This window comes from Pseudomonas batumici (genome assembly GCF_000820515.1).
Lineage (GTDB): Bacteria > Pseudomonadota > Gammaproteobacteria > Pseudomonadales > Pseudomonadaceae > Aquipseudomonas > Aquipseudomonas batumici.
The window spans coordinates 57,160-172,502 of the sequence record NZ_JXDG01000003.1; the positions used below are offsets into that span (position 1 = coordinate 57,160).

Sequence of the window (115,343 nt, forward strand, 5' to 3'; positions counted from 1 at the left end):
CGAACCCAAGCACCACCAGCGGGTATTCCAGGAGTTGTCGCAGAAATGGCGGGACGCCTTCGATGCCTGCACGGACCTGGCCTCCCGACCTTCGAATGAAGCGATCGAGGCCTGGCTGGTGCTGGTATGGGGTGGCCGTCGTTACTGCATCACCGCGCAATTATCGGCGGTGCAAATCGAGGCCTGGCTGCGGGAAACCCAGGGGTTGACCCGTCAGCGCCTGGAAAACCCACCCTAAATCTCACGCCTTCTTGTAGCGCTCGACCCATTGCCCATAGGCATTGATAAATTTTTGCAGGAACGGCCGGACCGACTCCGACGGTTGCCCCGCCTCGTCGAACGCACTGCCCGCGCCGCCCAGGTAAGCCTCCGGCTGTTGCATGCACGGCACGTCGAGGAACACCAGGGACTGGCGCAGATGGTGATTGGCACCGAACCCGCCAACCGCGCCCGGCGAGGCACTGATCACTGCCCCCGGCTTGCCGCTCCAGACACTTTTGCCATACGGCCGCGAACCGACGTCGATGGCATTCTTCAGGACCCCGGGCACCGAGCGGTTGTATTCCGGGGTGACGAACAGCACCGCATCGGTGGCCCTGACCTGATCGCGAAAGGTCGTGAAGGCGACCGGCGGCTCGCCTGCATCGAGGTCCTCACTGTAAAGTGGCAAATTGCCAATCTCGACGATCGTAAGCTTCAGGTTCGCCGGAGCGAGCGCGGTCAGGGCCAGTGCCACCTTGCGGTTGATCGATTGTTTTCTCAGGCTGCCGACCAGGACAGCGACCGTGTAGACGTTGCTCATGAGAACTCCCGACTTTCTGGGCAAAGGAACACTAGTTATAGATGATCGGCCGCCACTGCCCCGGCGATTTTGCCCGTCAGCACAGCGCCTTCCCCCCTCGTCCCCCCTGAATCCGCGGAGTGGCGGGACTATTTTTTCCCCGGCGCAAAACTTCCCCCGCCAAACCACGGTCTACTGAACCGTCAATCAAGTGTTCATTTCCAGAGGTTCTAAACAGATGGCCGCAGTACTCGTCGGACAATTCCATGCAAGGGATGCGGAAGGTCGCGTTTATTCCGTGCATGAATTCCAGGAATCCACGCCTTGCGCCGAAGGCCTGGCCGGCACGGAGCCCGTCACCACCTACAAACTGGCCATTGGCGATCGCGTCAACAAACTCGACGACAATTCATTCCTGCTGGTGCAAACCGGCGTCACCCTCACCCGTGAACCGGCGACCTCGAGCGCGCCTTCCTGATCCGGGACAACGGACACAGGCAGCCACCTGAAGTCATGCGCGCCGACTTGGGTTAGGATCAGTCCACTGACCTCCTCCCGGCTGGACACGGACTTCAAGCATGCGTTTACGCCATATCGAAGTAATCCAGGCCCTCCTGCAGACCGGCAACCTCGGCGCCGCCGCCGAGTTGCTGCAACTGCCAACGGCCACCGTCAGCGCGACGCTGCAAGACGCCGAGCAGCAGCTGGGGTTCCTGCTGTTCGCCAGCGTGCGCGGCCGGATGCAGGCGACCCGTGAAACCCGCGAACTGCAACCCCTGCTGCACCGCCTGTATGCGGAAATGGAACCGCTACGGCGACTGGCCAGCAGCCTGCGCCAGCATCAGGATCCCGCGTTGCGGGTGGTCTGCACCCCGACCCTGGCCCAACAGCTGTTGCCCCAGAGCCTGGCGGCCTTGCGCCGACGCTTTCGCGAAACCCCCTGCACCCTCGCCAGCCAGCACACCCGCGAGATCGTCCGCGGCTTGTTGCTGCGGGAGGTCGAGCTGGGCCTGAGCCTGCACAACCCCGATCACCCGCAGATCCACGCCCAGGCCCTGGCCGAGGGCAAGCTGCAATTACTCGCGCCGCACGGCTGGCTGCAACCCCGGCAGAAATACATCGCCCTGCAGGAGCTGGCCGGACAATCCATGGTCGGCCTGGAGGAGCAGGACACCCTGAGCCTGATGCTCGATGGCAAGCTGCAGGCCCTGCGGCCGGCGCCACTGGTGCAGACCCGGGTGCAGACCTACCAGATGATGCGCAGCATGGTGGAAGCCGGCGAGGGGCTGGCGATTGTCGATCCGTTCACGGCCGTCGGGGCCAGGGCCGGCGGGCTGGATGTCTGCCCGTTGTCGCCGGCCATCGGCGTCACCCTGTACGCCTTGACGCTCAAAGATCGCGAGCCGAGCGCCGCGCTGAAGGCCCTGCTGGAAATCGTCGGCGAAAAAGCCGTGGCGATGCTGCTCTGACCCGACCGCGCCTCAGGGCTGCCCGGCGAACAGCAGGTACCAGAAGATCGCCACTTCCGGGGTCTGCGCATCGATCCCGCGATAACGCAGATGATCGATACCGCCCAGCACATAGCCACAACGCTCATATAGGCGACAGGCCCCCAGGTTGTTGTTCTGGGTTTCCAGCATGACCCCCGGCAGGTTCTTCTTGTGGCTCCAGAAGCGCACCACATCCAGCAGCGCCCGGGCCACCCCGTGCCGCCGCGCCGAGGCGTCGACCGCCAGCTCGTCGACATGGGCAAAACCGTTCCAGTTGGTGCTGACCACCACATGACCCACCGCGCGACCGTCCAGATAGGCCATGAAGATCTCGCTGTCCACCGCCGCGCGATAGCTGGCGAACTCCTCGGGGTCGATGCCATAGCACTTGCGGTAGGGCGCCACCGGGACCAGCGGCCACTGATCGACCCGCTTGCCGATTTCGGCCAGGCCATGGGCCTTGACCTCAAAGCTGAAATCACTGCGCCAGATGTACTCGGAGAAACCGGCGTCAGCCACACGGACCGAAACTTCGGGATACTTCAGGTTCGTGACTAAATGCATTGGGCGAACCATCCTTAGACCTTGATAGCGCGGTACAGGATCAGCAGGGATACGTCAGGTCGGGAACATCCCGTCCCCGGACAGTGAGCCTCGGTGCACCGGCCCCTTCAGCTTAGAAGGTCAATCGCCGGTGCACAAAAGATCATCTGCGGGCCACTCAGTGGCGTTGGGACTCGGCTTCGGCCAGCTGGGTCCAGAGTGCCGGGGCACCGGCGGACTTGGCGATGGCCTCGAGGCGTGCGAGGTGTTCGGCGAGATCGCTTTCGCTGGCGCGAATGATCCGGGCCGGCTGGCGATCGGCCGGCAGGCGGCGGATTTCGCTGGCCTGGCTACCGGAGCCTTCACCGGAACCGTTGCCATCGCTGGCGTTGCCGGCCAGGGACAGGCTGGTCTGGCCACCGGTCATGGTCAGGTAGACGTCGGCGAGAATCTCCGAGTCGAGCAAGGCGCCGTGCAGTTCGCGACCGGAGTTGTCGACGCCGTAGCGTTTGCACAGGGCATCGAGGCTGTTGCGCTGTCCCGGGTGACGCTCCCGGGCCATCATCAGGGTGTCGAGGATGCTGCAGTGCCGGGTGATATCGGCCCGATCCTGCTGGCCCAGCAAGGCGAATTCGTTGTTGATGAAGCCCACGTCGAACGCCGCGTTGTGGATGATCAGCTGGGCGCCCTGGATGAATTCGAAGAATTCGTCGGCCACCTCGGCAAAACGCGGCTTGCCCACCAGGAATTCGTTGGTGATACCGTGCACGCCGATGGCGCCTTCGTCACTTTCCCGGTCCGGTTGCAGGTAGACGTGGAAATGCCGGCCGGTGAGGCGGCGGCCCATCAGTTCGACGCAGCCGATCTCGATGATCCGGTGACCATCGGTAACCGGCATGCCGGTGGTTTCGGTATCGAGCACCACGCTACGCATGTTTGATCCCCCGCACTTCATCCACGCCACGGTTGGCCAACTGGTCGGCACGCTCGTTGCCGTGATGACCGATATGCCCGCGCACCCACTTCCACTTCACCGTGTGGCGATTGACCTGCTCGTCGAGCAGTTGCCACAGGTCGGCGTTTTTCACCGGTTCCTTGGCCGCGGTCTTCCAACCGCGTTTCTTCCAGTTGACCATCCACTCGGTGATGCCTTTCATCACGTACTGCGAGTCGGTCACCAGCAGCACCTCGCAGGGACGCTTGAGCTCTTCGAGGCCACGAATCGCCCCCATCAGCTCCATGCGGTTGTTGGTGGTGTTGGCTTCGCCGCCCCAGAGTTCTTTCTCGACGCCCTTGCAGACCAGCAAGGCCCCCCAGCCGCCCGGGCCGGGATTGCCCTTGCAGGCGCCGTCGGTGAAGAGTTCAACGCTATCGCTCATTACAACCTTTCCATCGAAAATGACCCCGTGGCGCGCCGGTAACCGACCGACGCATCCCGGGCCGAGCACACTCGACCCCCAAGGAAGAAAGAAATTGGCTACTGTTCGCTTTGCCGCCGGTTGACCTTGGCCATCGGCAGCGGTACCAGCTTGCCGACCGGTTCGCGGCGCACCTGGCGCACGGGCCGCAGGCCCACCACGATCTTGCGCGCGACCAACAGATAGAAGCCGCCGCCCGACAGCTGCCAGCCACCGGCAACCCGCTCCCAGCCCGCCAGCCGCGCTTTCCAGGCGGCCGATGCCAGCGGCGGACGATAGCACCCGAAGCGGCGTTTCTCCAGCGCAAAGCCCAGCAGGTTGAGCCAGTCGGCGACCCGCGAGGGTGAAATGCAACGGGCCTTGCGCAGGGCGTCATGGGCAAACACATGACGCAAGCCCCAGGCGCTCCAGGGGTTGATGCCGAGGATCAGCAGGTGCCCGCCGGGACGCACGGCGGCGGCGGCCTCGCGCAGCAGGCCATGGGGCGACAGGCAGAAATCCAGGCCGTGCTGCAGCACCACCACATCGGCGGCATGTTCGCTCAGGGGCCAGGCCTGCTCCTCGCAGACGATTTCAACGCCCGGCAGCGGCGCACCGAGACGCACATTGCGGCGCACCTGCCCGGCTTGCGGGGGGGGCTCGGCCGACGGGCCGTAATGCACCAGGTAGCCGCCGAAATACCGCCCCAGCTCGTCCTCGAGCATGCGCCGCTCCTCGTCGAGCAGCAGTTGCCCCACGGGGCCGGACAGCCAGTCGCGGGCCGCACTGATCAGTGCCAGCCAGTCAGGATCAGCCTGAGCGAACGCTTTATCGGTCATTGCCTTCTCCAACTCGCCACAAGGGCGTCACAAGCACTAAGATGCGCCATAGTTTTGCGCTTGGGAATTGCACCATGATACAGATCGACGCGCTGCCCGCCTTCACCGACAACTACATCTGGTTGTTACAGGATATCGCCCGACACCGCTGCGCCGTGGTCGACCCGGGCGACGCCGCGCCGGTGCTGGCCTGGCTGGAACAGCATCCGGGCTGGCTGCTCGACGACATCCTGGTCACCCACCACCACCACGATCATGTCGGCGGTGTCGAACGCCTGAAACAGGCCACCGGTGCCCGCGTGCTGGGGCCGGCGAGCGAAGACATCCCGGCCCGCGACCTGGCGTTGAAGGACAACGACCACGTCACGGTGCTCGGCCTCGAATTCCAGGTGTTCGCCGTACCCGGCCATACCCTGGGGCATATCGCCTACTACCACGGGGATGACACGCGCCCGCTGCTGTTCTGCGGCGACACGCTGTTCGCCGCCGGCTGCGGCCGCCTGTTCGAGGGCACGCCCCAGCAGATGCACCATTCCCTGAGTCGACTGGCGGCACTGCCGGCGACGACCGGCGTGTACTGCACCCACGAGTACACCCTGAGCAACCTGCGCTTCGCCCAGGCGGTCGAGCCGAACAACCCGGATATTGCCAAGCGGTTGGAACAGGTCAGCCAATGGCGGGCCGAGGGACGCATCAGCCTGCCGTCGAACCTGGCCCTGGAATTGAAGACCAACCCGTTCCTGCGTGCCGGCGAAACATCTGTTAAAGAAAAAGCAGACGAACGGAACGGCCTCGACAACCACTCGCCGAGTGAGGTTTTTGCGGCCCTGCGCCGTTGGAAAGACAGCTTCTGATACCGGTGCGGGCGACGTCAAAAATCTGAATGGTTGACCGCACCCTGAGCGCTTTCTAGAATCGCCCGACATTTTTGCCCGGAACTCACTTCCAGCCAATGTCGTCATCCAACCGTAAATCCATCAATTCAGACGCATTGACGCGATTGGCTCAAGCTATCGCCGTGGCTGTGTCCGCCACCCTGGCGGGCTGTTCGAGTCTTCATCACCCCTCGGACGGCAACACCGAACTGACCCAGAATCTCAGCTCCCGGGTCAAGCAAAAACCGATCTGGCTCAACGAAAAGTCCAAGCCCACGCCGCCCCAGGATGTCTGGGAGCGCATGCGCCAGGGCTTCCAGTTGCAAGACGGCCTGGGCGTGAACCCGCGTATCGAGCAACAGCGCCTGTGGTTCGCCAGCAACCCCTCGTTCCTGGAAAACGCCAGCTCGCGCGGCAGCCTCTACATTCATTACATCGTCGAGCGCCTGGAAGAACGCAACATGCCGCTGGAGCTGGCGCTGTTGCCAGTGATCGAAAGCGCCTACAACCCGATGGCCTATTCCCGCGCCGATGCCGTAGGCCTGTGGCAGTTCATTCCGTCCACCGGGCGTTCTTTCAACCTGCGCCAGGACCGTTTCTACGACGGGCGCAAGGACATCACCGCCTCCACGATCGCGGCGATGAACTACCTGACCCGCCTGCACGACATGTTCAACGGCGACTGGCTGTTGGCCCTGGCAGCCTACAATGCCGGCGAAGGCACAATCAGCCGGGCCATCGAGCGCAATGAAAAGCTCGGCCTGCCCACCGACTACTGGAACCTGCCGCTGCCCCAGGAAACCCGCGACTACGTGCCCAAGCTGCTGGCCCTGTCGCAGGTGGTCATGGCCCCCGAAGCCTACGGCGTGAACCTGAACCCGATCGCCAACGAACCGTATTTCGCCACCGTCGAAGTCAACCAGCCGATGGACCTGAGCCGGGTCGCGGCCCTGGCCGAGATCGACGAAGACGAGATGATCCAGCTCAATCCGGCCTTCAAGCAGAAAGCCACGACGGACGGCCCGCAACACCTGCTGGTGCCCAGCTCCAAGGCGCAACTGCTGACCGCCAACCTGTCGCGGATGAAACCCGAGGAACTGATCAGCCTGCGGCCGAAGAAGCCGGTGTTCGAATCCCTCGCCGGCAATCCGCCTGCGCGCCTGACCCGCCGCTACAAGGTGAAGCGCGGCGACAGCCTGGCCTCGATTGCCAAGGCCAACCGGGTCGACGCCAAGGACCTGCAACACTGGAACAAGCTGTCGGGGCACCATCTCAAGGTCGGCCAGACCCTGGTCATGCAGGACAACATCAAGGGCGCGGCCGGCAAGAAGGCTGCCACCACCTACAAGGTGCAGAAAGGCGATTCGCTGTATATCGTCGCCAAGCGCTTCAACGTCGAGATGCAACACCTCAAGCGCCTCAACCCACGCACCGGCCAGGCGCTCAAGCCGGGGCAGATCCTCACGGTCTCCCAGCCACGCTGATAGCCCTACACCGTTCCCCTTGTAGGAGCCGGCTTGCTGGTTTCCACACAGGAATCGCGTCCACTCAGCAGCGCCTTTTTCCACCCGATACAAGCTGTTAAGGTACTGGCCTATAGCCCAAGTCGCCTGGATCGGATCTCTGCCTTGACGCGTCCCCTCCTCCTGCTGTTCCTCAGCCTGGCCTTGGTCTCTCCCGCAAGCGCGACGATCAGCGAAAGCCATGGTTATGCGCAGTTCGGCACACTCAAGTACCCCGCCAGCTTCACCCACTTCGACTGGGTCAACCCCGACGCCCCCAAAGGCGGTACCTTGCGGGTGATGGCGTTCGGCACCTTCGACACCCTCAACCCCTACACCATCAAGGGCACCAGCCCGGTCACGACGCCCAACTTCCTGCAATACGGCGTCAACGAACTCAATGCGACCCTGATGGCCGGCACCGGCCAGTACGCCCCCTCGGGGGATGAGCCGAACGCCAGCTACGGCCTGATCGCCCAGTCGGTGGAATACAGCGAAGACCGCAGCTGGGTGGTGTTCAACCTGCGTCCCGAGGCGCGCTTCCACGACGGCACGCCGATTACCGCCTACGACGTGGCCTTTTCCTACCGCCTGCTGCTCAAGGAAGGCCACCCGCAATACCGTACCAGCCTGCAGGAAGTATCCAGGGTCGACGTGCTCACGCCCCAGCGGATCCGCTTCGTGTTCAAGCGTTCGGGCAATCCTCTGCTGATCCTGCGCCTGGGTGAACTGCCGGTACTGGCGCAACACTATTGGCAAGGTCGCGACTTCACCGCCACCACCTTCGACCCTCCCCTGGGCAGCGGCCCCTATCGCATCACCCAGGTGCAGCCCGGCCACCGGCTGGTCTTTGAACGGGTCAGGAACTGGTGGGGCGAAAACCTGCCGGTCAATCGCGGCAAATACAACTTCGACCGGGTCGAAGTGGAGTTCTATCGCGACAGCGACATCGCCTTCGAGGCGTTCAAGGCCGGTGAGTTCGATATCTATATCGAACACCAGGCCAAGAACTGGGCCAACGGCTACCGCTTCCCGGCCGTCGAGCGCGGCGAGGTGATCAAGGCACAGATCGCCCACCGGATCCCGACCCAGACCCAGGGCCTGTTCATGAACTGCCGCCGTGCCAGCTTCGCCCAGGACAAGGTGCGCGAAGCCCTGGGCCTGATGTTCGACTTCGAATGGACCAACCGCACCCTGTTCGGCGGGGCCTACCAGCGGGCCATGAGCTTCTATCCCAACAGCGAGTTTTCCGCCAACGGCGTTCCGGCCGGCCAGGAATGGTTGCTGCTCGCCCCATACCGCGAACAACTGCCGGCCCGGCTGTTCAGCGAACCCTTCAGCCTGCCGCGGACCGACGGTCGCGGCATCCCCCGCGAGACCTTGCGCCGCGCCCTCGCCCTGCTTGGCGAAGCCGGCTGGAAACTGGACGGCCAGCGCCTGCTGGACAAGAACGGACAGCCCTTGCGGTTTGAAATACTGCTGGTCAATCCGAGCCTGGAACGGATTCTCCAGCCCTACGTCGAAAACCTCGCGAGCCTGGGTATAGACGCCCGCTTGCGAACAGTGGATCGTGCCCAGTACAAACAACGTCTCGACCAGTTCGATTTCGACATGATCCTGATGACCCTGGACCAGACCCTCAGCCCGGGACTCGAGCAGTGGCAGTACTTCCATTCCAGCCAGGCCGGCGTCAAGGGCAGCAAGAATTATGCGGGGGTCGCCAGCCCGGTGGTCGACCACCTGCTCGACGCTCTGCTGGCGGCCAGGACCAGGGACGAGCAACTGGCCGCCGGCCGCGCCCTGGACCGGGTATTGCTCTGGCAACACATCATGATTCCCAACTGGTACCTTGACTATCATCGCCTGGCCTACCGCAACCGGTTCGCCTTCGTGACCACACCGCCGTACACCCTGGGCCTGAGCGCCTGGTGGATGAAAGCTTCGGAGAAAGCCCAATGAGGTTTGCGCGTACCCTGTTCCTGTCCGCCGGCGGCCTGCTGTTCAGCGCCCTGGCCGGCACCGCCGTCGCCGCCCCGCAACATGCCCTGACGCTCTACAACGAACCGCCGAAATACCCGGCCGATTTCCGCCATTTCGACTTCGTCAACCCCGACGCGCCCAAGGGCGGCACCTTCCGCCAATCGACCATGGGCGGTTTCGACAGCCTCAACCCCTTCATCACCAAGGGCGTACCGGCCGACGGGCTCGACCTGATCTACGACACCCTGATGCGCCATGGCCTCGACGAGCCCTTCACCGAATACGGCCTGGTGGCGGAAAAAATCGAAAAGGCCCCGGACAACAGCTGGGTGCGCTTTTACCTGCGCCCCGAGGCACGCTTCCACGACGGCCACCCCATGCGCGCCGAAGACGTGGTGTTCAGTTTCCAGACCCTGATCAAGGATGGCGCACCGCTGTACCGGACCTACTACGCCGATGTCGACGAGGCCATCGCCGAAGACCCGCTGCGGGTGCTGTTCAAGTTCAAGCGCACCACCAACCGCGAACTGCCGCTGATCCTCGGCCAGCTGCCGGTGCTGCCCAAGCACTGGTGGGCCAACCGCGACTTCAACAAGGGCAACCTGGAACTGCCCCTCGGCAGCGGGCCGTACAAGCTGGCCGAGGTCAAGGCCGGACGCTCGGTACGCTATGAGCGCGTCAAGGACTACTGGGCCAAGGACCTGCCGGTCAACCGCGGTTTCTACAACTTCGATTTCATGACCCTGGATGACTACCGTGACAACACGGTGGCCCTGGAAGCTCTCAAGGCCGGGCAGTTCGATTACTGGCTGGAGAACAGCGCCAAGAACTGGGCCAATGCCTACAACACCCCCGCCGTCGCACAGGGTCGGCTGATCAAGGAGCAGATCCCCAATCGCAATCCGACGGGCATGCAGGGTTTTGTCTACAACCTGCGCAAACCGATGTTCCAGGATATCCGCGTGCGCGAGGCCCTGAGCCTGCTGTTCGACTTCGAGTGGACCAACAAGCAGCTGTTCAACGGCGCCTACCACCGCACCCGCAGTTATTTCGAAAACTCCGAAATGGCCGCCACGGGCCTGCCGGACGCCGAACAATTAGCCATCCTCGAGCCGCTGCGGGGGCGGATTCCCGAACAAGTCTTCAGCCAGGCCTTCGAACCCTCGGTGTGTGACGCCAGCGGCATGATTCGCCCGCAACAACGCCGCGCCTACCAGCTGTTGCTGGAGGCCGGCTGGCGCATCGTCGACGACAAGATGGTCGACGCCCAGGGCAAGCCGGTGAGCATCGAATTCCTGCTGACCCAGACCGATTTCGAACGCGTGCTGCTGCCGTTCAAGCGTAACCTCGCGGACCTTGGCATCGACCTGGTGATTCGTCGGGTCGATGTCTCCCAGTACATCAACCGCCTGCGCTCCCGGGACTTCGACATGGTCGTCGGCAGCTTCCCGCAGTCCAACTCACCGGGCAACGAACAACGGGAATTCTGGAAGTCTTCCAGCGCCGACAAACCCGGCAGCCGCAACCTCATGGGCCTGAAGGACCCGGCCGTGGATGAACTGGTGGAAGCGCTGATCGATTCCGACTCCCGGCAGAGCCTGGTGGAACATGCCCGTGCCCTGGACCGGGTGCTGCAATGGGGCTACTACGTGATCCCCAACTGGCACATCAAGACCTGGCGCGTGGCCTACTGGGACCATATCGGCCACCCGAAAGTCTCGCCGGCCTACGATATCGGCCTCTACACCTGGTGGATCAAGCCGGATGCCAAGCCGGCGGTATCGCCGCCAACCGACAGCACGAGCGCGGAGCAATAAGATGCTGGCCTATATTTTTCGCCGATTGCTACTGATCATCCCGACCCTGTTCGGCATCCTGTTGATCAATTTCGTGATCATCCAGGCCGCGCCCGGCGGCCCCGTGGAGCAGATGATCGCCAAGATCGAGGGCTTCGAAGGCGCCACCAGCCGGATCGCCGGCGGCGGTGCGGAAGTCTCGGTGGCCGGCTCCAACTACCGCGGCGCCCAGGGCCTGGACCCGGCGCTGATCAAGGAAATCGAGCACATGTACGGCTTCGACAAGTCGGCGCCGGAACGCCTGTGGATCATGATCAAGAACTACGCGACCCTGGACTTCGGCAACAGTTTCTTTCGCGATGCCAAGGTCGTCGACCTGATCAAGGAAAAACTGCCGGTGTCCATTTCCCTGGGGCTCTGGAGCACCCTGATCATGTACCTGGTCTCCATTCCCCTGGGCATCGCCAAGGCTACCCGCCACGGCAGTCATTTCGATGTCTGGACCAGTTCGGCGATCATCGTCGGCTATGCGATTCCGGCGTTCCTGTTCGCCATCCTGCTGGTCGTGGTGTTCGCCGGCGGCAGCTACCTGAACTGGTTCCCCTTGCGCGGGCTGACCTCGAACAACTTCGAGCAGTTGAGCCTCGGCGGCAAGGTCCTCGACTACTTCTGGCACCTGGCGCTGCCGGTCACCGCCCTGGTCATCGGCAACTTCGCCACCATGACCCTGCTGACCAAGAACAGCTTCCTCGATGAAATCAACAAGCTGTACGTGATCACCGCCAAGGCCAAGGGCCTGACCCAGCGTCGCGTGCTCTATGGCCACGTGTTCCGCAACGCCATGCTGCTGGTCATCGCCGGTTTTCCCTCGGCCTTCATCGGCATCTTCTTCACCGGTTCCCTGTTGGTGGAAGTGATCTTCTCCCTCGACGGCATGGGCCTGATGAGCTTCGAAGCGGCCATCAACCGCGATTACCCGATCGTCTTCGGCACCCTGTTCATCTTCACCCTGCTGGGGCTGGTGGTGAAACTGATCGGCGACCTCACCTACACCCTGGTCGATCCGCGCATCGACTTCGAACATCGGGAGCATTGAGATGCAGTTATCCCCCCTCAATCGCCGACGTTTCGAACGGTTCAAGGCCAACAAACGCGGCTGGTGGTCGCTGTGGCTGTTCCTGGTGCTGTTCGGCCTGAGCCTGGGTGCCGAACTGATCGCCAACGACAAGCCGTTGGTGGTGCACTACGACGGCGGCTGGTACTTCCCGGCCCTCAAGCGTTATCCGGAAACCACTTTCGGCGGCGAATTCCCGCTGGAAGCCAACTACAAGAGCCCCTATATCCGCGAACTGCTCAAGGCCAAGGACGCCTGGACCCTGTGGGCGCCGATTCCGTTCAGCTATCAGAGCATCAACTACGACCTGCGCGTCCCGGCCCCCGCCCCGCCTTCGGCGGACAACCTGCTGGGCACCGACGACCAGGGCCGTGACGTGCTCGCCCGGGTGATCTACGGCTTCCGGATCTCGGTGCTGTTCGCCCTGACCCTGACCGTGCTCAGTTCCATCATCGGCGTCAGCGCCGGTGCGTTGCAGGGCTTCTACGGCGGCTGGGTCGACCTGGCCGGCCAGCGCTTCCTGGAAATCTGGTCCGGGCTGCCGGTGCTCTACCTGCTGATCATCCTCGCCAGCTTCGTCCAGCCGAACTTCTGGTGGTTGCTGGGGATCATGCTGCTGTTTTCCTGGATGAGCCTGGTGGACGTGGTGCGCGCCGAGTTCCTGCGCGGGCGCAACCTGGAATATGTGCGTGCGGCCCGGGCCCTGGGCATGCAGAACGGCGCGATCATGTTCCGCCATATCCTGCCCAACGCCATGGTCTCGACCATGACCTTCATGCCGTTCATCCTCACCGGTGCCATCGGTACCCTGACCGCCCTGGATTTCCTCGGCTTCGGCCTGCCGGCCGGCTCGCCGTCCCTGGGCGAACTGGTGGCCCAGGGCAAATCCAATCTGCAGGCACCCTGGCTGGGCATGAGCGCGTTCGCCGTGCTGGCCTTGATGCTCAGCCTGCTGGTGTTTATCGGCGAGTCCGCTCGCGATGCCTTCGACCCGAGGAAGTAAGATGAATCAGGACAATCTGATCGAAGTACGCGACCTCTCGGTGGAGTTCGTGGTCGGTGAGCAGCGCCAGCGGGTGGTGGAGAACGTCAGCTTCGATATCCGCCGTGGCGAAACCCTGGCCCTGGTGGGCGAAAGTGGCTCGGGCAAGTCGGTCACCGCGCACTCGATCCTGCGTCTGCTGCCCTATCCCCTGGCCCATCACCCCAGCGGGACGATCCAGTATTCCGGCCAGGACCTGCTGACCCTCACCGAGAAGACCATCCGCCACATCCGTGGCAATCGCATCGCGATGATCTTCCAGGAGCCGATGACCTCGCTGAACCCACTGCACTCCATCGAGAAGCAGATCAACGAAGTGCTCGGCATCCACAAGGGCCTGAGCGGCAAGGTCGCCACCCGGCGCACCCTGGAGCTGCTGGAGCTGGTCGGCATCCCCGAGCCGCACAAGCGCCTCAAGGCCCTGCCCCACGAGCTCTCGGGCGGCCAGCGCCAGCGCGTGATGATCGCCATGGCCCTGGCCAACGAACCGGAGCTGCTGATCGCCGACGAGCCGACCACCGCCCTCGACGTCACGGTGCAGCTGAAAATCCTCGAATTGCTCAAGGAGCTGCAGGCGCGCCTGGGCATGGCCCTGCTGCTGATCAGCCACGACCTCAACCTGGTCAGCCGGATCGCCCAACGCGTGTGCGTCATGCAGCGCGGTCGCATCGTCGAACAGGCCGACTGCGAAGCCTTGTTCCAGGCCCCGCAACATCCCTACACCTGTGAACTGCTCAGCGCCGAACCCCGTGGCGAACCGGCCCGTACCGAGGCCGGTGAGCCGCTGCTGGAGGTGCAGGACCTCAAGGTCTGGTTCCCCATCAAGAAAGGCCTGCTGCGCAGCACCGTGGACCATGTGAAGGCCGTGGATGGCATCCACTTCAGCCTGCCCCGAGGCCAGACCCTGGGAATCGTCGGCGAAAGCGGCTCGGGCAAATCCACCCTAGGGCTGGCGATCCTGCGACTGATCGGCAGTCAAGGCGATATCCGTTTCGAAGGCCAATCCTTGAACCGCCTGTCCCAGCACCAGGTCAGGCCGTTGCGGCGGGAGATGCAGGTGGTGTTCCAGGACCCGTTCGGCAGCCTCAGCCCGCGCATGTGCGTCAGCGAGATTATCGGCGAAGGCCTGCGGATCCATAAGATCGGCAATCAACAGGAGCAGGAAGCAGCGATCATCGCTGCGCTGAAAGAGGTGGGCCTGGATCCGGAAACCCGCCATCGCTATCCCCACGAGTTCTCCGGCGGGCAACGTCAGCGTATCGCCATTGCCCGGGCGCTGGTGCTCAAGCCCGCGCTGATCCTGCTCGACGAGCCGACCTCGGCCCTCGACCGCACGGTGCAGCGCCAGATCGTCGAACTGCTGCGCTCGTTGCAGATCAAGTACGGCCTGACCTACCTGTTCATCAGCCATGACCTGGCGGTGGTCAAGGCATTGAGTCACAAGCTGATGGTGGTCAAGCATGGCAAGGCCGTCGAACAAGGCGAGGCGAAGGACATCTTTGCCGCGCCGCAGCACCCTTATACAAAGCAGTTGCTGAAAGCGGCCTTCCTCGTCCCAGACGCGAGCCCGCTGTAGGGGGCTCGGCCGACAGCCCTGCCGAGCCCTTGAGTACAAGGTCCCGGCAATAAAAAAGACCGCTCGATGAGCGGTCTTTTTTGTACGACGGGTGTTGGCCGAATCAATCGCCTCAGAAGCGCTTGATGTCCGCCTGGCCTTCCAACTGCTTGCGGTACGCCGCGAAGTCCTGCTGACCGGCACGGGACGCGAGGAAGCGACGATAGGACGCCTTCTCTTGTTCGCTTGGCGCGGCGCCTTCGCTCACACCTTTCAGGCTCACGAGCACCAGGCTACCATCGGCCAGGGTCACGGTGCTGAAGGTCGGCTTGTCCTTGGCCTCAGGCTTGGGCATGCGGAACAGCGCTTGCAGCACCGCCGGATCGACCCCTTCCTGACCACGGGTAACGGCTTCCTGGGTTTTCCAGGCCTGGCCGGCCGGCAGCGGCTTACCCGCACGCAGACTGGCGATCAGCTCGTCAGCCTTGACCTTGGCCGCCGCGGTGGCGTGCTCCTTGGTCAATTGCTTGCGAATCGCGGCATCCACGCTGGCCAGCAGCAGTTGCTCGGGCTTGTGGTGTTCCTTGACCCGCAACACTATCACGGTATCCGGATCCAGGTCGATGGCGGTGCTGTTGGCACCGTCATCCAGCACTTCCGAACTGAACGCCGCGGTCACCACGGCACGGTTCGCCGCCACACCCTCGCCGCCTTCACGACCGAACGGCGCGGAGGTCTGTACCTTCAGGTTCAGGTCCTGGGCCGGCTGAGCCAGATCGGAGGCTTCGAACGAGGCGTCTTCGAGCTGCTTGGTCGCCTCGACGAAACGCTGTTCCACCTGCTGGGTTTTCAGCTCGCGGGTCAACTTGTCCTTCAGGCTGGCGAAGGTCGGCACCTGCGGTGCCTCGACGCCCAGCAGCTTGATCAGGTGATAACCGAACTCGCTGCGCACCGGTGTCGACACCTGGTCCTTGGTCAAGGCATACAGCGCCTTCTCGAAGGCCGGGTCATACACGCCTGGACCGGCGAAACCCAGGTCACCACCATGGGCGGCCGAACCCGGGTCCTGGGAGAACTCCTTCGCCAGGGCATCGAAATGCTCACCCTTGGCCAGGCGCTGCTGGATCTCTTCGATCTTCGCCTTGGCCTGGGCGTCGCTCACCTTGTCATTCACTTCGATCAGAATGTGCGCGGCCCGACGCTGCTCGGCGAGGTTCGCGGTTTCTTTCTTGTACAGTGCCTGCAGGTCTTCGTCCTTGACGCTGACCTGGTCGAAGAACGACGACTTCTTGAGCTCCAGGTAGTCGACGACCACCTGATCCGGCGTCATGAACTCCTTGGCGTGCTGGTCGTAGTGAGCCTTGACCTCGTCATCGGTCAGCTTGACCGCCGACAGGTCGATCGGGACGTTCAGCGAGGCGAAATCGCGGGTCTGCTTTTCCAGGCGGGCAAAGGCCAGCACCTGTGCATCGGTGACGAAACCACTGCCCGCCAAGCCGGCACGGACCTGGCCGATCAGCATTTCCTGGGCCAGCATCTGGCGGAATTGCAGGCGACCATAGCCCAACTGACGAATCACCTGGTCGAAACGATCGGAGCTGAACTTGCCGTCCACCTGGAATTCAGGGGTTTGCAGGATCACCTGGTCCAGAGCGCCCTCGGAGAAAGCGAACTTCGACTTCTCGGCCCCCTGAAGCAGCAGCTTGCGGTCGATCAGCCCCTTGAGGGCGGATTCGCGCAGCATTTTCTCATCCAGCAACGAGGCGTCGAAATCCTTGCCCAACTGTTGCATGAGCTGGCGACGTTGCATGTCGACCGCCTGGCTCAGCTCGGTCAGGGTGATCTCGTCACCGTTGACCTTGGCCGCGTCCTGGCTGGTGGAGGTGGCCCGGAAAATGGCATCGAAACCGGTCAGCGCCATCAATGCGACGACGACCCCGATGATGGTCTTGGCAATCCAGCCTTGTGAATTGTCCCTGATATTTTGCAGCATGCTTCCCCCAGAAACGGTTGAACTTCAAGGTGGGCAACCGTGGAGCGTGGGTAGAGTCCGGATAGAAGAAAGGCGCATCCGAGGATGCGCCTTCTCGTAACTGACGGAACGGATGAGGGCTCGAATACGCGTCCCTCGGCGTGTCAGGCCGGCCCCGAAAGGACCTTGGCCGACCGCTTCACCGCTCCGCGGCCAGATCAGGCATGAACCCGACCCGGATAGGCAAAGGCTTGAACGAATGTCAGTTGACAGCTTCTTTCAGTGCTTTACCGGCTTTGAAACCTGGTTTTTTGGCTGCGGCGATTTCCAGCGTCTTACCGGTCTGAGGGTTACGACCGATGCGAGCAGGACGGTCGGTCACGGAGAAAGTGCCGAAACCTACCAGTACAACGGAGTCGCCAGCCTTCAGAGCGCCAGTGACGGATTCGATGACTGCGTCCAGCGCACGGCCAGCAGCAGCTTTCGGGATATCAGCGGATGCAGCGATAGCATCAATCAGTTCCGACTTGTTCACTCTAAGTCCCCTTATATCTATTGAGTATATTTCTAAGTTTTTGGGTAAACGCAAAACCTGTGCTGAATGGCCTACAGACACTTAAGAGCCGCTTTATAACAAGGGCTCTAAAAAGCTGTCAAGGAAGCCATCCAGACTTGATCCGTACTTAATGCGTGCTGATTCTTTCCTTGGAATCGGAGTCGCGCTTCTCATCTTTCGCGACGATCTCCGGAGCCACATCTGGCAAGGGCTCCGGCGCGTATTGCAGCGCAATTTGCAGGACCTCGTCAATCCATTTAACCGGTTTAATCTGCAGATCCTGCTTAATATTGTCAGGAATTTCCTTCAGATCACGCACATTCTCTTCTGGAATGATCACCGTCTTGATCCCGCCACGATGTGCCGCCAGCAGTTTTTCCTTCAAACCGCCAATGGCCAGCACCTGACCGCGCAAGGTAATTTCACCGGTCATGGCCACATCGGCACGGACAGGAATGCCAGTCAAAGCCGACACCAGGGCCGTACACATTCCTACGCCGGCGCTAGGACCATCTTTCGGGGTCGCCCCTTCCGGCATATGGATATGGGTGTCGCGCTTCTCGTGGAAGTCCAGGGGGATGCCCAGGCTCTTGGCACGGCTGCGCACCACGGTCAGCGCGGCGGTAATCGACTCGACCATGACATCGCCCAGGGAACCGGTCTTGATCAACTGGCCCTTGCCCGGCACCACGGCGGCTTCGATGGTCAACAGCTCGCCACCGACCTGGGTCCAGGCCAGGCCCGTGACCTGACCGATCTGATCCTGCTGCTCGGCCAGGCCGTAGCGGAATTTGCGCACCCCGAGGAAATGCTCCAGCAGGTCGGACGTGACCTTGACCGCGAAGCGTTTTTCCAGCGCGTGCTCTTTCACCGCCTTGCGGCAGACCTTGGCGATTTGCCGCTCCAGCCCACGCACACCGGCTTCACGGGTGTAGTAGCGGATGATGTCGCGAATCGCCTCGACCTCGAACTCCAGTTCGCCTTTCTTCAGGCCATTGGCCTGGATCTGCTTGGGCGACAGGTACTTGATGGCGATGTTGATCTTCTCGTCCTCGGTGTAACCCGGCAGGCGGATCACTTCCATCCGGTCCAGCAGCGCCGGCGGGATGTTCATCGAGTTGGAGGTGCAGAGGAACATGACATCGGACAGGTCGTAGTCAACTTCCAGGTAGTGGTCGTTGAAATTGTGGTTCTGTTCCGGGTCCAGCACCTCAAGCAACGCCGAGGCGGGATCGCCACGCATGTCGCTGCCCATCTTGTCGATCTCGTCGAGCAGGAACAGCGGGTTGCGTACCCCAACCTTTGTCATCTTTTGTATCAATCTTCCTGGCATCGAACCGATGTAAGTCCGCCGATGGCCACGAATTTCCGCTTCGTCACGGACGCCACCGAGGGCCATCCGTACGAATTTTCGGTTGGTCGCGTGAGCAATCGACTCAGCCAGGGAGGTTTTACCCACACCAGGAGGTCCGACCAAGCACAGAACAGGGCCGCGAATTTTCTTCACGCGCTTCTGCACGGCGAGGTATTCGAGGATCCGCTCCTTGACTTCCTCCAGACCATAGTGGTCCGCATCGAGAATGTCCTCGGCCCGTGCCAGGTCCAGGCGCACCTTGCTCTGGGCCTTCCACGGCACCTGTACCAGCCAGTCGAGGTAGGAACGCACCACGGTCGCCTCGGCGGACATCGGCGACATCTGCTTGAGCTTGTTCAACTCGGCCATGGCCTTGGCCAGGGCATCTTTCGGCAGGCCGGCGGCGTCGATGCGCTTTTTCAGCTCCTCGACTTCGTTATGGCCTTCGTCGCTGTCGCCCAATTCCTTCTGAATGGCTTTCATTTGCTCATTCAGGTAGTACTCGCGCTGGCTACGCTCCATCTGCTTCTTGACGCGGCCACGGATGCGTTTCTCGACCTGCAGCAGGTCGATTTCAGCGTCGAGCAAGGCCAGCACGTGCTCGACACGGGCCGACAGATCGACGATTTCGAGAATTTCCTGCTTCTGCTCGATCTTCAGCGCCATATGGGCAGCCATGGTATCGACCAGGCGGCTCGGCTCGTCGATGCTGTTCAACGACGACAGCACTTCAGCCGGCACTTTCTTGCCCAGCTGCACGTATTGCTCGAACTGTGCCAGCAGGCTGCGGACAAAGACCTCGGACTCGCGGTCCGGGGCATCGACCTCTTCGATCAGTGCCACTTCGGCACGGCAGTAGCCGTCGACCTCGCTGAAACGCTCGACGGTGCCGCGCTGCTCGCCCTCGACCAGCACCTTGACGGTGCCGTCAGGCAATTTGAGCAATTGCAATACAGTGGCGACTGTACCTACGCGATACAGCGCATCTTCGCCCGGGTCATCATCGGCAGGATTACGTTGGGCCAGCAGCAGAATCTGCTTGTCGCCCGTCATCGCGGCCTCGAGGGCTTCGATAGATTTCTCGCGCCCCACGAACAGCGGGATAACCATGTGCGGATACACCACGACATCACGCAATGGCAGGAGAGGCAATTCGATGGTCGTCTTCATGATTTCGCCTCTACGGCGGCCATAAGGCCGGAAACAGATGGATAAGCTTGAAACCAAGATGGGGGCTTGTTCGAAAAAAAACAAGCGCCAAAAGAAAAGGGGCCCGAAGGCCCCTTGTCAGGTCACAGTCTGTCGCCCTCAGGCGTCAGGCGCGGCCTTGGCCGGCGGCTCGCTGTTCTCGTAGATGTACAGCGGCTGGGATTTACCCTCGATCACGCTTTCATCGATCACCACTTTGCTCACTTCGGACTGCGAAGGGATTTCATACATGGTGTCGAGCAGGATGCCTTCCAGGATCGAACGAAGGCCGCGAGCACCGGTTTTACGCTCCAGGGCACGCTTGGCGACGGATTTCAGTGCGTCGGCACGGAATTCCAGGTCGACCCCTTCCATTTCGAACAGCTTGGCGTACTGCTTGGTCAAGGCATTCTTCGGCTCGGTGAGAATCTGCATCAATGCAGCCTCATCCAGCTCGTCCAGCGTGGCCAGAACCGGCAGGCGGCCGACGAATTCCGGGATCAGACCGAACTTGACCAGATCGTCAGGTTCGACTTCACGCAGGGACTCACCCACCTTCTTGCCTTCTTCCTTGCTGCGGACTTCGGCGCTGAAGCCGATGCCGCCACGGGTGGAACGGTTCTGGATAACCTTTTCCAGACCGGAGAACGCACCACCACAGATAAACAGGATGTTGCGCGTGTCCACCTGCAGGAATTCCTGCTGCGGGTGCTTGCGACCGCCCTGGGGCGGAACGGAGGCCACCGTGCCTTCGATCAACTTCAGCAAGGCCTGCTGCACGCCTTCACCGGAAACGTCCCGGGTAATCGACGGGTTATCGGACTTGCGGGAAATCTTGTCGATTTCGTCGATGTAGACAATGCCCATCTGGGCCTTTTCCACATCGTAGTCGCACTTCTGCAACAGTTTCTGAATAATGTTTTCCACGTCCTCGCCCACATAACCCGCCTCGGTGAGGGTGGTTGCATCGGCGATGGTGAACGGCACATTCAGCAGACGCGCCAGGGTTTCGGCCAGCAGGGTCTTGCCCGAGCCGGTCGGGCCGATCAGCAGGATGTTGCTTTTGCCGAGCTCGACGTCATCATTTTTCTTGTCACGCTGGTTCAGACGCTTGTAGTGGTTGTAGACCGCTACCGCCAGAACCTTTTTTGCACGCTCCTGACCAATCACGTACTGATCAAGGATGCCGCTGATTTCTTTAGGCGAAGGCAATTTATGCGCGCTGCTTTCGGCCTGTGCCTCCTGCACCTCCTCGCGGATGATGTCATTGCACAGGTCGACGCACTCGTCGCAGATAAAGACCGAGGGGCCGGCAATCAATTTGCGTACTTCATGCTGGCTTTTGCCACAGAAGGAGCAATAAAGCAGCTTGCCGTTGTCCTCGCCGTTGCGGGTGTCAGTCATTCGATCGATCCAAATCCGATAGGCTTGCAACACAAGATGAAGGCTATTGCGGGCTTTTTCAAGTCCACAGGTGGTCAGTCGTGACCGACCACCTACATTTGGGCTGCTTAGGCGGGCATTTGACGCTTTTCACGCACGGAGTCGATCAGGCCGTATTCGACCGCACGCTGGGCGCTCATGAAGTTGTCGCGGTTGGTATCGCGCTCGATGGTTTCCATGGTCTGCCCGGTGTGGTAGGCCAGCAGCGAGTTCAGACGCTCGCGAATGAACAGGATTTCCTTGGCGTGGATCTCGATATCCGAGGCCTGGCCCTGGAAACCGCCCAGCGGCTGGTGAATCATCATGCGCGAATTCGGCAGGCAGTGACGCTTGCCCGCGGCGCCGCCGGCCAGCAGGAAAGCCCCCATGCTGCAGGCCTGGCCGATGCACAGCGTGGAAACATCGGGCTTGATGAACTGCATGGTGTCGTAGATCGACATACCGGCGGTCACCGAACCACCTGGCGAGTTGATGTAGAGATGGATGTCCTTGTCCGGGTTTTCCGCTTCAAGGAAGAGCAGTTGCGCCACGACCAGGTTGGCCATGTAGTCCTCTACCGGGCCGACCAGGAAAATCACTCGCTCCTTGAGCAGGCGCGAGTAGATGTCATAGGCACGTTCGCCGCGGGCGGACTGCTCGATAACCATCGGGACCAGGCCGCCTGCGGCCTGGATGTCAGAGCTCTGCTGAATATAAGAATTGCGGGACATGTCCTGCAGTCACTCCCAAATAGTCATGTCTTGAATACGCATAAGCCAGCGCGAGGCTGGCTTATGGTGTGTATTTTCCAACGAGTCAGAAAATCAGTCGGCTTGTGGAGCTTCCACCGGCTTGACTGCTTCTTCGTAGGAGACCGATTTATCGGTCACATTCGCCTTCTGCAGAACAGTATCCACAACTTGTTCTTCCAGCACAACCGAACGGACTTCGTTCAGTTGCTGGTCGTTCTTGTAGTACCACGACACAACCTGTTCTGGTTCCTGGTAGGCCGAAGCCATTTCCTGGATCAGCTCACGCACGCGGGTTTCGTCAGGCTTGAGGTCGAACTGCTTGACCACTTCAGCAACGATCAGGCCCAGCACGACGCGGCGCTTGGCTTGCTCTTCGAACAGCTCGGCCGGCAGTTGATCAGGCTTGATGTTACCGCCGAACTGCTGAACGGCCTGCACACGCAGACGGTTCACTTCGTTTTCCAGCAGGGCTTTCGGCACTTCGATCGGGTTGGCGGCCAGCAGACCGTCCATTACCTGGTTCTTGACCTTGGACTTGATGGCCTGACGCAGCTCACGCTCCATGTTCTTGCGAACTTCGGCGCGGAAACCGTCCAGACCGCTTTCCTTGATACCGAACTGGGCGAAGAAGGCCTCGTTCAGCTCAGGCAGGGTCGGTGCCGACACGGTGTTCACGGTGACGGTGAACTCGGCGACTTTGCCGGCCAGGTCCAGGTTCTGGTAGTCAGCAGGGAAAGTCAGGTTCAGAACGCGTTCTTCACCGGCTTTGGCGCCTACCAGGCCATCTTCAAAGCCAGGGATCATGCGCTTGGAGCCCAGCACCAGCTGGGTGCCCTTGGCGGAACCGCCAGCGAAGACTTCACCGTCAACCTTGCCGACGAAATCGATATTCAGCTGGTCTTCGTTCTGGGCAGCGCGATCGGCCACTTCGAAACGGGTGTTCTGCTTGCGCAGGATTTCCAGCATGTTGTCCAAGTCGGCGTCCGCCACGTCGGCGCTCAGACGCTCGACAGCGATGGAGTCGAAACCGGCAACGGTGAACTCAGGGAACACTTCGAAAGTAGCGACGTATTCCAGGTCCTTGCCCTTCTCCAGCACTTTCGGCTCGACAGAAGGCTGGCCAGCCGGGTTCAGCTTCTGCTCAACCACGGCTTCATAGAAGGAGGCCTGGATCACATCGCCCACGGCTTCCTGACGGGCATCCGCCTCGTAACGCTGGCGGATCACGCTCATTGGCACCTTGCCAGGACGGAAGCCTGCAATCTTGGCCTTTTGGGCAGTCTGCTGCAGACGCTTGTTGACCTGGGTCTCGATGCGCTCAGCTGGCACGGTGATGCTCATGCGGCGCTCAAGAGCCGATGTATTTTCAACAGAAACTTGCATGGATATTCCTCGTTGCACAGACATTAGCCGGCCGTTTCCGACCTCAGAAGCAAGGGCAAGCATTCTAGTGGGTCGGACTCAAGAAGTCACCCTACTGAAAACGGCTAAAAACAGCAGGCAATGATTGGTCATGGACCGCCCTTGAGCAAGGTGCCCGGGACAGACGGTCACCCCACCGCCTTTCTACTCTGTTATTTCCCGGCCTCCTGATTTCATCCATCCTCCTAAAGGGCCTGAAGGCCGACACGTTCAGCACCAGAAACTTCTCTGCAAGGCGTATCACACGAATATTCCCCGCACTCGGATGGTGAAATGCGCGCAAAAAAAAAGCGCCAGACGACAAGTCTGGCGCTTTTTCTAATATGGGGTGGACGATGGGGATCGAACCCACGACAACAGGAGTCACAATCCTGTGCTCTACCAACTGAGCTACGCCCACCATATTGCCTATTCAAAAAGACCGATCAGATCGACCTCTTTGTTCAGCCTCACCAACGCCAACCGGCCCTGATGAAACTTTATTTGGTGCGGATGAAGAGACTCGAACTCTTACGCCTCGCGGCGCTGGAACCTAAATCCAGTGTGTCTACCAATTCCACCACATCCGCTCATCAAGCTCTTTAAAGCAAAAACGCCAGACCGTTGATCTGGCGCTTTTCGAAATATGGGGTGGACGATGGGGATCGAACCCACGACAACAGGAGTCACAATCCTGTGCTCTACCAACTGAGCTACGCCCACCATATTGCGTTACTTGTGCCAAAGCTGCCTATTGGCGCACCCGGCAGGACTCGAACCTGCGACCATCCGCTTAGAAGGCGGATGCTCTATCCAGCTGAGCTACGGGCGCCTTATTAATCTGTACTCGGTGACGACTACAAACCAAGTGCTTCAATCTTGCTGAGCCAGACATCAACTCTGCTCGACCTTCTCAACCAGTGCTAGGCTATGCCCGACAAGCGCGACAGATGTTATAGACGAGTCAAAAGGTCGTCAACTCCTTTTTGAAAAAAACTCAGAAATATAAAGGGGTTAGGGGAATATCCGGACCAAGCGCCTTTGCCCTCGCGCCGCGACATGCGAGAATGCGCACTCTTTTTCAACCCCTCTCGATGGTTAATCACGCGTCATGACTGCACAACTAATCGACGGCAAAGCGATCGCCGCCCGTCTGCGCCAGCAGATCGCCCAGCGTGTCGCCGAGCGTCGCCAGCAGGGCCTGCGTACGCCAGGCCTCGCGGTGATTCTGGTCGGCAGCGATCCTGCCTCTCAGGTTTATGTTTCGCACAAGCGTAAAGACTGCGAAGAGGTCGGCTTCATTTCGCAAGCCTACGACTTGCCCAGCGACACCACCCAACAGGCGCTCACCGACCTGATCGATCGCCTCAATGACGATCCACAGATCGACGGCGTGCTGCTGCAATTGCCGCTGCCCGAACACCTGGACGCCTCCCGCCTGCTGGAACGGATTCGCCCGGACAAGGACGTCGACGGTTTCCATCCTTATAACGTCGGTCGCCTGGCACAGCGCATCCCACTGCTGCGTCCCTGCACCCCGAAAGGCATCATGACCCTGCTGGAAAGCACCGGGGCCGATCTTTACGGGATGAATGCGGTGATTGTCGGCGCGTCCAATATCGTCGGTCGCCCGATGGCCATGGAACTGCTGCTGGCTGGCTGCACCGTGACCGTCACCCACCGCTTCACCCAGGACCTGGCCGGCCACGTCGGCCGCGCCGACCTGGTGGTGGTGGCCGCCGGCAAGCCGGGCCTGGTCAAGGGCGAGTGGATCAAGGAAGGCGCCATCGTCATCGACGTCGGCATCAACCGCCAGGAAGACGGCAAGCTGGTGGGTGACGTGATCTACGAAACCGCCCTGCCCCGCGCCGGCTGGATCACCCCGGTCCCGGGCGGCGTCGGCCCGATGACCCGCGCCTGCCTGCTGGAAAACACCTTGTATGCCGCCGAAACGCTGCATGCCTGAAGCCTGGAGGCATCCAGTGGTGCTATAACTGAGATGCTTTCACCCAACAAAAAAACCGCCAATTGGCGGTTTTTTTGTTTTTACACAGAAACTGCTTAGTCAGCCAGACGCCAGGTCGTCCCGCCCTTGCCGTCTTCCAGCACCACACCCATGGCGGTGATCTGGTCACGGATGCGGTCGGATTCCGCCCAGTCCTTGGCAGCCCGCGCCGCCAGGCGCGCCTGGATCAACGCTTCGACTTCAGCTGCATCGACCCGCCCTTCGGCGCCCGCCTGCAGGAAATCGTCTGCCCCCAACTGCAAGACGCCGAGCACACTGGCCAGCTCTTTAAGACGTGCCGCCAGGCCGGCCGCCGCCGCGAGATCGCTTTCGCGCAGGCGGTTGATCTCACGCACCATCTCGAACAGCACCGCACAGGCTTCCGGCGTGCCGAAGTCGTCGTTCATCACCTGGGTGAAACGCTCGACAAAAGCTTCACCGCCGGCCGCCGGCACGTTCGGCAGGCCTTTCAACGCATGGTAGAAACGCTCCAGGGCGCCCTTGGCATCCTTGAGGTTGTCTTCCGAATAGTTGATGGCGCTGCGGTAATGGCTCGATACCAGCAGGTAACGCACGACTTCCGGGTGATACTTGTCCAGCACATCGCGAATGGTGAAGAAGTTGTTCAAGGACTTGGACATCTTCTCGCCATTGATGCGAATCATGCCGCAGTGCATCCAGGCATTGGCGTAGGTCTTGCCGGTGGCCGCCTCGCTCTGGGCGATTTCGTTTTCATGGTGCGGAAACTCGAGGTCGCTGCCACCACCATGAATATCGAAGGTCTCGCCCAGGCAGCAGGTGGACATCACCGAGCATTCGATATGCCAGCCCGGACGCCCGGCGCCCCACGGCGACTCCCAGCTCGGTTCACCCGGCTTGGCGGCTTTCCACAGGACGAAATCCAGCGGATCCTGTTTCGACTCATCGACCTCGATCCGCGCACCGATGCGCAGGTCTTCGATCTTCTTGCGCGACAGCTTGCCGTAGCCGAGGAACTTGCCGACGCGGTAGTACACGTCGCCATTGCCCGGTGCATAGGCGTAGCCCTTGTCGATCAGGGTCTGGATCATGGCGTGCATGCCAGCGATGTGATCGGTGGCCCGCGGCTCCATGTCCGGCTTGAGGATGTTCAGGCGCGCCTCATCCTCGTGCATCGCGGCAATCATGCGCTCGGTCAGCGCCTCGAACGACTCGCCGTTCTCGTTGGCCCGATTGATGATCTTGTCGTCGATGTCGGTGATGTTGCGCACGTACGTCAGGTCGTATCCGCTGAACCGCAGCCAGCGGGTCACCAGGTCGAAGGCCACCATGCTGCGGCCATGGCCCAGGTGGCAGTAGTCATACACGGTCATCCCGCAGACATACATGCGTACCTTGTTGCCATCCAGCGGCTTGAAGACTTCCTTGCTCTTGGTGAGCGTGTTGTAGATCGTTAGCACGAAGAAGCTTTCCTCTCTCTATCAGAGCCGGTCAGGCCTGAATCACTGACCCCAGGAGTCGCGCAGGGTCACGGTACGGTTGAATACCGGGGCACCTGGTTTCGAGTCCTTGATATCCGCGCAGAAGTAACCTTCGCGCTCGAACTGGAAACGGTCTTCCGGCTGTGCGTTGCCCAGCGAAGGCTCGGCGCGACAACCGGTCAGGACCTGCAGGGAGTCAGGGTTGATGTTGTCCAGGAAACTGGCACCGTCTTCGGCCTTCTCCGGGTTCGGCGAGCGGAACAGGCGGTCGTACAGACGGACTTCGCACTCGACGCTGGCCTGCGCCGGCACCCAGTGGATCACACCCTTGACCTTGCGGCCCTCGGGGTTCTTGCCCAGGGTGTCCGGGTCATAGGAGCAGCGCAATTCGACGATGTTGCCGTCGGCGTCCTTGATCGCTTCGTCGGCACGGATCACATAGCTGCCGCGCAGGCGCACTTCACCGGTCGGCTCCAAGCGCTTGTAGCCCTTGGGCGGCTCTTCCATGAAGTCTTCGCGATCGATGTAGATCTCACGGGCGAATGGCAGCTGGCGCACACCCATGTCTTCTTTCGGGTGGCACGGCAGCTCGAGGTTCTCGACCTGGCCTTCCGGATAGTTGGTAATGACCACTTTCAGTGGCCGCAGCACGCACATGGCCCGCGGCGCGCTCTGATCCAGGTCGTCACGGATGCTGAATTCCAGCATGCCGAAGTCCACCACGCCGTCGGAACGGTTGGTGCCGATCATCTCGCAGAAGTTGCGGATGGATTTCGGGGTGTAGCCACGACGGCGGAAGCCCGACAGCGTCGACATGCGCGGATCGTCCCAACCGTTGACGTGCCCTTCGTCCACAAGCTGCTTGAGCTTGCGCTTGCTGGTGATGGTGTAGTTCAGGTTCAGCCGGGAGAACTCGTACTGACGCGGCTTGCACGGCACCGACAGGTTGTCGAGGAACCACTCGTAGAGCGGGCGATGGCCTTCGAACTCCAGGGTGCAAATGGAGTGGGTGATCCCTTCGATGGCGTCCGACTGACCGTGGGTGAAGTCGTAGTTCGGGTAGATGCACCACTTGTCACCGGTCTGGTGGTGGTGGGCATGGCGAATGCGATAGAGGATCGGGTCGCGCAGGTTCATGTTCGGCGAGGCCATGTCGATCTTGGCCCGCAGCACGCGTGCGCCATCCGGGAACTCACCGGCTCGCATCCGGGCGAACCAGTCCAGGTTCTCCTCCACCGAACGCTCGCGGAACGGGCTGTTCTTGCCCGGCTCGGTCAGGCTGCCACGGTATTCCTTGGCCTGATCGGGGGTCAGGTCGTCGACGTAGGCCTTGCCGGCCTTGATCAGCTCCACGGCCCAGTCATGCAACTGGTCGAAATACTGCGAGGCATAGCGCACTTCACCGGACCATTCGAAACCCAGCCACTTGACGTCGCTTTCGATGGCGTCGATGTATTCCTGGTCTTCCTTGGCCGGGTTGGTGTCGTCGAAACGCAGGTGCGTGACGCCACCGAACTCCTGGGCCAGGCCGAAGTTCACGCAGATCGACTTGGCATGGCCGATGTGCAGGTAGCCGTTGGGCTCAGGCGGGAAACGCGTCACGATCTGAGTGTGCTTGCCCGAGTCCAGGTCGGCCTGAATGATCGGGCGCAGGAAGTTGACCGGGACAGCCGGTCCGGTCTTGGCGTTCGAGGTAGGGTCGACAGTGGGCTTGCTCATAGGATCCTTGGGCTTGCGAGTGCGCGGCCGGGTGCGGCCTGATCAATCAAAACGGGTATCATAGCCGATGCGATCAAGCGCCTGACAGAGGCGCGCCGAAAACGGCGGCTATTAATAGGGCCCGGATGAAAAAACCGCCTCGGTTCCCGCGCCTCACGTTAAACTGCGCCACCTGGTGGATTTATACCAGACAGGTTCGGCCCCGCGAGCACTACCCGCACGCCGAAACCCATGAATTCCTTCAAAGAGTAGCCAAGATGACCCAAGTCAAACTGACCACCAACCATGGCGAAATCGTCCTGGAACTGAACGCTGGGAAAGCCCCGATCACCGTGGCCAACTTCGTTGAGTACGTCAAAGCCGGCCACTACGAAAACACGATTTTCCACCGCGTGATCGGCAACTTCATGATCCAGGGCGGCGGTTTCGAGCCTGGCATGAAAGAAAAGAAAGACAAGCGCCCGAGCATCCAGAACGAAGCGGACAACGGCCTGCCGAACGAGAAATACAGCGTCGCCATGGCCCGCACCATGGAGCCGCATTCGGCCTCCGCGCAGTTCTTCATCAACGTCACCGACAACAGCTTCCTGAACCACAGCGCCAAGACCGTCCAGGGCTGGGGCTACGCGGTATTCGGCAAAGTGGTTGCCGGCACTGACGTGGTCGACAAGATCAAAGGCGTGGCCACCACCATGAAGGCCGGCCACCAGGACGTTCCGACAGAAGACGTGATCATCGAGAAAGCCGAGATCGTTGAGTGATACTGCTGATTTCAGATTTGCATCTGGAAGAGGAACGCCCGGACATCACCCGGGCGTTTCTGGATTTCCTGGCCGGACGCGCCCGTTCGGCACAAGCGCTGTACATCCTGGGCGATTTTTTCGAAGTCTGGATCGGCGACGATGCCATGACCCCCTTTCAACGCTCGATCTGCACAGCCTTACGCGCATTGAGCGACAGCGGCACACGAATTTTCCTGATGCACGGCAATCGTGACTTCCTGCTGGGCAAGGCCTTCTGCAAGGCCGCTGGCGCCACCCTGCTCAAGGACCCAAGCGTGGTGCAGATGAATGGCGAGCCGGTACTGTTGATGCACGGCGATAGCCTGTGCACGCGGGACGAGGCCTATATGCGCCTGCGTCGTTATCTGCGCAACCCCATCAGCTTGTTCATCCTGCGGCACCTGCCACTGCGCACCCGCCACAAACTGGCACGCAAACTGCGCAGCGAAAGCCGCGCGCAGACCCGCATGAAAGCCAATGACATCGTCGACGTGACACCGCAAGAGGTGGCGCAGGTCATGCAGCAACAAGGTGTGCAGACCCTGATCCACGGCCACACCCACCGACCGGCCATTCACAAGTTGCAACTCGGTGCACAGGCGGCGAAACGGATTGTGCTGGGCGATTGGGATCGCCAAGGCTGGGCCTTGCAGGTGGATGAGCAGGGTTTCCAGCTGGCGGCGTTTGATTTCACGCCGCCACCAGCCCCCTCGCCACATTAATGTCCTGACGCAGCAGGCCCGGCCTTCGCCGCGAACGGCGGCTTGGCCAGCCATACCAACAGCATCAAGGCCATGAAGCCCCAGCCCAGCAATGTGAAGTAATCCACGGTCGACAGCATGTACGCCTGACTGGTGAGAAGCTGATCCAGCTGGGTATAGGCCCGGCTGCCCGCCCCACCGAGATTGCCCAGGGCCTCACGCGTCGCCGGATCGAACGGGGTGATGCTTTCACTTAAATAGGCATGGTGCTGGTCCGCCCGGCGAATCCAGATCCAGGTGGTCAGCGAGGCCGCGAAGCTCCCCCCCAGCGTCCGCAGGAAGGTGGCCAGCCCAGCACCGTCGGCGATCTGGCTCGGCGGCAGGTCCGACATCAGGATGCTCAAGGTCGGCATGAAAAACAGCGCCACTCCGATCCCCATGAACAGTTGCACCATGGCGATATGCTGGAAGTCCACCTCATTGGTGAAACCGGCGCGCATGAAGCAGCTCAGGCCGATCGCCAGGAACGCCAGTCCGGCGAGCAACCTCAAATCGACCTTGTTGGCGTATTTACCGACGAACGGCGACATCAGCACCGGCAGGATCCCGATCGGCGCCACTGCGAGGCCCGCCCAGGTCGCGGTGTAGCCCATCTGGGTCTGCAGCCACTGCGGCAGGATCAGGTTGATGCCGAAGAACCCGGCATAGCCGAGGATCAGCACGATGGTGCCGATCCTGAAGTTGCGGTAGGCAAACAGCCGCAGGTTGACCACCGGATGCTTGTCGGTCATTTCCCAGATCACGAACACCGACAGGGCAATCGCCGAGATGACCGCACCGATCACGATGAAGTTCGACTCGAACCAGTCCAGGTCATTGCCCTTGTCGAGAATCACCTGCAAGGCCCCCACGCCAATGATCAGGGTCAGCAAGCCGACATAGTCCATCGGCTGGCGACTGATCTCCACCGGACGGGCCTTGAGTTGCTGGCGGACCACCATCGCGGCGAATACACCGATGGGCACGTTAATAAAGAAGATCCACGGCCAGCTGTAGCTGTCGGTAATCCAGCCGCCGAGAATCGGCCCGGCAATCGGCGCCACCACCGTGACCATCGCCAGCAGCGCCAGGGCCATGCCTCGCCTGGCCGGAGGATAGACCGCGATCAGCAGCGTCTGGGTCATGGGGTACAGCGGCCCGGCCACCAGCCCCTGCAGTACGCGAAAGCCCACCAGCTCGGGCATCGAGGTGGAAATACCGCAGAGGAATGAAGCCAGCACGAACAGGATCGTAGCCCAGATGAACAGCTTCACTTCGCCGAAACGCCGGCTCAGCCAGCCGGTCAGCGGCAAGGCAATGGCGTTGCTCACGGCAAAGGAGGTGATGACCCAGGTGCCCTGCTCCGAACTCACGCCCAAATTGCCGGAAATGGTTGGCAACGCCACGTTGGCGATGGTGGTGTCGAGCACCTGCATGAAGGTCGCCAGCGACAGGCCGATGGTACTGAGCAACAGGCTGGGCGGAGTGAAAGATGCGTTCGAGCTCATCGCGAATCCTTGGAAACGAGGCAGGTGCCGCGACCTTCGGGCCGCGGCTGGATTGGCGACTCAGCGTTGTGCGGTTTTCGCCGCGGTTGCGCTGTTTTCATGGATCAGGCGGGTGATCACCGCATCGGCCTGGGCCAGTTGCTCCGCATACACGTTGGTGCTGAACGAAGCTTTCTGCGGCGGCTGCTGGGCCAGCACCGGACCGCTCTGGTCATGCAGATTGACCTCGACCTGGGTCGACAGGCCGACCCGCAGCGGGTGCTTGGCCAGCTCTTCGGCGTTGATGTGAATGCGCACCGGTACCCGCTGGACGATCTTGATCCAGTTGCCGGTGGCGTTCTGCGCCGGCAGCAGGGCAAAGGCGCTGCCGGTACCGGCACCGAGGCTGTCGATGGTGCCGCTGTATTTCACCGCGCTGCCATACAGGTCGGCCTCGATGTCCACCGGCTGGCCGATGCGCATGTCACGCAGTTGGGTTTCCTTGAAGTTGGCGTCGATCCACAGCTGGTCCAGGGGAATCACCGCCATCAGCGCGGTACCCGGCTGGACCCGCTGCCCCAGTTGCACGGTGCGCTTGGCGACGTAACCGGTCACCGGCGCAATCAGGGTGGTCCGGGCGTTGGCCAGATAGGCCTGGCGCAGTTGCGCGGCCGCAGCCTTGACGTCCGGGTGATTGGACACCACGGTGTCGTCCACCAGCGCGCTGCTGGTGTTGAGCTGATGCTCGGCATTGCTCAGCGCGCTCTGGGCGGAGGTCAGGTCGTCACGGGCGTGGGACAGTTCCTCCTGGGAAATCGCACCACCGGCCGCCAGGTTCTTGCGGCGGGTGAAGTTCTCCTGGGCCTTCTGTACCGCCGACTTCTGCTCAGCGACCTGGGCCTTCATGCCGTCGACATTGCTGTACAAGCCACGAACCTGGCGCACGGTCTTGGCCAGGTTGGCCTCGGCGCTTTGCAGGCCGACTTCGGCATCGCTCGGGTCGAAGTTCAGCAACACCTGGCCTTCGTGCACCAGATCGCCGTCGTCGGCGCCAATGCTGACCACGGTGCCGGTCACCAGCGGGGTGATTTCCACCACGTTGCCGTTGACGTAGGCGTCATCGGTGCTTTCGCTCCAGCGCCCGTAGACTTCATGCCAGCCCCAGACACCCAGGCCACCGAGGATCACCAGCAAGGTGAGGCCCGTCAGCATGACTTTGCGCTTGCGGGAATTGCCGGCATCCGGGGTTGTTTCAGTAGCGTTCTTTTCAGTGGCCATGGCAGGTACCTTGAATTAATGAGTCTGAACCGAGGGGCTGGTGGCGTTCGCGGCGATGTTGTCGGCCTGGAAACCACCGCCCAGGGCCTGCATCAGCTGGATGGAGAAATCGATCTGCTGGGCATTCAGGTCCGCCAGCTGGCGTTGGGCCTGCAACAGGGTCTGCTCGATGGTGAGCACGTCCAGGTAGTTGCCGATGCCGGCACCGTAGCGTTGCAACACCGTGTTGTAAGAGTCCTGGGCGATATCCGCCGCATGTTGCTGGGCGGTGATCTGCTGGCCGAGGGCGCGCAACTGCTGGAGGGTGTCGCTGACATCGCCCAGCGCCTGGACCAGGCTCTTGTTGTACTGCGCCACCGCCAGGTCGTAGTCGGCGTCCTTGGCGTCGAGGCCGGCACGCAGGCGCCCGCCGTCGAAGATCGGCAGCGAGACGGTCGGGGCAATGCTGAAGAAGCGACTGGCGGAACCGAACATGGCGTCGCCCAGCAACGACTCGGCGCCGGCGCCGGCACTCAGATTGAGGTTGGGGTAGAAGCGGGTCTTGCCAGCGGCAATGTCCTTGCTCGCGGCCTCGACGCGCCAGCGCGCAGCCACCAGGTCCGGACGCCGTCCCAGCAGTTCCGCCGGCAGTACCGACGGCAAGGCCACGGCGCTGGGCTGGAGGATCTTCGGCCGGGTGATCTCATTGCCGCGGTCCGGCCCCTTGCCCAGCAATACGGCCAGGGCGACCTTGGCGCTTTGCAGCTTTTTCCCTGCGTCGATCACCTGCTCTTCGGCGCTGGCGGCCAGGCTTTCGGTTTGCTGGTACTGGTAATGACTGTCGATGCCGGAACTCAACCGACGCTTGCCCAGTTCCAGCAGTTTGCGGGTACGCTGAAGGTCGTCGTTGTCCAGGTCGTAGACGATATGCGCCTGCCCCAGGTTGCTGTAGGCCCGGGCCACGTCGGCGGCGAGGGTCAATTGCGCGGCCTGGCGATCGACTTCGGCGGCCCGTGCCTGGCCCAGCGCGGCTTCCCAGGCGTCACGCTGCCCGCCCCAGAGATCGAAGCTGTAGTTGAAGCTGACCCCCAGCTTGCGCACGGTGTTGTAGCTCCCGCCGCGACCGCTGGGGTCCTGGTCCCGTGCCAGGCGCGAGCGGGTAACACCACCACTGGCATCGAGGGTCGGCATCCGCGCCGCGTCGGCGGCATCGGCCGCTGCGCTAGCCTGGTGCGCACGCGCGCTGGCGACCTGCATATCGGGGCTGTCGTGCAAGGCTTCGCGGATCAGCCCATCGAGTTGCGGGTCACCGAGGCTTGTCCACCAGTCGCTTTTCGGCCAGGCCGCCGGCGACAGCGTCACGCCCTTGAGGGATTGTTCGGCCTTGAGGTTTTTCGCCTCGAGGCTGACACCTTCGGTGTGCAGGCCGCTGTAGCTGGCGCAACCGGCCAGGACCATCGACAGGAACACCAGGCTGAAGCCGGCACGCAGGGTTTTACTGCTCATTTTTTTCACCCACCCGCAGCAGGGTGATCGAGTCCCCGGCCGCCAGCAAAATTTTCTTCAGGATGTCTTCCAGTGTCCGCAGCTCTTGCACGGTGATGGCCCCCGCCAGCTCGTTCATCGCATCGGCACCGATTTCCGGCAAACGGTCGGCGAGGGTCTGCCCCTGCGGCGTGAGCACCAGTCGGACCTGGCGCCGATCGCCCTCCGAGCGTCGGCGGGCGAGCAGCTCTTTCTGCTCCAGGCGATCGAGCATGCGAGTCATCGAACCGCTGTCCAGGGACAGGTAGCGGCACAGCTCCGCCGGGGTATCGACACCGAACTGGGCCATGATGATCAACACCTTGAACTGCGCGGCGGTGATGCCGTACGGAACCATATGGGTGTCGATGATCCGGTCCTTGAGCAACGCGGCACGACCCAGGAGCAAGCCGAGATGGCAGTTGTGAAAGTCGCCCGGGGTGAAATGTTTCATAAGACCACCAAAAGCTGCTTAGGCAGAGAGTTGGTCCAATATTACTGCTTAGGCAGCTAATGTCAAAGCATTCGTTAGGAAGCTTCTTATTTAGCCGATATTAGGGTGGCAAGTCGAATAGATAACTCTAGATACACCCATGAATTAGATGTCTAACCCCGAGTTCGCGGACATGGATTGGGGCATGCTGGAAATCGATATCTCGCCCTATCTGGGCAAGACCGAGAAGGTCAACGTGACCCTTCCCGGTTTCGTGATCCAGCGCATCGACCGTTACGTGCGCGACCACCGGATCAAGAGCCGCTCATCGTTCCTGGCGGACGCGGCGCTGGAAAAGCTGGTACGTACTTAAGCCTCGGCAGTGGCCGGGACACCACTGTGGAAGCGGAATTCGCTGTCCGGCGACTCGATCAGCTCCTGCTCGACCGCCCGCACCTTCTCGATGACCCGGCCAATGTCCTCGGCGTCGCCGTACTGGTAGGCCAGTTTCAGGTAGCCCTGGAAATGCCGGGCCTCACTCTTGAGCAGGCCGAAGTAGAATTTGCCGAGCTCTTCGTCCAGGTGCGGCACCAGGGCTTCGAAGCGCTCGCAACTGCGGGCCTCGATGAAGGCCCCGACCACCAACGTATCCACCAGCTTGACCGGCTCGTGATTGCGCACCACCTTGCGCAGTCCCGAGGCATAGCGACCGGCGGACAACTGCCGCAACTCGATCTTGCGTCGCTTCATCAGGCGCATGACCTGTTCGTGGTGCACCAGCTCTTCCCGGGCCAGACGCGACATCAGGTTGATCAGGTCGACATGGGAATGGTACTTGGCGATCAGGCTCAAGGCGGTGCTGGCGGCCTTGAACTCGCAGTTCTTGTGATCGATCAGCAGCGTTTCCTGATCCGCCAGCGCCGCCTGCACCCAGCCTTGCGGGGTCGGGCAGCCGAGGAACTCGTGGATTTCCGGCAGATTCACAGGAAAGCTCCCGTCACAGGAGTGGCTTGGCAGGGGTACAACGCGGGAATAGTCGACATGGGGCTCACAAAAACCGGGGGGGGGGCAGACAGGGCAAGGCCGCCGATTATACGGGCCCCGGGGCAGATCGCCAGCCGCCCCACTTGATATGCATCAAGATCGCAGTCGGTGGACTGCAACTATAGTTGTATGAAGTCGCCTTCAGCCTTCCCCGGAGCACCCCGACCATGCAAGCCATCCGCAGCATTCTGGTGATACTCGACCCCGACCACGCCCACAGCCTGGCCCTCAACCGCGCCAAGCTGATCGCCGGAGTCACGGATGCGCACCTGCACCTGCTGATGTGCGACCCCAAACACGATCACAGCGCCCTGCTCAGCCTGCTCAAGAGCCAACTGCATGACGACGGCTACAGCGCCACGGCCGAGCAGGCCTGGGACAAGACCCTGCACGACACCATCATCGGCGTGCAACAGGCCGAAGGCTGCGGCCTGGTGATCAAGCAGCATCGCCCCGACAGCCCGCTGAAGAAAGCCCTGTTGACCCCTTCCGACTGGAAGCTGCTGCGCTACTGCCCATCCGCCGTGCTGATGGTCAAGACCGAGACACCCTGGTCAGGCGGGGTGATTCTCGCGGCGGTGGACGTGGGCAATTCCGATGACGAACACCGGCACCTGCACGCCAGCATCATCGATCACGGTTATGACATCGCCAGCCTGGCCAAGGGCCACTTGCACGTGATCAGCGCCCATCCCTCGCCCATGTTGTCGGCCGCCGACCCGGTGTACCAGCTCAGGGAAACCATCGAAGGCCGTTATCGCGATCAATGCCGGGACTTCCAGAGCCAATTCGACGTGGATGACGAGCACCTGCATATCAAGGAAGGCCCCGCCGACGTGCTGATTCCCCATATGGCCCACACACTCGGGGCGGCGGTGACGGTCATCGGCACGGTGGCGCGCAGCGGGATTTCAGGGGCGCTGATCGGCAATACCGCGGAAGTGGTGCTCGACGCACTGGAAAGCGATGTGCTGGTGCTCAAGCCCCAGGAAATCATCGATCACCTGGTGGAGACGGCGCCGCGCCCCTGAATGAGCGCAAAGGACACCCTCAACCGCCCATGGCATCCTTGAGGAAACCCGGCGCGATATAACGCTGGTAATGCGCTTCGGACAGAAGGAAGAACTCCCGGTCGATGGCGTCGCGCAACTCGGGCAGCCCCCAGTCGCGAAACTCCGGCAACAACACCATGCCGTAGGCCTCCAACTGGCTGATCACCCGCGCGCCACGGGCAATCAGCTGGTACGCCCAGCAATATTCCGACTGGTGGGGCACGAAGCGGATCTTGCGGGCCTCCAGCTGCTGGCGCAGCCTGAGCGGATCGAACACCTCGATCTTGGCCACCATCACCTGGACCAGCAATTGTTCCAGGCGCAACCACACCGCACGCTTTTCCTCCTCGTTGTAGCCGTTCCAGTGGACGACTTCATGGTGGAAGCGCTTGCAGCCACGGCACACCAGATCACCGTAAACAGTGGAGCAGAGGCCGACGCAAGGGGTCTTGATGGTCTGATTGGGCATGGGCAGGGAACACGGGCAAAAGCAAAACAGGTCCGCATGTTAGCCCTTTGTCTAACAAGGGTCACCCCCGAACCTGCCGGGCTTAACTTACCTTTCTTCGGAATATGCCGTAGAATCGGCCTGCCTTTTTAGGCGCCAATGTCCGTTGGAAGCTGTTTTCAAAGCGTCACGAGCACAGTTCATCCTAAAGAACGGCGTTGGCGTGGGAATTTCCGCCCGGAAGTCCCTGCGCCAACCCTCATCAGCTCCCGTTCCGCAGGCGTAAAACTTTGAAAACAGCTTCTGTTGGAGATCGTGGAAACTCTGGCTAAGCGGCTCAAAAAGCCCCGCAGCGCATGAGTGCCGTGCATTTCTGGATGAGCGTCCCGGACACCCATTTGGGACCACTGATGAGGGTAATAACTGTGCTTGAAGCCTACCGCAAACATATCGAAGAGCGTGCAGCACTGGGCATCGTGCCCCAGCCGCTTAACGCCGAACAAACCGCAGGCCTGGTCGAGCTGCTGAAGAATCCCCCGGCTGGCGAAGAAGCTTTCCTCGTTGACTTGATCACCAACCGCGTTCCGCCTGGAGTGGACGAAGCGGCCTACGTCAAGGCCGGTTTCCTCTCCGCCCTGGCCAAGGGCGAAGTCAAGTCTCCCCTGATCGACAAGAAACGCGCGGTAGAACTGCTCGGCACCATGCAGGGCGGCTACAACATCGTGACCCTGGTCGAGCTGCTGGACGACGCCGAGCTGGCAGCCGTTGCCGCCGCGCAACTCAAGCACACCCTGCTGATGTTCGATGCCTTCCACGACGTCGCGGAAAAAGCCAAGAACGGCAACGTTCACGCCAAGGCAGTGATCCAGTCCTGGGCCGACGGCGAGTGGTTCAAGAACCGCCCTGTGCTGGCCGACAAGATCAGCCTGCGCGTATTCAAGGTCACCGGCGAAACCAACACCGACGACCTGTCCCCTGCACCAGACGCCTGGTCGCGTCCGGATATCCCGCTGCACGCCCTGGCCATGCTGAAAATGGCCCGTGACGGCATCGTGCCTGACCAGCAGGGCGCCATCGGCCCGATGAAACAGATCGAGCAGATGCGCAACGACGGTTTCCCGATCGCCTACGTCGGTGACGTGGTCGGTACCGGTTCGTCGCGTAAATCGGCGACCAACTCGGTCCTGTGGTTCTTCGGCGACGACGTGCCTTACGTGCCGAACAAGCGCGCAGGCGGCTTCTGCTTCGGCAGCAAGATCGCTCCGATCTTCTACAACACCATGGAAGATGCTGGCGCACTGCCAATCGAATTCGACGTTTCCAACATGAACATGGGCGACGTGATCGACCTGTACCCGCATGCTGGCAAAGTCACCAAGCACAACAGCGATGAAGTCCTGGCCACCTTCGAAATGAAGACCCCGGTACTGCTCGACGAAGTCCGTGCCGGCGGTCGTATTCCGCTGATCATCGGCCGCGGCCTGACCGAGAAGGCGCGCGCCGAACTGGGCCTGCCACCGTCGAACCTGTTCAAGCTGCCGGAAGCTCCGGCCGAAAGCACCAAGGGTTACACCCTGGCGCAGAAAATGGTCGGCAAGGCCTGCGGCGTGAAGGGCGTTCGTCCCGGCACCTACTGCGAGCCGAAGATGACCACCGTCGGCTCCCAGGACACCACCGGCCCGATGACCCGCGACGAGCTGAAGGACCTGGCCTGCCTGGGCTTCTCCACCGATCTGGTCATGCAGTCGTTCTGCCACACCGCGGCTTATCCGAAGCCGATCGACGTCACCACGCACCACACCCTGCCCGACTTCATCATGACCCGTGGCGGCGTGTCCCTGCGTCCGGGCGACGGCATCATCCACAGCTGGCTGAACCGCATGCTGCTGCCGGACACCGTCGGCACCGGCGGTGACTCCCACACCCGCTTCCCGATCGGCATCTCGTTCCCGGCCGGTTCCGGCCTGGTGGCTTTCGCCGCCGCCACTGGCGTCATGCCACTGGACATGCCGGAATCGATCCTGGTGCGTTTCAAAGGCAAGCTGCAACCGGGCGTCACCCTGCGCGACCTGGTTCACGCGATCCCTTACTACGCCATCCAGAAAGGCCTGCTGACCGTCGAGAAGAAAGGCAAGAAAAACGCCTTCTCCGGCCGCATCCTGGAAATCGAAGGCCTGGAAACCCTGACCGTCGAACAGGCCTTCGAACTGTCCGACGCCTCGGCTGAACGTTCCGCCGCCGGTTGCACCATCAAGCTGTCGAAAGAGTCGATCGCCGAATACCTGCAGTCGAACATCACCCTGCTGCGCTGGATGATCGGCGAAGGCTACGGCGATGCCCGCACCCTGGAGCGTCGTGCCCAGGCGATGGAAGCCTGGGTAGCCAACCCGGAGCTGCTGGAAGCCGACAAGGACGCCGAGTACGCGGAAATCATCGAAATCGACCTGGCCGACGTCAAGGAGCCTGTGCTCTGCGCGCCGAACGACCCGGACGACGCCCGCCTGCTCTCCAGCGTCGCTGGCGAGAAGATCGACGAAGTGTTCATCGGTTCCTGCATGACCAACATCGGCCACTTCCGCGCTGCGGGCAAGTTGCTGGATCAGGTCAAGGGCCAGTTGCCAACACGCCTGTGGCTGTCGCCGCCGACCAAGATGGACGCTCACCAGCTGACCGAAGAAGGCTACTACGGCATCTACGGCAAGGCTGGCGCGCGCATGGAAATGCCGGGCTGCTCGCTGTGCATGGGTAACCAGGCACGGGTAGAACCGAACTCCACCGTGGTGTCGACCTCGACCCGTAACTTCCCGAACCGTCTGGGCGACGGCGCGAACGTCTACCTGGCTTCGGCCGAGCTGGCGTCCGTGGCTTCGATCCTGGGTCGCCTGCCGACCGTCGAGGAATACATGGAGTACGCCGGTAAAATCGACAGCATGGCTGCCGATGTCTACCGCTACCTCAGCTTCGACCAGATCGCCGAGTTCCGTGAAGCCGCGGCGAACGCCAATATTCCGGTCGTTCAAGCCTAAGCTGTACGCGCAATAGAAAAAGCCCCGATTTGTCGGGGCTTTTTTATGCCTGTCGGTTTTATACCTGCCGTTACTGGCGTACCAACCGCAGGTTCTGGAACTCGACCTTCTCGGTGCTGCGATACGGGTTGATGTCCAACCCACCCCGCCGCACATAACGGGCATACACCGTCAATTTCTCCGGTTTCAACAAGCGCTGCAGGTCAAGAAAGATCCGCTCCACGCATTGCTCATGGAAGTCCGAATGCTGGCGGAAGCTCACCAGGTACGCCAGCAGGCTCACGTGATCCAGCGCCGCACCGCGATACTCCACCACCACACTGCCCCAGTCCGGCTGGCTGGTCACCGGGCAATTGGACTTGAGCAGGTGGCTGTGCACAGACTCCTCGACCACCCGCGACTCGTCACAGCGCAGCAGCTCCGGACGCGGATGGGCGTAGTCACTGACATTGATCTCCAGGTCGTCGATGCACACACCCGGCAAGGCAACCACACCCTCGGCCTGCACCTCGCTCAAACGACGGACCCGCACCCCCACCGGCTTGCCGGCGGCGGCCGACAGATCGGCGCGCAACACCGCTTCCAGGCTGGCAGTGTCGACGAACGGCGTCTGGTTCAGGGAGTTGAGGTACAGCTTGAAGGACTTCGACTCGATGATGTTCGGCGAATCCGCCGGGATGCTGAACTCACCGATCGCCACCACCGGCTTGCCGGACGGCAGCAGCCAGGACAACTCGAAGCAGTTCCAGAAGTCCACGCCGACATACGGCAAGGTCTCGGCGCTCAGGCCCAGCTCGGCCCATTTGGTCGCCCGGGGAATGGGGAACAGCAAGGATGGCGTGTAGGTGGCGATGTACTCACTGGATTTGCCCAGTGGCGAGTGTTCGGCGGCGGGATGCATGACAAAAACCTGACTGAATAAACCCTGCCAGTCTATCGCAAATCACCCGCGCGCACGAAAGCCCTCGCCCCGACAGGTCACTTCAAGGCTCGATCTTCAAGGTTCCGACCATCCCCGCCTGGTAGTGCCCGGGAATATTGCAGGCAAACTGCAGGTTCCGGGCCTGGCTGAAGGTCCAGGTCAACTCGGCGGTCTTGCCCGGCTCGACCAGCACGCTGTTGGGATCGTCATGCTTCATTTCATGACCCATGGCGGCGTGGTCCATGCCGGCCATATTCATGCCGGTGGTCGTCAATTGGCCGCCCTGCTGCATCTTCAGCATCGCCTGCTGGTGCTCGGCATGCGCCGCCGCGTGCCCCAGGTTGAATTCATGCAGCAGATGGCCTTTATTGATCAGCACGAAACGCACGGTCTCGCCCGCCTTCACATCCAACTCTTTGGCATTGAAGGCGATGTCGGTCATGATCACTTCAACCGTGCGGGTCGCCTTGCTCGCCGGTGCCGGCTGGCCGAAATCATAGTGGCCCGCGGGCGAGGCCCAGACAGGCAGGCTCACCGCCAGCAAACCAACCAGCAGCAGGCTGTTACGCAAAAACATAGTCACACTCCAACGGGATCGGGTCCAGGTTGTGTGAAACTGTAGGGCCCGGTCGCTGGCATTGAGCTGACCTCCAGATTACAACTTTGTCAGGTTGGCCTCCATCCAGCCGGCGCGCGGTATAACGCTCCTGTTCCATTTGCCATGAGCCATCCATGAAACTGCTGATCGTCGAAGACCAACCGAAAACCGGTCACTACCTGCGCCAGGGCCTGAGCGAGGCCGGGTTCAACACCGAACTGGTGGCGGACGGCATCACCGGCCAGCACCTGGCCCTGACCGGCGACTACGCGCTGCTGATCCTCGACGTCATGTTGCCCGGTCGCGACGGCTGGCAAATCCTGCAAGCGGTGCGCAGCGCCGGCCTGGACATTCCGGTGCTGTTCCTGACCGCCCGCGACGCCGTGGAAGACCGGGTCCACGGCCTGGAACTGGGCGCCGACGACTACCTGGTCAAGCCTTTCGCCTTTTCCGAGCTGCTGGCCCGGGTCCGCAGCCTGCTGCGCCGAGGCAGCGCGGCCAGCCAGGAAACCAGCCTGCAACTGGCCGACCTGCGCCTGGACCTGATCCGTCGTCGGGTCGAGCGGGCCGGACAGCGCATCGACCTGACCGCCAAGGAGTTCGCCCTGCTGGAAATGCTGCTGCGCCGCCAGGGCGAGGTGCTGCCCAAATCCCTGATCGCGTCCCAGGTCTGGGACATGAACTTCGACAGCGACACCAACGTCATCGAAGTGGCGATCCGCCGCCTGCGCTTGAAGGTCGATGACAACCACAGCCACAAGCTGATCCACACCGTGCGCGGCATGGGTTATGTCCTTGAAGAGCGCAACGCCTGATGCGCCGCCTGTCCCTGGGCAGCCGCCTGGCCCTGCTGTTCGCCGCCTGCACCGCCGTGGTTTCGTTGACCGCGGGCGTACTGTTCAACCGCGCCAGCGAGTCGCACTTCATCGAACTCGACCAGCAACTGCTCGACGCGCGCCTGGCGGCACTGCGCAGCAGCCTCGCGGGGGTCGAGAGCCTGGGCGACTTCCAGCAGCGCAGCCAACGGCTGCAAGCCGACATCAACCTGAGCCCCGACGTCGCCTTGCGGGTCAGCGGTGCCGATGGCCAGCGCTGGTTCAATGCCCCGGGCGCCCTGCCCGGCGACTTGCCGACGCAAGCAGGACTGACCAGCCTGCGGATCGAGGGCACCGACTACCGGGTCTTCAACGCCCCGCTGGACCCGAACAAGGCCGGCTCGGCGCAATTGACCCTGATCCTCGATATCACCCACCACCAGCATTTCCTGCAACGCATGCAGCACCTGATCTGGCTGACGGTCAGCCTCTCGGCCCTGGCCACCGCCCTGCTCGGTGCCTGGGCCGCGCGCAGCGGCCTGCGACCCTTGCGGCGCATGAGTGAAGTCGCCGCGGGGGTATCGGCCAGCTCGCTGACCCAGCGCCTGCCCGAGCAACAGATGCCGTCTGAACTGGCCGAACTGGCGCAGTCGTTCAACGCCATGCTCGCGCGCCTGGATGATTCCTTCCAGCGACTCTCGGCCTTCTCCGCCGATATCGCCCACGAACTGCGCACACCGCTGTCGAACCTGCTGACCCACACCCAGGTCACCCTGACCCGGCCCCGGGCGCTGGAGGACTACCGCGAAGCCCTGCACAGCAACCTCGAAGAGCTGCAATGGATGGCGCAACTGGTCAATGACATGCTGTACCTGGCCAAGGCCGACCACGGCCTGCTGACGCCCCGCCACGAAGCGCTAGAACTGGCCGATGAGGTGGATGCCCTGCTGGAGTTCTTCATGCCGCTGGCCGAAGAGAATCGAGTCCGGCTCAAGCGCGAAGGCCACGCCAGCCTGTCGGGTGATCGCGGCATGCTGCGCCGCGCGCTGTCCAACCTGCTGGACAATGCCTTGCGCTTCACCCCTGAAGCGGGCGAGATTGCGGTCAGGCTGCAGGGCGCGCCAGAGGGGTTGCGGGTCAGCATCGAGAATACCGGGGAAGGTATTGCACCCGGAGTGTTGCCGCAGCTGTTCGACCGTTTCTACCGAGCCGACCCGGCACGCCATGAAGGCAGCAGTGAACATGCGGGATTGGGGCTGGCGATTACCCAGTCGATCATCCGAGCCCATGGTGGGCGGATACGTTGTGAATCAGAGGCTGGCTGGACGCGATTCGTGATCGAACTGCCACGCCAGGCGTAAAACTGCCGCGAAACCTGTAGGAGCCGGCTTGCTGGCGATGGCGGCCGCAAGGACAGTGCAAGGCTCAAGGGCCTCATCGCTGGCAAGCCAGCTCCTACAGGGGGGCCGTGTTCAGCCCTAAGCAGGCGGTCATCACAGACTACGAATACCGCAGGGCGTGCGCCGGCTCGATCTTCGCCGCCCGGTACGCCGGGTACAGGGTCGCCAGGAAGCTGAGGATAAACCCGGCCGAACAGATCAACGCCACATCTCCCCCCTGCAACTGCGACGGCAGGTTGCTGACGAAGTACACGTCGGAACTGAAGATATGCTGCCCGCTGACCCGCTCGATCCAGCCCACCAGCTCGCTGACATTCAGCGCCGCGATCACCCCCAGCACACCGCCGATCAAGGTCCCGACAATCCCGATCACCGTGCCCTGGACCATGAAGATCGCCATGATCTGCCGTGGCGTGGCGCCGATGGTGCGCAGGATCGCGATGTCCGCGCCCTTGTCGTTCACCACCATGATCAGGGTCGCGATGATGTTGAACGCCGCTACCGCAACGATCATCAGCAACAACAGACCGATCATGGTCTTTTCCATCTTCATGGCACTGAACAGGCTGCCCTGGGTGTGGGTCCAGTCATCGGCCTTGAAATCACCGCCCAGGCCCGTGGCGATGTCCGTGGACACCTGTGGCGCCGCGTACAGGTCCTTCACCGCCAGCCGCACGCTCTGCACCTGGTTCGGCTGCCAGTGCTGGATATCCGCCGCATCACTCATGTGGATCAGCGCCATGGAGCCATCCAGCTCCGCCCCGACCTTGAACACCCCGACCACGTTCAGGCGTTGCATGCGCGGCGTGATGCCGCCCGGCTCGGAGCTGAGTTCCGGGACAATCAGGGTCAGCTTGTCGCCGACATTCACCCGGAAGCGCCGAGCGGTGATTTCACCGATCACCACGCCGAACTCACCCGGCTTCAGGTCTTCCAAACGCCCCTGGACAATGTGCTGGGCGACAATCGACACCTGGCCTTCCCGGGCCGGGTCGACACCGCTGATCTGGATCGGCTGCATCGAACCCTTGTAGGAGAGCATGCCGTCCATTTCGGTAAAGGGCACCGCCGCCGTCACTTCAGGGTTCTTCAGCGCCGCGGCCGCCACTGGTTGCCAGTCATCGATGGGCTTTACCCCGACGATCGTAGCGTGGGGCACCATGCCGAGGATCCGTGAACTCATTTCCTTCTGGAAACCGTTCATCACCGACAACACCACGATCATCGCCAGCACGCCCAGGGCGAGGCCGATCATCGAGGTCATCGAGATGAAAGAGACAAAACGGTTGCGGCGCTTGGCGCGGGTATAGCGCGCGCCGATGAAAATCGATAACGGTCTGAACATTCGCAGGCCACCGTAGAAAAATAATCGACCCGGCACCCGCGCGGTTCAGCGGGTGCGGGTCCTGGCAAATCAGATAGCGACGAGTTTTCCGTCTTCCAAATGCAGCACGCGATCCATCTGCCGGGCCAGGCCCATGTCGTGGGTCACCACCAGGAACGCCGTGCGCATCGAGATGCTGAGCTCGTGCATCAGGTCCTGGATGCCCTGGGCGGTGTGGTGGTCGAGGTTGCCAGTCGGCTCATCGAGCATCACCAGCCCCGGCTTGTTCACCAGGGCCCGGGCAATCGCCACGCGCTGGCGCTCGCCACCGGACAGCTCCGCCGGCTTGTGCTCCAGGCGATGGCCGAGGCCGACCCGCTCCAGCAACGCCGTGGCCCGCTGACGCGCCTCGGGAATCGCGGTGCGCCCGATCAGCAGCGGCATGCAGACGTTCTCCAGCGCGGTGAACTCGGGCAGCAGGTGATGGAACTGGTAGACGAACCCCAGCGAGCGGTTGCGCAACAGGCCGCGGGCTTTCTCGCCCAGGGCGGAAAGCTCCTCGCCGGCCAGCCAGACACTGCCCTGGGACGGCGTATCGAGGCCGCCCAGCAGGTTGAGCAAGGTACTTTTGCCCGAACCCGAACTGCCGACGATCGCCACCCGCTCCCCGGCGTGCAGCTCCAGCTGCAGGCCCGACAGGACCACCACCGACTCCGGGCCTTCCTCGTAGGACTTGCCCAGGTTGCGGCAACTCAGCACTGCTTTATCACTCATGCCCAACTCACTCATAACGTAGCGCCTCCGCAGGCTGGGTGCGCGCGGCACGCCAGGCTGGATACAGGGTGGCGAGGAAACTCAGGACCAATGCCGCGCCGCAGACCATCAAGACATCCTCGGCCATCAGCTGGGACGGCAGGTAGTCGATGAAATACACGTCGGCATTGAGGAACTTGTGACCGATCAGGCCCTCGAGGGCGGCGATTGCAGCGCTGACGTTCAGCGCGGCGAGGATCCCGACCACCGCGCCGATCAGCGTACCGATCACCCCGATCACGGTGCCCTGGACCATGAAGATCGCCATGATCTGCCCGGGCGTGGCACCCAGGGTGCGGAGGATGGCGATATCGCCCTTCTTGTCGTTCACCACCATCACCAGGGTGGAGATGATGTTGAACGCCGCCACCGCCACGATCAGCAGCAACAGCAGGCCGATCATGGCCTTTTCCATCTTGATCGCCTGGTACAGGTTGCCGTGGGTACGGGTCCAGTCACGGGCGTAGTAACGGTTCTCGCCCAACTGCTGGGCAATCTCCCAGGCCGTGCGTGGCGCCTGGAACAGGTCGTCGAACTTCAGGCGCAGGCCCTGGACCTGGTCCGGCTTCCAACGATGCAGGCGCGCCAGGTCGTCGAGGTTGGTCAGGCCCAGGTAACCGTCCAGCTCACCGGCGCCGACATGGAAGATGCCGACCACGGTGAAGCGCTTCATCCGCGGAAACATGCCCGCCGGCGTCACCGTGACTTCCGGGGCGACGAAGTTCAGCTTGTCGCCGAGCCCGACCCCCAGCTTGTTCGCCGCCTTGTCGCCGATGACGATGCCGAAGCTGCCGGGCGTCAGCGCATCGAGCTGGCCCTTCTGCATGAACCGGTCAATGATCGAGACCTTGCGCTCCTGCGCCGGGTCGATGGCATTGAGGATCACCTTCTGCACCTGGCCGTTGTTGGTCAGCAAGCCCTGCATCTGGGTGAACGGCGCGACCGCCTGCACTTGCGGGTTCTTGAGGACCTTGTCGGCCAGCGCCTGCCAGTTGCTGATCGGCTCGCCGGACTCGATGGTCGCGTGGGGCACCATGCCCAGCACGCGGGTGCGCATCTCATGATCGAAGCCGTTCATTACCGAGAGCACCACGATCATCACGACTACGCCAAGGGCCAGTCCGATCATCGAAGTCAGGGAAATGAACGATACAAAATGACTGCGACGCTTTGCACGGGTATAACGCGCGCCGATAAATACGGTGAGTGGTCTGAACATGTCGGGGGGGCTTGTTCGGAGGAAAAGAAGACGTCCTTGTGGCGAGGTAGGGTCAGCAGCTTTACACTCAGACCATCACCTCTGCCCTGGGTTCGCCATGTCGACATTAGATGAAGAAGATCGCCGCGAATACTACCGTATCGAGGACACGATCGCACTGGAAATCAGCCCCCTGTCCGCCTTCGACGCGGCGAACAAGGAAGTGTTGCAAGATGCTTCGCCGCTCTTCAACCTGCTGAGCGAACTGCACCTGAGCGAATTCGAATCGCAACACCTGTTGCGCCAGGTCAGCGAGCGCGATCGGGCCCTGACCGCTTTCCTCAAGGCGCAGAACAAGCGCATCGAACTGCTCAGCCAGGTAATGGCCCATTCAGTACTGGGCGAGTTCGGCGAACTGCAGCGGGTGATCCTTTCCGAAGGTGGCCTGGAGTTCGAGCACCATATGGCCTATGCCGCCGGCAGCCACCTGGCGGTCAAGATGGTACTGATGCCCCAGGCGCACGGCCTGTTGCTGCGGGCCAGGGTGACCCATTGCGCGCCCCGCAGCTTCGGCACCTTCGATATCGGCACCGAGTTCGATTCATTGACCGATGCCCAGCGCCAGTTGCTGGCGCGGCATATCTTGCAGAAACAGGCGCAGCAGCGACGCCTGGCCCGGGAGCAGAACGGTCCCGAGGCCACGTGACACCTGCGGCTGAAGCTCTCTTACCGTTTTAACCTTGTAGCAGTATTCCCCCTGAAGGAGCAGTCGTGACTCTGATTTATGGCCATCGTGGCGCCAAAGGTGAAGCACCGGAAAACACCCTGACCAGTTTCCAGGAATGCCTCAAGCACGGTGTACGCCGTTGCGAACTGGACCTGCACCTGTCCATGGATGGTGAACTGATGGTCATCCATGACCCGACCCTCAAGCGCACCACCGACCGCCGCGGCAAGGTGGTCGAGCACGCCGCCGCCGAACTGGTGACCTATGACGCGCGCAAGGGCGGTCCCGGTTGGATCAAGCCGTGCCCGATCCCACGCCTGGAGGAATTGTTCGAACAGTGCGATTTCGAGCACTGGCAACTGGAAGTCAAGAGCGCTTCGCGCACTCGCGCGGCGACCACGGTGCTGGCGATCCGCGAAATGGCCCAGCGTTTCGGCCTGCTGGACAAGGTCACCGTCACCTCCAGCTCCCGGGAAGTGCTCAAGGCAGCCCTGGAACTGACCCCGGACCTGTCACGGGGACTGGTAGCCGAATACGCCTGGCTCGACCCGTTGAAGGTCGCCCAGAGCTATGGCTGCGAGATGCTGGCGTTGAACTGGACACTCTGCACCCCGGAGCGCCTGATCAAGGCCCAGCGCCAGGGATTGCACGTGTCGGTGTGGACGGTCAACGAACCTGCGCTGATGCGCAGGCTCGCCGACTTCGGCGTCGATAGCCTGATTACAGACTTTCCCGGTTTGGCCACGGCCACACTTGGGAATGGCTGAAATCGGTCTCCCCGGCCGGCTCAGGCCACCGGCCGGAGCCGCTCAAAAAAGCCGGTTGAGGCCATCGTAGGCCGCTACCCGATAGGCTTCGGCCATGGTCGGGTAGTTGAACGTGGTGTTCACGAAGTATTTCAGGGTGTTGTTCTCGCCCGGCTGGTTCATGATCGCCTGACCGATGTGAACGATCTCCGACGCCTGATAACCGAAGCAGTGCACCCCCAGGACTTCCAGGGTTTCACGGTGGAACAGGATCTTCAGCATGCCTTGCGGCTCGCCGGCGATCTGCGCGCGGGCCATGCTCTTGAAGAACGCCTTGCCCACTTCGTAAGGCACCTTGGCCTTGGTCAGCTCATGCTCGTTCTTGCCGATCGAGCTGATCTCCGGAATGGTGTAGATCCCGGTCGGCACGTCGTTGACATAACGCCAGCTGCCATTGTCGACAATGCTGCCCGCCGCCGAGCGCCCCTGGTCGTGCGCCGCACTGGCCAGGCTCGGCCAGCCGATCACATCGCCCGCACCGTAGATGTTCGGCACGCAGGTGCGATAGTTCTCGTCGACCTCGATCTGGCCGCGGCTGTTGACCTTGACCCCGATGTTTTCCATGCCCAGCTTGTCGGTGTTGCCGGTACGGCCGTTACACCAGAGCAAGGCATCGGCCTTGATCTTCTTGCCGGACTTGAGGTGCAGGATCACCCCGTTGTCCAGGCCTTCGACACGGTCGTACTCCTCGTTGTGGCGCACGGTGATGTTGTTGTTGCTGAAGTGGTAGCTCAGCGCCTGGGAAATCTCGGAGTCGAGGAAGCTGAGCAACTGGTCGCGGTTGTCCACCAGCTCCACCAGCACCCCGAGGCCACTGAAGATCGACGCGTATTCGCAACCGATCACCCCGGCACCGTAGATGATCAGCTTGCGCGGCGTGTGGCCGAGGCTGAGGATGGTGTCGCTATCGTAGATACGCGGGTGGTGGAAATCGATATCGGCCGGGCGATACGGACGCGAACCGGTGGCGATGATGATGTGCTTGGCCACCAGTTTCTCGACCACGCCGTTGGGGCAGACCACTTCGATGGTCTGCTCGTCGGCGAAGCTGCCGGTGCCGAAGAACAGGTCGACCCGGTTGCGGGCGTAAAAGCCGGTGCGCGAAGCGACCTGCTTGGCGATGACCTTCTCCGCGCTTTTCAGCACGTCCGGAAAGGAAAACCAGCGCGGCTCACCAATGGCCCGGAACATCGGGTTGGTGTTGAACTGCATGATCTGCCGGACCGAGTGACGCAAGGCCTTGGACGGAATGGTCCCCAGGTGGGTGCAGTTACCGCCGACCTGGCGACGACTGTCGACCATTGCCACCTTGCGCCCCGCTTTCGCGGCGTTCATTGCCGCGCCTTCACCAGCCGGGCCGGAACCCAGTACCACTACGTCGTAGTTGTAGACAGCCATGCGTACTCCTCAGAACAGGCCGAGGTACCCCTCTGGCACCTGCGGCTAAATCATGTCGCGGCCAGCGACATGAAGGATCAAATCTCGGTGTGCAGTCTATAGAAGCTTCAACGCCGCGCACATTAACCCTTGGTAGCGTCGTAGGCCAGCTTTGCCTGCACTACATGTCGTGCCCGTCACCCTTGGCCAGGCGCTCGAACGCCTGGCTCGTCCGGGTGACGAAGCCTGTATCGGCACGCATCACGAAAGAGGCGGCGATGCCATGTGTCTCCGCGTACTCCCAACCGCGCTCGGGCCCCAGTACCAGCAACAGGGTCGACAGGCCGTTGGCCATCAGCGTCGAGGGATGAAATACCGTGACCGATGCCAGGTTATGGGTAATGGGCGCACCGGTCCGGGCGTCGAAGGTGTGGGAATAACGCTTGCCGTCCTGTTCGAAATAATTGCGGTAATCACCCGACGTGGAAACGCCATAACCGTCGAGGACGACGATCCGCTGCGCCACCTGCCGGTCGTCCCGCGGCAGCTCCAGGGCGATCCGCCAGGGACTGCCATCGGGCTTCCGGCCCACCGCCTTCAGCTCGCCGGTGACGTCGGCAAGAAAACTGTCGAGGCCCATCCCCTTCAGCCGATCAACGATACGGTCCACCGTGTAACCCGCCGCGATGCTGTTGAAGTCCACCTCCACGGCGGCGTCCTTGCAGAGCTTGTCGCCGTCGATACGCAGATAGCGGTGCCCGACACGCTGGCGCACCTCGGCCAGCTTCGCCGCGTCCGGCACCTTCTGCTCACGCCCCTGCGGGCCAAAGCCCCACAGGTTCATCAAGGGTTCGACCGTCAGGTCGTAGCCACCGTCGCTTTCCATCGACAGCTGTTCGCCGATCCGGACCAGTTCCAGGATCGGAGCCGGCACGACCTGGCAGCTATGGGCCGGCAGTTCGTTGAAGCGCTCGATATCCGAGTCGCCGCGATAGGTCGACATCTGCCGGTCGACTTCCGCCAGAATCGCCTCGACCTCGTGCCTGACTTCGGCGACCGCCGGCCTACCGACATGGCGCACGTAGCGGATGGAATAGGTACTGCCCTGGGTCGGACCACCGAACTGCTCCAGCGAGTCAGTGTTGTCGCAACCGGCGAGCAGGACAAAGGCCCCCCCCAGCAGCAGGGTTCGTAACAAAGGCGCGGCCGCCTGTGGATTTGACATAGTCGCTAGAAAGGCCCTTTTCGAGGTTGACCATTATGCCCCAGATAATCGCCTGCCCATGACGGATCTTCAGCCCTGGTGAACTCCTGAGGGAAACCGTCTAGATCAAGGGTTCTACCACTTAGCCAGCAAGCTATGTTTTTGTTGCCTGATGACTCTATTAAACATATCGTTACAAAACTGCTCTGCCAGCGTGCGTATGCCTGAAAGGTTCAGTTAGGACGAGCAAAGACGATGGATTGCTTATAAGACAGACAAAGTGAGTACATAAAATGGCCTCGAATACGGGCAAGGGCAAGGCGATCTTTCGCGTTGTCAGCGGCAACTTCCTTGAGATGTTCGACTTCATGGTTTATGGCTTCTATGCCACGGCCATCGCCAAAACCTTCTTTCCCAATGACAGTGCCTTCGCATCCCTGATGCTTTCGCTGGCGACCTTCGGCGCCGGCTTCCTGATGCGTCCGCTGGGGGCGATTTTCCTCGGCGCCTACATCGACCGCCATGGTCGTCGCCAAGGCCTGATCATCACCCTGGCCATGATGGCCGCGGGCACGGTGCTGATTGCCTGCGTACCGGGATATTCGACCCTCGGCGTGTTCGCTCCGCTGCTGGTGTTGCTCGGTCGCCTGCTGCAAGGCTTCTCCGCCGGCGTGGAACTGGGCGGTGTCTCGGTGTACCTGGCCGAGATCTCGACCCCGGGTCGCAAAGGCTTCTTCGTCAGTTGGCAGTCCGCCAGCCAACAGGCCGCCGTCGTGTTCGCCGGCTTGCTGGGCGTGGGCCTCAACCACTGGCTGAGCCCCGACCAGATGGGTGACTGGGGCTGGCGCGTGCCGTTCCTGGTGGGTTGCATGATTGTTCCGGCGATTTTCATCATCCGTCGCTCGCTGGAAGAAACCCCCGAGTTCCAGGCCCGCAAACATCGTCCGAGCCTTCCGGAAGTGATGCGCTCCATCGGCCAGAACTTCGGCCTGGTGCTGGCGGGGATGGCGCTGGTGATCATGACCACCGTGTCCTTCTACCTGATCACCGCCTACACCCCGACCTTCGGCAAGGCCGAGCTGCACCTGTCGGACTTCGACGCCCTGCTGGTGACCGTGTGCATCGGCCTGTCGAACTTCTTCTGGCTGCCGGTGATGGGTGCGCTGTCCGACAAGATCGGGCGCAAGCCACTGCTGCTGGCAGCGACCATCCTGGCGATCCTCACGGCGTATCCGGTGCTGTCCTGGTTGGTGGCGGCCCCGAGCTTCAGCCACCTGTTGATCGCCTTGTTGTGGCTGTCGTTCCTCTATGGCTCCTACAACGGCGCCATGGTGGTGGCCCTGACCGAGATCATGCCGGTCGAAGTGCGCACCACCGGTTTCTCCCTGGCCTACAGCCTGGCGACGGCGACCTTCGGCGGCTTTACCCCGGCGGTCTGCACCTACCTGATCCACGTGCTGGACAACAAGGCAGCACCGGGCATCTGGCTCAGCGGCGCAGCCGTACTGGGGCTGATCGCCACCCTGGTGCTGTTCCGTGGCAACAAGCATGAACTGCGCACCGCGCAGATGGCCGTGTCCGGCCGCGGCTGAGCAGACACCCTCGCCCGCCGGCAAACGCCTGCAATGCAGGCGTTTGCCGGCCACCTCTCGCGCAGCATGGACGCCGCGCAGGTTTGTCAGGGGGACTCCCCCATCCATTAAGACCCGGGCCTGGCCGCTTCCACCCCGCGCTTGTCGGCGACCTTCAACGACTGGCTCCACCCTCCTCCCAGGGCCTTGTACAGGTTCACCTGATTGATCTCCCGCGCCAGTTCCAACTGCGACCATTTCTGCTGCGCCTCGAACAGCGAACGATGGGCATCCATCGTCGAGAAGTAGCTGTCCATACCCGCCTCGAAACGCAATCGCGACTGTCGATAGGCTGCCTGGTAATCCTCCACCAGACGCTTCTGCGCCGCCACCTGAACGAGCATCTCCTGGCGGGCATTGAGCGCATCGGCCGCCTCGCGAAAGGCATTCTGCACCGTCGCCTCATAGGCCGCGACCCGACCATCGAATCGCGCATGCGCCCCATCCACCTGGGCCCGTCGGGCACCGCCGTCGATCAGGGTCAAGGAGCCCGTCAGGGCGGCCGACCAGAACTGCGCCGGGGCACTGAGCAACCGGGAAAAATCGCCGCTCAGGCTCCCCAGTGCCGAGGTCAGGGAAAAGGTCGGGAAGTAGGCGCTACGCGCCGCGCCGATGTCCGCATTGGCCGCGCGCAGCTGGGCCTCGGCCGCCATGATGTCGGGGCGTCGGATCATCAGTGACGACGGCAGCCCGGCAGGCACATCGGCGGTGGCCAGGGACTCGCCCAACACTCCGCTGGGCAGCAAGGCCGCGGGCACCGGCTGCCCCACCAGCACCCGCAGTGCATTCATGTTCTGCGCCACCTGCATGCGATAGGTGTTGATCTGCACCGCCGCGGTATTGGTTTGCGCATCGGCCTGATGCACATCGATCTGCGCGCTGGAGCCCAGGTTGTAGCTCTTGCGCAGCAACTGCCCGTAGTTGTTCTGGGTGTCGTAGGTGGTCTGGGCGAGATCCAGCAGATTCTGGCTGGCCTTGAGACTCAACCAGGTACTGGCGACCTCCCCGATCAGCGCCAGCCGAGCCGTCTGATAGTCAGCCTCGGAGGCTTCGAAGCGAGCACCGGCGGCGCTTCTCTGGCTACGGATGCGCCCGAACAGGTCCAGTTCGTAGGAGGTGAAGCCGGCTGTCGCCTGGAAGGTGTTGGCGATACTGCCCGCGCTGTCCCCACCTCCCGGCGTACGCACCAGCGGCGGCAACTTGCTGCGTCCGGCGTAGGTATCGATGCCGATCGAGGGAAATAGCGCCGACTGCGCACCGGCATAGCCGGCCCGGGCTTCTTCCACGCCGGCAGCGAACTGGCGCAGGCCGCGATTGTTCGCCAGCGCCAGCTCGATCAGCGCACGCAGCCGCTGGTCGAGGATAAACCCATGCCAATCATGCTCGAACGCCTCCTTGGCCGCACAGCAGGAACCTGTCGAGCTGGCCGGCCACTGCGCGTCGATCGGTGCATCGGGTTTTTCGTAGGTCGGGTCCAGCGAACAGGCGCTGAGCAGCAGCAGGGACACCAGACAAGTCGAAGGTACACAACGGTTCATGATCCACCTCATCAACGCAAACCCAACAAGGCTCGCAAGGGTGAAACCAGGGCATCCCAGAGGCCGCCACGGGGCCCGGCCACCCGTGACAGGGGCTGTTGGCGCAAACGCACGGCCGCCGGTCGATAACGCGCCAACGCGGCATAGGACGGCACCCTGGAGGGCCGGGAGAACGCTGGCCGCGAACGCCGCTCCCCCAGCAGCGACCGGCGCAGCAAGGTGCCAAAGGCCATGGCCGGCTCGGCCTTGCTGGCCACATTGACGCTGGCGTCACTGAACAAGTGGGTGATAAGGCGCTGCCGCAACCCCTCGTCGAGGTCGACAAAACGCAGCCCCAGGCGATCGCTGCCCTGGTTGCGCATGACCTCGACCCCGAGCCAACCGAGCGCGGGGATCCACAGCTGCCCTCGTACGCCCGGCTTGATCCAAACCGCCAGGTCGCAAGACAAACACACCCCGCTGACCGAAATATCCACCAGACGCCCGGCAAAGGTTTTCGTCCCCAGGCGCAAGCCAGTGGCTGCATCGGAGGGAAAGCGCTCTTCGCCATGCAGCCGCGGCCGGTCAACGCAGGCCACCAGCGTCGCCAGGTTGTAGATCAGCGCGACCACGGTCCAGCACAGGTTGAACAGCATGTTGCCGTCGAAGGCCGCTGCCGTGGCAATAGCGGTGAACGCGCCCACCTGGGAAAACACGATCAACCCCAGGAAGAACCCGAACATCTTCCAGTGGATCAGGGTACGGGTGCGGTCGAGGCCTTTGGCGGTCACCTTGAAGGGGCGACCGAACGGGCGAATCATTGCACTGGCTATCGTCGCGGTGACCGCCAGGGCCGCGACGATCTGCGTGACTTCGGTGAACACCGGCAGGGTTCGGCGTGCCGTGACCCAGGTGCCGTAGCCCCAGAACGCGATCAGTGCCGGCATGCCAAAGGCCAGGAAATCCGCGGGCTTGGCATAGAACCCGGCAATGCCGAAATACCAGTAGAGCACCGGTGACACCAGCAGCATCAGGATGAAGGGCTTGGAGAACCAGTGCATCAGGCCATGCAGGAAATGCAGGCGATCATTGAGACGGTAGCCACTGCCACGCAACGGCCCCTCCTTCAACAGCGCGACCTGGAGGGTTCCCAGGCACCAGCGCGCGCGCTGGTTGATGTACTCGGTCAATCCCTCGGCCGACAGTCCGATGGACAGTCGCTCGTTGAGCCAGCGGGTCACGTAGCCTTGCTGCGACAGGCGGCAGGAGGTGTAGAGATCCTCGCACACCGAGCCGGTGGGAAAACCGCCGATGCGGGTAATCAGGTCGCGCCGCACCACAAAGGAGGTGCCCACGCAGAACGCCGCGTCCCAGCCGTCCTTGGCCGGCTGGAAGACATCGAAGAAGACGCGCTGCTCGTCCACCCAGCAGTCGGACGAGCCGAGGTTGTGCTGGATCGGATCCGGGTTGTAGTAGAACTGCGGGGTCTGCACCAGGCCCACCCTTGGGTCCTTGAACAGCCCGAGGATGCGCATCAGGATCGGTTGCTGGGCGGCGAAATCGGCGTCCAGTACCAGGATGTACGGCGCATTGCTGCTGGCTGCCGACTGGCGCAGGCCGTTGTTCAGATTGCCGGCCTTGGCGTGGGTATTGTCCGGGCGCCGGGCGTATTGCACCCCGACCTCGGCGCAATAGTCGCGCAACCAGTCGCGCCGGGTATCGTCCAGCACCCAGACGGTGAAATTCGGGTAATCGATGGCCTGGGCGGCAAGAATGGTTTTTTCCAGGATCTCCAGGCCTTCGTTGTAGGTGGCGATGAACACATCCACTGCCGGTACATCCGGCCCGGCCGCGCGCAAGCGGCGCTCGCCGGCATCGGCGCTGGCGCGGTGATCGCTGCGACGGAGCATGACGATAATGGAAAACAGCGTGTAACCAATGGCCATCATCTCGAAAAACAGAAAGGCGTAGGCCCATGCCGCGGCAAATCCGCTCTGGCCGTCGGGCAAGGTGTCGCGGATGCGCCAGACGGCGTAGTTGATCAGCAGCAAGGCGGTGATCGCGCCAAAACCGGCCCGGGCACCCCAATGCTCACGCCGGGTCAGGCAACTGAAGAGAATGACCACGGCCAGGGTCCAGAAATTGATTTGCACAAGCTGCAACGAGTCCAGTGCGTGCATGTCAGTCAGCCTCCTGAGAGCCGGTGAAGGGGTTGACGCCAGTGGCCGCGATAGCGGCCCATGCCGTGGCGCCCAGATGAGGCAGGTGGTAGTAGAAGAAATCGTTGCTCGGCGAGTCCGGGCCGATGGCAAGCCCGGTGCTGATTTGCGCCTGCGGCGTCGCGAAGAGCCAACCGTGACTGGCCTGCAACGCCAGCAATACCCCCCACAAGGGTTGAGCCCTGTCCGGCAAACCACTCAGGCGCGCCACTGCCGCCGCCTGGGCGGTACCCTCGGTCCAGACCCCGTCGGGGTTGCGGTTGAACCCGTAGCCGTCGGCGAAACGGTGGCTTTGATCGATAAAGGCAAACACCCGACGCCAGTCCTGCGGCGCTGCGGGGATCGCCAGCAGCGGCCAGAGCTGCGCATCCAGCCCTGAACGCAGGCGATCCGAGGTTTGTCCGTCCGCGCCCGTGCCGATCAGGAAACGCCCCTCACGGTCATCCCACTGGCTTTGCACGAAGCTCCGGGCAACCTGCGCCTGCCGCTGCGCATCCGAGTCCGCCGACAGGCGGTCGAGCGCCGTCCAGGCGGCCACCAGGTCGACATTATGCTCGGTGGATTTCCAGCCTTGCCGGACCTGCCGGTTCAAGTAGCCATAGACACCACCGCTGAAACCCGGGGGCAGCTGATTGTCGTAGGTGTTCTGCTGGACCCAGCCCAGCACCCGGCGTGCCGCCGCAAGGTAGGACGGTTCGGCGGTCTGACGGAAAGCCTCCAGCAGCGCGAGCGCCCCCCAGGCCTGGTTGCCGGTGGCGCTGCTGACTTGATAGGCATCCTGACTCCAGGCGTTGCGCTCAACACTCCAATACCCCGGCAACCCCATGACCTGGCCCTTGACCGGGCCCGCCGCATAAGCGTTGCGCAAGCGCCCGTCAGCGTACTCGGGGTCATGCTCCACCGCGAATACCAGGGCATCGGCCAGCCTGCGGGCGGACTGCGCCTTGCCACAGGCAAACAAGGCGATGCTGGCCAGGGCGTTGTCATAGGTGAAGGCCACCCCGCGCAGGGCCAGTATCGCCGGCGGCTGTCCGTCCAGCGCCGGATAGCTGGCCAGCAGCACCGGACCCGTACCGGGATAGGCCCGTGTCGCCTGCTCCAATGCCCCGCAGGTGTCCGTTGCCAGTTGCACCCGGGGCGATACCGCCCAGGCCGCCTGCCCGACGCCCAGCAACAACCCGGCGAGCCCCCAGGCCGCACCCCGCCAGCGGCTCATCGGGCAACCTCGGCGGAAGCCCAGAGCCCGGGCTTGCACACCAGGCTTCGTTGCTGCTCACTGAGATTCGCGGCAAAGGTGGCGACCACATACACGGAGTTCTGCTCGGCGTAGGGGAAAGGTACGCTGTAGGTCCCCGGCTGAAGGTCCGCCGAGTGGGACAGCAGTTGCACGACCTTGGCCGTCAGCGGTGCGTCCAGGCCACGAATGTTCACCTTCAACACCGTGTCACGATCGATCTTGCTCGCCACCCGCTCGGGAAATACCGCGATGACATAGCTTTCCCCGCAATTGGTCGCGCGCACCAGGGTCGAACCGGCGCGCACCAGCGTGCCCTGGGGCGCCACCACTTCCTGGACCGTCCCGGCGGAATAGGCCACCACGTCATAGCCGGACATCAATTTGATCCGACTGTTTTCCTCCTCGATCAGCGCGTCGAGCTTTTGCAGCTCCTGCTGCACCGTGGAGCGGTTGTGCTCCTGGTTGTCCAGGCTCAGCTTCAAGGTGACCAGGTGTGAGTTGAGGTCGAACATGCGCAGCTGGTCAGGGTCCAGGTAGACCTTTTGATTGGCCGCGCTCAAATCACCGTTGCTGATGCCCAACTGCGACTTGACCGTCTCCGCCGCCCCCTGCAGCGAAGCCAACTGGGCTTTCGACGACTCGACCAACGCACCACTGACCGCCCCCTCGCGGAACAACTCGAGATTGCGTTCCACGGTTTCCTCAGCCTCTTTCAAGCGCGCGCTGGCGGCAAAATTTTCGGCGCGCAGGGCTTTCTGGCCGTACAACTGGCGGGTATGGAACGCCGACTGGTATTGCTGGCTGATTTTCTCCAGCGCCTGGTAGTACTGCTGGTCGTGTTCGAACTGGCTGAGGGAGGACGACAACTGCTGCTCCAGACTCAAGCGCCGGGTTTGCAACGTCAGCAAGGTGTCTTGATTGGCCCTGGGGTTTTCCACCACAGCCAGCTTCTGCCCCTGGACGAAGGAAGTTCCCGACTTGATGCTGAGGGAACTCACGACACCATCGATGGGCGTGGTCAGCAAAATCACCGGCGCATTGAGAATGGCCCGGGTGGCCGAAGCCGATAGCAGGGGCATGAACAAGGTCGACAACAACAACCACAGGATAAAACCCAGGATGCCCATACCCACCAGGCGGGGTAACAGGGATAATGAAAAGTGCTTTCTGCGCTCTTCGGTCATGTCAGGTGCTCCCGATAGGACATGAAGACATTCATTTTCAACAAGCGGCCAATCGCTAGCCGCACGTTATCGTGAAAGGCATAAAGCAGTGTTGCCAGCAAAGATGTCCCAGCATCAGGCCATTACTATTCGATCAGCCTGACTTGTTGGTTTCTTAGTGTTGTGAGCAGGAATGATATTCCCGTCTTTTTGGAGGGTGGCATCCGATCATAGTGACCACTTATCCACTATTTATGTTGCCTGTTTATTACCGAAAGAACATAACGACTTTCGCCCTTGCCTGATGGCTAAACACAGGCATTTTGATAGCTAATTCTCGGCAAGTTGGGGCGTTGTCAGGGGCAGACACTAAGTTCAGTCCTTCCAAGTGTCAAGCGCGGGAACGTGAACAATTTAATGACGCCAATTATGTAGCACCACACAAATAGGATCCATTCCGTAGGTATTCCCAACAAACGATCGGCAAGCAACTATTTTTTATAGGTTTTTAATTAACCGAAAAATAAAATGAACTATTTATCTATATTGATATGATTTCGACCGACCAACTCACCAGATGAAAGCGATATAAAACATCGACCCACTCAACACATCGGAATAACCGTTGCTATCAATCCGCCACATACTTCCAGAATGAAAAACGCCCCGACAAGTCGGGGCGTTTCATGTGCGGCTAGTGCTTAGCGCGGGAATGCGGGCGGGTTAACCCCGGCCATGTCTTCCATCACGCGTACCACCTGGCAGCTGTAACCGAATTCGTTGTCGTACCAGACGTACAGGACAACGCGGTTGTCGTTGCAGATGGTGGCTTCGGCATCGACCACACCGGCGTGGCGCGAACCGACGAAGTCGGTGGACACCACTTCCTGGGAATTGACGAAGTCGATCTGCTTGTGCAGATCCGAGTGCAGCGCCATGTAGCGCAGGTACTCGTTCATCTCTTCACGGCTGGTGGCTTTCTCGAGGTTCAGGTTGAGAATGGCCATCGAGACGTTCGGCGTCGGAACGCGGATCGCGTTGCCGGTCAGCTTGCCGGCCAGCTCAGGCAGGGCCTTGGCAGCGGCGGTGGCGGCACCGGTCTCGGTGATCACCATGTTCAGCGCGGCGCTACGGCCACGACGATCGCCCTTGTGGAAGTTGTCGATCAGGTTCTGGTCGTTGGTGTACGAGTGAACCGTTTCAACGTGACCGTTGACGATACCGAACTTGTCGTTGACGGCCTTGAGCACCGGCACGATGGCGTTGGTGGTGCAGGACGCCGCGGAAACGATCTTGTCCTCGGCGGTGATTTCGCCGTGGTTGATACCGTGCACGATGTTCTTCAGCTTGCCCTTGCCCGGCGCGGTCAGCACCACGCGGTCGATACCCGGGCAGGCCAGGTGCTGGCCCAGGCCGTCGGCATCACGCCATACGCCGGTGTTGTCCACCAGCAGCGCGTTCTGGATGCCGTACTGGGTGTAGTCCACCTCGGTCGGGTTCTTCGCGTAGATGACCTGGATCAGGTTACCGTTGGCGGTGATGGTGTTGTGTTCTTCGTCGATGGTGATGGTGCCGTTGAAGGAACCGTGCACCGAGTCACGACGCAGCAGGCTGGCGCGCTTGGTCAGGTCGTTCTCGGCGCCCTTGCGCACGACGATGGCACGCAGGCGCAGGCCGTCGCCGCCACCGGTTTTCTCGATCAGGATACGGGCCAGCAGGCGACCGATACGACCGAAACCGTACAGCACCACGTCGGTGCCCTTGCGAGCGGCAGCGTTCTGCTGACCGACTACATCGGCCAGTTCTTCGCGAACGAACTGTTCGGCGCTGCGGCCATTGCCTTGTGCCTTGAATTTCACGGCCAGCTTGCCCAGGTCCACCGAAGCGGCACCCAGCTTGAGCTCGCTCATCGCCTTGAGCAGCGGGAAAGTCTCGTGGACGGACAGTTCGGCATCATCGCTCTGACGATGGCGAGCAAAGCGGTGAGCCTTGAGAATCGCGATGACAGACTGGTTGATCAGGCTGCGGCCATAGATCGAACTCACCACATTGTTATTGCGGTAGAGCTGACCGATAAGCGGGATCATCGCTTCTGCAAGCGCTTCACGATCAATCCACTCACCAAGACACTGGTCGGGCTTCTGAGTCACGGGAACCTTCCACATGTAGGGGCTGAAAAAAGGGGCTACATTATGCCGCCGAGTCGCCCCGCGAGCAATGCGCGCCTGTCGTGCAACCGTCAAGAAAAACCCTTTTGAAAAAAACACGCCCCGCGCGAGCCCAGTAGATACGCGGGTTTCAGCAGGGCGTATTTTCACCGGACACTGGCGACTTGTCCGTAACCCTTCAAAACATACGCCCGATATCGCACTACATATTACGCCGAAAAGCGCTATTTTTTGTCATAGCCACTACATTTCCCTCAATGCGTAATAGAAACAGTCTGCAACTGACAGGCGGCACCCGGGACCGTTACAATTACCGACTTTGTCGCAACGCTTGGAGCTCAACCTTCCGTGCCCGTTCTGCGTCTACCGCTTCTCCCTGCCGCGGCAGGTAAACAGCACTGGGGCAATCTCCCCGGTGCCGCCCTGAGCCTGGCCATTGCCGAGGCCGCCAGCGCCGCCAAGCGCTTCACCCTGCTGCTGACCGCCGACAGCCAAAGTGCCGAACGACTGGAACAGGAGCTGAGTTTCTTCGCCCCCGATTTGCCGGTGCTGCATTTCCCGGACTGGGAAACCCTGCCTTACGACCTGTTTTCGCCGCACCAGGACATCATCTCCCAGCGTATCGCCAGCCTGTATCGGCTGCCGGAACTGGGTCATGGCGTGCTGGTGGTGCCGATCACCACCGCCCTGCACCGCCTGGCCCCGACCCAGTTCCTGCTGGGCAGCAGCCTGGTGCTGGACATCGGCCAGAAACTCGACGTGGAGCAGATGCGCACACGCCTGGAGGCCACGGGTTACCGCTGTGTCGACACGGTCTACGAACACGGTGAGTTCGCCGTGCGCGGGGCCCTGATCGACCTGTTCCCGATGGGCAGCAAATTGCCCTACCGCATCGACCTGTTCGACGATGAGATCGAGACGCTGCGTACCTTCGATCCGGAAAACCAGCGTTCCATCGACAAGGTCGACTCGGTGCGCCTGTTGCCGGCCAAGGAGTTCCCGCTGCAGAAAGAAGCGCTCATCCGCTTCAAGGCGCGCTTTCGCGAACGCTTCGACGTCGACTTCCGCCGCTGCCCGATCTTCCAGGACCTGAACAGCGGGATCACACCCGCCGGTATCGAGTACTACCTGCCGCTGTTCTTCGAGGAAACCTCGACCCTGTTCGACTACCTGCCCCAGGACACCCAGGTGTTCTCCCTGCCGGGCATCGAGCAGGCGGCGGAAAACTTCTGGAACGATGTGCGCAATCGCTACGAGGAACGCCGCGTCGATCCGACCCGGCCGCTGCTGCCGCCGGCCGAACTGTTCCTGCCGGTGGAAGACTGCTTCGCCCGCCTGAAAAACTGGCCGCGGGTGGTCGCCAGCCAGCAGGACGTGGAAACCGGCATCGGCCGCGAACGCTTCCCCGCCCGCGAACTGCCGAACCTGGCGATCGAGGCCAAGGCCAACCAGCCGCTGGCGGCACTCGCCGAGTTCCTCGAGCAGTTCCCCGGCCGCGTGCTGTTCACCGCCGAATCCGCCGGGCGCCGGGAAGTCCTGCTGGAACTGCTCGAACGCCTGAAGCTGCGCCCCAGGACCGTCGACAGCTGGCCGGACTTTGTCGCGGGCAAGGAGCGCCTGGCGATCACCATCGCCCCGCTGGACGAAGGCCTGCTGCTGGACGACCCGGCCCTGGCACTGGTGGCCGAAAGCCCGCTGTTCGGTCAGCGCGTGATGCAGCGCCGGCGCCGGGAAAAACGCGCCGACGCCAACAACGACGCGGTGATCAAGAACCTCACCGAACTGCGTGAAGGGGCGCCGGTGGTGCATATCGACCACGGTGTCGGCCGCTACCTGGGCCTCGCCACCCTGGAGATCGACAACCAGGCCGCCGAATTCCTCACCCTGGAATACGCCGAGGGCGCCAAGCTCTACGTGCCAGTGGCCAACCTGCACCTGATCGCCCGCTATACCGGCAGCGACGACGCCCTGGCGCCGCTGCACCGCCTGGGCTCGGAAACCTGGCAGAAAGCCAAGCGCAAGGCCGCCGAACAGGTGCGCGACGTCGCCGCCGAACTGCTCGACATCTACGCCCGCCGTGCCGCCCGCGAAGGCTATGCGTTCGCCGATCCGAAAGCCGACTACGCGACCTTCAGCGCCGGCTTCCCGTTCGAGGAAACCCTGGACCAGCAGACCACCATCGAAGCCGTGCGCGCCGACATGCTGGCGGCCAAGCCGATGGACCGCCTGGTCTGCGGCGACGTCGGCTTCGGCAAGACCGAAGTGGCCATGCGCGCGGCCTTCATCGCCGTCCATGGCGGCAAGCAGGTGGCGATCCTGGTGCCCACCACCCTGCTCGCCCAGCAGCACTACAACAGCTTTCGCGACCGCTTCGCCGACTGGCCGGTCACCGTCGAGGTGATGAGCCGCTTCAAGTCCGCCAAGGAAGTGAACGCCGCCGTGGCGGACCTCGCCGAAGGCAAGATCGATATCGTCATCGGCACCCACAAGCTGCTGCAGGACGATGTGAAGATCAAGAACCTGGGCCTGGTGATCATCGACGAAGAACACCGGTTCGGCGTACGCCAGAAAGAACAGCTCAAGGCCCTGCGCAGCGAAGTCGACATCCTCACCCTGACCGCCACGCCGATTCCGCGCACGTTGAACATGGCGGTGTCGGGCATGCGCGACCTGTCGATCATCGCCACCCCGCCGGCACGCCGGCTGTCGGTGCGCACCTTCGTCATGGAGCAGAACAAGAGCACGGTCAAGGAAGCCCTGCTGCGCGAATTGCTCCGCGGCGGCCAGGTCTACTACCTGCACAACGACGTGAAGACCATCGAGAAATGCGCCGCCGACCTCGCCGAACTGGTGCCGGAGGCGCGCATCGGCATCGGCCACGGGCAGATGCGCGAGCGCGAGCTCGAACAGGTGATGAGCGACTTCTACCACAAGCGCTTCAACGTGCTGATCGCCTCGACCATCATCGAGACCGGCATCGACGTGCCGAGCGCCAACACCATTATCATCGAGCGCGCCGACAAGTTCGGCCTGGCCCAGTTGCACCAGTTGCGCGGCCGGGTCGGACGCAGTCACCACCAGGCCTACGCCTACCTGCTGACTCCGGGTCGCCAGCAGATCACCCCCGACGCGGAAAAGCGCCTGGAGGCCATCGCCAATACCCAGGACCTCGGTGCCGGCTTCGTGCTCGCCACCAACGACCTGGAAATCCGTGGCGCCGGCGAACTGCTGGGCGACGGCCAGAGCGGACAGATCCAGGCCGTGGGCTTCACCCTGTACATGGAAATGCTCGAACGGGCGGTCAAGGCCATTCGCAAGGGCGAACAGCCCAACCTCGACCAGCCCCTGGGCGGTGGTCCGGAAATCAACCTGCGCCTGCCGGCGCTGATCCCCGAAGACTACCTGCCGGACGTGCACGCACGCCTGATCCTCTACAAGCGCATCGCCTCGGCGACCGACGAAGAGGGTCTCAAGGACCTGCAAGTGGAAATGATCGACCGCTTCGGCCTGCTGCCGGAACCGACCAAGAACCTGGTGCGCCTGACCCTGCTCAAACTGCAGGCCGAGCAGCTGGGTATCAAGAAGGTCGACGGCGGCCCGCAAGGCGGACGCCTCGAGTTCGCGGCGGACACCCCGGTCGACCCGCTGTCGCTGATCAAGTTGATCCAGGGCCAGCCCAACCGCTACAAGTTCGAAGGTGCCACACTGTTCAAGTTCATGGTACCGATGGAACGCGCGGAAGAACGCTTCAATACACTGGAGGCGCTGTTCGAGCGCCTCACCCCGAAATCTGCCTGAAGGACGCCCTATGCGCCTGATCCCCTTGCTGACCCTGTTGCTGGTCCTGATCGCCCCGGCGGCGATGGCCGACGAGTTGTATCTGATCGAAATGATCCTGGTCCGGCAGAACCTGGAACAACCCTTCCAGAGCCAGCCGGCGCCCGAGGACTGGGCCAAGGGCGCCACACCGATCACCGCCGAGCAGGAGCGCACCCCCAGCCTCAACGAGATGACGGCCAAGCTGGGCGCCAGCGGCAACTACCAGGTGCTGCTGCACAAGGCCTGGCAACAGACCCTGGGCGACCAGCCGAGCCTGGTGTCGATCACCGCCGGCCAGGAACAGTTCGGCCAGTTCCCGGTACAGGGCACACTGAGTTTCACCCTCAAGCGCTTCACCGACGTGCAGGCGCAATTCTGGGTCAACCAGTTCGACAGCAACGGCGTGGTCAGCACCAGCGAACGCCTGAGCCAGACCAGCCAGACCAAGAACGGCCAACTCAATTTCCTCGACGCCGGCCACCTGGCCCTGCTGCTCAAGGTCACCTCGCTCGCCGCCTCGAAACGCGAAGCACCGTCGCAGAACCTCGACCAGTGAAAGCCCGATGCCCTCGTCCCTGACGCCCAGCCTGACGAAACCGCTCGCCGCGTCCTGGGTCAGTCGCTTCAAGGAACAGAGCCTGGAACGGGGTCGGCGCTACGCCCTGGAAAATCGCGTCAGGATCGTCCAGGCCGGCGACAGCACCATCACCGCCAGTTGCGAAGGCTCGGGTGGCAACACCTACCGCCAGACCATTCACCTGCGCGAATCCTCCAAGGGCACGCTGCTGGTGGTCGACGCCACCTGCACCTGCCCGGTGCGCAACCGCTGCAAGCACACCGCCGCGGTGTTGCTGCAGGTCCAGGAAACCCTCGCCTACCCCGCCGCGGAAAAGGACGCCGAACTGCTGGAGAAGCTCCAGGCCGTGCTGGATGCGCGCACGCCATCGCCCTTGCCGCAGCAGCAGGTCGACGACCTGATGCCGGTACCGCGCCTGTGGCTGGCAAGTATCGAATTCAGCGCCTTCGAACCGCGCAACGGGCGGATGCAACGCTACATCCAGCATCGGGCGGCACTGTCCTTCGACTACCTGGGTGAATACGTCAGCGGCCAGAAGAACGCCGATATCATCCTGCGCCAGGAACACCAGAGCCTGCGTATCAAGCGTCAGCCCGAAGCGGAAAAGGCCTGTCGCGAGCAACTGCGCCAGCTGGGCTTCAAGATCGCCACGCGCCAGAGCAAGGCCCTGCCGGAAAGTGCCGGCGAGCTGTTCGAAATGGTCAATGACAGCGCCTGGCTGAACTTCACCCTGAACGAACTGCCGGGCCTTCGCGAGCAGGGCTGGCAATTGCAGGTCGAAGAGGACTTCGGTTTCGACCTCAGCCCCGTCGAGGACTGGTACGCCACGGTCGACGAAGCCCCCGAGCGTGACTGGTTCGACCTGGAACTGGGGATCATCGTCAACGGCGAGCGCCTGAGCCTGCTGCCGATCCTGCTGAACCTGGTGCGTTCGCACACCGAACTGCTCAATCCCGAACGCCTGGCCCGGCGCCGCGACGATGAACTGATCCTGGTGAATATCCCGGCCTCGCCCGGCGGCAGCCACGGACCGCTCCAGGTGGCGCTGCCCTATGGTCGCCTGAAGCCGGTACTGAACACCCTGGGCGAGTTCTACCTGCAGGAGCCCGGCACCACCCGCCTGCGCCTGAGCCATGCCGATGCGACCCGGCTCAACCCACTGGACGAGCTTTCACTGCTGTGGGAAGGCGGCGAACAGATCCGCGGCCTCGCCCAGCGGCTGCGGGATATCCGCGACTACAGCGCGGCGATCCCCGAAGGCCTCAACGCCACCCTGCGCCCCTATCAGCACGAGGGCCTGAGCTGGATGCAGTCCCTCAGGCAACTGGAGGTCGGCGGCATCCTGGCCGACGACATGGGCCTGGGCAAAACCTTGCAGACCCTGGCCCACATCCTGAGCGAAAAGCTGGCCGGGCGCCTCGACCGCCCCTGCATGGTGGTGATGCCCACCAGCCTGATTCCCAACTGGCTGGACGAGGCCGCGCACTTCACTCCGCAACTCAAGGTGCTGGCGCTGTACGGCGTCGGGCGCAAGAAGCATTTCGAGCAATTGCAGGATTACGACCTGCTGCTGACCACCTATGCCCTGCTGCCCAAGGATATCGAACGCCTCAAGGCCCAGCCGCTGCACGTGCTGGTACTCGACGAGGCGCAGTACATCAAGAACCCCGGCAGCAAGGCCGCCCAGGCCGCCCGTGAACTGGATGCGCGACAACGCCTGTGCCTGAGCGGCACGCCGCTGGAAAACCACCTGGGCGAGCTCTGGTCGCTGTTTCACTTCCTGTTGCCGGGCTGGCTGGGCGACGTGAAGAGCTTCAACCGCGACTACCGCATCCCGATCGAAAAACACGCCAGCGAAGTCCGCCTGCAACACCTCAACGGCCGGATAAAGCCCTTCCTGCTGCGCCGCACCAAGGAGCAGGTCGCCACCGAACTGCCACCCAAGACCGAGATCATCCACTGGGTCGATCTCAACGAGGCCCAGCGCGATGTCTACGAGACCATGCGCCTGGCCATGGACAAGAAGGTCCGGGCCGAGATCACCCGCAAAGGCGTGGCCCGCAGCCAGATCATCATCCTCGAGGCACTGCTCAAGCTGCGCCAGGTCTGCTGTGACCTGCGCCTGGTCAACGACGCCCCGCTGCCCACGCGCGGCGGCACCTCCGGCAAGCTCGACAGCCTGATGGAGATGCTCGAGGAGTTGCTCGACGAAGGCCGGCGCATCCTGCTGTTCTCGCAGTTCACCTCGATGCTTTCGCTGATCGAGGCGGAATTGCGCAAACGCGGAGTGGTTTATGCGTTGCTGACCGGGCAGACCCGCGACCGGCGCACCCCCGTCAAGGATTTCCAGGACGGCAAACTGCAGATTTTCCTCATCAGCCTCAAGGCCGGCGGCGTGGGACTGAACCTCACCGAGGCCGATACCGTGATCCACTACGATCCGTGGTGGAACCCGGCCGCCGAGAACCAGGCCACCGACCGCGCCTATCGGATCGGCCAGGAGAAGCCGGTGTTCGTCTACAAGATGATTGCCCGCGGCACGGTGGAGGAGAAGATCCAGCACCTGCAGCAGGAAAAATCGGACCTGGCCGCCGGCGTGCTCGACGGGCGCCAGGCCGGTGACTGGCAGTTGCAGAACGACGATATCGAAGCCCTGTTCGCGCCGCTGCCGGACAAGAAAGCCGGCCGTTAACGACCCGCCGCGAGCACCCGCGCCAGGGTCGACTTCACCTGCCCCATGCCGTCATGCAGTGCCTGCTCGATCTCGGCCATGGTGATCACCGCCGTCGACTTGCCCGCCGCCGGGTTCACCACCAGGGCCAGGCAGGCGTAGTCCAGCGCCAGTTCGCGGGCCAGCGCGGCTTCCGGCATGCCGGTCATGCCGACGATGTCGCAGCCGTCGCGCTCCAGCCGGGCGATCTCGGCCACCGTCTCCAGCCGCGGTCCCTGGGTGCAGGCGTAGACGCCATGGCTGCTGTAGGCACAGCCCTCGGCCGCCAGCGCCGCAATCAGTTGTTCCCGCAGCCCTTCACTGTAGGGATAGCTGAAGTCGATATGGGTCACCTGCTCCAGGTCATCGGCAAAGTAGGTGTGCTGACGACCGCTGGTGTAATCGATCAACTGATGCGGCACGCAGAAATGTCCGGTGCCCATCGCCGCATGAATCCCGCCCACGGCGTTGACCGCCAGGATCGCCTCGGCGCCCGCCTGTTTCAGCGCCCAGAGATTGGCCCGGTAGTTCACCTGATGCGGCGGAAAACGGTGCGGATGCCCGTGGCGGGCCAGGAACAAGACTTCACGACCGGCGTATTCGCCGATCTGGATAGCCGCCGAAGGGGCGCCGTAGGGCGTATCCACCGTCAACGACTGACGAATGCTCAAGCCTTCGAGCTGGGTCAGGCCCGTGCCGCCGATAATCGCGTATACCGTCATGCAGGACTCCTCAGTCAATCAGTTGAGCATCCTTGAGCGCCGTGAGTGCCGACAGCCAGCGCGGGTCCTGGCGGTAGTCCGTGCGGGCGAACCCCTGGCCGCGCATCCGCGCAATACGCGGCGACGGCTTGACCTTCAGGCGCTGGGCAGCACTCAAGGCCAGTTCGGCGGCCGCGCGGTCGTTGCACACCAGGCCCATGTCACAGCCGGCGGACAGTGCCGCTTCGATCCGGCTGGCGGCATCGCCGACCACATGAGCGCCGGCCATCGACAGGTCGTCACTGAAGATAACCCCATCGAATTGCAATTCGCCGCGCAGAATCTCCTGCAGCCAACGGCGGGAGAAGCCGGCGGGTTGCGCATCGACCTGTGGATAGATCACATGGGCCGGCATCACCGCGGCCAACTGCCGGCTCAAGCGGGCGAAAGGCAACAAGTCATTGGCGCGGATCTCGTCCAGGCTGCGCTCGTCCGTGGGAATCGCCACATGGGAGTCGGCCTCGGCCCAGCCATGACCGGGGAAATGCTTGCCGGTGGCGGCCATGCCGGCGCCGTTCATGCCACGGATAAACGCCCCGGCCAGCAACGCCGCACGCTCGGGATCGCCCTCGAAGGCGCGACTGCCGACCACCGCGCTGCGCTGGTAATCCAGGTCCAGTACCGGCGCGAAGCTGAGGTCCAGGCCCACCGCGAGTACCTCGGTGGCCATCAGCCAGCCACATTGCTCGGCCAGGTATTCGGCGTTCGGATTGTCGGCAATGGCGCGCATCGCCGGCAAGCGCACGAAGCCCTGGCGCAGGCGCTGCACCCGTCCGCCTTCCTGGTCGACCGCCAGCAACAGGTCCGGGCGCACGGCCCGAATGGCCGCGCTCAGTTCGCGGACCTGGCGCGGGTGCTCGATATTGCGGGCAAAGATGATCAGGCCGCCGACTTCCGGCTGGCGCAACAACTGGCGATCTTCAGCCGTCAGCCAGGTACCGGCGACGTCCACCATCAGGGAGCCTTGCAGGGCAGTACTCATAGGGAATCCTTGGACAAAAGTGCCCGTCGTCCTCGCGGACCTGCACGGCGGCCGGCGACAGACAGGCACGCCGACACCTCGCCATGGACAGCGCCAGGCAAGCGGGAACGGGCAAGGGGGACTTGGAGCAGAAAGAAATCAGGCATGGCTGCCAGCTTAGCGGATCGAAGCCGGCGCGCCCACCCGCAACCTGTTAAACCTTGGCCACCGTCGGCGTCGACTTGCTGCGCGGGCGCAATTGCGCCGCCGCCATGGAAGCGTCGGTCACACCGCTGTCGGCGCGCATGCCGGCCGCCAGGAACGGCACCATCAGGCGCATGACCTGCTCGATGGAGGTGTTGACCCCGAAGTCGGTCTCGGCAATCGCCCGCAGCGCCTTGATCCCCGACATGCTGAACGCCGCCGCCCCGAGCATGAAGTGCACGCGCCAGAACAGTTCGATCGGTGGAATCCGCGGCGCGGCATCGTTGACCAGCAGCATGTAGCGACGGAACACCTTGCCGTACATGTCCTCCAGGTAGCGGCGCAGGTGGCCCTGGCTCTGGCTGAAGGCCAGCCCCAGCAAGCGCATGAAGATCGACAGGTCGTTGCCGCTGCGCGGTTGCACCACCAGCGCCTGCTCGACGAGGATTTCCAGCAGTTCTTCCAGCCCGGGCTTGACCTCGGGCTTGGCCTGGCGGCGCTCCAGCTCGCGGTCGAGGCTGATGCAGAACGGCCCGAGGAAACGCGAGAACACCGCCTGGATCAAGGCTTTCTTCGAGCCGAAATGATAATTCACCGCCGCGAGGTTGACCCCCGCCTTGCTGGTGATCAAGCGCAATGAGGTCTCGGCGAAACCTTTTTCCGCGAACAATTGCTCGGCAGCATCGAGAATGCGTTCAACGGTTTCCGACTGGGCCATGGTTACTCCGCCTGACAAACACTTGTTTGAAACATACGTTTCAGCCCCGGGAATGTCAAGCCTGACGGTCCGTTCATGGCCCGCCGGTCAGGCATTAAACCATACAATCCGGGGGCTGTAGCCACCCTGCAGATCCGCTTTGTGCGCAACGCCCCGGTGACCGTCCGGCGGACGTGAGAAAAAGGAGGATTGCCAAGCGCCTTTCACTGTATATAATCCCAGTCACTGTATAAAAAGACAGAGCGCTCGAAATGATAAAACTGACGCCACGCCAAGCTGAGATTCTGGCTTTTATCAAACGTTGCCTGGACGACAATGGTTATCCGCCCACCCGTGCGGAAATTGCCCTGGAGCTGGGGTTCAAATCACCGAACGCCGCTGAAGAGCACCTCAAGGCCCTGGCCCGCAAGGGCGCGATCGAAATGACCCCTGGCGCGTCCCGCGGCATTCGCATCCCCGGCTTCGAAGCCAAGGTAGACGAGTCCACCCTGCCGATCATCGGCCGCGTTGCCGCTGGCGCACCCATTCTCGCCCAACAACACGTCGAAGAATCCTGCAACATCAACCCGACCTTCTTCCATCCCCGGGCCGACTATCTGTTGCGCGTTCACGGCATGAGCATGAAGGACGTCGGCATTTTCGACGGCGACCTGCTGGCCGTGCATACCTGTCGCGAAGCCCGTAACGGCCAGATCGTGGTGGCGCGGATTGGCGACGACGTCACCGTCAAGCGCTTCAAGCGCGAAGGCAGCAAGGTCTGGCTGCTGGCGGAAAACCCCGAGTTCGCCCCCATCGAAGTCAACCTGAAAGACCAGGACTTCGTCATCGAAGGTTTGAGTGTCGGCGTCATTCGCCGCTGAAGGAGGCGTCATGCAATTCCCGCAAACCCCACAACACGCACAACTCCCCCTGTTCGAAGCGTTCATGGCGCAGCCGCTCGCGCCCCTGCTCAAGGAGGTGGTCGAAGCCCCCTGGAGCAGCGAACCAGAAGTCTTCAGCGAGGCGTCGTTGCGGGGGGCTGCCGGGAGTTGCCTGAGCCTGCTGGCCCCCATCCTGCGGGAATTGAGCCAGGATCAGGAGGCCCGCTGGCTGACCCTGATCGCACCACCCTCAAGCCTGACACAGGCCTGGCTACGGGACGCCGGACTCAACCGCGAGCGGATTCTACTCTTGCAACCGAGCAGCGCCCAAAGCGCACTGCAATTGACCTGTGAAGCCTTGCGCCTGGGCCGCAGCCACACCGTGGTCAGCTGGCTGAACCCGCTGAACGCGAACGCCCGCCAACAGTTGATCAGCGCGGCTCGTCAAGGCGATGCGCAAAGTCTGAATATTCGCTTGGGCTGACTGATTGAACGGCCGTCAGGGCCGATAGTGCACAGCGATCACGGCAGGGCTTCTCCAGGACAGGGAAGCCGATCTGAAACGCCATCTACCGCCGAACGAGCCTTGGTTTCAGTGAAGAACCCGTGGCCCGCCGTCGTCCTTCTCGATTTCACCTTCGACCAAACGCCCGGCCATCTGCACGCCCACGCTCAACATGGCCTTGGCCACCTCGACGTGCTGGCCCTGCAGGAATGCCTTGGCATCTTCGGAAAAGTTAAGGGTCACCAGAGAACCTTCGTCCTCGGCCCGACGCAGCTCGATACGGCCGTCCGGCAGCTCGACAATTTCTAGAAAGGACGTAGGCATAGTGTCTGTTCTCCACGAAAGACCGCCATTATATCAGTCATCGACGGCCCCTCGCAGGAGAACTGCAGCGCTTTCTTTACCGCTTGATGAACATCTGACAGATGGAGACTGCTTTTTTAGAGGAAAAGGACGACAAAATAATCGACCTCCGTTCATCCATATGCCGACTCAATCACTCAGCACTCGCTGAGTCCATCGCGAAAGCGGATCGCCAGCCCCTTCAGATTCTGCCGCCAGCTCTCCAGCTCCTCACGCCCCAGTTCGGGCGCCTCTTCCTCATCCAGGCTGACCGCCACGATCAACGGCTGCAGCACATCGCCCTTGACCTTCCTGGGGGCCTGGGGCGGCAGATACAGTGCGGCATGCGCACTGATCAGGCGAGCCAGCCAGGTTTGCGGGCTCTGGGCCAACTCCACCAGCTCGGCCATTTCCGGAATGGCGATCGCCTCCAATACCTCCCGGGTCAGCAGCAACTCGGCCCGCGGCGCAGCAGCCTGGGGCAGGCGGTAGAAGCCGGCAATCTCATGGCAGAGCCCGAGCAACGCACCGTACAGATGAAACACCGCCGCTTCGCGCTCGGCCTGGATCAGCGCCAGGGCATTCATCGCCCGGCTCTCCTCGGCCTTGCCCAGGGCTTCCAGGGCGAGGCCGGCATAAAAGATCTTCTGGTTGGTGCGGGTATAGAGTTCGTTAGCCATGACGGCACGCTCCACGAAAAAAGGCCACAGGCAGGTCATTCAGTTTCAGGGATCGACCAAGTCCGCCGCAAGCCCAAAAAACAAAGGCCGCGTGAAAACCCAGGTTTTCACGCGGCCTTGGTGCTCACGCCCGATCAGCGGATCGGACGCTTATCTCACGAGCGCTTGTCTTCGACCGCCCACTTGCTCCCGCTGTAGAACGCGCGCCAGCCGGTCGGCTTGCCGTCCACTTCGGTCTGCACGTACTGCTCCTTGGTCTTGCGACTGTAGCGAATGACCGCCGGACGACCGTCCGGGTCCTTCTGCGGAGCCTCGCACAGGAAGTGGTACTTGGGATCGATCTCGTCCTTGTGGGGCAGGATCTCGATCACCAGCGGTGCACGGGTTTCACGGTTTTTCGGGAACTGGCTGGCAGCCAGGAACAGGCCGGAAGCGCCGTCACGCAGGATGTAGGTGTCGTTGACCTTCTCGCACTGGAGCTCCGGCATCTTCACCGGGTCCATCTTCGGCGGCGCCGCGTCACCGCTCTTGAGCAGCTTGCGGGTGTTCTTGCAGGTCGGATTGGTGCAACCGAAGAACTTGCCGAAACGACCGGTCTTGAGCTGCATCTCGCTGCCGCACTTGTCGCATTCCAGGCTCGGGCCTTCATAGCCCTTGATGCGGTAGCTGCCCTCTTCGATCTCGTAGCCGGCGCAATCGGGGTTGTTGCCACAGATGTGCAGCTTGCGCTTTTCGTCCAGCAGGTAGGCGTCCATCGCCGTGCTGCAGATCGGGCAGCGATGCTTGCCACGCAGCACCAGGGATTCGGATTCACCCTCGTCATCGGCCGCGATTTCATCGCCCGGCACCAGGTTGACGGTAGCCTTGCAGCGCTCCTTGGGCGGCAGGCTGTAGCCCGAGCAGCCGAGGAACACACCGGTGGAGGCGGTCCGAATCTGCATCGGCCGGCCGCAGGTCAGGCACGGGATGTCGGTCATCACCGGCTGGTTGGCGCGCATGCCGCTCTCGGGGCTTTCCGCCACTTCGAGCTTTTTCTTGAAGTCGCCGTAGAACTCGTCGAGCACGTTCTTCCAGTCGCGCTCACCCTGGGCCACGTCGTCGAGGTGCTCTTCCATGCTGGCGGTAAAACCGTAGTCCATCAGGTCGGAGAAGCTCTCCGCCAGGCGCTCGGTGACGATATCGCCCATCTTCTCGGAGTAGAAACGGCGGTTGTGCAGCGCCACATAACCACGGTCCTGGATGGTGGAAATGATCGCCGCATAGGTCGAAGGACGACCGATGCCACGCTTTTCCATTTCCTTGACCAGGCTGGCTTCGGAGTAACGCGCCGGCGGCTTGGTGAAGTGCTGGGTCGGATCGAGCTGGATCAGCTTCATCACCTCGCCCTGGGCCATGTCCGGCAACACGTCGTCATCGCCCGGCTTGCTCATTTGCGGCAGCACCCGGGTGTAACCGTCGAACTTGAGGATACGACCCTTGGCACGCAGCTCGAAGTCACCGGCGGCGACGCTGACGGTGGTCGACAGGTATTGCGCCGGCAGCATCTGGCAGGCCACGAACTGGCGCCAGATCAGCTCGTAGAGACGCTCGGCGTCACGTTCCATGCCCGACAGCTTGCTCGGGTCGGTGTTCACATCCGAAGGACGGATGGCTTCGTGAGCTTCCTGCGCGCCTTCCTTGCTGCTGTAGACGTTAGGTGCGGACGGCAGGTATTTCGCGCCGAACTCGCTTTCGATATAGGTCCGCGCCATCGCCACGGCATCGGCCGAGAGGTTGGTGGAGTCGGTACGCATATAGGTGATGTAGCCCGCTTCGTACAAGCGCTGGGCCATCATCATGGTCTTCTTCACCCCGAAGCCCAGGCGGTTGCTCGCGGCCTGCTGCAGGGTGGAGGTAATGAAAGGGGCCGACGGCTTGCTGCTGGTCGGTTTGTCCTCGCGCTTGGCGATGGTATAGGCCGACGCCTTGAGCTTCTCCAGGGCCGCCATGGCCTGGGCTTCATTGAGCGGCTTGAAGGCCTCGCCGTTCTCGCGCGCCACTTCGAAGCGCACCTTGGCGCCCTTGGCGGTGCCGAGGTCGGCGTGGACTTCCCAGTATTCTTCGGGGTTGAACGCACGGATCTCGCGCTCACGCTCGACCACCAGCTTCACCGCCACCGACTGCACGCGACCGGCGGACAGGCCACGGGCGATCTTCGACCACAGCAGCGGCGAAACCATGTAACCCACGACACGGTCGAGGAAACGCCGGGCCTGCTGGGCGTTGACGCGGTCGATGTCCAGCTCGCCAGGCGCCGAGAAGGCTTCCTGGATGGCCTTCTTGGTGATTTCGTTGAACACCACGCGCTTGTAGCGGTCGTCATCGCCACCGATGGCTTCGCGCAGGTGCCAGGCAATGGCTTCCCCTTCGCGGTCCAAGTCCGTCGCGAGATAGATGGTGTCGGCATCCTTGGCCAGGCGGCGCAGCTCCTCGATCACCTTCTCCTTGCCGGGAAGGATCTCGTAGCGGGCTTTCCAACCGTGGTCCGGATCGACACCCATGCGCGAGACCAGCTGCTTGCGCGCCTTCTCCTTCGCCGACAGCACAGGGGCTTCGCCAGCCGCCGCCTTGCCGCGCTTGGCAGCAGGCTCTTTGGTGGCGCTCGCCGAACCGCTGGTGGGCAGGTCTCGGATATGGCCGATACTCGACTTCACCACGTACTGGGTACCCAAGTACTTGTTGATGGTCTTGGCCTTAGCCGGGGATTCCACAATGACCAGCGATTTGCCCATGGATCAGAAAATTCCTGAATGCTAGAAGTGAGAGGCGGCCTGCGCCTGACGCGGCACCGCTATATATAGTGGCTACAAGGTGAGGTCAAGCACAGGGTTCTGCGCGCCCTCCCCTCAAGGCCTTGAAAAAAGGCTCGGTTCAGCTTGCACCAAAGCAAAGCGCGGGACCTGTTCGCCGTCAACCTCGACCGACTCCAGGAACATGCTCAAGGGACGTACCCAGAAGCCGTAATCGCCATACAGGGCTTGGTAGAACACCAGTTCCTCGTTGGTCTCGGAGTGCCGTGCAACGTTGAAAACGCGGTACTGCGGTCCCTTGTAATGCTGATAGAGCCCGGGTTCCAGTTTCATGTATCGGCTCCTTACAAATAAAAATAAAAAAATTCGGAAAAACAAAAGCCGGGGCACCAGGCCCCGGCTTCCTTCGACGAGACGCTTAGACGCGTTCGAAGACGGTGGCGATGCCCTGGCCGAGACCAATGCACATGGTGGACACCCCGAGGGTACCGCCATTCTGCTTCATCACGTTGAGCAAGGTGCCGGAAATCCGCGCACCGGAACAACCGAACGGGTGGCCCAAGGCAATCGCGCCGCCGTGCAGGTTAACCTTCTCGTTCATCTTGTCGAGCACTTTCAGGTCCTTGAGCACGGGCAGGGCCTGTGCGGCGAAGGCTTCGTTGAGCTCGAAGAAGTCGATGTCGGAGATGGCCAGGCCCGCACGCTTGAGGGCTTTCTGGGTCGCCGGTACCGGACCGTAGCCCATGATCGCCGGATCGACACCCGCCACGGCCATGGAACGGATCACCGCCAACGGCTGGATCCCCAGGTCCTGGGCACGCTGCGCCGACATCACGATCATGCACGAGGCGCCGTCGGTGATCTGCGAGGAAGTCCCCGCCGTCACGGTACCGCCCTTGGGGTTGAACGCCGGCTTCAAGGCCGCCAGGCTTTCCAGGGTGGTTTCCGGACGGATGGTTTCGTCGTAGTCGAACACCTTCAGGAAGCCGTTCTCGTCATACCCTTGCATCGGGATGATCTCGTCCTTGAACTTGCCTTCCACGGTGGCCTTGTGGGCCAACTGGTGGGAGCGCACGCCGAAGGCGTCCTGCTGCTCGCGGGTGATGCCGTGCATCTTGCCGAGCATTTCCGCAGTCAGCCCCATCATGCCCGAGGCTTTCGCCGCGTACAGGGACATGTGCGGGTTCGGATCGACACCGTGCATCATGCCCACATGGCCCATATGCTCGACGCCGCCGACGACGAAAACGTCACCGTTGCCGGTCATGATCGCCTGGGCGGCGGTGTGCAGCGCACTCATCGACGAACCGCACAGGCGGCTGACAGTCTGGCCGGCGGCGGTATGCGGGATCTGGGTCATCAGCGACGCCATGCGGGCGATGTTCCAGCCCTGCTCCAGGGTCTGGTTCACACAGCCCCAGATCACGTCCTCGACTTCGTTCGGGTCGACCTTGACGTTGCGTTCCAGCAGTTTGCTGATCAGGTGCGCCGACATGTCCTCGGCGCGGGTGTTGCGGTGCATGCCGCCCTTGGAGCGGCCCATCGGCGTACGACCGAAGTCGACAATCACGACGTCTCTAGGATTCAAGCTCATATCGTTCACTCTCGCTCTGGTGTGGGCGCTTAACCGAAGAACCGCTGGCCGTTCTTGGCCATTTCACGCAGCTTCGCGGTCGGGTGGTACAGCGCGCCCAGGTCGGCGTACTGATCGGCCAAGGCGACGAATTCGGCCACACCGATCGAGTCGATGTAGCGCAACGCACCGCCACGGAAGGGAGGGAAACCAATACCGTAGACCAGGCCCATGTCGGCTTCGGCGGCGGTTTCGACGATGCCGTCTTCCAGGCAGCGCACGGTTTCCAGGCACAGCGGGATCATCATCCAGTTGATGATGTCCTCGTCGGTCACTTCACGTTGCTCGTAGATGATCGGCTTGAGCACTTCCAGCACCGACGAGTCGGCGACTTTCTTCTGCTTGCCGCGCTTGTCGGTCTCGTAGGCGTAGAAGCCCTTGCCATTCTTCTGGCCCAGGCGCTTGGCCTCGTAGAGGGCGTCCACCGCCGAACGACGGTCGTCCTTCATGCGGTCCGGGAAGCCTTCGGCCATCACGTCACGGCCGTGGTGGCCGGTGTCGATGCCGACCACGTCCATCAGGTAGGCCGGCCCCATCGGCCAGCCGAACTTCTCCATGATCTTGTCGATGCGGACGAAGTCCACGCCGGCGCTGACCAGCTTGGCGAAGCCGCCGAAGTACGGGAACAGGATACGGTTGACCAGGAAGCCCGGACAGTCGTTGACCACGATCGGGTTCTTGCCCATTTTCTTGGCATAGGCCACGGTGGTGGCGACCGCTTGCTCGCTGGACTTCTCACCGCGGATCACTTCCACCAGCGGCATCATGTGCACCGGGTTGAAGAAGTGCATGCCGACGAAGTTTTCCGGACGCTTGAGGGCCTTGGCCAGCAGGCTGATGGAAATGGTCGAGGTGTTGGAGGCGAGGATCGCATCTTCCTTGACCTGGGCTTCCACTTCCGCCAGTACCGCCTGCTTGACCTTGGGGTTCTCGACGACCGCTTCGACCACCAGGTCGACATGACCGAAGTCACCGTAGGACAGGGTCGGACGAATGCCGTTGAGCACTTCCGCCATCTTCGCGGCGGTCATGCGGCCCTTCTCGACGCGGCTCACCAGCAGCTTGGCGGCTTCCGCCAGCCCCTGCTCGATACCGTGCTCGTTGATGTCCTTCATCAGGATCGGCGTACCTTTGGAAGCCGACTGATAAGCGATACCGCCACCCATGATACCGGCGCCCAATACGGCGGCCTGCTTCACGTCCTTGGCGATTTCGTCGTAGGCCTTGGCCTTTTTCTTCAGTTCCTGGTCGTTCAGGAACAGACCGACCAAGCTCTGGGCGGCCGAGGTCTTGGCCAGCTTGACGAAGCCGGCGGCCTCGACTTCCAGGGCCTTGTCGCGACCGAAGTTGGCGGCTTTCTGGATGGTCTTGATCGCTTCGACCGGGGCCGGGTAGTTCGGACCGGCCTGACCGGCCACGAAACCCTTGGCGGTTTCGAAGGCCATCATCTGCTCAATGGCGTTGAGCTTGAGCTTGTCCAGCTTCGGCTGGCGCTTGGCCTTGTGATCGAGCTCGCCGGAGATGGCGCGCTTGATCAGTTCCAGGGCGGCTTCCTGGAGCTTCTCCGGAGCGACCACGGCATCGACGGCGCCGACTTTCAGGGCGTCTTCGGCGCGGTTTTCCTTACCGGCGGCGATCCACTCGATGGCGTTGTCCGCACCGATCAGGCGCGGCAGGCGGACGGTACCGCCGAAGCCCGGGTAGATACCCAGCTTGACTTCCGGCAGGCCGATCTTGGCGCTGCTGGACATGACGCGGAAATCCGCGGCCAGGCACATTTCCAGACCGCCGCCCAGGGCGATGCCATTGATCGCGGCGACAGTCGGCACGGCCAGGTCTTCGAAATCGCTGAAAATCTTGTTGGCTTCGAGGTTGGCCGCCACCAGCTCCGCATCCGGCAACTTGAAGTTGTCGACAAATTCGGTGATGTCGGCGCCGACGATGAACACGTCCTTGCCGCTGCTGACGATCACGCCTTTGACGGACGCATCAGCCTTGAGGGTGTCCACGGCCTGGCGCAATTCGCTCAGGGTCAGACGGTTGAACTTGTTGACGGACTCACCCTTGAGATCGAACTTCAGTTCGACGATGCCACTTTCAAGAGCCTTAACCGTGATGGCTTTACCTTCGTAAATCATCAACTGATCTCCACGATATGGAAGCTGAACAGTACACGTCGGACGCGAGCGGATGGTACGGCACGGACATTACCGTCGATGCTACGCCAAGCCGCCAGGCACACCCGCCAACGCGATAGTCGGGGTTCTGTTTGGAGCCGTCTGATCAGACAAACGCTCAATTCATACGCCCGTTTGATTTGGGTGTGGACACCTTCACGGAATTCGCAGCAATTGTCAATTGCCGAAAACGTTGCTGAAAAAGCGACTTCCCGGTCATATTTCGAGCGTGACAGGCCTTGGCCATCCAAGGTTTATGGCCACCCATTCAGCGAATCAATAGTGTAGCGTCGACCGGCCGATCCTGCGTCAAGCCAGGGCCTTGAGTACCGCCGCGATGGCCTGCAAGACCCCGGCGTCGCCACGCTCACCCCAATACACGGCAATCATCTGCTTGTCCGCCTCGATCTTGTAGGCGTTGTCCGGCAACGTGCGCAAATGCACCAGCAGATTGTCGTCGGTCAAGGTTTCCCGCCATTGATTGACCCAGACTCCGGGGGCGGTTTGCCAATAGCTCCAGCAGGGACTATCGGGGCGACGGCGCGGACGGTGGTATTGCGCACAAGGGCTGGGCGGATCAAAGGGCAGCCAGTGGGGCCACTCCTGGGGCGCCAGTTGCATGCCCAGGCCGATACGGCGGGCCTCCATGCGCAAGGCCATCATCCCGCTCTGGCGGCGCGAAGGACGTAGCCAGGCCAAAGGACTCAACACCAGCGCCAGGATTGACACCACTATCCATACCGTCATATCTCTAACTCTCTCGATTCTTGATGAGCGATTGGCTCGCCGACGAACCAACCCGCTTGAAACCAGCCATACTTAAAGCTAATGCGATCCTCAGGAGTGCCTTTCATGAGCTACGAACACATTCTGGTAGCTGTCGACCTGACAGAAGAATGCGACCCGGTCATCAAGCGCGCACGCGAACTGTCGGTCAGCAGCCAAGCCCTGTTGTCACTGGTGCATATCGTCGAGCCGATGGCCATGGCCTTCGGTGGCGACGTCCCCATGGACCTTTCCCAGTTGCAGCAACAGCAATTCGACCAGGCCAAGGAGCGCCTCGATCGGCTGATTGTCAAATACCCGGAACTCTCGAAAGACAACTGCCACCTGACCTACGGCCAGCCGCGCCAGGAAATCCACCATCTGGCCAAGGAACAGCATTGCGACCTGATCGTGGTCGGCAGCCATGGCCGGCACGGCCTGGCACTGCTGCTGGGCTCCACCGCCAATGACGTGCTGCACGGTGCGCCATGCGATGTGCTGGCGGTGCACCTGGTCAAACGTCCGACCTGATAACAGGTTGGCGCACGCCACAAAATAAAGCCCGGCACCCACACAGGTTGGGGCCGGGCTTTTCGTTACTCGCCGAACGCTCAGGCGTCCAGCTCGGCCCAGCGCTCCACCATGGCATCCAGCTCGGCCTGGAGTTTTTCCAGCCCGGCGATGACCGCAGCCGTCTCCGTCGCCGGACGCTGATAGAACCCCGCCTCGGCCATTTCGGCCTCAACGGCGGCAATCTGCTGCTCCTTGGCGTCGATCTCGCCCGGCAACGCTTCCAGCTCGCGCTGCAACTTGTAGCTGAGCTTTTTCTTCGCCGCCGGCTGCTCCACGGCTGCCGCCACCGGCGCGGGCGCCGCCGTGACCACCGCCGAATTGAGCTCGGCCTTGCCTGACTTGTTCTCGGTCACGCCCAGCAAACGCGGCGAACCACCCTGGCGCAGCCAGTCCTGGTAACCGCCGACGTACTCGCGCACCTTGCCCTCGCCCTCGAAGACCAGGGTGCTGGTGACCACGTTGTCGAGGAAGGCCCGGTCGTGGCTGACCATCAGCACGGTGCCGCTGAACGTCAGCAGCACTTCTTCCAGCAACTCGAGGGTTTCCACATCGAGGTCGTTGGTCGGTTCGTCGAGCACCAGCAGGTTGGCAGGCTTGCTGAACAGCTTGGCCAGCAGCAGGCGTGCCCGCTCACCGCCGGACAAGGCCTTGACCGGGGTACGGGCGCGTTGCGGGCTGAACAGGAAGTCGCCCAGATAGCTCAGCACATGGCGGCTCTGGCCGTCGATGTCGATAAAGTCGCGACCTTCGGCGACGTTGTCGATCACGGTCTTTTCCAGGTCCAACTGATGGCGCAACTGGTCGAAGTAGGCCACGTCGATCCGCGTGCCCTCTTCCACCGTGCCACTGGTCGGCTGCAAGCCATTGAGCATCAGCTTGAGCAAGGTGGTCTTGCCGGTACCGTTGGCTCCCAACAGGCCGATCCGGTCGCCACGCTGCAGGACCATGGAGAAGTCCTTGATCAGGAACGGGCCACCCGGGTGCGCGAAGCTGACGTTTTCCAGCACCATCACCTGCTTGCCGGACTTGTCGGCGGTGTCGAGCTGGATATTCGCCTTGCCGGTGCGCTCGCGACGCTCGCTACGCTCCACGCGCAGGGCCTTCAACGCACGCACACGGCCTTCGTTGCGGGTCCGCCGGGCCTTGATGCCCTGGCGGATCCAGACTTCTTCCTGGGCCAGGCGCTTGTCGAACAGCGCGTTGGCGGTTTCCTCGGCGGCCAGCACCGCTTCCTTGTGCACCAGGAAGCTGGCGTAGTCGCCATTCCAGTCGATCAGGCCGCCACGATCCAGCTCCAGGATACGGGTCGCCAGGTTCTGCAGGAAGGAACGGTCGTGGGTGATGAACAGCACCGCGCCCTGGAAATCCTTCAAGGCCTCTTCCAGCCAGGCGATCGCGCCGATGTCCAGGTGGTTGGTCGGCTCGTCGAGCAGCAGCAGGTCCGGTTCCGACACCAGCGCCTGGGCCAGCAGGACCCGCCGACGCCAGCCGCCGGACAACTCGGCGAGGGTCTTGTCGGCCGGCAGTTGCAGGCGGCTCAGGGTGCTGTCGACCAGGGTCTGCAAACGCCAGCCATCACGGGCTTCGAGGTCGTGCTGGACGTGCATGAGCTTGTCCAGGTCGGCATCGGTAACGATGTTCTGGCTGAGGTGATGATACTGGGCCAGCAACTCGCCGACACCGTCCAGGCCCGCGGCCACCACGTCGAACACGGTGCGCTCGTCGGCCACCGGCAACTCTTGCGGCAACTCGCCGATCTTGAGTCCGGGCGAACGCCAGACGGAGCCGTCATCGGGCTTCTGCACGCCCTTGACCAGCTTCAACATGCTGGACTTGCCTGTGCCGTTGCGGCCGATGATGCACACCCGCTCACCACGGGCGATCTGCCACGACACCTTGTCCAACAACGGCATGGCGCCGAAGGCAAGGGACACATCGCTGAATTTGAGCAGGGTCATGAGCTTCTCCAAAAACCGGGCGCGCATTCTACCTGACTTGAGCCCGCAGGCGGCCGGCATTTTCATCGGCACCCCGGTTCAAGGTGACAATTGGTATCAAGTTGCGTACAGCCGAGCGCAAAACTTTCGCCCCTGGCCGGCAAAAGGCTAAGCTACCCGGCAATCAGCGCCGCTATTGAAGCGGCGCTCGTCAGGTTTTTTGTTCGGAAATCCCATGCGCAGCCGTCTTTTCAACTTTTTATCGTGTCTGCTTCTTTCCGCCTGCGCCCTCCAAACCGCCCAGGCTGTCGACCTCTCCCAGCAACGCCAGCTCTACGACGAAGCCAAGCGCGCCCTCGCCAAGGGTGATTCAGGCCCCTATTTCCGTTACCAGGATGCCCTCCGGGACTACCCGCTGGAACCCTACCTGGCCTACGATGAGTTGACCGCGCGCCTGAAAACCGCGAGCAATGCCGAGATCGAGGAATTCCTCGCCGAGCACGGCGACCTGCCCCAGGCCAACTGGATGAAGCTGCGCTGGTTGCGCTGGCTGGCCGATCGCGGCGACTGGCAGCCTTTCGTCAAGTACTACGACCCCAAGCTGAATTTCACTGAACTGGACTGCCTCAACGGTCAGTACCAGCTCAGCCACAACCTGCGCGCCGAGGGCTATGCCACGGCGGAAAAACTCTGGCTGACCGGCAAGTCCCAACCGAGCGCCTGCGACGCCTTGTTCGGCATGTGGGCCGCCGAAGGCCAACTGACCGAACAGAAACGCTGGCAGCGCCTGAAACTGGCGGCCGAGGCCCGCAACTACGGCCTGGCCAACAGCCTGGTCAGCGACCTGACCACCCTCGCCCCACAAGGTCGCCTGTTGATCGAAGTGGCCCAGAGACCGGACCTGCTGAACCAGCCTTCGCGCTTCATCCCGGCGGACGAGGCCATGTCCGACGTGGTCGGCCTCGGCCTGCGGCGCCTGGCTCGCCAGGACCCCGACCGGGCCATGCCGCTGCTCGACACTTATGCCGTGAGCATGCACTTCTCCCGTGACGAAAAGGTTGCGATCGCCCGCGAAATCGGCCTGACCCTGGCCCGCAGCTACGACAGCCGCGCGCTGGACATCATGACCCAGTACGACCCGGAGCTGCGGGACAACACCGTGACCGAATGGCGCCTGCGCCTGCTGTTGCGCCTGGGCCGCTGGGAAGACGCCTACCAGTTGACCCGTCGACTGCCGCCGGAGCTGGCGACCACCAACCGCTGGCGCTACTGGCAGGCCCGCAGCCTGCAACTGGCACAGCCGCAGAACCCGCAGGCACAGGTGCTGCTCAAGGCCGTTGCCCACGAACGGGACTTCTACGGCTTCCTCGCCGCCGATCGCTCGCAGACCCCGTACCAGTTGACCAACCGACCGCTGGTCCTCAGTCAGCAACTGATCAACAAGGTGCGCAACACCCCCGGCATACGTCGTGCCCTGGAACTGCATGACCGCGGTCAAGTCGTCGACGGGCGCCGCGAGTGGTACCACGTCAGCCGCCTGTTCAGTCGAGATGAAATGGTTGCCCAGGCCAAGCTGGCCTACGACCTGAGATGGTATTTCCCGGCCATCCGCACCATCAGCCAGGCGCAATACTGGGACGACCTGGATATCCGCTTCCCCATGGCGCATCGCGACACCCTGGTGCGTGAAGCCAGGGTACGCGGACTGCACTCGAGCTGGGTGTTCGCCATTACCCGCCAGGAAAGTGCCTTCATGGATGATGCCCGCTCCGGCGCGGGTGCCAGCGGGCTGATGCAGTTGATGCCGGTTACGGCCAAGGAAACCGCGCGCAAGTTCAGCATTCCGCTGGCCTCGCCCCAGCAGATCCTGGACCCGGACAAGAACATCCAGTTGGGTGCGGCCTACCTGAGCCAGGTGCATGGGCAGTTCAACGGCAACCGCGTGCTGGCAACCGCTGCCTACAACGCCGGCCCCGGTCGTGTCAGACAGTGGCTCAAGGGCGCCAACCACCTGGGCTTCGACGTGTGGGTGGAAAGCATTCCGTTCGACGAAACCCGCCAGTACGTGCAGAACGTGTTGTCGTACGCGGTGATCTACGGCCAGAAACTCAACGTGCCGCAGCCGTTGGTGGACTGGCACGAGCGGTATTTTGACGACCAGTAATGCTGGTCCTGTAGGAGCCGGCTTGCCGGCGATGAGGCCCTGGAGTCTTGCATTGATCTTGCGGACGCCATCGCCGGCAAGCCGGCTCCCACAGTGACCGCGTTAAAAGGTCAAGACTGTAAAAGCCCCGCTACTCGAGAACGGTCACCGGCATCCCGACTTCCAGCAACCCCTGGCCATCATTGACCAGGTTCTGCCCGAACATCACCTCGCCATCCCGCTCGCGATAGGTCTTGAGGGTGGTCAACGGCTCGCGATCAGCGCTGCGCTCACCGGTCCGAGGATCGAGGGTGGTCAGGATGCAACGGGAACAAGGCTTCACCAGCCGAAACTCGACCTCGCCGATACGAATGCGCTTCCAGCCGTCCTCGGCAAAAGCCTCGCCCCCCTCGATCACCAGGTTTGGCCGAAAGCGCAGCATTTCCAGCTCACGCCCGACCTTGCGCGACAGGTCATCCAGCGAAGACTGGCCGATCAGCAGCAGGGGGAAACCATCGGCAAACGCCACCCGATCCTCCTCCTTGCCATAACCGGACTGGGTGAGACGGGCGCGCTCCGGCGGCACATGCACCAGGCGGGTCGGCTTGCCGATAAATGCGCTCAGCCAGGCCGCCGCCTCATCGCCGGCATCCGGCACGCGCAAGGTGTCACTCCAGATGGTTACCCCACGCAGGGCCTCGTCCTTCCCGGGCAAGGCCACGTCCAGCGTCGAATACCCGGGAGCGCTCAGGGTCAGGCCGCCCGCGACATTCCACAACGCCGACAACTGACTCATCTTGCCCACCGCGCGCTGGGTCAGGAACCGCCCACTGGCCTCATCCACCAGCATCCAGCGCCGATCCCCGGCCAGGCCCAGCTCGTCCAACGGGCTCTGGCGCAAGGTCTCGCCCCTGGCGGACTTCAACGGATATCGATACAGCGCGCTCAGACGCAACATGGCCAGCTCCCGGGCAGATAAAGCAGCGATTCTACCGCAGGAGCAGCCGGTCAGGCGTTATCCAGCATCAGCCGCTGGCGCACCACATCCACCAGCTTGTCCGGCTGGAACTTGGAGAGGAAGTTGTCGCAACCCACCTTCTTCACCATCGCATCGTTGAAACTGCCGGACAACGAGGTATGCAGGACCACATAGAGCCCGCGCAAGCGAGGGTCGTTACGAATTTCAGTGGTCAGGCGATAGCCGTCCATTTCCGGCATTTCCGCATCGGTGAAGATCATCAGCAGCTTGTCGGTCATGACCTCGCCGGCATCCGCCCAGCCCTTGAGCATGTTCAAGGCCTTCAGGCCGTCGCTGGCGATATGCATTTTCACCCCCAACTGCCCGAGGGTATCGCGCAACTGGGACAGGGCCACATTCGAGTCGTCGACCAGCAACACTTCGCGGCCACGCGCCCGATCCATGACTGGGTCGTCGAGTTTTTCACGGGACACTTTGGCGTTGTAGGGCACAATCTCGGCCAAGACCTTTTCCACGTCGATGATTTCCACCAACTGGTCGTCCACCTTGCTGATGGCGGTCAGGTAATGCTGGCGCCCGGCACTGCTCGGCGGCGGCAGGATCGCTTCCCAGTTCATGTTGACGATGCGGTCCACGCCCCCCACCAGGAACGCCTGGACCGAGCGGTTGTACTCGGTGACGATGATGGTGCTGTCGGGCCCCGGCACCAACGGACGCATGCCGATCGCCTGAGACAGATCGATCACTGGCAGTGTCTGGCCCCGCAGGTTGACCACGCCGCAAACGAACGGGTGGCGCTGGGGCATCAGGGTCAGCTTGGGCAGTTGCAGCACTTCCTGGACCTTGAACACGTTGATCGCGAACAACTGGCGCCCGGCCAGACGAAACATGAGAATCTCCAGCCGGTTCTCACCCACCAGTTGCGTACGTTGATCTACCGTGTCGAGAATGCCGGCCATTAATGACTCCTGGGCTTGATGCTGAAAGTGACATTGAATAGGTTATCGGCGGAGAGCATCGGACCTTGACCCTCCGATAAAATGCCTGCCAAAAGCATTGATGCCACATTAACATCATGCTTTACTCGGTTCACCCCCTCGCCGCCGCGCGACGCCCAGCGCGACCACCGATTTCACCGATAGTTCCCCATACTAGGGGAATCCCCTAGTGACAATCAGGCGCAACCTGATATTCGCAATATCCAATAGCCATTAATGTGACGCCATTCTCATTGCATGAATGGAGTCGGGCTTTTGTTTTTGATTGCGGGACCATGGCCAGACGGCCAGGTGAAAACCTTCGCCGATCATGCTCAAGCCCTCTGGATGGCCACTTTCGGCCAATTCCCGGGAGCCTGCCCATGCAGCCTTTTGGCGCCCGCCGACACGCATTTGAGAACAGGATGCACTCACTGCAATTTGAAACAATCGGAAACAGACTACAGACACCCACAGCCTGTCGGCATTAACTTTAAAACCGTTCGCCCCGTGCGACTTTCTATCGCCTGCCTATGTAATCAAGGAGATAAAGCATGCTGAACGGTAAAGAACGGCAAGCCGGCTTGCCGGAGTTCCTGATGGAGGCCCAAGCCCTGCAGGCGAAGATGCAGGAGTGTTGCCAGCACCTGGAACTGATCCGCAACGACAAGGACGCCATTGACTGCCTCCTCGTCTCGCTGCACACGCTGGCCAGTTGTGCGCAAGGCCTGGGCGTACGCTCGATGGCTCGGTTCTCGCGGCAGATCCACACCCTCCTGAGCCAGCCCCAGGACCCGCTCAACCTGCATGAAGACGCCTTGCAAGCCTTGCGCAACTGCCTGACGCTGCTGGCCTGGCAGGTCGAGCTGATCGACCCCTGCACCGGTCAATTGGGCCTCGACGACGAAGAACAGTCCGAACTGATCACCGCACTGGCCATCCAGACCGGCCAATGCGGATCAGCCATCATTGGACCGAAGGCCTTCACCCTGATCACCTTCCCTGAACGATCCGTTTGAAAAGCTCGCTACCCCCACGCTCATCGAGACATCCCAACCTGTTGCCCATCGCACGCCACCCTTGATACGCCTCCAATCCGTCCTGCTCATACGCAAAAACGACAACAGCAACTAACCTCGAACTTCAGGGTTTCAGGCCGTGGATTTTTAATGCAAAAAGAATAACTAGCGTCTACACGACAAAGTACCGAAATACCGTTCGAGCGTCGGTTAGAGTAACGTGGCTTAACAACGATTGCGGAACAAACGTACAAGAAAAGTTGACCGTTTGGACATATATCACCAGGGAGCGACCACCCCTGAATGACGTGGTATTATGCCACCAGCGCTCATATGTACTTGTACGGCTTAGTAATTTCACAAAAAGACATCAAAATGACATCATTGCGCAAACTTTCTTACCCTGACACTGTTTCACCTTGAGCGAACGTATTAAACCGTACCCGTTTTTCAAACTTGGCCTGTCGGTTGTCCTGACGGTCTACCCGTAGCGAACATTCATCGGCTCCATACGCTATGTACGTCAGCCTCAAGTCATTCAAGCCTTGGCTCCCCTCCCGAAAGAATGCCCGCCGGCTGACCGCGGTGCTTTGCATCGGCTCGGCCGTGGCCAGCGTACTCATCTACAGCACCTGCTCCAGCCTGCCCCTGGGATTGCTGCTGCTGAACCTCGCCGCCTTGGCCAGCGTCTGGCTTCAGCACCGCGACTCACGTACCGCTATCCAGTTCCAGCCGCAGGAACTGGCCGATCGCCTGCTCCAGGTGCAAGAGAACGAACGCCATCGCCTCAGCCGCGAACTGCACGACGACATCGGCCAGTTGCTGACCGCGGCCAAACTTCAGACCCAGTGGTTGCAACGGCGCCTGCCCGACGACCTGCAAAGCCACTGCGAGACGCTGAACAACACCCTGGACGAAACCCTGGCCAAGGTTCGCGACGTCTCGGCCATTCTCAACCCCCGCCAATTGGCCAGCCTTGGCCTGGAAGCCAGCCTGCGGGCGCACTTGCTCAAGACCCTGGAAAACACCAGTGTGCTCTGGAGCCTGGAGTGTCACCAGCGGCTGACCGGCCTCCCCGAGGAGATGGCCGTGACCGCGTTCCGGGTGACCCAGGAAGCGGTCACCAACATGCTGCGCCATGCCCAGGCGCGTAACCTGCTGGTGCGTATCAAGCGCCTGCCCGAAGGCTTGTCCCTGCACATCGCCGACGACGGCCAGGGCTTTTCGCCGGCGGCCAGGCCCGGCGACGAAGGCCAGAGCGGCATGGCCGGCATGGCCGAACGCATCGAACAGGCGGGCGGAACATTGACAGTCACCAGCGGACCCGGCAAAGGTACGCAGATCGAAGCACTGCTGCCCTGGGCGCCGCGCGCCCTGGAACGCGCCAGCAAGAATAAGGCTCCATGACCTGCAACCTACTTCTGGTGGATGACCACTCACTGATCCGGGCCGGTGTCCGCGCCCTGGTACTGGATATCCCGGGTTATGCCGTGATCGGCGAAGCCAGCGACGGCGCGCAGCTGCTCGACGCGGTGGAACGGCTGAACCCGGACATCATCCTGCTCGACCTGTCCATGCGTAAAACCGGTGGCCTGGATGCCCTGCGCGCACTCAAGGCGGTGCGCCCCCAGAGCAAGGTGCTGATCCTGTCGATGCACACCGACCCGCAACTGATCATGCAGGCCCTGGAAATCGGCGCCCATGGCTACCTGCTCAAGGACACCACGGCCACCGAACTGGCCCAGGCCCTGGACGCCTTGCGCAGCAACGAGCGCTACCTGAGCCCGGCCATCGCCCACACGGTGATCAACCAGGCCCTGACCCAGGTCCAGCGCAACCTGCCGGCCGAGCGGGCGGATAACCACAACCTGACCGGGCGCCAGCTGGAGATCCTGCGGCTGATCGTCCGGGGCAAGTCGACCCGCGAAATCGCCAATGGCCTGGGCCTGAGCATCAAGACCGTGGAAACCCACCGCTCGCAGATCATGAAGCGACTGCAGATCTTCGACGTCGCCGGCCTCGTGCTGTTCGCGGTACGCGAGCAGATCATCAGCCTCGACGACTGAGGCATTTATCAGTCACGCTCGTAGCCCTGATTACGAAACGACCCGTCGTATTTTCTTGACGGTAGGCCATCATTCATTAGCAACCTGCTGTTTCATGAGCTTTACTCAACTCCACGCCATCCGAACCTGAGAGGACGCGTGAAGTGTCAAGTCGATGAAAATCGCGAGACTACGGGAAGGAAGCCTCATTTGGATTGACGCTGTTCTATCCAGAAAAGATCAACCGCCAAGGATGGGGGTAGCGCAAGAGCCCAGGCTTTCTATTCAAAATAACGGCCACGCTGCTTCGTAATCGCCATTTCGCGATGGTGAGACGGGAGGGGTTTATGCGCCCGCAACCGGTTGACAGCCTGTTACTGACCCGCCCCAGCATGGTCGAGTACTTCCTGTTCGGCATCCGCCTGGTCCATGGACTGACCGCGATGTTGCCCGGCCTGATGCTGCTGATCTACCTGCGCGAGCAAGATCCCGACGCCATCAAGAGCTACTTCGCCCTGCTGCTGTTCTTCGGATTCATCAGCGTCCTGATCTTCCAGGCGCTGGGGGTGTATGCCGAGACCCTCTTCAGCAACCTGCTGCGTTTGCGACTCACCCTCTTCGCCTGGTCGTCGGCGTTCTGCCTGCTGCTGTTCATGCATCACGGCCTGCAGCTGTTCAGCCTCCTGACCAACCGCGAACTGTTGGTCTGGTTTCTCGCCAGCCCGGTGCTGTTCGGCATCGAACGCCTGATCCTGCTGACCCTGTTCCGGCAACTGATGCAACGGGGCATTTTCCTGCAGCACGCGGTCATCCTCGGGGCCACCGAAAACGGCCAGCGCCTGGCCGAGTACCTGACCCAGAATCAGGATATCCGCTCCGGGGTCATCGGATTTATCGACGACCGCATCGGCCGCCTGCCCAAAACCCTGGGTAACCTGCCGCTGCTGGGCAACTCCAGCGACCTGGAACGGCTGATCCGCGAAGAAAAGGTCACCCAGGTGCTGGTCGCCCTGCCCTGGTCGGCGGAAAACCGCATGGACTGCATCATCCGCGAACTGCGCCGCCTGCCGGTCAACGTGCTGCTGGTGCCGGACATGGTTGCCTTCCGACATGCCCACAACCGCATCACCGAAGTCGCCAACCTGCCGATGTTCAACGCCTCCGAGGTGCCCCTGCGCGGCTGGTCGCCGATGTTCAAGCGCCTGGAGGACATGGTCCTGTCGAGCACCGCGCTGATCCTGCTGTCGCCGCTGATGCTGCTGGTGGCCCTGGCGATCAAGCTCGATTCGCCGGGCCCGGTGCTGTTCCGCCAGAAGCGCTATGGCTACAATAACCGCCTGATCGAAGTCTTCAAGTTTCGCTCGATGCATCAGCACCAGAGCGATGCCACCGCCGAAAAACAAACCACCCGCGGCGATCCGCGGATCACCCGGGTCGGGCGCCTTATCCGCAAGACCAGTCTCGACGAGCTGCCGCAACTGTTCAATGTCTTCATCGGCAGCATGTCGATGGTCGGGCCGCGCCCCCACGCCACGGCCACCAAAGTGGCGGGCATCCTGTTCGAGGAAGCGGTCAAGGAGTACACCTCGCGTCACCGGGTCAAGCCGGGGATCACCGGGCTCGCCCAGATCAACGGCTACCGGGGCGAAACCGACACGCTGGAAAAAATCGAGAAGCGTGTGGAGTTCGATCTGGAATACATCGAAAACTGGTCGATCTGGTTCGACCTCTACATCCTGTTCCGCACTGTTCCGGCAGTGTTCATGACCCGCGAGGCCTTCTGAGTGAGCACACTCATTCCCTGCATCATCGCCGGTGGTGCCGGTACCCGCCTGTGGCCGGTCTCCCGCGAGGCCATGCCGAAACCCTTCATGCGCCTGCCCGATGGCGAAAGCCTGCTGCAGAAGACCTTCCGCCGGGCCACCGACCTGGCCGGTGTCCAGCGGGTGCTGACGGTGACCAACCGCGAGGTGTTCTTCCGTACCCTGGACGACTACCGCCCGCTGAACAAGGGCGATACGACACTGGACTTCATCCTCGAACCCTTTGGCCGCAACACCGCCCCGGCCATCGCGGCGGCGGCCCTGCACGTGGCCAGGCTCTACGGCGAGGACGCACAGTTGCTGGTGCTGCCGGCCGATCACCTGATCAAGGACCTGGACGCCTTCGCCAAGGCGGTCGACAGCGCCCGGGAACTGGCCGACCAGGGTTGGCTGGTGACCTTTGGCCTGGTCCCGACCCACCCCGAGACCGGCTTCGGTTATATCGAAAAGGGCCAGGCCCTGGACGGCGCCAACTTCCAGGTCGCGCGCTTTGTCGAGAAACCTGACGCGAAGACGGCACGGCAATACGTCAACGACGGCCGGCACCTGTGGAACGCCGGCATGTTCTGCCTGCGGGCCGACGCCGTGCTGCGCGAACTGCGTGAACACGCCCCGGATGTACTCGACGCCATGATCGAGTGCCTGGCCCACAGCCACAGCCGTGAAGGCAGCCAGGAACTCCAGTTGGAACTGGATGGCCAGAGCCTGGCCCGGGCGCCGGACATTTCCATCGACTACGCACTGATGGAGCGCTCCCGGAAAGTCGCGGTGGTGCCCTGCCAACTCGGCTGGAGCGATATCGGCTCATGGCAGGCGGTGCGTGAGCTGAGCCCCGCCGACGCCCAGGGTAACCAGTGCAACGGCGAGACCGTGCTGTATGACGTCAGCAACTGCTACATCGATGCGCCCAAGCGCCTGGTGGGCGGGCTGGGGCTCAAGGACCTGATCATCATCGATACCCCGGACGCACTGCTGATCGCCGACAGCAAGCGCAGCCAGGACGTCAAGCTCATTGCCCAGGAGCTCAAGCGCCAGGGCCACGACGCCTACCGCCTGCATCGCACCGTGACCCGCCCCTGGGGCACCTACACCGTGCTCGAGGAAGGCAAGCGCTTCAAGATCAAGCGCATCGTGGTACGCCCCCAGGCCTCGCTGTCACTGCAGATGCACCACCACCGCAGCGAACACTGGATCGTGGTCAGCGGCATGGCGCAGGTCACCAGCGGCGACAACGAATTCATGCTCGACACCAATGAGTCGACCTTCATCAAGCCGGGCAAGCGACACCGGCTGGCCAACCCCGGGGTGATCGACCTGGTGATGATCGAAGTGCAGAGCGGCGAATACCTCGGCGAAGACGACATCGTGCGCTTCACCGACATTTACGGGCGGGTTCGAGCCGACACCGGCAAAAGCTCAGACACCTGACAGGGGAGCCGCCGCGCGAACGTACCAGGGGCTGTCAGAGGGGTGTGACCATGTACAAAGGGAAGATTGACCGATGAACAAACGCCTGCTGATCATCCTCAGTGTTCTATTCATCAGCGCCTGCAGCATCCCGGCCAAGGTGGCACTGCCGGACAGCGACATCCTGCGCGAAGGTCACCGGGCCGGCGAGGCCCTGGCCGGCAAACCGCTGCCGGACCAGCGCATCCGTGCCGGCGACACCTTGCGCATCGTGCGCAATACCGGCGAGGCCCCCTCCATTTCAGCCTTCACCGCCAACTCGATCTACGAACTGACGCTGTTCACCGTGATGAACGACGGCAGCTTTTCCTATCCCTACGTCGGCAACGTCAAGGCCGCCGGCCTGACGCCGCAACAACTGACCCTGTTCCTCGAAGACAAGCTGAAAAACATCTACCAGGATTCGGCCCTGACGGTGAACATCTCCCAGTCCCCGGGCAACACCGTGTTCGTCGGCGGCTCGGTGCGCAATCCGACCAGCCTGCCGGTGACCACGGTCACCACCCTGGAACAGGCCCTGATCGGCGCCGGCGGCCTGTTGCCAGTGGGCGACAGCCGCAATATCGCCCTGCTGCGCCAAGACGACGACGGGCGCTACAAGACCTACTTCTTCGACTACCGCGACACCCTGCTCGCCGGCGCCAGCCACCGCGCACCGGTGCTGCTGCAACGCGGCGATGTGGTGTTCGTGCCCAAGTCCCATGTGGGTAACGGGATCGAATGGGTCGACCTGTACCTGAACCAGCTGATTCCCTTCCAGAAATCGATCGGTATCGGAGTGAACTACAACTTGAATAACCGCAACGGCAGCAACTGAGCGTCAGGGCCAACAGACATGATCAGTATCCGCTCCTTCCGCGATTTGTTGCGTCTGTTCTTCATCTTCAAACGCGAAGTGAAAATCGCCGTGCTGGTGACCTTCATCGTCATTTTGCTGGGCGCGTTCCTGCTGCCCAACCGCTACGAGTCCACCGCCCTGCTGCTGGTCAAGCCGGGCCGAGATACCAGCACCCTGCCGATCGAGATTTCCGATCGCCAGGCGACCATTATCCCCAGCGCCCAGCGCGACCCGATCATCGACGAGGAACGTATACTCAGCGGGCGCCCCATCGCCCGGCTGGTCGCCGAACAATACCTGGACGAGCTGTCCAGGGCCGCGCCCCAGGAGGGTTTGATCGCCACCCTCAAGGCCCTGCTCAAGAGCACGCTGCAGGGCCTGCTGGATGTCGGCCGCGGCCTGCTGCAACTGCTCGGCCTGGTGGAGAAACAGCCCCCGGTCGAGCGCCTGGCGGACCAACTGTCGAAGAGCTTCAGCGTGACCCACGCCGCGGGCTCCTCGGTGATGGAAATCAGCTTCACCTGGAACGATCCGCAGGTGGCCCAGACCCTCGTCAAGAGCTGGATCGAGCAGTATGAAGAGGAACGCACCCGCACCTTGGGTCGCAAAAGCCTGTACACCTTCTACGAAGGCGAAAGCACCGCGACCAACCAACGCATCCTCGACTACAAGAAACAGATCGAAGCCCACCTCAACGAATTGGGGGCGGTGAGCATCGGCGAACGCCTGAACGATATCTCGCGCAACCTCAACAACCTGCGCGGCGAACACCTGAACACCACCCGTGCCGTGGCGTCGACCAAGAGCGGGCTGGAGCGGATAAAGGCCCAGCTCGACAGCATGAAGAAGGAAATCAGCATCGGCCGGCAGATGAGCCTCAACCCGGACCGCCAGGACCTGCAACAACGGATCAATGCCAAGCAGATCGAACGCCAGGAAATGCTCCGCACCTTCAAGGAGGGCGCACCGCCGGTGAAGGCCATGGACCAGGCGATTGCCAACCTGCAGGACCTGCTCAAGTCGCAGAACGCGGTGGTCCAGCGCACGGATAACCTGGCGCCGAATCCGGTCTATACCCGCCTGCAGAACAGCTTCGCCGACCAGCAGGCCAGCCTCAGCCGCTTGCAGACCCAGGCTACCCAGCAAGAGACCCAACTCGCCCAGTTGGAGCAGGACCGCCGCCAGGCCCTGGCCCTGGAGCCGGAAATGGCCCGCCTGCAACGCGAGCTGGAGGCCGCGGAAAAGAACTTCGCCCTGTACAGCACCAGTACCGAGAAAGCGCGGATCGACCGTGAACTGGACAAGAGCCAGATCAGCAACATCGCGGTGATCGAACAGGCCACCCTCAACGAACGCCGGGTCTTCCCGAAAAGCCTGACGATGCTGTTGCTGGCGCTTCCACTGAGCCTGGCGGTCGGCCTGCTGGCCCTGTATTTCTTCTACCTGCTGGACCAGCGCATCCACGACGGCGACAAGATCGAGTCGCGTTTCGGGATCCAGGTCTGGACCAGCCTGCAAGACATCAGCAACGGCCACGCCCAGCGCCGCACCGCGTTCACCGCCAGCATGTACCGGCTCTATGGGGTCCTGCCACTGGATCAGGTCGCCGACAAGGGCCTCGCCATCGGCCTGACCTCGGCCCGGCGTGGCGAGGGGGTCAGCTTCGTCATCGATCACCTGGCCAACCTGCTGCGCGAACGTGGCCATCGCGTGCGCATCGACGCCACGGGTCCCGCCCATCCGGGAGAGATCCTGCTGCTCAATGCCGGCGCCTTCTTCTCCAACCAGGAAGCCTTCGTGACCCTGCGCCAGGCCGACCTGATCGCGCTGATCGTCGAGGCGGAGGCCACCACCGTACCGATTCTGGAAAATGCCCTGTCCACGCTCAATACCGCGTTCAAGCGCGTCGACGGCATCATCCTCAATCGGCGGCGCTTCGAGATTCCCGAACGCGTGCTCAACATCCTGGCGCGCATCCGGAGCCAAGCCTGATGCATATTGCCCTGATCGCGCCCCTGCCACCGGAACAGAACGGCATTGCCGACTATGCCGGACACCTGAAGGCCGCACTGGAAGACCTGGGGGTGCGCGTCAGCACGCCCCTGGCCGGGCTGGGCAACGACCCGCAACGGGCCCGGGAACGGGTGGCGCAAACGCAGTGGCAAGGCATCGATCTGGTCCATGCCGAAATCGGTGGCGGGCGCCTGGCCGAGTTCCACGCCTTGAAGGCCCTGCGCGAACGCTTCCCCACGCTCCCCCTGACCGCCACCCTGCATGATCCAGAACGCCTGGTCTGGCGCCGCGAGCGCTTGCCCTGGCCGCTGTCGCTGGCCGCACGGCTGCCTTCACCGCTGCCGCAGATGGCCACGGTTCTGGCCGACCCGCTGTGCCTGCATGAAGAACGGCAACTGGCCCGCAGCCTGACCCGCCTGGTCACCCTCACCCGCTCGGGCGGCCAGTGCCTGCGCCAGCGCATGGGCTTGCGTAGCGAACAGATGGTGGTGATCCCCCACGGCAACCCGGCCATTGCCGCAAGGCCCTTGCCGGCGCTGGACCCGCTGCGGCTGCTGTACTTCGGTTTCATCTACCGCGGCAAGGGCATCGAAGACCTGCTGGACGCCCTGGCCGTCACCTTCACCCAGCAACCGGACTTGCGCGCCCGATTGCGCCTGACCCTGGCCGGGGGCAGCGAGCCGGAGATGGCCTTCGGCCCCTCCGGCAGCTACCTCGATCAACTGCGTCGGCACATTCGCAACCTCGGCCTGCAAGACAGCGTCGACTGGCAGCTGGACCTGCCGGCCGCCGACATCCCCCGGGTGATCCAGGCCCATCATGTGATGGTGCTGCCGTACCGCGAGTCGAGCAAACTCAAACTGCTGGGCAATCTGCGCGGCACCAGCGGCGCCCTGTCCTGGGCCGTGGCCTGCGGACGCGGCGCCATCACCTCGGACGCGCGCTCCTTTGCCGAGGAAGTGGCCCAGGGCAACGGGGTGATTTTCCCTCAGGGCAATGTCGCGGCCCTGGCAGCCGAACTGAGCCATTTGTGTGCCACGCCGGAACTGGCGATCCGCTGGGCCGAACACGCCAGCGTGATCGGCGAACAGCGGCTCTGGAGCCACACCGCCGAGCGTTTCCTGCAACTGTTCCAGCAGGCCTGCGGAGGACATGCGGATGTCGCGTAAACCCCTGTTCCGGCTGCCGGCCCTGCTGGTGCTGGCCGTCGTCGCCAGCCTGCTGCCCTGGAGCCCCCGGGTCGCCGCCCAGACGACGCTCAAGGCGCCCCGCGCGGTGGAATGGAAAAATTTTCTCGGGGTCAACGCGCAATTCCAGTATTTCGAGCCGGACATCTACCAGAAACAGATGGCGCGGCTCGATGACCTGGGCCTGAACTGGGTACGCCTGACCCTCCACTGGTTCCTCATCGAACCCCAGCGGGATGCTTTCCAGTGGACCGAACTGGACGGCGCCATGACCGCGATGCAGCGCCATGGCTACAACACCGTCGCCTACCTGGTCGGCTCGCCGCCATTCGCCAGCAGCGCCGCGGCCGGCACCCCGAGCAGCGACCGATACCCGCCCAGCGACTTCAAGCTGTTCGCCTCGCGCATGGTCGCGCTGGCCCAGCGTTACCCGCAGGTAAACACCTGGCAGGTGTGGAACGAGCCGAACATCGTCTGGCTGCCCAAGGAGGACCCCGCGGCCTATTACCAACTGCTGAGCACCACGGCCGCGGCGATCCGCGCCCAGGTACCCGGCAAGGCCGTCGCCGCCGCCGGCATGGCCTATTACAGCCAGATGCACAGCACCCCCGGATTGATGCTCGAGTCCCTGCTCAAGCAAGGCCTCGCCGGTCAGAACCTCATCGTCGCCTATCACCCCTATACCCAATTGCCGGAAGGTGACGACGCCGCTGCCCAGGACTTCCTGGTCCGCGGCAATGCCCTCAACGGCGAGCTGCACGGCAACGGCGTCGCCCAGGTCTGGGCCACCGAATGGGGCTGGTCGAGCTATAGCGGCCCCAAGGAAATGCAGGCACTGATCGGCATCGGCGGGCAGGCCGACTACACCCTGCGGCGCCTGGCCCTGATGAGCGCCATGGACTACCAACGGATCTTCCTGTTCAACCTCAGCGACCTGGATGCCCGGGCCAGCCCGCGTGACCAGTACTACGGCCTGCTCGACCTCGACGGCGAGCCGAAACCGGTCTATACCGCCCTGAAGAACTTCCTCGCTGTCACCGGCCCGGTGCTCCAGCCGGCCGATGCCCCGCTGTCGAGCAACGCGCCGGCCGACCTGTACAACATCGCCTGGACCCGTAACGACGGTGCCCATGTCTGGATGTTCTGGAGCGCCAGCGGCCAGCGCCTGCAACTGCCCGGCGTGACCCGGGCGACGCTGTTCGACCCTCTGGCCGGTACCCGGACGAACCTGAGCGACGGGACCGCCATTACCGTGCCGCTGAAAACCAGCCTGCAGCTCCTGGTGTGGACGCCATGAAGATCCTCTGGACCCTGCCCTACCTGCCCTGGCCCACCACCAGCGGCGGCAAGACCCGGCAGTTTCACCTGCTGCGCAGCCTGGCGGCGCGCGGGCATCGCATCACCCTGCTGGTGCAATCGAAAACCGACCTCGACGAGGCCACGCGCCAGAACCTGGCGCCCATTGTCGAGCGGCTGATCGTGGTGCCGCGACGTTCGCTGCGCAGCCTGAAAACCCTGCTCGGCGTACTGCTGGCGCCCTACCCGATGCTGGCCGTGGTCAACGGCCTGGCGCCGCCCCTGCAGGCCCGGTTGCGCACCTTGCTGGAAGAACACTGGGACGTGATCCAGATCGAACACAGCTACAGTTTCCAACCCTACGAACAGCCGCTGAGCGACACCGGACGACCGTTCATCCTCACCGAACACAATGTCGAATCGGCCCTCGGTGCCGCCAGCTACGACCGCCTGCCGGGCTGGATGAAACCCTTTACGCGGTATGACCAGTGGCGCTATCGGCGCTGGGAAAACCGGGTGTTTCGCCAGGCCGCCGAACTGATCGCCGTGACCTGCGAGGACGCCGAAGTCCTGCGCGAGCGGACCGGCAAACCGGTGGCGGTGGTGGTCAATGGTGTCGACAGCGACCTCTACGCCGGCGTCCAGCCCGACTTCCACGCCCGGCGCCTGCTGTTTATCGGCAACTACGAATACAGTCCGAACCTGGATGCGGTCGAGTGGGCCCTGGAGGACATTCTCCCGGCGCTGTGGCGGATCAATCCCGCTGTGCGTTTCACCATTGCCGGATTCGGCTTGCCGGACGCCTGGCGCGAGCGCTGGAGCGATCCGCGTATCGAATGGCAAGGTTTCGTCCCCGACCTGCGCGCCCTGCAAAGCAAGGCCTCGGTGTTCTTCGCCCCCCTGCGCCAGGGCGGCGGGTCCAAGCTCAAGGTCCTCGAGGCCATGGCCGCCGGCCTGCCGGTGGTCACCACCGACCAGGGCGTGTCGGGGCTGCGGGTAGAAAACGGCCGGCACTATCTGGGCAGCGAAGAGCCGCAAGCCCTCGCCCGAATGCTCGCCGACGTCCTCGAACAGCCATCGCGCCTGCAGCAGATCGCCGAAGCCGGACGGGCCTACGTCAAGGCCGAGCACGACTGGGCCGTGGCCGCCGCGCAACTGGAAGCGGTCTATCGCCGACTCCCCCACCTCAAGGAGGCCGTGTCCGTATGCGCATAGGTCTGGATTATCGCCCGGCGGCGGGCTACGCCCACAGCGGTATCGGCCGTCAGAACCTGGCCCTGGAACAGGCCCTGCGGGCTCATCCCGAGGTGAGCCTGCAACTGTTCGGGGTGGCCCCGGAGGATCATCCGATCCGTCGCCGCGTCCACTGTCCGAAGTGGGGTTCGCCGTTGCAGGGCATACATCGACTGCCGGTGCGCCTGCGCTTCGAGGCTGGCTTCCTGCCCGGCGCATTGCGCGAAGCCGGGATCGAGGTCTACCTCTGCAACTTCAACATGGGCCTGCCCCCGGGGCGCAAGCCCGCCGGCCTGCGCTATGTGCTGCAACTGCATGACCTGTTCCAGTTGACCTTGCAGAACAGCCACGGCTCGAAACTCAAGGAGCAGGTTTATCGCGTCACCGATCGCCTGTCCATCAGCCGCTCGGTCAAGCTCGCCGACCGGATCTGGACACCGTCGCAATACACCGCCGACGAGCTGGTCAAGTTGTTTCCCGAGGCCCGCGACAAGGTCCGGGTGCTGCCCAACCTGGTCAGCGGTTTCGCTGGCGAAGCCGCCGACATCACCGACCTGCAAGTGCCGGCGCGCTACTGGTTGGCCGTCGGCACCCGTGAACCGCGCAAGAACATCCCCTGGTTCGTCGCCGCCTGGCACGCCGCCCGCCAGCAATCGCCGCAGGTTCCGGAGCTGCTGCTGATCGGCTCCCCTGAAGACCTGCCCGCGCCAGTGCGACACCTGCCGGGCCTGCACTACCTGACCGGCCTCAGCGATGCCCAACTGCACGCGGTGTACCAACAGGCCGGGCGCTTGTGGCAACCGTCCTATGCCGAAGGTTTCGGCCTGCCGGTCATCGAGGCGCTCAGCGTCGGCACTCCGGTGGCCGTCGCCAGCGGCTCGGCGCTGGACGAAATCACCCCGTCGGACTGCCCGCGCTTCTCGCCCACCGACGGCCCGGCCCTCAGCGCGCTGATGACCCGCCTGGCCGACGCCCCCGCCGAGGATCCCGACGCGCTCCGGGCATGGGCCAGGGGCTATGACACGGCGGCCTACCGGGAGCGCTTCAATCAGTTGCTCGAGGAGCTGAAATAATGCCCCTGGCGCTGCCCATCGCCCTGTTGTCTGGCCTGGTCTTCGGCATCCTGGCCTGGCTGCTGCCGCCATTCAAGGTGGTGCTGGTGCTGGTCGCCATCGGCGGCGTGGTGACCATCGTCCGTCACCCGCTCTGGGGCTTGCTGCTGTTCAGCGTGCTCGCCACCTTCCTGCCCTATTCGACGATACAGGTCGGCCTGCGCACCACGCTGTCCGAGGCCCTGATCCTGCTGGTCTGGGGCAGCGTGCTGGTGCAGAACCTGTTCAACAACCTGCCACACCAACCGCCGCTGCTGCGCACCGAGCGCTGGCTGGTGGCCTTGATGCTGTTCAGTGCCTTTCCGTTTATCGTCGGCCAGTTGACCGTCAACGCCACAGGCAATGGAACGGTGAACTGGATACGCTGGCTGCTCAACCTGTCGGTTCTGTTCCTGGTACCGCGTCTGCTGGACCAGCAAAGGGCTCGCGAACAGGTGGTCAGCGGCCTGCTGCTCGGGACCCTGCTGCTGTTGCTGCTGTCGATCCCGGTGTTCCTCAAGAGCGGCTCCGCCACCGGCATGACCCCGATCCTCGCCGCACTCGGCTATGGTGACATCAACGTGCTGGGCGACAGCCTCTCGGCGCTGTCCAATCGCATGGGCTCGCCCTGGATGCATCCCAACGCCCTGGGCGGGGCCATGGCCCTGCTGCTGCCGCTGGCCTTCTGTTTCGGCCTGACCCGCCAAGGCTGGAAACGGACGCTGGGCCTGGCCGTGGCGGGGCTGGGTGTGGTCGGCCTGCTGCTCTCGGGCTCACGCGGGGCGCTGGTCAGCCTGACCATCGTCCTGCTCTGGATGGCGCGCAAACGCGTACCGTATGCCGGTCAACTGATCCTCGCCGGCCTGGTGTTCGGCAGCCTGCTGCTGATGTTCTACCCTCCGCTGCAGGATCGTCTGCTGACGCTCTTTTCCAGCAACGACGCCAGTACCCACGTCCGCTTCGAGGAGTACTCGCACTTCCCCGCTGCCGTGGCCATGTTCCCCTTCGGCATCGGCTTCAAGGTCGAGCCGCCCGTGCCAGGTACCGGTCTGTGGGGGATCTCCAACCTGTGGCTGAACTTCATCTACAAGCTCGGTGTGCCGGGCCTGCTACTGTTTATCGCGGTGGTCTGGAACTGGTGGCACGAAACCCGCTCCTCCCTGGCCGCGATCCAACTGAGCGAAGACAACGCGATCTGGCTCGGCAGCACCTGCGGCCTCATGGCGGCCTTGCTCAGCGGGCTCTTCGACCACTATTTCAGCTTTACCCAAGTGCTGATCGCCCTGTTCTGGCTGTTGCTCGGCCTGAACCTGCACGAAGCCCGGCGTCTCAAGCTCAAGGCCGCCCCCCTGCCAGGAGTCCGCCCATGAAACACCGCTTGTTCCACTCGTTGAATCTGAGGCAGGCCCTGCCCGAATACGCTGAAAAAATGGGCGTCAGCCTGGAGGAGCTGGACAGCAGCTACCAGTGGATGCTGGAAAACGACGTGTGTTTCGAACAGCCGCTCAAGGGCAATACGCTGTGTTTCATCAGCTACCTGAACATCGAGCCGCGGATCGAGCCGCCCCTGGCCCGGCGTTTCTATGCCTTGCTCGGCCGCGAGCTCAAGGGCGCACTGATCCCCCTGTACGGGATCAACTGGCCGACCCTGCGCGACCGGATGCTGCGCTGGTGGGAGTTGGCCTACAACATCCTGATCTGCAAGATTCCCAGCCATACCCTGAGGCTGCTCTGGCTGCGCGCGGGCGGGGCGAAGATCGGCAAGGGCTCGACGGTCTGGCGCAACACCGAGGTGCTGGGGGTGGACAGCTTGCGCATCGGTAACGACAGCACCGTCGGCTGGCATTGCCAGCTGGATGCCCGCGGCGGCCTGATCATCGGCGACCACGTGACCATCGCCTCCCACGTGCTGATCATTGCCGGCGGCCATGATGTCCAGGCGCCGGAGTTCTGGGCCATCGGCGGGCCGGTCTATATCCGCGACTACGCCTGGATCGCCAGCCGCGCCCTGCTCTCGTTCGGCGCGGACATCGGCGAAGGCGCCGTGGTCGGCGGCCAGTGCGTGGTCTCCAAGCCGATTCCGGCCTACGCCATCGTCGGCGGCCCGGACGCGGCGATCAAGGGCGAACGCTGTCGCGGCCTGAACTACAAGGTGGGCGGCAAAAGCCTGTTCACCTTGTTCCACTGAGCCGCGGGCATGCCTGACACGAAACTGCTCGGCTCAACCCTGTGGCTGACCCTGGCGACCCTCACCGGCCTCGCCGCCGGATTCGCCCGGGAGTGGCTGCTGGTCGCCGCCTGGGGCGCCGGCGGGCGCAGCGACAGCTTCCTGGTGGCGCTGTTCCTGCCCGAAGCCTTGCGCATGGCCCTGGCGGCCGGCCTGTTCAGCGCGGCGGCGCTGCCCCTCTACCAGCAACGCGCGCCGGCCGAACAGACCGCCTGGCTCGGGGCCCTGGCGCCCAGGCTGCTGCTCTGCGGCCTGCTGCTGGCCCTGTTGCTGAGCGTGGGTTCGCCGCTGTGGGTCCGGTTGATCGGACCGGGGCTCGACAGCCAGGGCCATGCATGGGCCGGGGCCAGCCTGCACTGGCTGGCCTGGTGCGCCCCCGGGTTTATCCTGCATGCCTTGTTCTGCATCCCCCTGCAGGCCCGTTCCCGCTTTGTCCTGGCCGGGCTCGGCTCGCTGCTGTTCAACCTGCCGCCGGTGTTGTACCTGGCCCTCCTGCGCCAGGCCGCGACCCCGACCGGCCTCGCCAGCGCCTGCGTACTGGGCAGCCTGCTGATGCCGGCCGTGCTGCTGCCGACCTTGTACCGCAGCGGCTGGAAACCCTGGCAAGGCGGCCACGCGCCCGGCGCCGTGAGTGAACTGCTGCAGCGCATCGGCCCGCTGCTCAGCAGCAACCTGGCCAGTCAGGGCCTGGCCTTGCTGGAGCGCATGGTCGCGTCGTTGCTCGGCGAAGGCGCCGTCACCTGGATCAACCTGGCGCGCAAACTGATCAACCTGCCGCTGATCGCCCTGATGAGCCTGAATCAGGTGCTCCTCGGCCTGATGAGCGCCAGCCTGGGCAGCGAACGGCTGGCCTTGCTGCGCAAGGGCCTGGCCAGTGCCACCCTGCTGACCCTGCCCGCGGTCGCCGGGCTGATCGGCGCCGCCGGGGCGCTGGTCAGTCTGCTTTTGCCCCGCCAGGCGGCCGACGGCCCGCTGCCGGAACTGCTGGCCTGGTTCGCGGTGCCGCTGGCCTTCGGCGCCTGGAATGCCCTGCTCGCCCGCTACGCCTACGCCGCCGGGGACACCCGCCTGCCCCTCACCTGCGAACTGACCGGCAACCTGCTCAATGCCCTGCTTCTGGCCATGCTACCGTATCTCCTCGGGCTGATCGGCATCGCCCTGGCCGCCATCTGCGGGGTGATGCTCACCGGCCTGCTGCTGATACGCCGCCAACAGTTGCTCACCCAGGTGCCGTGGCGCAGCCATGCCGTGCTAGGGTTGACGGTCATGCTCGTGGCGGCGCTGGGCCTGCACCCCCTGCATGGCATCTGGCTGCAACTGGGTCTGAGCAGCCTGTGCAGCCTGATCCTGCTGATTGCCCTGGCCGCGTGGCTGCGCCCCTGGCGCTCCGTGCCCGACTGAACCTGGAGACTGAACGATGTCGACCCCACAAGTGGCCCTGGTGATTCCGACCTACAACGGACGCCGCGACCTGGAACGCCTGCTCGACTCCCTGCCGACCCAGACGGCCACCTTCGACACCCTGGTCGTCGACTCCAACTCCAGCGACGGCACCTATGAGCTGGCCTGCTCGCGCGGCCTCCAGGTGCAACGTATCGACAGCAAGGATTTCAACCACGGCGGCACCCGCCAATGGATGGTCGAGCACTACCCCGACTACGCGCTCTACGTGTTCATGACCCAGGATGCCTACCTGGACGATCCCGAAGGCATTGCCAACCTCGTTCGGCCCTTTGCCGACGAGTGTGTCGGCGCCGTCTGCGGTCGACAGCTGGCGCACCCGGATGCCACGCCCCTGGCCGAGCACGCCCGACTGTTCAACTACCCGCCGACCTCCCTCATCAAGAGCCTGGTCGACGCACCCCGGCTGGGCCTCAAGACCGCCTTCATTTCCAACTCATTTTCCGCCTATCGTCGCCAAGCCCTGATGGAGGTCGGCGGCTTCCCCCCGCATGTCATCCTGTCGGAAGACATGTATGTCGCGGCGAAAATGCTCCAGGCCGGGTGGAAGGTCGCCTACGAAGGCAGCGCAAGTTGTCGACATTCCCATAACTACAGCCTCGGTGAAGAGTTCCGACGCTACTTCGATATAGGTATCTTCCACGCCCGCGAGCCCTGGATTCGCCAGCAGTTCGGCGGGGCCGGCGGCGAGGGCCGGCGCTACATGATCTCCGAGCTGAAGTTCCTCGGCCCCGCCCGCTGCCTGGCCTGGCCCGGGGCACTATGGCGCAACGCGGTGAAACTGCTCGCCTACAAACTGGGCCAGCAAGAACGGTACCTGCCCAGGCCACTGAAAAAAACACTGAGCATGCACAAAGCCTACTGGGATAACCCGCCTACCTGACTTGGCAGAGACCTCAAACTTTGAGGACTTTTCCGATAATCATCAGAGAACAGCCTTAATTGACCCAAAAGCAAAATAAGGCGAACTTCTTGGAGCTCTTTTTATCGAGCCAATAACACTCTGGATCTGAACCCTCGAGGAAGCATATTTACATGGAAGTCGAGCTACAGCACTGCGCGACACCTCGCCTGAACGCTTCGGCCCACGAGCCGGACCGTCAAGACGCGAAACCGCAATTCCCGCCCCGCCATGACAAGGCCAAAACGACCCGTACCTCTGGAGGCGATGCTATGGAACCCCGAATCACAGAGCTGGAAACCCGCTTCGAATACATCCACCGCGACCTGAACGAGGTGCGCAACGATGTCAAATCCATCAAGAACCGACTGACCTACGTGGCCGGTGCGGCAGCGGTGATCGGCGCACCGCTGGCCTGGATCGCCAACAATCGCATGGACCAGATCCTGCTGTTGCTGACCTCCTAGGGTCTGTACGAAAACTCGCCGAGCGGCGATCAGGCAAGGCAAAAACAGGCGAGGAACGGCCGGGGTCGCGTCCGACTGTAGGGGCCTACATGAGCATTACTCGCTTCGCTCGCCCTTCGGGCCGTCCTTCGGACGTTCTCACTTCGTTCGTCCGAGCCTGTTTTTAACGCAGCATGATCGTCGCGCAGGCAGTTTTCGTACAGAGCCTAAGGTGCATAATGCCCAACATCCGCGTATTATTCGCGCCCCCGCGGCGATCCCTTCGCCCAGGCAACAGATTCAATTTCTTCAGGCCAGGCCTGAATCGACACACCGGGAGGTGCCCAGATGAGTGACAGCAACCAGAAAGACGACCAGGAAATCGGCCCAGCAGGCGAAAAGCTGCAGAAGGTCCTCGCCCGTATCGGCGTCGGCTCGCGCCGCGACGTGGAAGGCTGGATCAGCAAAGGCCGGATCAAGGTCAACGGCAAAGACGCCACCCTCGGCCAGCGCGTCGACATGCATGACGCCATCACCATCGATGGCAAGGTGATCAAGCGCGAAGAGGCGTCCGAATCGGTTCGCCGCGTGATCATGTACAACAAGCCCGACGGCGAGATCTGCACCCGTGACGACCCGGAAGGCCGTCCGACCGTGTTCGACAAGCTGCCGCGTCCGAAGGAAGGCCGCTGGATCAATATCGGTCGCCTGGACATCAACACCACCGGTCTGCTGATGTTCACCACCGACGGTGAGCTGGCCAACCGGCTGATGCACCCGTCCTACGAAATGGACCGCGAGTACGCGGTGCGTGTACGCGGTGAGGTGGACGAAGAGATGATTGCCCGGCTCAAGGCCGGCGTGATGCTCGAAGACGGCCCGGCGAAGTTCACCGATATCCAGGAAGCGCCCGGTGGTGAAGGTTTCAACCACTGGTACCACTGCGTGGTGATGGAGGGTCGCAACCGCGAAGTGCGTCGCTTGTGGGAATCCCAGGGGCTGGTGGTCAGCCGTCTGAAGCGGGTGCGTTTCGGTCCGGTGTTCCTCAACTCCGACCTGCCGATGGGCCGCTGGCGTGAAATGACCCAGTACGAGGTCGATGTCCTCAGTGCCGAGGTCGGCCTGACGCCGGTGGCGATGCCGCAGCTCAATGCCAAGAGCAAGGACAAGCTGGAGCGTATGCAGCGCAAGTCCTCCCGTCCGGTAGGCAAGAGCGAGCGCGTGCGGACCCTGCGTCCGGCCAATGGTGCGCCGGCCGAGCGCAGTGAGCGCGAGCCGCGGATCGAAGGCGAGCGTCCGGCCCGCAAGCCGGCACCGCGCCAGGATGGCGAACGCGCACCGCGTGCTCCGCGTCCGGCGGCCGGTCGTGGTGAGTCGGGGCGTGGTACGCCAGTGGCGGAGCGTCCGGCGGACAGCAAGCGCCCGGCCAAGCCGGCGCCCAAGTCCAAGCGTCCAAGCCTGGTGCTGGACAAGGACGCGCCGTCGGGCAAGCGCCGCGGCGCACCGGCCGGCTCGGGCCAGCGTCCGGGGTTTGGGCGTCGTAAGCCTGAGTGAACGCAGGCTCTGAAGCGCCGCTAAACCTGTAGGAGCCGGCTTGCCGGCGATGGCGTCCGAACGATCGATGCAAGACGTTCGGGCCTCATCGCCAGCAAGCCGGCTCCTACAAATAGTGTTCTGTTCACCACCGTCAAAACACAAACTGTCCGTCAAACACCGGCTTGTCATCCAGCGCCAGCACCCCGCCGGCAAAGATCAGGTCCAGGTGATGGCTGCCCTTGGCGCCGCCGCCCAGCCCCAGATGCAGGCCGCAATGGCGTTCCTCGAACCCCGAGTTGCGTGCATACAGCGCCTTGACCCCCTCATTCGTGCCGATACCCAGCTCCTCGACCCGCCGGTTCGACGGATTGGCATTCAGGTATTTGTTGAAGTCCGCCTCCAGTCCTGGCACTTCGGTGGCAATCCGGCTGATGGTGGAATCCTCGATCCACAGCTCCAGCGGCGACGCCAGCACCCCGTACTTGCGGGCGAAGGGAATGGTGCCGAGAAAGGTCCCGACAAACTTCACGCAACCATTGATGGCGTCGCTGTGGGTGGCGATTTCGCCAGGGGCCAGGTCGTGGTTGCCCACGCCATTGATGTTGGTCCACTTGCGGATGCTGCTCAGCGGTGCCTGCAGGTGCGAGCCGTGGCTGTCCCTGAAGCTCAAGGTGGTGGCCTGGGACATCCGGCGGATCAGGCGGTCGTTGAGGTCGGCGATGCGCTGCGGGCTGACACTGAAGGTGTCGTAGAAGTAGTCGCCGTAATCCTTGAACAACAGCGATTTGCGCCAATGCTCGGCCATCACGTCATGCAGCGCATGAAGGAATTCGGGCCCCTGTGGGCGAGGCGGGGAGAGCATCGAGGAATCGTAGAAGAAGATATACAGGTCGCTGTCGCCAATGGCCTCGATCAGGCGCTGGGCGGGCTCGAGGTCCAGGCGCAGGGCGTTGAAGTCGAACTGTCGACGCTGGGCGTCCTGCTCGATGATGGCCGCGGCGATCTCGCTGTAGTCCGGGGTATGGCCCAGCAGGACCTTCGGTTGGTCGAGCCCTTCCAGGGCCGGATGCCGGGCGAGGTAGTAGAGAAAATGTTCGAGGGCGCGGGTCTTGTCCATGACGTCGTTCCTGAAGCGGCAAAAGGGTGGGGGCGGCAAGCCGCACCCACCCGAAGGCCTTAGAAAGGCCACATCGCGGTGCCAAATGGCACGACAGCATCGGCTTGCATCATTTCCACGGCCGCTTCGTGGGTCGGGGCTTCGAACCAATCGTCCAGTTGCAGTTCAGTGCTTACGTCCTGATCCGAGACTTGCATGGTGAATCTCCTTGGGAAGGTTATTGCTGGACGGTCGAAAAGGCTTTCGGCTAGGAAAAATCCTATGTGTGAAATCCATTTCTCCGACTCGCCGTCAGTAGGCGTCGGCAAGTGGCTGAAAACCTAGTGCAGGATGTCGAAGGGCGCAAAAAAATATTTTCAAAAAAAATTTTCAGGGCCTGAGTAGAAAAAAACTTCTCCAGGGAAAACAACAATCCACCTGGGATATCTCGTCCTGAACAACGGGGCTGTCAATTTTCGAACACGGGGTTTTCGCGGCTTTTTTGGCAAGAAAACGTGACAGTTTGTCAGTAAAATCTGACGATCTAGACAGGTAAAGCGCCGCTAAATTCGAGATTCTGGCTGGTGTAAGGAATAGTTGCCGAGAGGGGCTGTAGGATTTTTTTCTGCCCCGAAAACGCCCCTTGCCCTCGTACGCCGACGGCGGTGAGATGCGCGGATGCCTGCCAGTGGCGGTCTGGCGGTGTACAATGCGCGGCGTTTTACCTGTGACTCAACTGCGTACCCGCGCATTTTGTGTCTTTCGGCGGCGGCCTTGCGATGCCCCCGAAGGTCCATGTACTCAAGGTTACCCGCCTTGTTCACTCCATCGCGTCATAAGCGCGATGGGTTCGATTTCGTCACAGATAAAAACAAACAGGTGACGCATGACCCCTGATACACCCCTTGCTTCGGGCGAGCTTAAACGCGGCCTGAAAAATCGTCATATCCAACTGATCGCCCTCGGTGGTGCCATCGGGACCGGCCTGTTCCTCGGGTCGGCCGGGGTGCTCAAGTCCGCCGGTCCGTCGATGATCCTCGGCTACGCCATCTGCGGCTTCATCGCCTTCATGATCATGCGCCAATTGGGCGAGATGATCGTCGAGGAGCCGGTTGCCGGCTCGTTCAGTCACTTCGCCCACAAGTACTGGGGCGGTTTCGCCGGCTTTCTGTCGGGCTGGAACTGCTGGATCCTGTACATCCTGGTAGGCATGTCGGAGCTGACCGCGGTCGGCAAGTACATCCACTACTGGTGGCCCGATGTCCCGACCTGGGTCTCGGCCGCAGCCTTCTTCGTGCTGATCAATGCGATCAACCTGGCCAACGTCAAGGTCTTCGGTGAAGCGGAGTTCTGGTTCGCGATCATCAAGGTGGCGGCGATCGTCGGCATGATTGCCCTGGGCAGCTACCTGCTGGTCAGCGGCCACGGCGGCCCACAAGCCTCGCTGAGCAACCTGTGGGAGCACGGCGGGTTCTTCCCCAATGGGGTCAGCGGCCTGGTGATGGCCATGGCGATCATCATGTTTTCCTTCGGCGGCCTGGAAATGCTCGGTTTCACTGCCGCCGAAGCCGACAAGCCGAAAACCGTGATCCCCAAGGCGATCAACCAGGTGATCTACCGGATCCTGATTTTCTACATCGGTGCCCTGGTGGTGCTGCTGTCGCTGACGCCCTGGGACAGTCTGCTGAGCACCCTGAACGCTTCCGGCGACGCCTATAGCGGCAGTCCGTTCGTCCAGGTGTTCTCGATGCTCGGTAGCAGCACCGCGGCGCATATCCTCAATTTCGTGGTACTGACGGCGGCGCTGTCGGTTTACAACAGCGGCACCTACTGCAACAGCCGCATGCTGCTGGGCATGGCCGAGCAGGGCGATGCGCCGCGGGTACTGGCCAAGATCGACAAGCGCGGCGTGCCGGTGCGTTCGATCCTCGCCTCGGCGCTGGTGACCTTCATCGCGGTGGTGATGAACTACCTGATGCCGCAACAGGCCCTGGAGTTGCTGATGTCCCTGGTGGTGGCGACCCTGGTGATCAACTGGGCGATGATCAGCTACTCGCACTTCAAGTTCCGCCAGCACATGAACCGCACGAAGCAGAGCCCGCTGTTCAAGGCCCTGTGGTACCCCTATGGCAACTATGTGTGCCTGGCGTTCGTGGTGTTCATCCTCGGCGTCATGCTGATGATCCCGGGGATCCAGGTCTCGGTGTACGCGATTCCGCTCTGGGTGGCGTTCATGTGGATCTGCTACGGCATCAAGAACCGGCGCAGTGCCCAGCAGGCACTGCTCGCGGTGAAGTAGGCCGCTATCGGTGACAACGACAAACCCGGCTGTTGCCGGGTTTGTCGTTTATATGCGACCGCTGCCGCAGCGAACAGTCGGCGTGGCCCGGATCAGGTATCCTGAACGCCCTGATGTCGGACGCTTTTCCAATGCTGGTGATTTCCAACAACGTGCATCTGCCCGATGCCGAGATCGAGTGGACGGCCATTCGTGCCCAGGGTGCGGGTGGGCAGAACGTCAACAAGGTCTCCAGCGCCGTGCACCTGCGTTTCGATATTCCGGCCTCGTCCCTGCCGCCGTTCTACAAGGAACGCCTGCTGGCGTTGCGCGACAGTCGCATCACCGGCGACGGGGTGATCGTGATCAAGGCCCAGCAATACCGGACCCAGGAGCAGAACCGCAACGATGCTCTGGAGCGCCTGGTCGAACTGATCCTCAGCGCCACCAAGGTGGAGAAGAAGCGCCGTCCGACCAAGCCGACCCTCGGCTCGAAGAAGCGTCGCCTGGAAAGCAAGTCCCAGCGCGGGGCCATCAAGGCCGGGCGGGGCAAGATCGATTTCTAGGCCTCGCAGGCTTGACGCGATCCTTGTGGGAGCCGGCTTGCTGCGGGCGGCGTTCCGACGATAGCGGTCGATCAGGCGATGCAAGACTGACTGGCCTCATCGCCGGCAAGCCGGCTCCCACAGGTTTCATGGCGTTCTTGAGATTACTGGACAAGTTCAGGTTTTTCCCGCAGCGCCCGTTGTTTTGGGGCCTGCCGGTAGAGATACAGACTCAGCAGCAACCCGGAGCACGCCGCCAGGGCGGCGAACAGGAAGATCGAGGCAAAGCCCAGGCCCGCCGCAATCGCCCCGGCCAGGGGGCCGGTGATGCCCAGCGACAGGTCGATGAACAACGAATAGGCGCCCACCGCCGCGCCGCGGCTGGACGCCGGTACCAGGTTCACCGCCTCCACCCCCAGCGCCGGGAACACCAGCGAGAAGCCGAATCCGCTCAATGCCGCTCCCGCCAGGGCCCAACGGGCGTCCGGTGCCAGCCACAACAGCAGCAGGCCCAGGGTTTCCACGGACAGGCAGGCGATCGCCACGCGAAAGCCCCCCAGTCGGTTGATCAGGTTGCCGAACAGCAACCGCGCACCGATGAAGCTGGCGCCGAACAGGCTCAGGCAGAACACCGCGTTGGCCCAGTGCTGGGTGGCGTAATACAGAGTGATAAAGGTCGCGATGGTGCCGAAACCGATGGAGCCCAGGGCCAGGCCCGTGCCATGGGGCAGGACGCGCCCCAGCACATGGAGGAAGGGCAGGCGCTCGCCGGCGACGATCGGTGCCGCCAGCTTCGGCCAGGCCAGCAGCAGCCCCAGGGCGGCCAGCAGCAGGATGCTCACGCCCATGCTCCACAGGCCGAGCCGGTTGACCAGCCAGACCCCCAGCGGTGCGCCGATGGCCAATGCGCCGTAGCTGGCGATGCCGTTCCAGGAAATCACCTTGGCGGTATTCGCCGCGCCCACCCGGCCGATGCCCCAGCCGATGGAGCCGGAACCCACCAGGCTTTCCGCGCTGCCCAGTACCAGGCGGCCGATGAACAGGCAGGTCAAGCTCAGCAGCGGCAGCGTCTGGAGAAAGCTCGACAGCAGCATGAACGCGCCACTCAGGCCGCAGCCGGCCAGGCCGATCATCACCGCGCGCTTGCTGCCCTGGTTATCGATGATCCGGCCGGCGTAGGGCCGGCTCAACAGGGTCGCCAGGTACTGGACGCTGATTACCAGCCCGGCGATCACCGTGCCGAAGCCCAGGTCGCTGTGGACATAGCCGGGCAGCACGGCCAGGGGAATGCCGACGTTCAGGTAACCGATAAAGGTAAACAGGACAATGGAAACGACTTGCAGCGTGACCGCCAGGGGGCGCTGGGTATCTGACATGGACAAGAACCACCGTTGCCACGGAGAAAAAAGATAGGAGGCTTATGATAACGGTGCGAGGCGGGTTGCAGGGGGGGTAAATCGAAAAAACTCGCTGGGGGGACTGTATCCGGTTGCGTGAAAAACACCAGGGAGCGGGCTTTTCACACGACCGGTTGAGCTAGCGTTCAGTCTTCGCTGTCGGCCTTGAGGCTTTCCGCGGCCTCGTTGTTTACCGGCTGTTGGGCACTGGCTTGTGGCGGGGTTTTCTGCTCAGTCTCGTGCAGGCTTGGGAAGGGGAAGTTGGGTATCTCATGCATCGTCGTCGCTCCTCGCAAGGTCTGTTTTTTAAATCGCTGGGTAGATCCGCGCTTTTAAAAAGCCTGGGCAGGATACAGCAGTGCAAATGACAGAAAGACTTTTTCGCCCCGGTTCTGGCGGCCATTCGTCAGTTCGGCAGGACCCGGTTTGCCGGCGATAGCGCTGCTGCATCGCCGGCAAACCGCGCAGGTCAAGGGCTGACGGTTATTTTTCCGATCATCTGCGGATGCAGGGCGCAGAAGTATTCGTAGGTGCCCGCCGTCTTGAACTCATAGGAAAAGCTGTCGTTGGTGTCCAGCGCGGCCGAACGGAACAGCTTGTGGGTTTCGGCCACCGTATGGGGGATCTGGTCGTCGTTGACCCAGGTCACCTTGGTGCCGAGCGCGACGGTCAGATCCTTGGGCTGGAACATGAATTCCTTGATATCGATTTTCACTTCCTGCGCCCACACCGGGATCGAGAATGCCAGGCAGCCCAGCGCCAGTACCTGCAAAAGTCTTTTCATATGAATGCTCTCCTAAATCAGTGTCGAGTCGATCAGCGCCAGCGGATGGTCGCCCTGTGTCGCGCGGATGTCGGTGATTCCCAGGTAGTTGCGCAACTGATCGGCGGCCACCGTCATCGGTCCCGGTGACGGTCCCACCCCCGGGGCCGGTTGCGGGTAGGCCGTGCCGCGCGCGGTGTGAAAGGTGATATTGCCCTCGACCTTCTGGATCACCTGGTGGATATGCCCGTTGAGCACGGTCACCGAGCCATATTTGCGCAGCAGGGCAATGGCCTGGTCGCCGTCCTCCGTGCCCCAGCCCCAGGGCTGGTAGATGGTCCACAGGGGGATATGGGTGAACACCACGATCGGCGTGCTGGTCGACACCGCCCGCAGGTCGTCGGCCAGCCAGGCGAGCTGGTCGGCGCCGAGGTTGGCCTCGTGGCCGGCCTGGAAGTTGAAGACGTTCACCAGCGCGATGAAGTGCACGCCATGGTCATCGAAGCTGTACCAGCCGTTGCCCTTGGTGCCCTTGCCGTAACGCTGCAGGTAGAGCTGGCCGCCGCCCGCGTCGAGGGTATCGTGCTCGCCCGGCACATAGTGCACGGTGGAAGGCAGGCCCTTGAGCACTTGCGCGGCGGTATCGAACTCCTCCGGCTTGCTGAGGTGGGTGATGTCACCGGTGTGGAGAATCAGCGCCGGCCGCTTGGGCAGCGCGATGACCTTGTCGATGGCCACTTGCAGGGTCTTCACCGGTTCGGGATTGGCTTCCTTGTTGAAGCCGATGTGCGAATCGCTGATTTGCACGAAGTGAAAGTTGGCGGCCAGCGCGGCCGGGTCCGTGGGCTTGCCGTCCTGGTCCAGGGCGAAGGCCCGCGGAATACCGCCGCTCAGGGCCCAGAGGACCCCGGCGCCG

General features: G+C 62.5%; 96 protein-coding genes, 4 tRNA genes and 1 pseudogene (2 of these 101 only partly in view). 47 read left to right on the forward strand and 54 right to left on the reverse strand.

What is annotated here, in order from left to right:
- A protein-coding gene (locus UCMB321_RS00830) for a TetR/AcrR family transcriptional regulator (RefSeq protein ID WP_040063101.1) crosses the window boundary here: on the forward strand, positions 1-238 show its final stretch. It extends 425 nt beyond the left edge of the window; only the last 238 of its 663 coding nucleotides appear in the window; its start codon lies beyond the left edge, outside the window; its stop codon occupies positions 236-238.
- Positions 239-241: 3 nt separating this feature from the next.
- On the opposite strand, the gene UCMB321_RS00835 is transcribed toward UCMB321_RS00830, so the two are convergent.
- Positions 242-802, reverse strand: a complete 561-nt coding sequence (locus UCMB321_RS00835; protein ID WP_040063102.1) for an NADPH-dependent FMN reductase — start codon at positions 800-802, stop codon at positions 242-244.
- Positions 803-1,019: 217 nt separating this feature from the next.
- Between UCMB321_RS00835 and UCMB321_RS00840 the strand changes: the two genes are divergently transcribed.
- Positions 1,020-1,259, forward strand: coding sequence for a hypothetical protein (locus tag UCMB321_RS00840; RefSeq protein WP_040063104.1), 240 nt, complete (start codon positions 1,020-1,022; stop codon positions 1,257-1,259).
- A 100-nt stretch (positions 1,260-1,359) separates the two neighbouring features.
- Complete coding sequence (locus UCMB321_RS00845) at positions 1,360-2,250, forward strand: LysR family transcriptional regulator (RefSeq protein ID WP_040063105.1); 891 nt, start codon at positions 1,360-1,362, stop codon at positions 2,248-2,250.
- Positions 2,251-2,262: 12 nt separating this feature from the next.
- Here UCMB321_RS00845 and UCMB321_RS00850 read toward each other — a convergent pair whose 3' ends face one another.
- The 4 genes from UCMB321_RS00850 to UCMB321_RS00865 form a co-directional block, all read right to left on the reverse strand.
- Positions 2,263-2,835, reverse strand: coding sequence for a GNAT family N-acetyltransferase (locus UCMB321_RS00850; RefSeq protein ID WP_040063106.1), 573 nt, complete (start codon positions 2,833-2,835; stop codon positions 2,263-2,265).
- Positions 2,836-2,992: 157 nt separating this feature from the next.
- Entirely contained in the window at positions 2,993-3,748 is a 756-nt protein-coding gene (dnaQ, locus tag UCMB321_RS00855; RefSeq protein WP_040063108.1) for a DNA polymerase III subunit epsilon, read from the reverse strand.
- On the reverse strand, positions 3,741-4,193 hold the full coding sequence (gene rnhA, locus UCMB321_RS00860) for a ribonuclease HI (RefSeq protein ID WP_040063111.1): 453 nt from the start codon (positions 4,191-4,193) through the stop codon (positions 3,741-3,743). The genes dnaQ and rnhA overlap by 8 nt, the downstream gene beginning before the upstream one ends.
- A gap of 98 nt (positions 4,194-4,291) precedes the next feature.
- Complete coding sequence (locus UCMB321_RS00865) at positions 4,292-5,050, reverse strand: methyltransferase domain-containing protein (RefSeq protein ID WP_040063112.1); 759 nt, start codon at positions 5,048-5,050, stop codon at positions 4,292-4,294.
- Positions 5,051-5,124: 74 nt separating this feature from the next.
- On the opposite strand from UCMB321_RS00865, the gene gloB reads away from it, so the two are divergent.
- The 7 genes from gloB (at position 5,125) to UCMB321_RS00900 (ending at position 14,935) form a co-directional block, all read left to right on the forward strand.
- Positions 5,125-5,904: a hydroxyacylglutathione hydrolase gene (gene gloB / locus UCMB321_RS00870; RefSeq protein WP_040063113.1), complete on the forward strand. Its 780-nt coding sequence runs from the start codon at positions 5,125-5,127 to the stop codon at positions 5,902-5,904.
- A 98-nt stretch (positions 5,905-6,002) separates the two neighbouring features.
- Positions 6,003-7,409 (forward strand): transglycosylase SLT domain-containing protein, encoded by a 1,407-nt coding sequence (locus UCMB321_RS00875; protein ID WP_040063114.1) that lies wholly within the window; start codon positions 6,003-6,005, stop codon positions 7,407-7,409.
- Positions 7,410-7,553: 144 nt separating this feature from the next.
- On the forward strand, positions 7,554-9,386 hold the full coding sequence (locus UCMB321_RS00880) for an extracellular solute-binding protein (protein ID WP_040063115.1): 1,833 nt from the start codon (positions 7,554-7,556) through the stop codon (positions 9,384-9,386).
- Positions 9,383-11,224, forward strand: a complete 1,842-nt coding sequence (locus UCMB321_RS00885; RefSeq protein ID WP_040063116.1) for an extracellular solute-binding protein — start codon at positions 9,383-9,385, stop codon at positions 11,222-11,224. The genes UCMB321_RS00880 and UCMB321_RS00885 overlap by 4 nt, the downstream gene beginning before the upstream one ends.
- Before the next feature lies 1 nt (position 11,225).
- Positions 11,226-12,299 carry a microcin C ABC transporter permease YejB gene (locus UCMB321_RS00890; protein ID WP_040063117.1) on the forward strand — a complete coding sequence of 358 codons (1,074 nt, stop codon included), beginning with the start codon at positions 11,226-11,228 and terminating at the stop codon, positions 12,297-12,299.
- 1 nt (position 12,300) lies between these two features.
- Positions 12,301-13,320: an ABC transporter permease gene (locus UCMB321_RS00895; protein WP_040063118.1), complete on the forward strand. Its 1,020-nt coding sequence runs from the start codon at positions 12,301-12,303 to the stop codon at positions 13,318-13,320.
- 1 nt (position 13,321) lies between these two features.
- The gene (locus UCMB321_RS00900; protein WP_040063119.1) at positions 13,322-14,935 is read left to right on the forward strand and encodes an ABC transporter ATP-binding protein; all 1,614 of its coding nucleotides are present in this window, start codon (positions 13,322-13,324) and stop codon (positions 14,933-14,935) included.
- Between the two features lie 112 nt (positions 14,936-15,047).
- Here UCMB321_RS00900 and UCMB321_RS00905 read toward each other — a convergent pair whose 3' ends face one another.
- The 10 genes from UCMB321_RS00905 to UCMB321_RS00950 all read right to left on the reverse strand — a co-directional run bounded on the left by UCMB321_RS00905 (position 15,048) and on the right by UCMB321_RS00950 (position 24,391).
- On the reverse strand, positions 15,048-16,907 hold the full coding sequence (locus UCMB321_RS00905) for a SurA N-terminal domain-containing protein (protein WP_040063120.1): 1,860 nt from the start codon (positions 16,905-16,907) through the stop codon (positions 15,048-15,050).
- A gap of 241 nt (positions 16,908-17,148) precedes the next feature.
- The gene (locus tag UCMB321_RS29630) at positions 17,149-17,421 is read right to left on the reverse strand and encodes an HU family DNA-binding protein (protein WP_002552737.1); all 273 of its coding nucleotides are present in this window, start codon (positions 17,419-17,421) and stop codon (positions 17,149-17,151) included.
- A gap of 148 nt (positions 17,422-17,569) precedes the next feature.
- A complete protein-coding gene (gene lon / locus UCMB321_RS00915) occupies positions 17,570-19,966 on the reverse strand; it encodes an endopeptidase La (protein ID WP_040063121.1) in 2,397 nt (798 codons plus the stop codon).
- Positions 19,967-20,104: 138 nt separating this feature from the next.
- The gene (gene clpX / locus UCMB321_RS00920; protein ID WP_040063122.1) at positions 20,105-21,388 is read right to left on the reverse strand and encodes an ATP-dependent Clp protease ATP-binding subunit ClpX; all 1,284 of its coding nucleotides are present in this window, start codon (positions 21,386-21,388) and stop codon (positions 20,105-20,107) included.
- Positions 21,389-21,495: 107 nt separating this feature from the next.
- On the reverse strand, positions 21,496-22,137 hold the full coding sequence (gene clpP / locus UCMB321_RS00925; protein WP_040063124.1) for an ATP-dependent Clp endopeptidase proteolytic subunit ClpP: 642 nt from the start codon (positions 22,135-22,137) through the stop codon (positions 21,496-21,498).
- Positions 22,138-22,230: 93 nt separating this feature from the next.
- Complete coding sequence (tig, locus tag UCMB321_RS00930; RefSeq protein ID WP_040063126.1) at positions 22,231-23,541, reverse strand: trigger factor; 1,311 nt, start codon at positions 23,539-23,541, stop codon at positions 22,231-22,233.
- A 363-nt stretch (positions 23,542-23,904) separates the two neighbouring features.
- Positions 23,905-23,980: transfer RNA gene (locus tag UCMB321_RS00935), tRNA-His, on the reverse strand.
- Positions 23,981-24,064: 84 nt separating this feature from the next.
- Positions 24,065-24,149 (reverse strand) — tRNA-Leu (locus tag UCMB321_RS00940).
- A gap of 57 nt (positions 24,150-24,206) precedes the next feature.
- Positions 24,207-24,282 (reverse strand) — tRNA-His (locus UCMB321_RS00945).
- Positions 24,283-24,314: 32 nt separating this feature from the next.
- A tRNA-Arg gene (locus UCMB321_RS00950) sits at positions 24,315-24,391 on the reverse strand.
- A gap of 279 nt (positions 24,392-24,670) precedes the next feature.
- Between UCMB321_RS00950 and folD the strand changes: the two genes are divergently transcribed.
- On the forward strand, positions 24,671-25,525 hold the full coding sequence (gene folD / locus UCMB321_RS00955) for a bifunctional methylenetetrahydrofolate dehydrogenase/methenyltetrahydrofolate cyclohydrolase FolD (RefSeq protein WP_040063128.1): 855 nt from the start codon (positions 24,671-24,673) through the stop codon (positions 25,523-25,525).
- 95 nt (positions 25,526-25,620) lie between these two features.
- On the opposite strand, the gene cysS is transcribed toward folD, so the two are convergent.
- Both cysS and UCMB321_RS00965 read right to left on the reverse strand, forming a co-directional pair.
- Positions 25,621-27,003: a cysteine--tRNA ligase gene (cysS, locus tag UCMB321_RS00960; RefSeq protein ID WP_040063130.1), complete on the reverse strand. Its 1,383-nt coding sequence runs from the start codon at positions 27,001-27,003 to the stop codon at positions 25,621-25,623.
- Positions 27,004-27,045: 42 nt separating this feature from the next.
- A complete protein-coding gene (locus tag UCMB321_RS00965) occupies positions 27,046-28,743 on the reverse strand; it encodes a glutamine--tRNA ligase/YqeY domain fusion protein (protein ID WP_040063132.1) in 1,698 nt (565 codons plus the stop codon).
- Positions 28,744-29,000: 257 nt separating this feature from the next.
- Here UCMB321_RS00965 and UCMB321_RS00970 point away from each other — a divergent pair, with 257 nt between their 5' ends.
- The gene (locus UCMB321_RS00970; protein ID WP_040063135.1) at positions 29,001-29,504 is read left to right on the forward strand and encodes a peptidylprolyl isomerase; all 504 of its coding nucleotides are present in this window, start codon (positions 29,001-29,003) and stop codon (positions 29,502-29,504) included.
- Positions 29,501-30,247, forward strand: a complete 747-nt coding sequence (locus UCMB321_RS00975; protein WP_040063138.1) for a UDP-2,3-diacylglucosamine diphosphatase — start codon at positions 29,501-29,503, stop codon at positions 30,245-30,247. The genes UCMB321_RS00970 and UCMB321_RS00975 overlap by 4 nt, the downstream gene beginning before the upstream one ends.
- On the opposite strand, the gene UCMB321_RS00980 is transcribed toward UCMB321_RS00975, so the two are convergent.
- Genes UCMB321_RS00980 through UCMB321_RS00995 form a run of 4 tightly spaced genes read right to left on the reverse strand, consistent with a single transcriptional unit; the run spans position 30,244 to position 34,987 of the window.
- Positions 30,244-31,773 (reverse strand): DHA2 family efflux MFS transporter permease subunit, encoded by a 1,530-nt coding sequence (locus UCMB321_RS00980; protein WP_040063140.1) that lies wholly within the window; start codon positions 31,771-31,773, stop codon positions 30,244-30,246. The two genes, UCMB321_RS00975 and UCMB321_RS00980, sit on opposite strands and share 4 nt — an antisense overlap.
- Before the next feature lie 60 nt (positions 31,774-31,833).
- A complete protein-coding gene (locus UCMB321_RS00985) occupies positions 31,834-33,030 on the reverse strand; it encodes an HlyD/EmrA/EmrK family protein (RefSeq protein ID WP_040063142.1) in 1,197 nt (398 codons plus the stop codon).
- A 15-nt stretch (positions 33,031-33,045) separates the two neighbouring features.
- Positions 33,046-34,515 carry an efflux transporter outer membrane subunit gene (locus UCMB321_RS00990; protein WP_040063145.1) on the reverse strand — a complete coding sequence of 490 codons (1,470 nt, stop codon included), beginning with the start codon at positions 34,513-34,515 and terminating at the stop codon, positions 33,046-33,048.
- Positions 34,505-34,987, reverse strand: a complete 483-nt coding sequence (locus UCMB321_RS00995) for a MarR family winged helix-turn-helix transcriptional regulator (protein WP_040063147.1) — start codon at positions 34,985-34,987, stop codon at positions 34,505-34,507. The genes UCMB321_RS00990 and UCMB321_RS00995 overlap by 11 nt, the downstream gene beginning before the upstream one ends.
- Before the next feature lie 151 nt (positions 34,988-35,138).
- Here UCMB321_RS00995 and UCMB321_RS01000 point away from each other — a divergent pair.
- A pseudogene (locus UCMB321_RS01000) lies at positions 35,139-35,339 on the forward strand (type II toxin-antitoxin system HicB family antitoxin); the annotation flags it as partial.
- On the opposite strand, the gene UCMB321_RS01005 reads toward UCMB321_RS01000, so the two are convergent.
- Positions 35,336-35,950: a MiaE family protein gene (locus UCMB321_RS01005; RefSeq protein WP_040063149.1), complete on the reverse strand. Its 615-nt coding sequence runs from the start codon at positions 35,948-35,950 to the stop codon at positions 35,336-35,338. The pseudogene UCMB321_RS01000 and the gene UCMB321_RS01005 overlap by 4 nt on opposite strands.
- A 227-nt stretch (positions 35,951-36,177) precedes the next feature.
- On the opposite strand from UCMB321_RS01005, the gene UCMB321_RS01010 reads away from it, so the two are divergent.
- Complete coding sequence (locus tag UCMB321_RS01010) at positions 36,178-37,041, forward strand: universal stress protein (RefSeq protein ID WP_040063151.1); 864 nt, start codon at positions 36,178-36,180, stop codon at positions 37,039-37,041.
- 19 nt (positions 37,042-37,060) lie between these two features.
- Here UCMB321_RS01010 and UCMB321_RS01015 read toward each other — a convergent pair whose 3' ends face one another.
- Entirely contained in the window at positions 37,061-37,531 is a 471-nt protein-coding gene (locus UCMB321_RS01015; protein WP_040063152.1) for a DUF1289 domain-containing protein, read from the reverse strand.
- 404 nt (positions 37,532-37,935) lie between these two features.
- On the opposite strand from UCMB321_RS01015, the gene acnB reads away from it, so the two are divergent.
- Positions 37,936-40,536 (forward strand): bifunctional aconitate hydratase 2/2-methylisocitrate dehydratase, encoded by a 2,601-nt coding sequence (acnB, locus tag UCMB321_RS01020; protein WP_040063153.1) that lies wholly within the window; start codon positions 37,936-37,938, stop codon positions 40,534-40,536.
- 70 nt (positions 40,537-40,606) lie between these two features.
- On the opposite strand, the gene queF is transcribed toward acnB, so the two are convergent.
- Complete coding sequence (gene queF, locus UCMB321_RS01025) at positions 40,607-41,437, reverse strand: NADPH-dependent 7-cyano-7-deazaguanine reductase QueF (RefSeq protein WP_040063154.1); 831 nt, start codon at positions 41,435-41,437, stop codon at positions 40,607-40,609.
- Positions 41,438-41,519: 82 nt separating this feature from the next.
- A complete protein-coding gene (gene copI / locus UCMB321_RS01030; RefSeq protein WP_040063155.1) occupies positions 41,520-42,035 on the reverse strand; it encodes a copper-resistant cuproprotein CopI in 516 nt (171 codons plus the stop codon).
- A 155-nt stretch (positions 42,036-42,190) separates the two neighbouring features.
- Here copI and UCMB321_RS01035 point away from each other — a divergent pair, with 155 nt between their 5' ends.
- Both UCMB321_RS01035 and UCMB321_RS01040 read left to right on the forward strand, forming a co-directional pair.
- Complete coding sequence (locus UCMB321_RS01035) at positions 42,191-42,871, forward strand: heavy metal response regulator transcription factor (protein ID WP_040063157.1); 681 nt, start codon at positions 42,191-42,193, stop codon at positions 42,869-42,871.
- A complete protein-coding gene (locus UCMB321_RS01040) occupies positions 42,871-44,232 on the forward strand; it encodes a heavy metal sensor histidine kinase (RefSeq protein ID WP_040063158.1) in 1,362 nt (453 codons plus the stop codon). Before UCMB321_RS01035 ends, UCMB321_RS01040 begins: the two co-directional genes overlap by 1 nt.
- Positions 44,233-44,371: 139 nt before the next feature.
- Here UCMB321_RS01040 and UCMB321_RS01045 read toward each other — a convergent pair whose 3' ends face one another.
- From UCMB321_RS01045 to UCMB321_RS01055, 3 genes are all read right to left on the reverse strand, one after another.
- Complete coding sequence (locus UCMB321_RS01045; RefSeq protein WP_040063160.1) at positions 44,372-45,616, reverse strand: lipoprotein-releasing ABC transporter permease subunit; 1,245 nt, start codon at positions 45,614-45,616, stop codon at positions 44,372-44,374.
- 69 nt (positions 45,617-45,685) lie between these two features.
- Positions 45,686-46,369 (reverse strand): lipoprotein-releasing ABC transporter ATP-binding protein LolD, encoded by a 684-nt coding sequence (lolD, locus tag UCMB321_RS01050; RefSeq protein WP_167337407.1) that lies wholly within the window; start codon positions 46,367-46,369, stop codon positions 45,686-45,688.
- Between the two features lie 7 nt (positions 46,370-46,376).
- The gene (locus tag UCMB321_RS01055) at positions 46,377-47,627 is read right to left on the reverse strand and encodes a lipoprotein-releasing ABC transporter permease subunit (protein WP_040063163.1); all 1,251 of its coding nucleotides are present in this window, start codon (positions 47,625-47,627) and stop codon (positions 46,377-46,379) included.
- Between the two features lie 97 nt (positions 47,628-47,724).
- Here UCMB321_RS01055 and UCMB321_RS01060 point away from each other — a divergent pair, with 97 nt between their 5' ends.
- The gene (locus UCMB321_RS01060; protein ID WP_040063164.1) at positions 47,725-48,312 is read left to right on the forward strand and encodes a PilZ domain-containing protein; all 588 of its coding nucleotides are present in this window, start codon (positions 47,725-47,727) and stop codon (positions 48,310-48,312) included.
- Between the two features lie 65 nt (positions 48,313-48,377).
- The gene (locus UCMB321_RS01065; RefSeq protein WP_040063165.1) at positions 48,378-49,100 is read left to right on the forward strand and encodes a glycerophosphodiester phosphodiesterase; all 723 of its coding nucleotides are present in this window, start codon (positions 48,378-48,380) and stop codon (positions 49,098-49,100) included.
- A gap of 42 nt (positions 49,101-49,142) precedes the next feature.
- On the opposite strand, the gene sthA is transcribed toward UCMB321_RS01065, so the two are convergent.
- Complete coding sequence (gene sthA / locus UCMB321_RS01070) at positions 49,143-50,537, reverse strand: Si-specific NAD(P)(+) transhydrogenase (protein WP_040063167.1); 1,395 nt, start codon at positions 50,535-50,537, stop codon at positions 49,143-49,145.
- 160 nt (positions 50,538-50,697) lie between these two features.
- A complete protein-coding gene (locus UCMB321_RS01075) occupies positions 50,698-51,714 on the reverse strand; it encodes an FAD:protein FMN transferase (RefSeq protein WP_245220697.1) in 1,017 nt (338 codons plus the stop codon).
- A 299-nt stretch (positions 51,715-52,013) separates the two neighbouring features.
- On the opposite strand from UCMB321_RS01075, the gene tcuC reads away from it, so the two are divergent.
- Entirely contained in the window at positions 52,014-53,312 is a 1,299-nt protein-coding gene (gene tcuC / locus UCMB321_RS01080; protein WP_040063168.1) for an MFS transporter, read from the forward strand.
- 107 nt (positions 53,313-53,419) lie between these two features.
- On the opposite strand, the gene UCMB321_RS01085 is transcribed toward tcuC, so the two are convergent.
- The 5 genes from UCMB321_RS01085 to UCMB321_RS01105 all read right to left on the reverse strand — a co-directional run bounded on the left by UCMB321_RS01085 (position 53,420) and on the right by UCMB321_RS01105 (position 61,652).
- Entirely contained in the window at positions 53,420-54,889 is a 1,470-nt protein-coding gene (locus tag UCMB321_RS01085) for an efflux transporter outer membrane subunit (RefSeq protein WP_040063170.1), read from the reverse strand.
- 11 nt (positions 54,890-54,900) lie between these two features.
- Positions 54,901-57,048 (reverse strand): glycosyltransferase family 2 protein, encoded by a 2,148-nt coding sequence (locus UCMB321_RS01090; protein ID WP_040063172.1) that lies wholly within the window; start codon positions 57,046-57,048, stop codon positions 54,901-54,903.
- A 1-nt stretch (position 57,049) separates the two neighbouring features.
- Positions 57,050-58,303 (reverse strand): hypothetical protein, encoded by a 1,254-nt coding sequence (locus UCMB321_RS01095; RefSeq protein WP_040063174.1) that lies wholly within the window; start codon positions 58,301-58,303, stop codon positions 57,050-57,052.
- A complete protein-coding gene (locus tag UCMB321_RS01100) occupies positions 58,300-59,508 on the reverse strand; it encodes an HlyD family secretion protein (RefSeq protein WP_040063175.1) in 1,209 nt (402 codons plus the stop codon). Before UCMB321_RS01100 ends, UCMB321_RS01095 begins: the two co-directional genes overlap by 4 nt.
- 680 nt (positions 59,509-60,188) lie before the next feature.
- On the reverse strand, positions 60,189-61,652 hold the full coding sequence (locus UCMB321_RS01105; RefSeq protein WP_040063177.1) for a glyceraldehyde-3-phosphate dehydrogenase: 1,464 nt from the start codon (positions 61,650-61,652) through the stop codon (positions 60,189-60,191).
- Between the two features lie 351 nt (positions 61,653-62,003).
- Here UCMB321_RS01105 and mfd point away from each other — a divergent pair, with 351 nt between their 5' ends.
- From mfd to UCMB321_RS01120, 3 genes are read left to right on the forward strand one after another with little or no spacing between them, the layout of a single operon-like run.
- Positions 62,004-65,453 (forward strand): transcription-repair coupling factor, encoded by a 3,450-nt coding sequence (gene mfd, locus UCMB321_RS01110; protein WP_040063179.1) that lies wholly within the window; start codon positions 62,004-62,006, stop codon positions 65,451-65,453.
- A gap of 10 nt (positions 65,454-65,463) precedes the next feature.
- Positions 65,464-66,030 (forward strand): CsiV family protein, encoded by a 567-nt coding sequence (locus tag UCMB321_RS01115; RefSeq protein WP_040063181.1) that lies wholly within the window; start codon positions 65,464-65,466, stop codon positions 66,028-66,030.
- Between the two features lie 19 nt (positions 66,031-66,049).
- The gene (locus UCMB321_RS01120; RefSeq protein WP_040063546.1) at positions 66,050-68,743 is read left to right on the forward strand and encodes a DEAD/DEAH box helicase; all 2,694 of its coding nucleotides are present in this window, start codon (positions 66,050-66,052) and stop codon (positions 68,741-68,743) included.
- On the opposite strand, the gene UCMB321_RS01125 is transcribed toward UCMB321_RS01120, so the two are convergent.
- From UCMB321_RS01125 to UCMB321_RS01135, 3 genes are all read right to left on the reverse strand, one after another.
- Positions 68,740-69,483 carry an S-methyl-5'-thioinosine phosphorylase gene (locus UCMB321_RS01125; protein ID WP_040063183.1) on the reverse strand — a complete coding sequence of 248 codons (744 nt, stop codon included), beginning with the start codon at positions 69,481-69,483 and terminating at the stop codon, positions 68,740-68,742. The genes UCMB321_RS01120 and UCMB321_RS01125 overlap by 4 nt on opposite strands.
- Before the next feature lie 10 nt (positions 69,484-69,493).
- Positions 69,494-70,492 carry a beta-N-acetylhexosaminidase gene (nagZ, locus tag UCMB321_RS01130; RefSeq protein ID WP_209437118.1) on the reverse strand — a complete coding sequence of 333 codons (999 nt, stop codon included), beginning with the start codon at positions 70,490-70,492 and terminating at the stop codon, positions 69,494-69,496.
- Between the two features lie 205 nt (positions 70,493-70,697).
- Positions 70,698-71,405, reverse strand: coding sequence for a TetR/AcrR family transcriptional regulator (locus UCMB321_RS01135; RefSeq protein WP_040063185.1), 708 nt, complete (start codon positions 71,403-71,405; stop codon positions 70,698-70,700).
- A gap of 251 nt (positions 71,406-71,656) precedes the next feature.
- On the opposite strand from UCMB321_RS01135, the gene lexA reads away from it, so the two are divergent.
- Together lexA and sulA are read left to right on the forward strand one after the other, a co-directional pair.
- Complete coding sequence (lexA, locus tag UCMB321_RS01140) at positions 71,657-72,265, forward strand: transcriptional repressor LexA (RefSeq protein WP_040063186.1); 609 nt, start codon at positions 71,657-71,659, stop codon at positions 72,263-72,265.
- 10 nt (positions 72,266-72,275) lie between these two features.
- A complete protein-coding gene (sulA, locus tag UCMB321_RS01145) occupies positions 72,276-72,749 on the forward strand; it encodes an SOS-induced cell division inhibitor SulA (RefSeq protein WP_040063187.1) in 474 nt (157 codons plus the stop codon).
- A gap of 108 nt (positions 72,750-72,857) precedes the next feature.
- On the opposite strand, the gene UCMB321_RS01150 is transcribed toward sulA, so the two are convergent.
- The 7 genes from UCMB321_RS01150 to UCMB321_RS01180 all read right to left on the reverse strand — a co-directional run bounded on the left by UCMB321_RS01150 (position 72,858) and on the right by UCMB321_RS01180 (position 81,138).
- Positions 72,858-73,094 (reverse strand): hypothetical protein, encoded by a 237-nt coding sequence (locus UCMB321_RS01150; RefSeq protein WP_040063188.1) that lies wholly within the window; start codon positions 73,092-73,094, stop codon positions 72,858-72,860.
- Between the two features lie 176 nt (positions 73,095-73,270).
- Positions 73,271-73,792, reverse strand: a complete 522-nt coding sequence (locus tag UCMB321_RS01155) for a DUF6586 family protein (protein WP_040063549.1) — start codon at positions 73,790-73,792, stop codon at positions 73,271-73,273.
- Between the two features lie 155 nt (positions 73,793-73,947).
- Positions 73,948-76,563 (reverse strand): type I DNA topoisomerase, encoded by a 2,616-nt coding sequence (topA, locus tag UCMB321_RS01160; protein WP_040063189.1) that lies wholly within the window; start codon positions 76,561-76,563, stop codon positions 73,948-73,950.
- 114 nt (positions 76,564-76,677) lie between these two features.
- A complete protein-coding gene (locus UCMB321_RS01165; protein ID WP_040063192.1) occupies positions 76,678-76,914 on the reverse strand; it encodes a DUF1653 domain-containing protein in 237 nt (78 codons plus the stop codon).
- An 85-nt stretch (positions 76,915-76,999) separates the two neighbouring features.
- Positions 77,000-78,175, reverse strand: a complete 1,176-nt coding sequence (gene fadA, locus UCMB321_RS01170; RefSeq protein ID WP_040063197.1) for an acetyl-CoA C-acyltransferase FadA — start codon at positions 78,173-78,175, stop codon at positions 77,000-77,002.
- Positions 78,176-78,204: 29 nt separating this feature from the next.
- On the reverse strand, positions 78,205-80,352 hold the full coding sequence (gene fadB, locus UCMB321_RS01175; RefSeq protein WP_040063199.1) for a fatty acid oxidation complex subunit alpha FadB: 2,148 nt from the start codon (positions 80,350-80,352) through the stop codon (positions 78,205-78,207).
- 348 nt (positions 80,353-80,700) lie between these two features.
- Positions 80,701-81,138: a hypothetical protein gene (locus UCMB321_RS01180; RefSeq protein WP_040063200.1), complete on the reverse strand. Its 438-nt coding sequence runs from the start codon at positions 81,136-81,138 to the stop codon at positions 80,701-80,703.
- 105 nt (positions 81,139-81,243) lie between these two features.
- Between UCMB321_RS01180 and UCMB321_RS01185 the strand changes: the two genes are divergently transcribed.
- On the forward strand, positions 81,244-81,687 hold the full coding sequence (locus UCMB321_RS01185) for a universal stress protein (protein ID WP_040063201.1): 444 nt from the start codon (positions 81,244-81,246) through the stop codon (positions 81,685-81,687).
- An 80-nt stretch (positions 81,688-81,767) separates the two neighbouring features.
- Here UCMB321_RS01185 and UCMB321_RS01190 read toward each other — a convergent pair whose 3' ends face one another.
- The gene (locus UCMB321_RS01190; RefSeq protein WP_040063202.1) at positions 81,768-83,687 is read right to left on the reverse strand and encodes an ATP-binding cassette domain-containing protein; all 1,920 of its coding nucleotides are present in this window, start codon (positions 83,685-83,687) and stop codon (positions 81,768-81,770) included.
- A 214-nt stretch (positions 83,688-83,901) separates the two neighbouring features.
- Here UCMB321_RS01190 and UCMB321_RS01195 point away from each other — a divergent pair, with 214 nt between their 5' ends.
- The gene (locus UCMB321_RS01195; protein WP_040063204.1) at positions 83,902-85,830 is read left to right on the forward strand and encodes a transglycosylase SLT domain-containing protein; all 1,929 of its coding nucleotides are present in this window, start codon (positions 83,902-83,904) and stop codon (positions 85,828-85,830) included.
- A gap of 130 nt (positions 85,831-85,960) precedes the next feature.
- Here the strand turns inward: UCMB321_RS01195 and UCMB321_RS01200 are convergent, their stop codons facing one another.
- Together UCMB321_RS01200 and UCMB321_RS01205 are read right to left on the reverse strand one after the other, a co-directional pair.
- Positions 85,961-86,767, reverse strand: coding sequence for an MOSC domain-containing protein (locus tag UCMB321_RS01200; protein WP_040063205.1), 807 nt, complete (start codon positions 86,765-86,767; stop codon positions 85,961-85,963).
- A gap of 50 nt (positions 86,768-86,817) precedes the next feature.
- Positions 86,818-87,747, reverse strand: a complete 930-nt coding sequence (locus UCMB321_RS01205; protein ID WP_040063207.1) for a chemotaxis protein CheV — start codon at positions 87,745-87,747, stop codon at positions 86,818-86,820.
- A 572-nt stretch (positions 87,748-88,319) separates the two neighbouring features.
- Here UCMB321_RS01205 and UCMB321_RS01210 point away from each other — a divergent pair.
- The 17 genes from UCMB321_RS01210 to rluB all read left to right on the forward strand — a co-directional run bounded on the left by UCMB321_RS01210 (position 88,320) and on the right by rluB (position 108,366).
- Positions 88,320-88,784, forward strand: a complete 465-nt coding sequence (locus UCMB321_RS01210; RefSeq protein ID WP_040063208.1) for an Hpt domain-containing protein — start codon at positions 88,320-88,322, stop codon at positions 88,782-88,784.
- Between the two features lie 516 nt (positions 88,785-89,300).
- On the forward strand, positions 89,301-90,191 hold the full coding sequence (locus tag UCMB321_RS01215) for a sensor histidine kinase (protein ID WP_040063210.1): 891 nt from the start codon (positions 89,301-89,303) through the stop codon (positions 90,189-90,191).
- Positions 90,188-90,850 (forward strand): response regulator, encoded by a 663-nt coding sequence (locus UCMB321_RS01220; protein ID WP_040063213.1) that lies wholly within the window; start codon positions 90,188-90,190, stop codon positions 90,848-90,850. The genes UCMB321_RS01215 and UCMB321_RS01220 overlap by 4 nt, the downstream gene beginning before the upstream one ends.
- A gap of 326 nt (positions 90,851-91,176) precedes the next feature.
- Complete coding sequence (locus UCMB321_RS01225) at positions 91,177-92,613, forward strand: undecaprenyl-phosphate glucose phosphotransferase (protein ID WP_040063214.1); 1,437 nt, start codon at positions 91,177-91,179, stop codon at positions 92,611-92,613.
- Positions 92,614-94,080 carry a mannose-1-phosphate guanylyltransferase/mannose-6-phosphate isomerase gene (locus UCMB321_RS01230; protein WP_040063215.1) on the forward strand — a complete coding sequence of 489 codons (1,467 nt, stop codon included), beginning with the start codon at positions 92,614-92,616 and terminating at the stop codon, positions 94,078-94,080.
- A 73-nt stretch (positions 94,081-94,153) separates the two neighbouring features.
- Complete coding sequence (locus tag UCMB321_RS01235) at positions 94,154-94,936, forward strand: polysaccharide biosynthesis/export family protein (RefSeq protein WP_040063217.1); 783 nt, start codon at positions 94,154-94,156, stop codon at positions 94,934-94,936.
- 18 nt (positions 94,937-94,954) lie between these two features.
- Positions 94,955-96,949, forward strand: a complete 1,995-nt coding sequence (locus tag UCMB321_RS01240) for an LPS biosynthesis protein (protein WP_040063219.1) — start codon at positions 94,955-94,957, stop codon at positions 96,947-96,949.
- Positions 96,949-98,139: a glycosyltransferase gene (locus UCMB321_RS01245; protein WP_040063220.1), complete on the forward strand. Its 1,191-nt coding sequence runs from the start codon at positions 96,949-96,951 to the stop codon at positions 98,137-98,139. Before UCMB321_RS01240 ends, UCMB321_RS01245 begins: the two co-directional genes overlap by 1 nt.
- A complete protein-coding gene (locus UCMB321_RS01250; protein ID WP_052451037.1) occupies positions 98,129-99,454 on the forward strand; it encodes a cellulase family glycosylhydrolase in 1,326 nt (441 codons plus the stop codon). The genes UCMB321_RS01245 and UCMB321_RS01250 overlap by 11 nt, the downstream gene beginning before the upstream one ends.
- The gene (locus tag UCMB321_RS01255) at positions 99,451-100,668 is read left to right on the forward strand and encodes a glycosyltransferase family 4 protein (RefSeq protein WP_040063222.1); all 1,218 of its coding nucleotides are present in this window, start codon (positions 99,451-99,453) and stop codon (positions 100,666-100,668) included. The genes UCMB321_RS01250 and UCMB321_RS01255 overlap by 4 nt, the downstream gene beginning before the upstream one ends.
- On the forward strand, positions 100,659-101,759 hold the full coding sequence (locus tag UCMB321_RS01260; RefSeq protein WP_040063223.1) for a glycosyltransferase family 4 protein: 1,101 nt from the start codon (positions 100,659-100,661) through the stop codon (positions 101,757-101,759). Before UCMB321_RS01255 ends, UCMB321_RS01260 begins: the two co-directional genes overlap by 10 nt.
- Positions 101,759-103,147, forward strand: a complete 1,389-nt coding sequence (locus UCMB321_RS01265; protein ID WP_040063224.1) for an O-antigen ligase family protein — start codon at positions 101,759-101,761, stop codon at positions 103,145-103,147. The genes UCMB321_RS01260 and UCMB321_RS01265 overlap by 1 nt, the downstream gene beginning before the upstream one ends.
- Positions 103,144-103,965, forward strand: coding sequence for an acyltransferase (locus UCMB321_RS01270; RefSeq protein ID WP_040063227.1), 822 nt, complete (start codon positions 103,144-103,146; stop codon positions 103,963-103,965). Before UCMB321_RS01265 ends, UCMB321_RS01270 begins: the two co-directional genes overlap by 4 nt.
- Before the next feature lie 24 nt (positions 103,966-103,989).
- A complete protein-coding gene (locus tag UCMB321_RS01275) occupies positions 103,990-105,405 on the forward strand; it encodes a lipid II flippase MurJ (protein ID WP_040063551.1) in 1,416 nt (471 codons plus the stop codon).
- A gap of 16 nt (positions 105,406-105,421) precedes the next feature.
- Positions 105,422-106,348 carry a glycosyltransferase family 2 protein gene (locus UCMB321_RS01280; RefSeq protein WP_040063228.1) on the forward strand — a complete coding sequence of 309 codons (927 nt, stop codon included), beginning with the start codon at positions 105,422-105,424 and terminating at the stop codon, positions 106,346-106,348.
- 290 nt (positions 106,349-106,638) lie between these two features.
- On the forward strand, positions 106,639-106,833 hold the full coding sequence (locus UCMB321_RS01285; protein ID WP_040063229.1) for a hypothetical protein: 195 nt from the start codon (positions 106,639-106,641) through the stop codon (positions 106,831-106,833).
- Positions 106,834-107,160: 327 nt separating this feature from the next.
- The gene (gene rluB / locus UCMB321_RS01290) at positions 107,161-108,366 is read left to right on the forward strand and encodes a 23S rRNA pseudouridine(2605) synthase RluB (RefSeq protein ID WP_040063230.1); all 1,206 of its coding nucleotides are present in this window, start codon (positions 107,161-107,163) and stop codon (positions 108,364-108,366) included.
- A gap of 133 nt (positions 108,367-108,499) precedes the next feature.
- Here the strand turns inward: rluB and UCMB321_RS01295 are convergent, their stop codons facing one another.
- Both UCMB321_RS01295 and UCMB321_RS30985 read right to left on the reverse strand, forming a co-directional pair.
- Positions 108,500-109,465, reverse strand: coding sequence for a CgnE/CgnB domain-containing protein (locus UCMB321_RS01295; RefSeq protein ID WP_040063231.1), 966 nt, complete (start codon positions 109,463-109,465; stop codon positions 108,500-108,502).
- A 59-nt stretch (positions 109,466-109,524) separates the two neighbouring features.
- Positions 109,525-109,662, reverse strand: a complete 138-nt coding sequence (locus UCMB321_RS30985; protein ID WP_040063234.1) for a hypothetical protein — start codon at positions 109,660-109,662, stop codon at positions 109,525-109,527.
- A gap of 668 nt (positions 109,663-110,330) precedes the next feature.
- Here UCMB321_RS30985 and UCMB321_RS01305 point away from each other — a divergent pair.
- Both UCMB321_RS01305 and arfB read left to right on the forward strand, forming a co-directional pair.
- Positions 110,331-111,743, forward strand: coding sequence for an amino acid permease (locus UCMB321_RS01305; protein WP_040063235.1), 1,413 nt, complete (start codon positions 110,331-110,333; stop codon positions 111,741-111,743).
- A gap of 131 nt (positions 111,744-111,874) precedes the next feature.
- Positions 111,875-112,288 (forward strand): alternative ribosome rescue aminoacyl-tRNA hydrolase ArfB, encoded by a 414-nt coding sequence (arfB, locus tag UCMB321_RS01310; protein ID WP_040063552.1) that lies wholly within the window; start codon positions 111,875-111,877, stop codon positions 112,286-112,288.
- A 143-nt stretch (positions 112,289-112,431) separates the two neighbouring features.
- Here arfB and UCMB321_RS01315 read toward each other — a convergent pair whose 3' ends face one another.
- The 4 genes from UCMB321_RS01315 to UCMB321_RS01325 all read right to left on the reverse strand — a co-directional run.
- Positions 112,432-113,643 carry an MFS transporter gene (locus UCMB321_RS01315; protein WP_040063236.1) on the reverse strand — a complete coding sequence of 404 codons (1,212 nt, stop codon included), beginning with the start codon at positions 113,641-113,643 and terminating at the stop codon, positions 112,432-112,434.
- A gap of 167 nt (positions 113,644-113,810) precedes the next feature.
- Positions 113,811-113,942: a hypothetical protein gene (locus UCMB321_RS31580; protein WP_280806639.1), complete on the reverse strand. Its 132-nt coding sequence runs from the start codon at positions 113,940-113,942 to the stop codon at positions 113,811-113,813.
- 191 nt (positions 113,943-114,133) lie between these two features.
- On the reverse strand, positions 114,134-114,448 hold the full coding sequence (locus UCMB321_RS01320; RefSeq protein ID WP_040063238.1) for a cupredoxin domain-containing protein: 315 nt from the start codon (positions 114,446-114,448) through the stop codon (positions 114,134-114,136).
- A 12-nt stretch (positions 114,449-114,460) separates the two neighbouring features.
- Positions 114,461-115,343 carry the 3' portion of a metallophosphoesterase family protein gene (locus UCMB321_RS01325; RefSeq protein ID WP_040063240.1) on the reverse strand. Its footprint extends 89 nt past the window's final position, so the window shows 883 of its 972 coding nt (coding positions 90-972); the start codon falls outside the window, past its right edge — the gene reads right to left on this strand; its stop codon occupies positions 114,461-114,463.

Coding starts and splice junctions, on each gene's coding strand:
- UCMB321_RS01265 (WP_040063224.1), top strand. CDS start 101,759: ATGCCCCTGGCGCTGCCCATCGCCCTGTTGTCTGGCCTGGTCTTCGGC.
- UCMB321_RS01195 (WP_040063204.1), top strand. CDS start 83,902: ATGCGCAGCCGTCTTTTCAACTTTTTATCGTGTCTGCTTCTTTCCGCC.
- UCMB321_RS01260 (WP_040063223.1), top strand. CDS start 100,659: ATGCGCATAGGTCTGGATTATCGCCCGGCGGCGGGCTACGCCCACAGC.
- lexA (WP_040063186.1), top strand. CDS start 71,657: ATGATAAAACTGACGCCACGCCAAGCTGAGATTCTGGCTTTTATCAAA.
- UCMB321_RS01155 (WP_040063549.1), bottom strand. CDS start 73,792: ATGGCTAACGAACTCTATACCCGCACCAACCAGAAGATCTTTTATGCC.
- lolD (WP_167337407.1), bottom strand. CDS start 46,369: ATGAGTGATAAAGCAGTGCTGAGTTGCCGCAACCTGGGCAAGTCCTAC.
- UCMB321_RS01235 (WP_040063217.1), top strand. CDS start 94,154: ATGAACAAACGCCTGCTGATCATCCTCAGTGTTCTATTCATCAGCGCC.
- UCMB321_RS30985 (WP_040063234.1), bottom strand. CDS start 109,662: ATGCAAGTCTCGGATCAGGACGTAAGCACTGAACTGCAACTGGACGAT.
- UCMB321_RS01255 (WP_040063222.1), top strand. CDS start 99,451: ATGAAGATCCTCTGGACCCTGCCCTACCTGCCCTGGCCCACCACCAGC.
- UCMB321_RS01210 (WP_040063208.1), top strand. CDS start 88,320: ATGCTGAACGGTAAAGAACGGCAAGCCGGCTTGCCGGAGTTCCTGATG.
- clpP (WP_040063124.1), bottom strand. CDS start 22,137: ATGTCCCGCAATTCTTATATTCAGCAGAGCTCTGACATCCAGGCCGCA.
- UCMB321_RS01125 (WP_040063183.1), bottom strand. CDS start 69,483: ATGACGGTATACGCGATTATCGGCGGCACGGGCCTGACCCAGCTCGAA.
- UCMB321_RS01150 (WP_040063188.1), bottom strand. CDS start 73,094: ATGCCTACGTCCTTTCTAGAAATTGTCGAGCTGCCGGACGGCCGTATC.
- UCMB321_RS01285 (WP_040063229.1), top strand. CDS start 106,639: ATGGAACCCCGAATCACAGAGCTGGAAACCCGCTTCGAATACATCCAC.
- UCMB321_RS01180 (WP_040063200.1), bottom strand. CDS start 81,138: ATGACGGTATGGATAGTGGTGTCAATCCTGGCGCTGGTGTTGAGTCCT.
- queF (WP_040063154.1), bottom strand. CDS start 41,437: ATGCATCCCGCCGCCGAACACTCGCCACTGGGCAAATCCAGTGAGTAC.
- clpX (WP_040063122.1), bottom strand. CDS start 21,388: ATGACTGACACCCGCAACGGCGAGGACAACGGCAAGCTGCTTTATTGC.
- UCMB321_RS01115 (WP_040063181.1), top strand. CDS start 65,464: ATGCGCCTGATCCCCTTGCTGACCCTGTTGCTGGTCCTGATCGCCCCG.
- UCMB321_RS01045 (WP_040063160.1), bottom strand. CDS start 45,616: ATGTTCAGACCGTTATCGATTTTCATCGGCGCGCGCTATACCCGCGCC.
- UCMB321_RS01240 (WP_040063219.1), top strand. CDS start 94,955: ATGATCAGTATCCGCTCCTTCCGCGATTTGTTGCGTCTGTTCTTCATC.
- UCMB321_RS00900 (WP_040063119.1), top strand. CDS start 13,322: ATGAATCAGGACAATCTGATCGAAGTACGCGACCTCTCGGTGGAGTTC.
- UCMB321_RS01220 (WP_040063213.1), top strand. CDS start 90,188: ATGACCTGCAACCTACTTCTGGTGGATGACCACTCACTGATCCGGGCC.
- UCMB321_RS01190 (WP_040063202.1), bottom strand. CDS start 83,687: ATGACCCTGCTCAAATTCAGCGATGTGTCCCTTGCCTTCGGCGCCATG.
- UCMB321_RS01215 (WP_040063210.1), top strand. CDS start 89,301: ATGTACGTCAGCCTCAAGTCATTCAAGCCTTGGCTCCCCTCCCGAAAG.
- UCMB321_RS01245 (WP_040063220.1), top strand. CDS start 96,949: ATGCATATTGCCCTGATCGCGCCCCTGCCACCGGAACAGAACGGCATT.
- rnhA (WP_040063111.1), bottom strand. CDS start 4,193: ATGAGCGATAGCGTTGAACTCTTCACCGACGGCGCCTGCAAGGGCAAT.
- UCMB321_RS01055 (WP_040063163.1), bottom strand. CDS start 47,627: ATGTTCAGACCACTCACCGTATTTATCGGCGCGCGTTATACCCGTGCA.
- gloB (WP_040063113.1), top strand. CDS start 5,125: ATGATACAGATCGACGCGCTGCCCGCCTTCACCGACAACTACATCTGG.
- UCMB321_RS01105 (WP_040063177.1), bottom strand. CDS start 61,652: ATGTGGAAGGTTCCCGTGACTCAGAAGCCCGACCAGTGTCTTGGTGAG.
- UCMB321_RS01295 (WP_040063231.1), bottom strand. CDS start 109,465: ATGGACAAGACCCGCGCCCTCGAACATTTTCTCTACTACCTCGCCCGG.
- UCMB321_RS00965 (WP_040063132.1), bottom strand. CDS start 28,743: ATGAGCAAGCCCACTGTCGACCCTACCTCGAACGCCAAGACCGGACCG.
- UCMB321_RS01015 (WP_040063152.1), bottom strand. CDS start 37,531: ATGCCCAATCAGACCATCAAGACCCCTTGCGTCGGCCTCTGCTCCACT.
- UCMB321_RS01040 (WP_040063158.1), top strand. CDS start 42,871: ATGCGCCGCCTGTCCCTGGGCAGCCGCCTGGCCCTGCTGTTCGCCGCC.
- UCMB321_RS01165 (WP_040063192.1), bottom strand. CDS start 76,914: ATGAAACTGGAACCCGGGCTCTATCAGCATTACAAGGGACCGCAGTAC.
- UCMB321_RS01280 (WP_040063228.1), top strand. CDS start 105,422: ATGTCGACCCCACAAGTGGCCCTGGTGATTCCGACCTACAACGGACGC.
- UCMB321_RS01085 (WP_040063170.1), bottom strand. CDS start 54,889: ATGAACCGTTGTGTACCTTCGACTTGTCTGGTGTCCCTGCTGCTGCTC.
- UCMB321_RS00850 (WP_040063106.1), bottom strand. CDS start 2,835: ATGCATTTAGTCACGAACCTGAAGTATCCCGAAGTTTCGGTCCGTGTG.
- tig (WP_040063126.1), bottom strand. CDS start 23,541: ATGCAAGTTTCTGTTGAAAATACATCGGCTCTTGAGCGCCGCATGAGC.
- rluB (WP_040063230.1), top strand. CDS start 107,161: ATGAGTGACAGCAACCAGAAAGACGACCAGGAAATCGGCCCAGCAGGC.
- UCMB321_RS00995 (WP_040063147.1), bottom strand. CDS start 34,987: ATGAAACATTTCACCCCGGGCGACTTTCACAACTGCCATCTCGGCTTG.
- UCMB321_RS01010 (WP_040063151.1), top strand. CDS start 36,178: ATGCAAGCCATCCGCAGCATTCTGGTGATACTCGACCCCGACCACGCC.
- UCMB321_RS01185 (WP_040063201.1), top strand. CDS start 81,244: ATGAGCTACGAACACATTCTGGTAGCTGTCGACCTGACAGAAGAATGC.
- UCMB321_RS01305 (WP_040063235.1), top strand. CDS start 110,331: ATGACCCCTGATACACCCCTTGCTTCGGGCGAGCTTAAACGCGGCCTG.
- UCMB321_RS00970 (WP_040063135.1), top strand. CDS start 29,001: ATGACCCAAGTCAAACTGACCACCAACCATGGCGAAATCGTCCTGGAA.
- UCMB321_RS01250 (WP_052451037.1), top strand. CDS start 98,129: ATGTCGCGTAAACCCCTGTTCCGGCTGCCGGCCCTGCTGGTGCTGGCC.
- arfB (WP_040063552.1), top strand. CDS start 111,875: ATGCTGGTGATTTCCAACAACGTGCATCTGCCCGATGCCGAGATCGAG.
- UCMB321_RS00865 (WP_040063112.1), bottom strand. CDS start 5,050: ATGACCGATAAAGCGTTCGCTCAGGCTGATCCTGACTGGCTGGCACTG.
- UCMB321_RS00985 (WP_040063142.1), bottom strand. CDS start 33,030: ATGGCCACTGAAAAGAACGCTACTGAAACAACCCCGGATGCCGGCAAT.
- UCMB321_RS00885 (WP_040063116.1), top strand. CDS start 9,383: ATGAGGTTTGCGCGTACCCTGTTCCTGTCCGCCGGCGGCCTGCTGTTC.
- tcuC (WP_040063168.1), top strand. CDS start 52,014: ATGGCCTCGAATACGGGCAAGGGCAAGGCGATCTTTCGCGTTGTCAGC.
- sulA (WP_040063187.1), top strand. CDS start 72,276: ATGCAATTCCCGCAAACCCCACAACACGCACAACTCCCCCTGTTCGAA.
- UCMB321_RS00835 (WP_040063102.1), bottom strand. CDS start 802: ATGAGCAACGTCTACACGGTCGCTGTCCTGGTCGGCAGCCTGAGAAAA.
- UCMB321_RS00895 (WP_040063118.1), top strand. CDS start 12,301: ATGCAGTTATCCCCCCTCAATCGCCGACGTTTCGAACGGTTCAAGGCC.
- UCMB321_RS01200 (WP_040063205.1), bottom strand. CDS start 86,767: ATGTTGCGTCTGAGCGCGCTGTATCGATATCCGTTGAAGTCCGCCAGG.
- UCMB321_RS00845 (WP_040063105.1), top strand. CDS start 1,360: ATGCGTTTACGCCATATCGAAGTAATCCAGGCCCTCCTGCAGACCGGC.
- lon (WP_040063121.1), bottom strand. CDS start 19,966: ATGAAGACGACCATCGAATTGCCTCTCCTGCCATTGCGTGATGTCGTG.
- UCMB321_RS01205 (WP_040063207.1), bottom strand. CDS start 87,747: ATGGCCGGCATTCTCGACACGGTAGATCAACGTACGCAACTGGTGGGT.
- UCMB321_RS00990 (WP_040063145.1), bottom strand. CDS start 34,515: ATGAGCAGTAAAACCCTGCGTGCCGGCTTCAGCCTGGTGTTCCTGTCG.
- UCMB321_RS01095 (WP_040063174.1), bottom strand. CDS start 58,303: ATGAGCCGCTGGCGGGGTGCGGCCTGGGGGCTCGCCGGGTTGTTGCTG.
- folD (WP_040063128.1), top strand. CDS start 24,671: ATGACTGCACAACTAATCGACGGCAAAGCGATCGCCGCCCGTCTGCGC.
- UCMB321_RS01035 (WP_040063157.1), top strand. CDS start 42,191: ATGAAACTGCTGATCGTCGAAGACCAACCGAAAACCGGTCACTACCTG.
- UCMB321_RS01270 (WP_040063227.1), top strand. CDS start 103,144: ATGAAACACCGCTTGTTCCACTCGTTGAATCTGAGGCAGGCCCTGCCC.
- UCMB321_RS01315 (WP_040063236.1), bottom strand. CDS start 113,643: ATGTCAGATACCCAGCGCCCCCTGGCGGTCACGCTGCAAGTCGTTTCC.
- copI (WP_040063155.1), bottom strand. CDS start 42,035: ATGTTTTTGCGTAACAGCCTGCTGCTGGTTGGTTTGCTGGCGGTGAGC.
- UCMB321_RS01090 (WP_040063172.1), bottom strand. CDS start 57,048: ATGCACGCACTGGACTCGTTGCAGCTTGTGCAAATCAATTTCTGGACC.
- UCMB321_RS01225 (WP_040063214.1), top strand. CDS start 91,177: ATGCGCCCGCAACCGGTTGACAGCCTGTTACTGACCCGCCCCAGCATG.
- UCMB321_RS01135 (WP_040063185.1), bottom strand. CDS start 71,405: ATGGCCCAGTCGGAAACCGTTGAACGCATTCTCGATGCTGCCGAGCAA.
- sthA (WP_040063167.1), bottom strand. CDS start 50,537: ATGGCTGTCTACAACTACGACGTAGTGGTACTGGGTTCCGGCCCGGCT.
- dnaQ (WP_040063108.1), bottom strand. CDS start 3,748: ATGCGTAGCGTGGTGCTCGATACCGAAACCACCGGCATGCCGGTTACC.
- UCMB321_RS00875 (WP_040063114.1), top strand. CDS start 6,003: ATGTCGTCATCCAACCGTAAATCCATCAATTCAGACGCATTGACGCGA.
- fadA (WP_040063197.1), bottom strand. CDS start 78,175: ATGAGCTTGAATCCTAGAGACGTCGTGATTGTCGACTTCGGTCGTACG.
- UCMB321_RS00905 (WP_040063120.1), bottom strand. CDS start 16,907: ATGCTGCAAAATATCAGGGACAATTCACAAGGCTGGATTGCCAAGACC.
- topA (WP_040063189.1), bottom strand. CDS start 76,563: ATGGGCAAATCGCTGGTCATTGTGGAATCCCCGGCTAAGGCCAAGACC.
- UCMB321_RS01320 (WP_040063238.1), bottom strand. CDS start 114,448: ATGAAAAGACTTTTGCAGGTACTGGCGCTGGGCTGCCTGGCATTCTCG.
- UCMB321_RS00980 (WP_040063140.1), bottom strand. CDS start 31,773: ATGAGCTCGAACGCATCTTTCACTCCGCCCAGCCTGTTGCTCAGTACC.
- UCMB321_RS31580 (WP_280806639.1), bottom strand. CDS start 113,942: ATGCATGAGATACCCAACTTCCCCTTCCCAAGCCTGCACGAGACTGAG.
- fadB (WP_040063199.1), bottom strand. CDS start 80,352: ATGATTTACGAAGGTAAAGCCATCACGGTTAAGGCTCTTGAAAGTGGC.
- UCMB321_RS01060 (WP_040063164.1), top strand. CDS start 47,725: ATGTCGACATTAGATGAAGAAGATCGCCGCGAATACTACCGTATCGAG.
- UCMB321_RS01100 (WP_040063175.1), bottom strand. CDS start 59,508: ATGACCGAAGAGCGCAGAAAGCACTTTTCATTATCCCTGTTACCCCGC.
- UCMB321_RS00890 (WP_040063117.1), top strand. CDS start 11,226: ATGCTGGCCTATATTTTTCGCCGATTGCTACTGATCATCCCGACCCTG.
- UCMB321_RS00840 (WP_040063104.1), top strand. CDS start 1,020: ATGGCCGCAGTACTCGTCGGACAATTCCATGCAAGGGATGCGGAAGGT.